Raw genomic sequence first — 89,133 nt, forward strand, 5'->3', positions numbered from 1 at the left:
TACCGACAAGGTGTTTACCGACGTCGAACGACTCTGCAATGTCCACATCCCGCACTGGCTCTCGACCGAAGGCATGGATCGCGCCAAGATCGAGACCTTCTACGACGACCCCGTCAAGATGGAGTGTGATGCATGGTCGGCGACGAAAGCCTGGCATCTTCGTTCGCTATCCATCGACAATGGCCCGACCTGGCGCGCACGCCGATGGGCGCGCTTCATTGGGCGTCTGGCTCTGGGCCTGACCAGACCGATGAACAGATCCAACATGCGGCCATCCTCATCACCGCCGCGCCCGGAATCGCATGAAGGGGGATTGGCGTAGGGGCCTTAGACCGGGCTATAGCGTTTTCGAGCGAACTGGAAACCGGTTCGCGTGAAGAAGACGCCCCAAATCAAAAGATAGAGTGCTTCATCGTTTCCATGAAGCGGTGACAGACTCTGGTCATCTGCTTGAGAGCGGGACTTCGAAATTTCAGCGAATGAACTTGACGCCTAGCGTCCCCTGGCGTCGCCACACCACCGTGCACGAGTGCCCTTCTCTCGCGTCGCGGGAGAAAGCCAACCGGAAAACGCTTGGTACAGCGCCAGCGTCATCGACAGTAATCTTGGCGCCCGCAGCCGAGAGGTCGAGCACGATGCATGGCCTTGCGGCAAAACCGCCGTCCAGAGTGATCCAGGCCGATTGCCGGACCGACTTGCGGGCTACCCGTTTTCTTGCGGCGATCATCATCCTGCACTCCAGCGCACCATCTGCGCGCAGTATATCATTTCGCCTCGGCGGAGAGATAAATGCCTCGCGGAAAGACCGATTAGCTAAACTTGAAATTAATTTTTCCTCACGCTGACCGCATAAACTGTTTCCATTTCGGAAAAGCAGTGAGGTTGCGCGAAGGATTGCCTGATGCGGCACAACGAAAAAAGGCCGGCTTGCGCCGGCCCTTTTCATCTGAGATCAGCCGATGCCTACTCTGCCGGCGGTAGAGCCAGCGGTTCGGCCTCCGGCGCGGACGGCACGATCGTCGCCTGTTTTTCGCGCTCGTCGAGAATCAGCTTGTCGCGCTTGACCGCAACTTCGCGGATCTTGGCCATCGACGCGCCGGTACCTGCCGGAATGAGTCGACCCACGATGACGTTTTCCTTCAGGCCCTCGAGCGGGTCCACCTTGCCGTTGACGGCAGCCTCGGTGAGCACGCGCGTGGTTTCCTGGAATGACGCCGCCGAGAAGAACGAGCGGGTTTGCAGGCTGGCCTTGGTGATGCCGAGCAGAACCGGCGTTCCCGTGGCGATCTTCTTACCCTCTTCCTTGGCCTTGAGGTTGAGCCGGTCGAACTCGATCTTGTCGATTTGCTCGCCCGAGATCATGTCGGTCTCGCCCTGATCGGTAATCTCGACCTTTTGAAGCATCTGACGAACAATCACCTCGATGTGCTTGTCGTTGATGAGCACGCCTTGCAAGCGGTAAACTTCCTGGATTTCGTTGACCAGATAGGCAGCGAGTTCCTCGATGCCCTTGATCGCCAGGATGTCGTGCGGCGCGGGATTGCCATCGACGATAAAATCGCCCTTCTCGACGATGTCACCATCCTGCAGATGGATGTGCTTGCCTTTCGGAATAAGATACTCGCGGGTCTCCTCGTCCTTGTCGACCGGCTCTATCGAGATGCGGCGCTTGTTCTTGTAATCGCGGCCGAACCGGATGGTGCCGGCGATTTCCGCGATGATTGCCGCATCCTTCGGCCTGCGAGCCTCGAACAGTTCGGCCACTCGCGGCAGACCGCCGGTGATGTCGCGGGTCTTGGCGCTCTCGGTCGAGATACGCGCCAGGATGTCGCCGGGTTTCACCTTGGCGCCAACGTCGACCGACAGAATGGCGTCGACCGACAGCATGTAGCGGGCGTCGCCGCCACGGGGCAGCTTCAGCACCTTGCCGTCCTTGCCCTTGATCACGATGGCTGGACGCAAGTCGGCTCCCCCGCGCGTCGAGCGCCAGTCGATAACGATGCGCTTGGCAATACCAGTGGATTCGTCGAGCGTTTCGGAGATCGACTGACCTTCGACCAAATCCTCGAATCCGATAGTACCCTCAAGCTCTGTCAAAATCGGCCGGGTGTAGGGATCCCACTCGGCGATACGCTGGCCGCGCTTGACCATGTCACCTTCGTCAACGTGCATGCGCGCGCCGTATTGAATGCGGTGAGTTGCGCGTTCAGTGCCGTCCGCATCGACAACGGCGACAACCATGTTACGCACCATCGCAACCAGATTACCTTCGCCGTTTCTTGCGATCGCCCTGTTCCTGAACGTGATCTTGCCGTCGAAGTTCGACTCGATCACCGACTGCTCGTTGATCTGCGCAGCGCCACCGATATGGAACGTGCGCATCGTGAGCTGCGTGCCAGGCTCGCCAATCGACTGCGCCGCGATGACGCCGACAGCCTCGCCGTGATTGACGGGCGTGCCGCGAGCCAGATCACGGCCGTAGCACTTGCCGCAGATGCCGTTGACCAGTTCGCAAGTCAGGGCCGAGCGGATCTTGACTTCCTGTATACCGGCCCGGGAGATCTGATCGACATGGCTTTCTTCCATCAAGGTGTTACGCTTGACCACCACTTTGTTATTCGCGGCATCACGAATGTCATCGCAGGCCGTGCGGCCCAGGATGCGCGATCCGAGTGACGCCACCACCGTGCCGGCATCGACGATAGCGCGCATCTTGATGCCGAGCTTGGTGCCGCAGTCGTCCTGGGTGATGATGCAGTCCTGCGCAACGTCGACCAGACGTCGGGTCAAATAGCCGGAATTTGCGGTCTTCAACGCGGTGTCTGCGAGACCCTTGCGGGCGCCATGGGTCGAGTTGAAGTATTCGAGAACCGACAACCCCTCCTTAAAGTTGGAGATGATCGGCGTCTCGATGATCTCGCCCGACGGCTTCGCCATCAGGCCGCGCATGCCGGCGAGCTGACGCATCTGGGCGGGCGAACCGCGCGCGCCGGAATGCGCCATCATGTAGATCGAGTTGATCTGGGCCTCGACGCCCTTGGCGTCCTTCTTGGTCGAAGAAATTTCCTTCATCATCTCCTTGGCGATTTCCTCCGTCGCCTTGGACCATGCGTCAACGACCTTGTTGTACTTCTCGCCATGCGTGATCAGACCATCGTTGTACTGCTGCTCGAAATCCTTCGCCAGCGTACGCGTGGTGTCGACGATCTTCCACTTTCCATGCGGGACCACCATGTCGTCCTTACCGAAGGAGATTCCGGCCTTGAACGCATTGTAGAAGCCGAGCGCCATGATCCGGTCGCAGAAGATCACCGTCTCCTTCTGACCACAGTGGCGATAGACTTGATCGATCACGCCGGAGATTTCGCGCTTGGTCATCAGCTTGTTGATGACGTCGAACGAGATCTTCGGCGACTTCGGCAGCACCTGGCCAAGCATGACGCGGCCGGCAGTGGTTTCGATCAGACGCTTTACGGACTCGCCATCCTCGCCGATCACATCCCAGCGATACTTGATCTTGGTATGAAGATGGATGACGCGGGAATGGAGCGCATGCTCCAGCTCGGCCATATCGCCGAACACCTTGCCTTCACCGGGCAAGCCCTCACGCATGATCGAAAGATAGTAAAGACCGAGCACGATGTCCTGGCTGGGAACGATGATCGGCTGACCGTTCGCCGGGTGCAGGATGTTGTTGGTCGACATCATCAGCACGCGCGCCTCTAACTGCGCCTCGAGCGAAAGCGGAACGTGGACGGCCATCTGGTCGCCATCGAAGTCGGCGTTGAAGGCGGCGCAGACCAGCGGATGAAGCTGGATCGCCTTACCCTCGATCAGAACCGGCTCGAACGCTTGAATACCGAGCCGGTGAAGCGTCGGCGCGCGATTCAGGAGCACCGGGTGCTCACGAATGACCTCATCGAGAATATCCCAGACCTCGGGACGTTCCTTTTCAACGAGCTTCTTTGCCTGCTTCACGGTCGTAGACAGACCCTTGGCATCGAGCCGCGAATAGATGAACGGCTTGAACAGTTCCAGCGCCATCTTCTTCGGCAAGCCGCACTGGTGCAGCTTCAGTTCGGGACCGACGACAATGACGGAGCGGCCGGAATAATCGACACGCTTGCCGAGCAAGTTCTGCCGGAAGCGCCCCTGCTTGCCTTTCAGCATGTCGGCGAGCGACTTCAGCGGCCGCTTGTTTGCGCCGGTGATGACGCGGCCGCGACGGCCGTTGTCGAATAGCGCATCAACCGCTTCCTGAAGCATTCGCTTCTCGTTACGGATGATGATGTCAGGCGCACGCAGCTCCATCAGCCGCTTCAGACGGTTGTTGCGGTTGATGACGCGGCGATACAGATCGTTGAGGTCGGACGTGGCGAAGCGGCCGCCGTCGAGCGGCACCAGTGGACGCAAGTCCGGCGGAATCACCGGCACCACGGTGAGGATCATCCACTCCGGCTTGTTGCCGGAAAAGCGGAAGGCCTCGACAATCTTCAACCGCTTGGCGAGCTTTTTGTGCTTGATATCGGACTCAGTCGCCTGCATCTCCGCGCGCAGTTCCGCCTCAAGCCTCTCGAGTTCAAGGCCCTTCAGCAATTCCCGGATCGCTTCGGCGCCAATCATGGCGGTGAAGCTGTCCTGGCCGTATTCGTCCTGCGCGCGAAGGTATTCCTCTTCCGACAGCAACTGACGGTCCTTGAGCGCAGTAAGACCAGGCTCCAGAACGACGTAGTATTCGAAGTAGAGAATGCGCTCGAGATCCTTCAGCGTCATGTCGAGCAAGAGGCCGATGCGGGAGGGCAGCGACTTCAGAAACCATATGTGGGCAACGGGTGCAGCCAGCTCGATATGACCCATGCGCTCGCGGCGCACGCGCGATAGCGTCACTTCGACCGAGCACTTCTCGCAGATGATGCCCTTGTATTTCATCCGCTTGTACTTGCCGCACAGGCACTCGTAGTCCTTGATCGGACCGAAGATGCGCGCGCAGAACAGGCCGTCACGCTCCGGCTTGAACGTGCGGTAGTTGATCGTCTCCGGCTTTTTGATCTCGCCGTAGGACCACGACAAAATTTTCTCCGGCGACGCGATCGAAATCCGGATCTGGTCGAAGACCTGGGCCGGAGTCGTCGGATTGAATAAATTCATTATTTCTTGGTTCATGGTCTTCTCCTCGACGGCCGCGTTCCGGATGCTGCGCGAGCCGAGATCCGGTGCGCTGCCGATCCGGAACCTTAACGGTCCGCGGAATTCGTTGCGGTCCCGGTTTTGCGACGCCTCGCTGTGCGATGCGCCGCGCCGGGAATAGGCGTTCTCAAACTGCTACTCGGCCGCTTCGGACATGCCGCCGACTTTGGAGTTGTGCAGATCGACATTCAGGCCCAGTGAGCGCATTTCCTTGACCAGCACGTTGAACGATTCCGGAATGCCTGCCTCGAAAGTATCGTCGCCTCGCACAATGGCCTCATAGACCTTGGTACGGCCCGCGACGTCGTCCGACTTCACCGTCAGCATTTCCTGGAGCGTGTACGCCGCGCCGTAAGCCTCGAGGGCCCACACCTCCATTTCGCCGAAACGCTGGCCACCGAACTGCGCCTTGCCGCCCAGCGGCTGCTGGGTGACGAGCGAGTAAGGTCCGATCGAGCGCGCGTGGATCTTGTCATCAACAAGGTGGTGCAGCTTGAGCATGTAGATGTAGCCCACCGTAACCTTGCGATCGAACGAGTCACCGGTCCGCCCGTCATAGACGGTCGACTGGCCTGACCTGTCCATGCCAGCGAGCTCGAGCATCTGCTCGATATCGGCTTCCTTGGCGCCGTCGAACACCGGCGTTGCGATCGGAACGCCGCGGCTCAGATTGCGGCCGAGCTCGACGAGTTCATGATCGTTGAGCGATTTGATGGTCTCGTTGTCGCCATAGACTTTCTTGAGCGTCTCCTTCAGCGGCTTGGTTTCCTGCTTCGCGCTCGCGAGATAGGCATCGACGGCCTGTCCGATCCGCCTGCCAAGGCCGGCGCATGCCCAGCCGAGGTGGGTTTCGAGAATCTGACCGACGTTCATGCGCGAGGGCACGCCGAGCGGGTTAAGCACGATATCGGCGTGGGTGCCGTCCTCGAGGAACGGCATGTCCTCGATCGGAACGATCTTCGAGACCACACCCTTGTTGCCATGACGACCAGCCATCTTGTCGCCAGGCTGAATCTTGCGCTTCACGGCGACGAAGACCTTGACCATCTTCATCACGCCGGGCGGCAACTCGTCACCACGCTGCAGCTTTTCGACCTTGTCGAGGAACCGCTGCTCGAGGCCCTTTTTCGACTCGTCGTACTGCTTCCGCATGGCCTCGATCTCGGCCATTAGCTTGTCGTTTGGCGATGCGAACAGCCACCACTGCGACTTCGGATATTCCTCGAGCACCGACTTTGTGATCTTGGTATCCTTCTTGAAGCCCTTCGGGCCGGCAATGCCCTGACGGTTTTCGAGCAGATCAGCGAGGCGGCCGTAGACGTTGCGGTCGAGAATCGCCTGCTCGTCGTCGCGGTCCTTGGCAAGACGCTCGATTTCTTCCCGCTCAATTGCCAGCGCACGTTCATCCTTGTCGACACCGTGGCGGTTAAAGACGCGGACCTCGACAATCGTGCCCTGCACACCCGGAGGCACGCGCAAGCTGGTGTCGCGAACGTCGGAAGCCTTCTCGCCGAAGATCGCGCGCAACAGCTTTTCTTCCGGGGTCATCGGGCTTTCGCCCTTCGGCGTGATCTTGCCGACCAGAATGTCGCCCGCGCGGACCTCGGCGCCGATGTAGACAATGCCGGCTTCATCAAGGTTCTTCAGCGCTTCTTCCGAAACATTCGGAATGTCGCGTGTGATTTCCTCGGGACCCAGCTTGGTGTCGCGGGCCATCACTTCGAATTCCTCGATATGGATCGAGGTGAAGACGTCTTCCTTGACGATCCGCTCCGAGAGCAGGATCGAGTCTTCGAAGTTGTAGCCATTCCACGGCATGAACGCGACCAGCACGTTGCGGCCGAGCGCGAGTTCGCCGAGATCGGTGGACGGGCCGTCCGCGATGATGTCGCCCTTTTTGACGATATCGCCGACCTTCACCAATGGACGCTGATTGATGCAGGTCGATTGGTTCGAGCGCTGGTACTTCATAAGACGATAGATATCGACACCCGACTTGGTCGGATCGAGATCTTCCGTTGCGCGGATAACAACGCGGGTGGCGTCGATCTGATCGATCACGCCCGAGCGGCGCGCGGCGATCGCTGCGCCCGAGTCGCGGGCGACCACGCCTTCCATGCCGGTGCCGACGAACGGCGCCTCGGCGCGCACCAGCGGCACCGCCTGACGCTGCATGTTCGAGCCCATCAGCGCGCGGTTGGCGTCGTCGTTCTCGAGGAACGGAATGAGCGCCGCGGCGACCGAGACGAGCTGCTTCGGCGACACGTCCATGAAGTCGACCTTGTCCGGCGTCACCGGCAGCACCTCGCCGGCATGACGGCAGACCACGAGGTCTTCAGTGAAACGGCCGCGGTTGTCGAGCGGCAGGTTGGCCTGCGCGACGTGATAGCGGCCCTCTTCCATCGCCGAGAGATAGACCACCTCGTCGGTGACGCGGCCGTCCTTCACCTTGCGATACGGTGTCTCGACGAAGCCGTATTTGTTGACGCGCGCGAACGTCGCGAGCGAGTTAATAAGGCCGATGTTCGGACCTTCCGGCGTCTCGATCGGGCAGATACGGCCGTAGTGCGTCGGATGCACGTCGCGCACCTCGAAGCCTGCGCGTTCGCGTGTCAGACCACCCGGCCCGAGCGCCGACAGGCGGCGCTTGTGGGTGATCTCCGAGAGCGGGTTGGTCTGATCCATGAACTGCGAGAGTTGCGACGATCCGAAGAACTCGCGCACCGCAGCAGCCGCGGGTTTCGCGTTGATCAGATCCTGTGGCATCACGGTGTCGATGTCGACGGAGGACATCCGCTCCTTGATGGCTCGCTCCATGCGCAACAGGCCGACGCGATACTGGTTTTCCATCAGTTCACCGACCGAGCGCACGCGACGGTTGCCAAGGTGGTCGATATCGTCGATCTCACCCCTGCCGTCGCGCAGGTCGACTAGCGTCTTGATGACCGCAAGGATGTCTTCCTTGCGCAGCGTGCGATACGTGTCCGGCGCATCAAGATCGAGGCGCATGTTCATCTTGACGCGGCCCACGGCGGACAGATCGTAGCGCTCGGCGTCGAAGAACAGCGATTGGAACATGTTCTGCGCCGACTCCAGCGTCGGCGGCTCACCCGGACGCATCACCCGGTAGATGTCGAACAGCGCGTCCTCCCGCGTCATGTTCTTGTCAGCGCTGAGCGTGTTGCGGATGTAAGGACCAACGTTGACATGGTCGATGTCGAGCAGCGGCAATTCCTTATAGCCGTGCTCGTTCAGCCCCTTCAGCGACTTCTCGGTGATTTCCTCGCCGGCTTCGGCGTAGATCTCACCGGTTTTGGGATTGACGAGATCCTCGGCGAGATACATGCCGACCAAATCGTCGTCGCTCATGCGCAGTGCCTTCAGCCCCTTCTCCTGGAGCTGGCGCGCGGCGCGAACCGTAAATTTCTTACCGGCCTCGAGCACGACCTTGCCGGTATCAGCGTCGATCAGGTCGTTCAGTGTCGAATAACCGCGAAAGCGAACCGGATCATAGGGCACGCGCCAGCCGTCTGAATTGCCGCCGGATTTCGCGCGCTTGTAAATGATCTTTTTGTAGAACGTGCTGAGGATTTCCTCGCCGTCGAGGCCGAGGGCGAACATCAGCGACGTCACCGGAATTTTGCGGCGACGGTCGATGCGCGCGAACACGATGTCCTTGGCATCGAACTCGATGTCGAGCCACGAGCCGCGATAGGGAATGACGCGCGCGGCGAACAGCAACTTGCCTGACGAATGGGTCTTGCCCTTGTCGTGATCGAAGAACACGCCGGGCGACCGATGCATCTGCGAGACGATGACGCGCTCGGTGCCGTTGACGACGAAGGTGCCGTTCATTGTCATGAGCGGAATGTCGCCCATGTAGACGTCCTGCTCCTTGATGTCCTTCACGGACTTCGCGGCGGTTTCCTCGTCGATATCGAATACGATGAGGCGGAGCGTCACCTTCAGCGGCGCGGCATAGGTCATGCCGCGCTGGCGGCATTCGTCGACGTCATACTTCGGCGCCTCGAATTCGTAGCGCACGAATTCGAGCTGCGAGGTGCCCGAAAAGTCGTTAATCGGAAACACTGATTTGAAAACCGCCTGCAAGCCCTCGTCGAGCCGGCCACCCTCCGGTTCGGCGACCATCAGGAACTGGTCGTAGGACGCCTTCTGAACCTCGATCAGGTTTGGCATCTCGGCGACTTCCCGGATATGCCCGAAGAACTTGCGAACCCGCTTGCGACCGGTGAACGTCTGCTGCACCATCGTGGCCTCTCATGTCGTCGCCCGTGAGGGGCGAACCTTCCGAAGCGCGATTGACATCGCCTCCAGGGTGAATCTCGGAACGCTCTCAAGAGCGGCACGCATATGTCAGGACTTAAATCCTGAACTGGAACGCCAGGCTCGCAGAACGCAAAACGACGCGCGGGGTGCAGGGATGCACCCGCCCGTCAAAATCATATCCAAACGGACCGAAAAAGCCCGAAATCGCTGCTCTCCCAACAGCTTATGAGAGAACGCCGCCGTTCCCACCATATGCTGCGCTTTCGTGCTGCCGTCCCGATATGGGATGGCAATCGTGGAGATTCGAGGGACGCTCCCCTGAATCTCCACACTTTTCTGTGTACAACCGGCCAGAGCAGAGCTTGGCAGTTGCGCCCGGATGAAACGCGATTCCGATCGCGCCCATCCGGGAAATCTCGTTACAACTTACCGCCTCCGTTGTGGCGAGGCCGTCCCGGCCATCCACGCCTTTAGCGAAGCGATCCCCGGATCTCGTTGACGCTCGCCAAACTGACGAAGAAAACCGGATCTCGCTCAAAGAACTGCGGTTACTTAAGCTCAACCTTGGCGCCGGCCTTCTCAAGCTGCGCCTTGATTTTCTCGGCTTCGTCCTTGGCAACGCCGTCCTTGACGGGTTTCGGTGCACCTTCGACGAGGTCCTTGGCTTCCTTGAGGCCAAGGCCCGTGATGGCGCGAACTTCCTTGATGACCTCGATCTTCTTGTCACCGGCGGACGCGAGCACGACCGAGAACTCGGTCTTCTCTTCAACCGCAGCGGCACCGCCGCCAGCGCCCGGCGCCGCCGCAACCGCAACCGCGGCAGCCGCCGACACGCCCCATTTTTCTTCAAGCAGCTTCGCCAGTTCGGCAGCCTCGAGCACGGTCAGCGCCGAGAGGTCATCAACAATCTTCTGCAGATCAGCCATCGATGTGTTCCTTTAACGTATTCGGTTCGAACCAGATTCAACTTGCGAAGGGCCTCACGCCGCTTCGCCCTTTGAGGCATAGGCCTGAACGACGCGCGCGAGCTTGGCCGCGGGCGCAGTCGAGAGCTGAGCGATCTTGGTCGCCGGCGCCATCAGGAGGCCGACCAGCTTGCCGCGCAGTTCATCGAGGGACGGCAGCGAGGCCAAGGCCTTGACGCTGTCGACGTTCAGAACGGTTTTACCCATCGAACCGCCGAGAATGACGAAGTTTTCATTCGTCTTGGCGAATTCGACGGCAACCTTCGGCGCCGCCACCGGATCGTTGGAAGTCGCGATCACGGTCGGCCCCTTCAGCAGGGAGCCGATGGCAACGACGTCTGTGCCTTCAAGAGCAATTTTGGCGAGACGGTTCTTCGAGACCTTAACCGACGCACCCGCCTGCTTCATCTGCATACGCAGCTTCTGCATCTGGGCCACGGTGAGGCCGGAATAATGAGCGACGACCGCAACGCCCGTGGTCTTGAAGACCTCGTTCAGCGCCTCGACCGCCTCTTTTTTTGCCGCTCGTTCCACAGCAAGCTCTTTCCGTTTGGCGACCTTTGTCTCAAGGCTGAGGCCGCCGGGTTATACCCATCGTCCCGCCCAAAACCTGATCCCAAAGCACTTGTCCCACAAGACACCTGCCTCAAGACACACGCCGGGCGCGACGACAATTCAGTAGCCTGCCCTCCCGAGCTGACGGCCTGGCGGCCGGATGGCACGGGGTGTCGAGGTTCGAACCCAATTCGCAGCCACCGCTTGTCGCGATGAAAAGCGAAACCCGGTCTTCACCCGTCTATGCAGGCTATGCAATTAAGCCATTGGACAAACTTGCGTTCGGCCGTCGGCGCCCGCAGTCTCGGACAGGACGGAATCAACAGCACCGTCCCTGACGGGACGATCGAAGACCCCTGTTCGCACCCGCGCCCCAGCCAAATTGGCATCCTGTCCTCCCCGAACCATCCGAATGGACATGCGGAAAGGAAAGATCTCCAATCTCATTGGGTTTTTGGAAGCGAACACCGCCGCGCCAGCGAGAGCCAGCACGTCCGGAGCGTGGTGTTTAACGAATCTTTGCCACGCTGCCAAGTTCTAAATCATGCAATTTTCCGGCCAGCTTCAGAAAAGCTCGCACTGCACTCGACGACGTCAACGGGACCGCCTGCCGCGCGGTCAAGAAAAATCAAGGCAGGCCCGGAAAACTCCGATCCCGCCTTGCTTGTTGCAGATTCTCGGCCTCAGCCGAGCACGGTTCCCGGCTCGACCTTGACGCCCGGTCCCATGGTCGAAGACACCGCAATGCGCTGGATGTAGGTGCCCTTGGCGCCAGCCGGCTTGGCCTTCGCTACCGCATCCGCCAACGCCTTGATGTTCTCGACGAGCTTCTCTTCCGAAAACGAAGCCTTGCCGACACCGGCCTGCACGATACCGGCCTTCTCGACGCGGAATTCCACCGAACCGCCCTTGGCACCCTTCACGGCGCCGACGACATCCATGGTCACCGTGCCGATCTTCGGGTTCGGCATCATGCCCCGCGGACCGAGCACCTTGCCGAGACGGCCGACCAGCGGCATCATGTCCGGCGTGGCGATGCAGCGATCGAATGCGATCGTACCGCCCTGCACGGTCTCAACCAGATCTTCCGCACCAACGACGTCCGCGCCTGCTGCCTTGGCTTCCTCGGCCTTGGCACCGCGCGCAAACACGCCCACGCGCAGCGTGCGGCCGGTGCCGTTCGGCAGACTGACGACGCCGCGCACCATCTGGTCGGCGTGACGTGGATCGACGCCGAGATTCATGGCGATCTCGATCGTCTCGTCGAATTTTGACTTGGCGCGTTCCTTGATCAGCTTGATCGCCTCGGCGATCGGGTAAAGTTTTTCCCGATCAATGCCTTCGCGAGCCTTCTTCAAACGTTTTCCGGTTGCCATGGTTCGTTACTCCGCCACCTGAAGGCCCATCGAGCGGGCAGAGCCCTCGACCATGCTCATGGCCGATTCGACAGTGTCGCAATTGAGGTCCTTCATCTTCTTCTCGGCGATCTCGCGCACCTGCGCCTTGGTCACCTTGCCGGCGGAATCGCGGCCCGGCGCCTTTGAACCGGACTGGATTTTCGCCGCCTGCTTGAGGAAGTAGGACATCGGCGGGGTCTTCATCTCAAAGGTGAAGGAACGATCGGCATAGATCGTGATCACCACCGGAATCGGCGTATTCTTTTCTTCCTTCTGCGTCTGGGCGTTGAACGCCTTGCAGAATTCCATGATGTTGAGACCGCGCTGACCAAGCGCGGGACCGATCGGTGGCGACGGATTCGCCGCACCGGCCGGTACCTGCAATTTCAGGTATCCGGTCACTTTCTTTGCCATGCGTTACTCCTGTTGGTGGTTACGGCTTGAGACGGCTGGCGACCGCCCTCACCTCCCACGGCTTCCGCGGAAATTCCCTTCCGCACGTCATGGCCGGGCTTGTCCCGACCATCCACGTCTTCACAACCGTTCCACGACGAAAGACGTGGACGCCCGGCGGAACGCCGGGCAGACGGCTAAACCTTCTCGACCTGACCGAACTCCAGTTCGACCGGCGTTGCGCGGCCGAAGATCGACACCGCGACCTTCACGCGCGAGCGCGCCTCGTCGATTTCCTCAACCACGCCGGAGAACGACGCAAACGGCCCGTCGGCCACGCGAACATTCTCGCCAATCTCGAACGACACCGACGCCTTGGGCCGCTCCACACCTTCCTGCACCTGATGCATGATGCGCATGGCCTCGGCTTCCGAAATCGGCATCGGCTTGTTTTCCGCGCCGAGAAAGCCCGTGACCTTCGGAGTGTTCTTGATGAGATGGAACGCTTCGTCCGTGAGGTTCATCTTCACCAGCACGTAACCCGGAAAGAACTTGCGCTCGGTATCGACCTTGCGGCCGCGCCGGACCTCCGTGACCTTCTCGGTCGGCACCAGCACCTGCTCGAAGAGATCCTCAAGCCCCCGCTGCTTGGCCTGCTCCCGAATCGACTCCGAGACCTTTTTTTCGAAATTCGAATAGGCGTGGACGATATACCAGCGCATGCTCATGGTTCAGTTCCGTTGCGCGAGTCGCTCGTGTCTTCAATGAAGACTCAGGACGAACGTAATGAAAAAACGGATTAACTGATCCGTGAAGAAGAAGAAAATCGACGCCAGTGCCACCATCAGGAACACCATGATCGTCGTGACCGTGGTCTCGCGACGGGACGGCCAGGTGACCTTCGCAGTCTCGGTGCGCACTTCCTGCAGGAATTTGAACGGGCTGAAAGCCATCGTTGATGATCCGCGTTCGTTGCCGATCTGATTTCGGATGTCTGGACAGACTGTCTCGCGCGCCCACCCCTCCTTTGAGGGTAGTCGCCCAGCGGGCTCGACTGTCCGGGAAATTCAAGGCCGCGTCGGATATCCGTAAAATCGGGCCGACAGCAGGTGCCGCTATCTACTGCTGGCGGCTGGAAAGGTCAAGGGATGGTCAGCAGTCCTGCTAGGCAACAATGCTTGGGGACGATTGGAGATGCACGATTGACTGGCAGGAGTGGCAGGGCTCGAACCTGCGACCCCCGGTTTTGGAGTTCGCTCGATAACGTCCGTTCCTGTCCTGTTCTATCTCGCCAAATACTGAAAACGGCTGGGGAAAATGAGAGCTCGCAAGTAGATGTCACTCTCCTTCCCGGCCGTTCGTCAGAGGTTCGGTAGCAAAAGCGGTAGCAGTCTGTTCGCAGACTGTTCTCGCTCATCACTAGGGCACTAGCCGATTTTCGAACTCGGGGGCCTGGATTGGTTTTCAATTTTAAGCAAATTTTCCAAACCGGATATGATGGTTTCTAGATACCCGATCTGTTCCGCGGTCCGATCAGTCAAACGACCCTGACTATCGACTTCCCCAGTCGTGCAGCCGGAGCGGTACATTTCTATAATTCGACGATAGCGTTCTATGTCGTCTTTAATTTCTTGCCTTAACTCAATGTCGGTCATGCGGATCCTTCAAAATCAGCTTAGCGCTTTATTCAGTTTAGGTCTCCAAAGCAAATGGCCCGGAGCATTGCTGCGGGCCATTTACATAGCGAGCGAGCGTACGTCCGGCTCAGCTCACTAACCGATCCGCAGGTTTCCCGCGCTTTCCTTGCCGCGGTCCGAAACGATCTCATAAGAGATCTTGGCGCCCTCAGCGAGGCCGTTGAACCCGGCCCTCTCGACGGCCGAGATATGGACAAACACGTCCTTGCCGCCATCGTCGGGCTGAATAAAGCCATAGCCCTTCTGATCGTTGAACCACTTCACAGTACCTGTAGCCACTTTGATCTATCCCAAAACATTGAAAGGTCGATACAACCCTAAGCAGTAGCAGGATGCAAGGCACAATCCCGCCGGCGGATGTGCGACGCTCAGCCGTGAAAGACGAAACCGTTTTAGCCGTGCCCTGAAATTGAATTGAAACGAATCCCGACTATCTCGCTTTCCCTAAGAACAAAAAAACAAGGGAAAGCGTCATGTTGGAAGCCTTAATCGCGGCGCTGGCGTTGTTCAGCGCAGCCGTATTCGTTGCTCACGCATACGACGCCTTCCAGGCACACTGAGCGCGCCTGAAGCATCGAAAACCGCCGGTCTGACGATGGCGGGAGCGTTCTCGTGCGACTACGGCTCAGCTTGCCCTGGGGCGGCAATCCTTTAGCACGATCTTGATGATCCACTTCTTTGGCTCGCTCAGCGCATCTTCCCGAACGGAGTGGACAAGGCCAGTCACGGACACCCCCGACAGGCTCATCCGCGTTGGTATTCCCCTGAACTGGGCAGCCCGACAACGTCTTGCTTCAGTAGGTTGAGTCGTTTCGAACGTCTGCATATCCGGCTCCCTTCGCGCGCATTGTCCGATCGGAATCGAAAAGGCCGGCGGGCGTGACGCCGCCGACCTTTCGATGCGACTGCCGGCTCAAGCATCCGGTGCCGTCGCGGCCTGCGATAATCGTGGCCGGGTATGCTTAATAAAGGATTATCACCGGCGCCGGCGTGAGCGTGATTGCGCCAGGCCGGTCATATCCGCACCTCGCCCCAAGTGAGGCGGGGTGCCAGAGCTTCGCGCTGCGGATCCGACAGATTGATGAGCCGACGGCTGCTCCGGCTGAAGCCGCGTTCCGTGTCCACGTGCCAGCCGTCGCAATTGCGGCCGTACCGGTCGAACGGCTTGTATCGTTGCCGTGCGGCGGGGGTCATGTGACTGCCGTCGGCCTCGCGGTCATTATCGCTGCCCCAGGCGCCGTTTCCCTCGGATGCAGCGCAGGTCCAACCCAACGAAGGTTCGCCCTCTGCATCTGGCTCGGCCCCGTCGTGCTCGGCGCCTTCATCTTCACAAACGTCCTCACGGTCATCGGCGCAGCCGTCGCCCTCGCGATCGTCACGGTTGCCTGACGTCCATAGTGTTTGATCGGTGGCAACCACCGAGGCCAAGATCGGTTCGTCATCGCCGGTTTCTTCGAGGTCGGAATCGCTGGCCTCGGCATCAAAAGACTCGATCAGCAACTCGACGAGCGCTTCTTTGTCCTCCCGGGACCAGGACTGAAAAAATTGCTCCGGCGTGACGTCGACTTTGACGACGGTAGCGTCATTTGACCTGGGCGACTCGCTCGCTGGCGTTCCGTTCTTCCGCTGTTTGACGGCGGGTTTTGCTTTGGACGCATCACGCGCCCGCTGTGGGGATTTTGTCATAAGTTGCTCTTCGGTTCGGCCTGTCACAGCCATTGCCCGTGTCGGACGGATGCAGCCGGGGGGTGACAGCCTGCCGAAGAGACAGGTGCATCGCTTTTAAGCCCCGAAGAGCTCTGGACAGAACGGTGCGCCCCGGCCATAAAGGTCCGGTCGGTACCGCGCCGCCAAGCGCGTCCGTTGAAACTTCGCAAATTGCGAAGTTTCGTTCAGCCGCTGCCCTCTCCGGCCAAGGAGATGGCAAATTCCGGCCAAGGAATTTTGAGCGGCGATATCTTCGGTCCGGGCTGTCACACCCAACGACCACCATACCCTGATTTGCTAACGAAATCACCCCTCCCTGAGGGAGACTTTCGCGCGTCTCAAACGATTTCCATCGCCTCATTCAGCTCGGACGCTTTTCGAAGGAGGCGATCGCGCTCCTTGGATAAAGTCACTTCCTCGAGGGTCAGACAGATTGCGAGATTTGCGGCCGTAGCCTCGAAGAAGCCATTCACATCGGTGATAAATTTCGACCCGATTGTTTGCAGGAAATCTGCACGACTAACTCCTTGGGGCGTGGATTGACGCCTCGTGAGCTCCAGCGATTTCTCTTTGATTCTATCAAGGCGATGGCGAAGGTTTTTCCGCTGCACCCTAAGGCTTTCGGCAAGACGCAGTCGCCCATAAAAACGCTGCCACTCCACGTCGCCCAAAGCGTCGATCATTCCTCGAACATTGACTAGCTCGCTTGCGACAGCTTCCACCAGCGTCCGGTCGGGCTTGTCTGAAAAATCCACCCTCGCGGTCACTTTCTTTAACCCGTCTCTGATTTTCCAAACGCGGTCCAGAAAGGCCTTATCCCGATCAACTTCAGCCAAATCGGATTCCAAGATGGGGTAGAGCTGAAGGGCCGCTTGGGCGCCCATGATGTTAACTTGGCGCCACACCGGGGCTACGGCAATTTTGCCTACCAAGATGGCGCCGGCGAAACCCGTAATCGCTCCAGCAAAGCCAAGCCAGTCCGAAATCTGTACCGGCTTTGGCGCCAGAATGATGGGTATCCCAACTGAAAGAAGCACAGCGAGGACCGCCGCGAGGACCAGCAGAGAAATGGCTGCTGTACCCTGATCAATTTTGCGCATGACTCAAAGATGCCCGTTGCAATTCGCGCCCGCACGCATGCGCCTGATCTCTGGCGCCCTGACTTTCTCGCCGAGGCGCAACTTTCGTTCGATGGCTTCACGAATGGCTGGCGAGGTCGACGGCGCCGAGAGCTCGTATAGCGTGACACGCGAGAGGCCTTTCACCAGCCAGAGGCGATCCCCATAGTGCCGGGCTACATTCATCACCTTTGCGCAATTGGTGGGATTAAGCCCGAACTTCTCGAAGGCGAGCTTGGTTATGCGGGACGTTTTGTGCTCCCCTTTGTGCTGGAGAAGGAACAGGCCTTCCTCGATCACCCGCTCGGCTTTGGACTTTGGTTCAATCCGCGGCCTCTCAATGGGCTCAGGCTCGAATTGCCTCCTCAGCTTGTTTTCCAGAACCATGCCAAGATATTTGCCGAGCGCGGCTTCGTGGAAAAGGTCGAGCTCGCGCATGACCTCGAGAATGGTCATCAGCGGAGGCAGATGGTCGAAGGCTTCTAACCATTCTGATCCTTTTCCCGTCCAGTCAGGACGGCGCCTCATGACGGAGTGCACAGCCTCGATCACCGATTCGACAAGCGCAGTCTCGTTGTCCGCCGACTCGATGATCGTCACGATCAGGAGATTGACGTGGCCTTCGTCATAGTACCGCAGGATGCGCTCTAGCTTGGCTCGCGCCGTCGCTTCGATATTCGGCCGATCATGCGAGCTTAGGATACGTTGGATTGCTTCTGCGCAGATCTCTGGCGGGGTCGTTTTAAACGCGGGAGCCCATTGCTTTATCTCGGACAACGGACCTGTGCTCACCACGCTGCAAGCCTTTCGTCATTGCGCTGCAATCAGGTGTAGGAGCGCGATCGGTAAATTGCAATGCAAAGCAGCCGGAGTCATCAAGGTGGCTATCGACGCGCCCTTGCCACCGCGCTAAGCTTAATCTACGGCAACGAGAACTTGCCACGGCACGCGGTCGCGTAGCGCAAGCGAAGAAGCGAGGACCGCAAAGTTCACCGCTGCAGATTGTAGAGTTGCATATCGCGGGATGATGTCATGGTTCAGCAATCGCCGAAGATCGATGCACGTCCAAAAGTCTTCACCCAGTTCAAGGGTATAGTTTATGCCTTCTAAAGTTGTCGGTAGTCCCATTTCCTCTAAGTTGTCTGGGACAAAGAAATTTATGTTCGTGTGATCAAGGGTTATCAACGAGGTGTCGACTGACTCGTCAAGCCTCGATAGTGCGCACATGGAAAGAATCACCGTCGCTAAATCGGCGGGACTGCTGTAAATATTTGCGTCCGGTGACTCCAGACGCTGATAGCGGAAACGCAGCAACTGTATCTGCTCGGTCGGCTCGAGACCGTTACGACCTATCTTTCCATAATCAAGTTGAAAGTCACAATACAGTCTGCCGGCAACCTCCTCCTTCACTTCAATCATGTTCAGCCAGTCGCAGGCAGCGAAAAAAAGCAAATATCCCACTGCTTGATCATCTGAAAGTGCCAGAACGGAATTTCCGTATTGCCGAAGGACCCCGTGAGAGACACTCTCAATCAAAGCTCGATCTTCCGGCGCTAGCGCTGGCTGAGCCAGTGCAAATAGCGCAAGATGTCCGAAGACATCCGACAATCGAATGGGAAGCGTGTAGAGGTCGGCCAGCCCCGTCTGTACTAAGGAATTTACGCCGGCATCCAAATCTTTGGCCAGAAGATGAAGCGCTCTCCGAGTGCTCTCCAAAAACCAAGGCATCATGGTTGCTATGACATTTTCCCGTTCCTCGCCGCTGCAAAGCCCCGCCGCCAAGCCCATCACAATGGAGTTTACCCGCCCGGCCAAAAAAACGTCGTCAGCCGCAGCCAGCTCCGATTTCAACCCTTCCATCACGCCGGAGATTAGGCGTGCTCGATGATCCGGTGAAACTGCTTTCAAAGCGCGATAAGTCGTTTCGGCAAATTTGAAAGGCTCAAAATGCGAACTAGAGGTGACGGTAGCCAGAGCCGACTTAAGGTCGGCGATGTCCCTACGACTGAAAGAAGGCTCCCTATGCAGCTCGTGCATAAGCCGATCTGTTGCTGAGGAGGGTCCTGAGAAATGAGGATTTGCCGCAAAAAGATTCGGACCCTGCAGATTGAGCGACCATGATGCGATGGTTTGATTGGGTATTGCCATTTCGGTTTGGAGATGTTGCGCGATCTCTGCGAGGTTTAGAAATGGCCGTTCTTTCTGTACCAACGCACTCCCATCAATAATCGACCGAAATGCGCGAGTGAAGTGGCCGGCGCCGTCAGATTCTCCCGCGTATTCGTCAGCCGCAGCCGCCGTTATGAACGACATCCCCAGCGTGTCCGAATCCCCGAGAATGGCCTGTTTGAGTACTGCTGAAAGGTCGTAGGCCATTCCGCCGGTCTGGCAGGCGTCCAAGATGAAGTTTGTCTGCCGGGGACGAGCTCCAATAATGGATTTCAAAAATTCCGGAAAACCAATCGACGAGATAGGGATTCTGTCACTGTGCGTGTCTCGCAGGCCCAAATACAACGACTCGGCATACAGCTTCGCGTGGCCCGCGAAGTAGAACGTGAACACAGAAGCCGGATCTGGCAAGTTATACAAGCACTCACCAATCAAGTTTCGTAGCTGCTCGCAGGTAAGTGACAGTCCCAGCTTTGACTTAATCGGATCATACTGATGTTCCCGGGAGCCCACGAGAGCATTGAAAATATTTCGCGCATCATTCTCCGCGCCGGACAATGGCTTTAGATGGCTATATTGATCGCAACCGATCGCTAATAGAATTCTCATGCCTCGGGCCAGCGATATCTCGAGAGGCGCTGAGCTTCGCGCGCCACGGCAGACTTCTCCTTCTCAGCCATCACTTCGTTCACTTGCTCCTGATACGCCTGCGGTTGAGCAAGAAGATATGTCATATTCTTTTTCGCAACGCTCGGGTGCATGTGAATTTCCGGTTTGCTCGCTCGCCCGAAACGGTCAACGCCAAACTCAATCTTTCTCAGAACTTGCAAAAATGCAGCGGCAAAATCGCCGCCGTGATCTTTACCGTCTACCGAATTGCCAACCTCTTCGGCAGCTTGGCCCAGGGTGGAATAGAATTGTTGCATGAACTGCGAGAACATGACCTCCACAATCGTTGAAATCTGATCGTCGATCATGCTTGTTTTATGCTCAATTATATCAGAAACCTGCACGCTCATCTTAGCGCTGATAGCCATCATTTTGCTGTTGGACTTATCAGATGAGCCGACGTTCCATTTGCGGCCGTGCTGATAACGCTTAATATTTCGCGCGCTGAGGATTGTTGCCTGTCGTGCCTCCAACCGCTCAGCGATCAGCTTTTGAATGCCGTTTTCCGAGGCCCCGGATTGCGAGTAATTGAAAAAGGTGATTCTCTTGGCCTTTTCCACTGCTGGCTTTCCTCATTGCGGTCTTCGGAAAGCTCGACTCGATACACCACATAGGGCTGCACGTCGATCCGCTTGCGAAGTGTGACTCCCGCGAGGGTTTCGCCGCGCGCGTCTAGCCGGAACGGCTAGCACCGAAGGCCGCTGGCCATTTCTGTTTTGAACCTTCTCGTGTGAGAGAGTTCAACCAGCCCCGCGCGCGCCGCTAGGTCCGCGCGAGGCTGGGATGTCGAGCCGAGCACACGACCGATGGTCAATCATGCACTTCGTCCAGGCTCGACGTCGGTGCGGCCGCCCTGCCGGGAAGGAGCTTCCACAAACGGCCACACCGAATTAATTCATACCGTGCCGACGGCGCATGTCGGCGGCGAGATCAAAACGTCGGCCGATCAGCTCGGCTCGGCACTCAGCGCCGGTCACACCGCGATTGATGAAGTCACGAGCCTTCTCGGGCTTGCCTGCAAGAGCGCAGGTTTCGTGGATCTCTTGCTCGTATGCGCGTCGCTTATTCTCGATGTCTGCGAAGGCTGACATTCCGTGGTTTCCTTTCGTTAAAAGCTGTCTTCAGGCGCCGGCAGGTCACTCGACACGCCAAGCACGCTGCGAGGGTCCGCATCTATGCGTCGAGAAATGTTCATGCCGCTGCGGATTAGATCCTGGAGCCAGTATTCTTCCTCGCGCTCGGTCGAGAGCTTGTCCGCCATCAAGGTGGTGAGCTTCTTCGCGCGATCCTCTGCGCTCAAAGCCGCGTCGTCGTCCGAGCATTCGTCGATCTCGCGGTGCAACGCCGCCACCAAAACATCCGGCTGCAGCCAAGCCGCAAAAGCGGCCTCCGGTGGCACATTTCGATTAGAGATCGGGCCGGCGACCGTATGCACCAACTCCTGTGCTGGCCATTCGATGCGCCTGACGCCGCCCTCGATGAGCAAGCTCAAATTCGGCGCGCCGGCGGCTCGCAACTGTTCAACATAGGCCGAAGCAAAAACTTTCGCGTCGTTGCTATGGATCGGTGCCGAGTGGACTTGGTGAATATCCGCCTTCAGTTCTCGGATGCGACGCTGACACCTTTCGACAGCCTCAACGCCGTTCTCACCGCGCCGCAACTTCGGTTCGGCGCCTTGGTGGTCAGCAACCCGCAAACCGGAGCACCGGCTCATCCATTTTTCGATATTTGAGATGAGAAGCCTCGCTTCTTTCGCGGCTTCTCTGGCTTCAGTGCTCCGCGTCTCAGCGCGGTCGAGCCTGCCCCGTAACTCGGAGACATTCGCCTCTAAAACGGCGAGGTGCTCGGGCGTCACGCCCATTATCGTTCCGACCAAGCGCGGGTTTGTAACCTTCTGAAGATCAGCCTTCGCGTGCTCTAATGCGGAACGGGCGGCGTGCATGTCCTCTCCGCGGCCGCTGGAGATGTAGTGCAATTCCGCCGCTCGGTCTCGGAGCATTGCGAGCTTAGCGGCCGCTCCTGGGGGCAACACGACAGTCTTATCGCCCATTCTCGGGTCGGCTGGATCGAGCTTCGATTGCTTCGCGAACCGCATCGGGGTCTCCGTTTGTGTCTCGCTCCACGATTCGCTGATTTGTCTGGCCATCACCACCAGGGGGTCGTGGCCAAAGCTCGTCGAATTGTGCGTGCTGATGGGACGGTGTCGTGAGTGCGCAGTAGGCTCCAGACGTCGGCCTCGATCTTGCCGGCATGTCTTGCCGGGCTTTGCTCTAGGACGCGTTCGCGGCGCCAGGCCGTCGCAGCGTACCGGCCGATTGCAGCCGCCAGCGCGTCCGCTTGAGCCGCCTGCGCTCTGTCACCGAAATACCGCGCGGCCATCGCACGCAACATTTCGTCTCGCCGTTGAAGCAGCCAGGCTGTCCGCCACGGCCGACCACCGACGCGATGCAGGCCGATTGCGTCCTCAAGACCGTCCGGTCCCTCGCCCGCGAGCCAGGCCCGCAGATCTCTACCTACCTCCGCCACAGCCGCATCCGACTGCCCGGCCAGAAGGTCGGCAGCACGGACCAAGGCATGGGCGGACGTGGCGGGCATGGGCTATGCGCGAACAACCGGTGCCGACAACAGCTCCAGCTCGGCAGCGATCGCCTTGGACATCGCTGCGTCGAGCGCTCGGGCATCGCAGCCAAGCTCTGCTGCCATTGCTGCAGCGTGGCGGCTCGGCATCCGCTGGATAGCCTGCCGCAGCCCTATGAACGCCTTCTGGACGTGCGACTTCACGGCCGCGAGGGGGACCAGCTCCTTGCGGCGCTCGGCGATCCGAAGTGCTCGCTCTTTCCCCTTCAAGATCTCGCCGACCATCCGAGTTAGGCCGAGGTCCACTCCTTTTCCTTCAGGCGGAGCGACGCCTTCTTCGGCGAGAACTTGACGGATAAAGCTCATCGCCTCCCGGGCATCGTCCACCGACCGAACCATCTCCTCAGGCGGGACGGCCTTCCGGAGAGCGGGATCGAGGTTCGCTGTCCGATCGGCTTTGACCTCGGAGATGAAAACCTTGCCACCATGAGATCGCACCGAGCCGTCTTTGACTTGGCGGGCCAGGGTCGTTTTGTTGACGCCAACAACCTTGGCGGCCTTGGAAATCGAAACGAGCTGTTCCTTAGCGGGCATTATCGGGTGTCCTTTCGCGATTGGCGGGCCCTAAGGCGCAGGCCGTTGCATAGATTTTTCGATTCAGAACTAGCGGTATCCCAGGCCGTTTCCCGCCCGCAGAGGGCCGACCACCTCGGAGAGGACCCGCGATGCATGTCATGCGGCGTCCCTCTTCGATCGGAACAAGTTCGAACGCGTCGGCTCCACGAGTCCCTCGCCGCATAGGCGCGCAGCGATAGCCAGGCCGATCATATTCAGACTGGTTTTCGAATGACGCCGAGCGCGAGGGCCGAGGGCTGCTTTGGCGATGTCGACGGCACTGATGGGAGACGGTGAACGTCGGATCAGTTGGAGGACGCGAAGGTCGTCTTCTGCATTCCTCATGCTATGTCCCTACCCGAGATATAGATAGTACGGCGGGAATCCCGCCCTGGGGTACTACGGCGGCAATCCCGCCCCGGCACATCACCCTCATCGGGGCGGCAATCCCGCCCCGAAACCTGCGGCAATCCCGCCCCGGCTTTCTGTTTTTTCGCAGATTGCTTGGAGCGCTCGACCGCCGTTGGGCTCTTCGCCCGTCGCGCAGCACGCGCGAGATCGTGAGCCTCATCCTTCGTCTTTATTGATCGCCATTCATTGGTGGCGTCACCGGAGTCGGTTTCCCGGTAGGTCAAGCGATAGGTCGTTGGCAAACGAAACTCGGCATTGCCGCCGCGGCCTTGGCGTGTGATCTCGACGAACCCAAGCGCTACAGCTTCCCTGATCGATGGGGCCACAGATTCGCGCTCGACGCCGTATCGGACAAAGTCGGCATACGTGACGATCAGCCCGCCGTTCGATGTCCCACCGTGATGACACATCTCAATCTCCAATCGGCTGAGGACGCGCTGCCCGTCACGGCTAAGCGCTCTATAGGGTTCGGACTCCAGCATTTCGACGAGACGCCAAGAGAACTGGCCGCCGATCCTTGTTTTTCGGCGCCTCCGGGTCATGCTTCCCCCGGCCTGTCGAACATAAGGCGCCATATGGCGGTCCTGATGGCTACTTCCATGCTGGCGATTTCACGGGCGATGATGGCATCGGCTACCCCGCGGCGGCGCAGCAGGTCCGACTGTGTTTGAAGCTGGCGCTGGATGTGTTGCTCTGCCTTCTCAGGCTTAAGGCACAAGGCATAGTCGGCTTGCCGCTGGATCATGGCGGTGCGACGTGCCAGGGGGAAAGGAAGGACTAATGCACTCATGCTGCGCCCCCTGTCTGGTCTGTTTTCCAATTGGAAAGAACGGTCTGCAGCGACTCCAACTCAGCCGCGTTGACCATCTCGCAGCGGGCCCAAGCAGTTGGCTCGATCAGTGCTTTAATTGCTTCTTCAACGCACAATCGAAGGAGACCTGGGTCCATGGCGTCGATTTCCCAGCATTGCGTGCCGTGGCGTTCGACGAACCAGCCGTACCGCGGGTCTCTCCGCTTATCGGTGGCAGGGAATGAGGGAAGTCCGGTTGTTTGTTCCGGCGTTAACGCAATGCGGATGAGCTCGACGTGTTCTCCGCCGTACCTTGCGAGCCGGTTAGGCAAATCCGATTGCGACATGAACATGCCGCTAGGGTCGAAGTCGCCGACGTACAGAACGATTAAGGGGCGGCCGTCTTTGCTCTCGGCAACATCATAGACCGATGTGGCGCCGGCGAACCCGTGCATGACGCGGAAGCCGACCGCGTATTGATCCAGAACTGGCTTGAGCACCCCGCGAATTGTGCCCTTTTCGGACCAGACTTCGACGCGGACAGGTTGCTGATCCCAAAAGTCGCGGCGGTAGGATCTCGCGACGGCCTGCGCGTATTCTGCGGTATCGCTCCACGTGGAGACACGCTCGAGGTCGCGTGTCTCATCCACGATCCACCCCCAGGGAATGAGGCCTTGCTCACGCGCAATCCGAAGGAGCCGGTACACCTTCTGCATATCCTTGACGGACATCGATGGCGTGAGCTTCTGAGTGAATAGCTTGTAGCCGACGCCTCGCCCGGTAATCGGTTGCGCTGGCTCTGCCAAAGCCCTCATTGCGGCAATCATGTCGAGCGAGGCTTTTGACATCCCCCGGCCGAGCTTTTTTGATCCTGTTCGAAAATGCTCGCTCATGGTCGGATCGTCATCCGAGTCCATTTTCACGCGGTGACTCGATGCCAAGCATTTTTCGCAGTGGCGCCGTAGGCACGACAACCCGCCCGCCAATCTTAATGCTTGGGATTTGCCCTGTTTTGCAGGCCTCATAAGCGGGGTTTTTGCTTAGGCCCAGTGCCTTGCCGGCGATCTCAACCGAGACGGCCAGTTTCTCAATCAATGCCTTTCGTACTAAGTCTTCCATGTCGAACTCCCGATGTGTATGACTATCAATACAAATCGCGGTTCGCCCCGTATTGTCAACATCCTTCTGTAGTGATAACAATACACCGGTTGTGACACGGAAGGATAACCGGTGATCAAAAAGCAGACTGCACGAAAAAAAATTTCGACCAGTAAGGTCGGTCAACGCCCGGTCTTACAATTTAGGGTTCATGCCGACGTCTACGCTGCACTCGGCAAAGCCGCGGTCGCGGCTAAACGAACGCTCTCGGAAGAGACTGCCAAGCGCGTTGAATTCTCGCTGGAGATGGATGCTGGTCTAAATGGGGATAGCCGCCACGCCGATGCCAGGCGTGAACTGGAGGCGCTGGCTGCATCGAGCGGGAAGTCTTTATTGGAAGTGGCCCTAAAGCGAATTTGGCTCTCTTTTAATTTTGAAAATCAGTTGGGAAACCTAGCGGACGGTATCGCTCGCAGGGGTCAGCTCCTTGACAAAGCTAAGGATCGAATTCGCGATTTGGAACGTAAAATCGCGCAGCTGGAAGCTGACCAACAGTCGGGCATCTCGCCAGGCATTTCCCGGGCCATTGAGGAAGCGGTCGCCCGCGGCATCAGCCGGGGGCAGCCATGAAGGGCCATCTACGCGAACGCTCGCCGGGGCACTGGGCAATCATCCTCGACAGCATCGATCCCGTTACTGGCAAGCGGCGCCGGCGTTGGCATTCGTTCAAGGGTACTAAGCGCAGCGCGCAAATTGAGTGTGCCAGACTGATAAGCGAGAAGGTCAATGGCACGCTCATGGAGCCGAATAAGACCACCGTCACTCAGTTCTTTGACAAGTGGCTCGACCACATCAAATCTCAGGTAAGCCCGCGCTCGCATGAGCGATACGCAGAGATCGCGAAAAAAAACCTTGCACCTTTAATCGGCGGTGCGGTTCTCACCAAACTGTCGCCTATCATGATCAGCGGCGCTTATTCGACCGCGCTCACATCCGGGCGGCGGGACGGCAAGGGCGGACTATCCCCCCGGACGGTCCACCACATGCACAGGGTTCTCAAGCAAGCGCTTGGACAGGCGGTAAGCTGGCAGATGCTCAACCGCAATCCCGCCGACGCCGTCGACCCGCCGAAGGTCGAACGAACCGCCATGCAGACCTATACGGTCGAACAGACGGCCGCCCTGATCGATTCTATGCGAGGGAGCCGATTATTCCTCCCGACCCTGCTGGCCGTGCTCTGTGGCCTTCGTAGAGCTGAAATTTCAGCGCTTCGGTGGAAATCAGTAGATCTCGACGCCGCCCAGCTGGCCGTGGTGGAGAGTGCCGAGCAGATGAACGGGAAAGTCAGGCTGAAGGAACCGAAGTCGGGCCGGGCTCGAACGGTGGCGATCCCGGCAATGGTGGTTACCGAGTTGCGGACGCACAGAGCTCGACAGGCTGAGGAAATGCTCCGAATTGGCCTCCCGCCAACAGCCGATACCTTCGTGGCTTGCCATGGGGACGGCGCCATGTTCACTCCGACCTATCTGACCCACCAGTGGGTAAAAGTGATCCGGGCTAGCGGCCTGCCGATCCGCCGTTTTCACGACCTACGGCACAGTCATGCGACCCATATGTTGACGAACGGCGTGCACCCAAAGGTGGCCAGTGAACGCCTGGGGCACTCCAAGGTGGGCATCACACTCGATCTTTATTCGCACGTGATGCCAGGAATGCAGGAAGACGCGGCGAGTCGGATTGACGCCGCGATGCAGACGGCTCTCAAGAAACGATCGTGAAATGGTAGCAATCCGGTAGCAGGACGCTACAGGCACAGTCGGAGATTTTAGCTAACTACTTGAAATCACTGGCAGGAGTGGCAGGGCTCGAACCTGCGACCCCCGGTTTTGGAGACCGGTGCTCTACCAATTGAGCTACACTCCTGTGAGGGCTGCGTCGCCGCAGACCCTAGCCGTTTCAAGCATGACGGGCGCCCTGATTGCAAGTGGCAAGCAATCCCCGGATCGCGAGTTCCTGCGAGGCTGCCCCTTCTGGCCGACGCTGACGGCGCTCCGCGTCCCTACTCGATGATGCTGGCGACGACGCCTGCTCCGGCCACAAGTGCGGTCTACCGCACTTGTGCAAGGTTGAACTCGGTTGGTACTGATGGTTTGTTGCGGTGATCATTCAATGATCGACGCCACGACGCCTGCTCCGACGGTACGTCCGCCCTCGCGGATGGCGAAGCGCAGCTTCTCCTCCATCGCGATCGGCACGATCAGGTGCACTTCCATCGCGATGTTGTCGCCCGGCATCACCATCTCGGTGCCGGCCGGAAGATGCACAACACCCGTCACGTCGGTGGTGCGGAAATAAAACTGCGGACGGTAGTTGGTGAAGAACGGCGTGTGGCGACCGCCCTCCTCCTTGGTCAGGATATAGGCTTCGGCCTTGAACTTGGTGTGCGGCTTCACCGAACCCGGCTTGCACAGAACCTGGCCGCGCTCCACGTCCTCGCGCTTGGTGCCGCGCAACAACGCCCCGATGTTGTCGCCCGCCTGCCCCTGGTCCAGAAGCTTGCGGAACATCTCCACACCCGTCACCGTCGTCTTCTGCGTCTCGCGGATGCCGACAATCTCGATTTCCTCGCCGACCTTGACAACCCCGCGCTCCACCCGGCCCGTCACAACCGTGCCGCGTCCCGAAATCGAGAACACGTCCTCAACCGGCATCAGGAACGGCTGATCAATCGGTCGCTCCGGCTGCGGAATGTAGGCGTCGACATTCTTCATCAGTTCCAGAATCGCGTCATGACCAAGCTTCTGGTCCGAGTTCTCAAGCGCCGCCAGCGCCGAGCCCTTCACGATCGGAATGTCGTCGCCCGGAAATTCGTACTTCGACAAAAGCTCCCGCACTTCCATCTCAACCAGCTCGAGCAGCTCCGGATCGTCAACCATGTCGCACTTGTTCAAAAACACAACCAGCGCCGGAACGCCGACCTGGCGCGCCAGAAGAATGTGCTCGCGGGTCTGCGGCATCGGGCCGTCCGCCGCCGAAACAACCAGGATCGCGCCGTCCATCTGCGCCGCACCCGTGATCATGTTCTTCACGTAGTCCGCATGGCCAGGACAGTCGACATGCGCATAGTGACGGTTCGCCGTCTCGTACTCCACATGCGCCGTCGAAATCGTGATGCCGCGCGCCTTCTCTTCCGGAGCCTTGTCAATCTGGTCGTACGCCGTGAACGTCGCCCCGCCCGTCTCCGCCAGAACCTTCGTAATCGCAGCCGTCAATGACGTCTTGCCATGATCAACATGACCAATCGTCCCAATGTTGCAATGCGGCTTGTTACGTTCAAATTTCGCTTTGGCCATTCCTCACCCCTTACGATCCGGCACACGGGCGGCATCGAACCGCGGGTGGGTTACTGCGGATAATGCCCCCATTCAAGCCAAATTCCGCACCGACTTCCTGACCTAACCTCGGCCAAGAGGAGCTGATCCCGCTTCGAATGCGGGACTGATTTAGATGCGATCTAAAGTTATGAGCTTGCGCTGCACCTTATTTGTCTCTGTATATGCCTGCATACTCAGACAGGAATCGTAGCGTGGCGCCGGCCGGCATTCTTGACAGCGACAACCTTCTGGATCGCGCCATCGAAGCGCACTACGCCGACATCAAAACGGCGGTGCTTCGCCGCGGCTGCGCACGCGGGTTCGTCTCGGATGTAGTCCACGATCTCTATATCAAACTTGCCGAACAGCCCGACGTTCTGAAGGGCAAGCGTTCATTATGCGCTTTCCTGTGCCGCTCGGCGATTAACCTCGGCATCGATCGCATGCGCCGGGCGCGGCTCGAGCAGCACCTTTTTTCAGGAACAGCGGTCGAGGCGCTTGCGGTTCCTGCCGAAACGGCCGCGCCTGATTATGGCCTCGAGGTCGAGGCTCGCCTCGCGGTGTTGCGCGAGGCCATTGCGGAGCTTCCGGCGCGACGGCGCGCCGTTTTCGTCCTGCACCGTCTCCACCGCCTCGAGCCCGACCAGATCGCGCGAAAGCTCAATATCTCGCGAAATATGGTCGACCGGCACCTTCGGCGGGCACTCGCGCATTGCCTCGATCGCCTGCTCGGTATCGAGTAAGAGTCCTTCTCAACAGGACTCGCCCGTCTCCATGATGGGTGAGAAGCGATCAGGAGTCGCGATGACAACCGACCAATCAGCGCAGGCAAGCCGCAAACGACATGAAGAAGCCGCTGCCTGGGTGCTGAAGAATCGTGACATGAATCAAAGCGCACACGAAAGTCGCGCATTTGAGGAGTGGCTCGACCGGGGCCAGGAGAACAGAACGGCGTACGAGGCGGCCGAGCGGCTGATGGGCGAAGCGCGCACGGTCATTTTGAACGATCCGGCCCTGCGGAATTTCAAAGTCAAGCCGCGCCCGCGTGTCGCCAAGACGCTTGCGGTTGCGATTCTCGGCGCGGCGCTCGCCGGCGGCGCCTTCGTCTATTCCGACGGCCCGATGCGGCTTCTGGCCAATGCAAGGTCGGGCACGGGAGAAATGCCGACCATCGAACTGGCGGATGGCACCACCATTCAGCTCAACGCCTTTTCCGCCATCTCCTACCGATTTACAGCAGAAACTCGCACGGTAACATTGCTGCGCGGTCAGGCATTCTTCCAGGTTGCGAAGGATACAAATCGTCCGTTTGTTGTCGAGGCGAATGGCGGGCTGACGACCGCGCTCGGGACGGCCTTCGATGTCCGGCTGGATCCGAGTTCAACAGAAGTGACGGTGACCGAACATGCTGTATCGGTCACTCCTCATACGCACGCCGACCCTGCGGTCCGGGTGAACGAGGGCCAGCAGGCCGTATATGACCGTGACGGCAGGGTGAAGGATGTTCGGCAGGCCGACACTCATACCGCGCTGGCGTGGCGCCGGGGCCAACTCGTGGTTGACAATGCGCTGTTGGCCGACGTTGTGACAGAGATAGGTCGCCATTTTGCGGGGCGTATCATCATATCGAATTCGGACCTCGCCGGACGCCGCGTCAGCGGTACATTTACCGTCACCGATACCGATGCGGCGCTCGCGCTCTTGCGCGAGTCTCTGGGACTTAGTGTGATCCGGATGGGTCCGCTGATCGTGCTGCGGGGATAATCCATCCTTTCTTTGTCTCCGTCATGGCCGGGTTTATCCCGGCCATCCACGTCTTGCTTGTTGCGATGCGGTGAAGACGTGGATGCCCGGCACACGGCCGGGCATGACGGGAGAGAAATTTCCTCCTCGTCCAGAGTCCCAAAGCGTTCCCTTCGTTCGTCACTCCATTGAAAGGCTGACTGTCCGCCATCCCGGCGGAGCGGCATGATTTTGGGGACGAGTTCGATGGCGGGGGAAACAACGGGGCAGCGGCGACAATCACAGATTTTGAGGCGGGCTCGATCACTCCTGTTGGGGACGACGCTGCTTGCAACCGGTTTCGTCGTGCCGGCAGTTGCTCAGAATGCGCCTGCGTCCGTGGCGCGGACCATGTCCATTCCTGCTGGCCCGCTGACGACGGCCTTGAATCGGCTGGCCGCCCAAACCGGAATGCAGGTGTTGTTCGATGCGTCGATCGCGCGGGGCAAAACGACGGGCGGCGCCCACGGTGAGCTGACTGCTAATCAGGCGTTGTCGGCGATCCTGAGCGGAACCGGCCTCGTCGCGCGGGCAACCGGTCCAAACGCGATCACGATCGTTTCGCCGTCAGCGGCCGGCGGCGCGGCGCCGGCCGGAGCGATTTCGCTCGATACCATCGACGTACAGGGCGAGACCGCGCGGGGGCCGGTGCAGGGCTACGTTGCAAACCGCAGCGCAACAGCCACGAAAACCGATACGCCGTTGATCGAGGTGCCGCAGTCGATTTCAGTCATTGGGGCCGAGCAAATCCGCGATCAGAAAATCGTTTCGAAGTTCGATGATACCCTGCGCTATACGCCGGGAGTCGTGGCTGCCCAGTATGGGCAGGATCATGGCGATGACTGGTTTGTTATCCGCGGATTTTTTGCGCAGAACGACTCGCTTTTTCTCGATAACCTGCAGCTCTACAGTTCCACTTTTACCGGCTGGAAACTGCAGCCGTTCAATCTTGAGCGCGTCGAAGTGCTGCGCGGCCCGTCAGCAATTTTGTACGGCGGATCGGCGCCGGGCGGATTGGTCAACGCCGTAAGCAAGGCGCCTCCCGCCGAGCGCCTTGGCTTTATCGAGGCCGGCGTCAACAATTTCGGCAACGCTTACACGCAGTTTGACTTCGGCGGTCCTGTCACGACGACCGAGCCGGGATCCGGCAAAATTCTCTACAGGATCGTCGGCCAGGTCAATCGCGGCGGCACGCAGACAAACTTCGTCAACGACGACAACTATTTCATCGCGCCGTCCGTGACCTTTCTACCCGATGTGGACACGCGGCTTACGGTGCTCGCCATGGCATCCCAGAACAGGACGAGGGTGCAAGGTTTTCTGCCTTATATCGGAACCGTGACCGACGCTCCGTTCGGCCGAATACCGACGAACCTGTTTATCGGCGACCCCTCTGTCGGCGACTACAGCAGGCAGCAAAAAATGGTCAGCTATCAATTCGAGAAGCATCTCTCGGACAACGCGACGTTCCGCCAGAACGGGCGCGTTGCGAATGTCGCTGCTGACTATAACGGCATAATCGGGTTTGGCTACGCGACCACTCCGGCCGCAGCCGACATCGCGCGCGGCACCTTCATCGCCCGCAATAATGCCACTCAACTCAGTCAGGACAATCAGTTTGAGTATCGCTTTGCGACGGGTCCGTTCCGGCATACCGCGGTGATGGGTCTTGACTTAAAACATTATGCGCTCGACGACAAACAGGGTATGGGGCCCGCTACCGATCTGAACGTCCTCAATCCGGTGTATGGCGTTAACCCGCCCTTCGACGGCCCGCTTTATCGGGACGGCCGCGTGACACAAAAGCAGGCCGGCCTCTACCTGCAGGACCAGATCAAGTGGGATCGTTTGACGCTGGTCCTGTCGGGCCGCAACGACTGGGTAAAGCAAGTCTATACCGACCTATTTACTTTAACCCGACAGGACAGCAAGTTTTCCGGCCGCGCCGGCCTGATCTACAACTTTGACAATGGCGTTGCACCCTATGTTTCTTATGCAACGAGCTACAACCCGATCGTGATCATCAATGCCGCCGGTAATTTGCTCCTACCCGAAACCGGTGTGCAGACTGAAGTCGGCTTGAAGTACCAGCCCTCTGGTCTGAACGCACGGTTCGGCATCGCTTTGTTCGACCTCAAACGCCAGAATGCCCTGACTGTCGATCCGATCAATCCGACTTTCCAGAGACAGAATGGCGAGGTGACGTCGCGCGGCCTCGAGCTGGAAGCCGTGGCCAATATCACCCGCGATTTCAAAGTGGTTGCGAGTTATACCAACTACGACCTGTTCATCAGCAAGGATCTCGATCCGACCTTGATCGGTAAGGTTCCGACCACCGTCCCGCGGCAGATTGCTTCGTTATGGACGGACTACACGTTCAGGGAAGGCTCGCTGGACGGCTTTGGTCTCGGTGGCGGCGTGCGCTATGTCGGCTCATCTTTCGCCGACGTCGCCAATCTTCTTACCGTTCCGTCCGTGGTACTGGGTGATCTTGCCGTTCACTACGAATGGGCGAGTAACTGGCGCGCGGCAATCAACGTTATGAACATCGCCGACACCGCTTATGTCGCAGGCTGTGGCGGTTTTACTTCATGCTACTACGGCGACCGGCGCCGCATCACGGGAAGCCTCTCCTACAAGTGGTGATGGTTGCTTTAAGATGACGCGTGCCCGCGACTATGGATTACGCGCCGCGAAATAGGTCGACCGCATTTGATCCGCAATCGGACAGCAGATCGCATCATGCGCAACTAAAAAGGCCGGCGAAGCCGGCCTTTCTCGTTCAAGCCCGTATCGGGCGATCCGCAGGCGATCTCAGTAATGAGGGACCGCCGGTCCGCCCCATCCGAAGCGATAGTTCACGCCGGCCTTGACGGTATGCTCGTCGTTGCGGAAGCTCGCTCCGACAACATCAGCCGGCGAACCCGCACCGAATGTCGTCTTGCCGAAGTTGTAATACTGGTACTCTGCTTTAGCGGACCAGTTCGGCGCGAACATATATTCAAGACCTGCACCGACAGTGTAACCACTGTCCCGATTTCCATTGGTTGTGAAAGCCTGCGGCACCCCAGCCGCGTTGGAGACACCCAGCGTGCTGTCCCTGAACGCATAGCCGCCTTTGGTATACAGAAGAGCCGGCCCCCAGGCATAGCCGAGCCGACCGGTCACTGAGCCCAAGCCGGGGTTACCACCAGTCACAATACTGCCGCCAGGGAAGACCACATCTCCTCTGTAGTTGGCGAGCCAGCTATATTGGGCCTCGATGCCGAGCACCCATTGGTTCGCAAACTGGTAGTCGGCACCGCCCTGCACGCCTCCGAGGAAACGACCGTCGCTTCCCCCCAGTCCGCCGCCGAACGCCCCGCCGAGATGGCCGCCGACGTAGAAGCCAGTCCAGTTGTAGACAGCCTGCGGCGGTGTAGAAGGCAGTGGCGCCTTGGTATAGGGTCGCGGCTGAAGGTCAGCCGCAAATGCTGGTGCAGCGACGGCTGCAACGGCAGCGATCGTAAGCAAGAATTTTTTCATGATGGGTTTCCCCTCTCATTGGATTACCACCATCGTTCGTTCACCTTGGTCAAACAACGTGGCGCGAATTTGGTTGCCGGGCTGCATAACGGCGACGTCGGCGCACCACAACGCTGTTCCTATGTAGGAACTGTCGCCCGGAAAAACAGGGCCTCGTTTGCCGCAGTTCCACCACAGAATCTCTGCGGACCTAAGGGCTCCAGACTCGTCAAAATGCGATCAAATGATTTGAGACCCGAAGCCCAGCCCTACCGGTGGCTCAGCGCGTCAGCTTCTCGAGTTCCGGGAACGGCGCGTAGACCGCGCCCGCACAGATGTCATCGACCTTCTCAATCATGCGATCGAGCCGCGCATCGACATACACGACCGCACGCTGCACCACACCCCGATAACTGCCGTCGATTTCTCGGGCGTTATAGCGCAGGCAACTCACGTAACGCAGCCTGCCACCGACGGTGCGCTGAGCCGGTTCGGCCATCGCGGCGTCCCGAATGCCGGCGGGGTTATTGAGGTAGGTTCTGAGAAACGCCAGCAATTGAGCGCGATAATCGGCTGGAAATGGTTGATTGGCCACCCCGCGATCATCGGTATAGACGAGGCCGCCCTGACCACCGCCCTGCTCGCTGTCGGTCATGCAGGCCGCGAGCGATGCCGCCAGCATCACGATCGCCAGGAATTTTGCAGATGTCCCCAACGTCCGTCCGTCTTTCCGGTTTGTAATTCTCCCGAAAGCACTAAACCGTCCGCTGCCGAAAACAAATTCGTATTTCGCTTATCCGCGCAAAAGTTCGGGTTGCGACGAATCGAGGCTTGCGGCAGCCAAAAGCGATCGCCGCAAGCCCTGATCGCACCTCGTGACGGAATTAGCTCTGCTTGGGGGCGCTATGATGACGGTGATGAGATTTCGTCTTGGCCTTGGCCTTGGCGTTGGCGTTCAGCACTTTCGAGTTGACGGTCGCCGTCTTGGCCGCCGGGGCCTGGTCCGTGCGGGAGGTGCTAGCCATCGCGGGCGCAACAAACACGGAAGCCGCAAGCAGTGCGGCCGAAATCGTCTTGAACATCGATTGGTCTCCTTGGAGCGTGGATCGCCGAGGTCGCCGTCCGGATGGCCGGGCTCTTCGATAAGACCCCCATCATGAAAGCGCGTAGCTGAATGCACGCTGAAGCGCGATGGCGGCCTCTGTTCACCTTGATGAACAGTTGGTCATAAGCGCGATCGGCGGAGCCTTGTCCTTTCCCGCTAACCATGGACTGACCCGGGCCTCGACACGCGACCGCAAAGCGCGGTTAAGTGCCTCTTCGATAGCCGGCGTGACCGAAAACAACACGTCAACGGCAGTTGCGGAAGCCTGCGAACCATCATGCCCTCACCCCAGTCCTATAACCGGATCGCATTTGTCGCGGGCGCAAGTCCAGAAGCCCAGCAGGCGCTGACAGAGTTGGTGGAGACTTATGGCAATCGCGATCCCGCGGACGCCGATGTGCTGGTTGCGCTCGGCGGCGATGGGTTGATGCTGCAAACACTGCAGCGGAACATGCGGTCGGGAAAGCCGATCTACGGGATGCATCGCGGCACGGTTGGATTTCTGATGAACGAATACAGCCGGCATGATCTCCAGGCGCGCCTCGCTGCCGCGACCGACACCGTTATCCATCCGCTGTTGATGCGCGCGACCGATATTCATGGCGCGATTCATAATCATCACGCCATCAATGAAGTATCGGTATTTCGCCAGACCCACCAGGCAGCGCGGCTGCGCATCCTGATCGACGAGCGCGAACGCATGGCCGAACTTGTCGCCGACGGCGTATTGGTTGCCACGCCGGCCGGATCGACCGCCTATAACCTGTCGGCGCAGGGACCGATCCTGCCGATCAACGCGGCGCTGCTCGCTCTGACTCCGATCAGTCCCTTCCGTCCGCGGCGCTGGCGCGGCGCGCTGTTGCCAGATACGGCCGTGGTGACAATCGAGGTGCTTGAAGGCGAAAAGCGCCCGGTGGCCGCCGTCGCCGATCACGATGAAGCTCGCAACGTCCGCCGCGTCGAGGTCTCATCGGACAAAATGATCTCAATGCGAATGCTGTTCGACCCGGGCCACAGCCTCGAGGAACGAATCCTCAGAGAGCAGTTCGGGTACTGAGTTCCTTCCCTCTCCCTCCTTTTTAGAGTGGACGGTTTCGAGCGACGCGAGAAACCTGGTGAAGCGATCGATCTCTTGTCGCCCCTCGCCGGCTCGAACTTCGCTGCTTCGCTCGCCTCCCCGAGGGAGACAGAAGGAACGGCAACCATTCATTAACGGCGACGGCATATAGTTAACGGCAAGTATACCGGGCCCGCATCATGTACGGCATTGACTTCAACAAGCTGCGGTTTCTCGTCTGCGATGACAACGCACACATGCGCCGCATTCTGCGCACGTTGCTGCATTCGTTTGGCGCGCGCGAAGTCTACGAGGCCGAGGACGGAGCCACCGCCCTCGAAATGTTTACTCATTATGTTCCGGACATCGTCATCGTCGACTGGGCGATGCCGATCTTCGATGGTATCGAGCTTACGCAAATGATCCGCCAGCCGGACTCGAAGGGAAACCCGTTCGCCCCGATCATCATGCTGACCGGACACTCGGAGAAGCGGCGCGTCACAGTCGCGCGCGATGCTGGTGTCACCGAATTTCTGGCGAAACCGATTTCAGCCAAGGGGCTCTATCAACGAATCCTGAACGTCGTGGTCTCGCCCCGCCCTTTCATCAAGACCAAAAACTATTTCGGTCCGGACCGCCGGCGCAATACCAGCAACGGCTATATTGGCCCCGAGCGCCGCGGCACCAAGGAGCCCGACGTCATCCCGCAGCCATCGCTGCTGGATAAGGCGCGAGCCCCGGGCTAAAGGCACGGCGATGCAGAAGAAAGATCCCGCCGAACTGACGATCCAGGCATTCGCCGACCATCACGTCATCACCCCGCCCAATCGGCTGCGCAACGTCGTTCGGCTGATCGACGAGAAAAATTTAGACGACCCGATCGCGCTTGCCGAAAAGGCACTGGCGGGGCTTTCGGACGAATTCTCCAAGTGGATGGCGATCGAGTGTGACCGCCTTGTCGCCGCCCACGCGGCCATTCTCAAGAACGGATTCACGCCGGCCACCCGTGACGAACTGTTTCGCGCCGCGCACGACATCAAAGGCGACGCCGCAACCTTCGAGTATCCCGCCGCCGCCGCCGGTGCCGAAAGCCTCTGCCGCATCATCGAACATTCGCCGGCTCTCGACCGGGTACCTACGGAGCTGATCGCCTATCACATCAACGCGATCCAGGCGATCGTGCGCGAGCACGCCAGCCCCGGCACCGAGGCCATCGCAAAGGAGATCAACCGGAAACTGCGTCTTGTCGCCGATGAATATCTCGCAACGGTCAACCAGGACCGTCCCGAACATCTTGAAGCCATTCTCGCGCCGAGCATTGCGCCGACAGAATAGCGCTCGGCCGTTCCTGCAAGCGGCTGAGGATCTGTTCTCACGCGGCTTCTTTTATCACTAAGATTTCCGCTGGAAGATCAGCCCTATCGAGCGTTTTTTTTGAACGAAGTGGAATCCGCTTCGCGTAAAGAGAACGCGTCAAACCAAAAGAAATCCTTTGCCGTTTCCGTGAGCGATGAATTTTAAGTCTTCGCTCGAACGAACTACGCCGCCGCAAGTAGATCGCTGAGCAGCGGTTCGCGATATGCTCGCGGTGAATCTTTGGGCTCGCCAAAGCTCAGCTCACGGGACGCGGACTCGTATGACGCCGGCTCGTCAAACCTCGGTTCGAGGCGTTCCGGTTCATAAGACGCAACAGCGTAAGACCCAGCCTCGCAAAGTTCGGATTCGTAAGACTCAATTCCGTACGACTCAATTTCGTAAGGCTCCGCTTCATAAGGCTCCGCTTCATAAAGCAAAGCTTCGCAAGACCTCGCGTCGTCGGGCTCAACTTCATCAAACTCGCGTTCGTCGAACTGAGTTTTGAACGCCCAGCGGTCGAGGAATCGCGGCCTAAAATCCTTCACCGCTTCACGGAGACGTTGAAGGACTCTCGTATTTTGATTTGATGCGTTTTCTTCACGCGAACCGCTCAAAAACGCTATAGAGGGGGCAGGTTCGCGAAACTCCTCGCGAAACTCAGGTTCGTAAAACTCCGGCTCGCAAACCGGCATTTCATCAATTTCGTCGCGCGTCGGCTCGGCGGCTGCTTCGGTAACCAGTTCGTCACAGAACACACGCCCTTCCTCGCGCGCCGATTCCGTCGCGAACCGCCGCAGCAGGATCAGCAGAGGCTCCGAAACCTCAGCAGGCGCCGTTTCGCACATCGTCAGCACACGCTCGACCATGCGGCGGCGTAGCCGCGTCGTACCGCCGACCGTCCCGACAAAGCCAATCTCGTCGCGCGCTTCCAGCGCGGCGCGAAACGCAGGGAACGTGGATTCCGGCAACCCCGCCCGCGTCAGCAGCGCGGGAAGGCTCGCGCCGCCGCGATCATGAACCAGCGCGGTGACGCGACTTAAAGGCAGGCCAGACAATTCCACCAGCGCATGGTCGAACAGCTCCGTATTGCCCGACAGCAGCGCGCGCAAAATCAATCCGGGGGTGAGTTGCCCGGTGGCGCGCAGATGCGCGACCAGACTGCACATGTCGTCGTCTCGCGCATGTGCAGCGATGTCAACGATCGAGCGATCCCGCGCATCGCTAACCGCACGGCCGGCGCGATCGGCATTGAGCCAGCTCCGTGAGACAACGAACCGCGCCAGCGAGTTCGAAAGCTTTGTGGCCAGCGCGAGCCGTGTGACCACTGGCAGATCCTCGAGCGCCAGCATCGATTCCCGGATCGCCGCGAGATGACCATGCCGCTCGACGATGCGGTCCCATGACATCGGCGCGATATTCGCGCCCGGATTTTCGATCAGTTCAAGTGCCGCCGCCGCCGAGCCAACCTCGGCAAGGGCTGCGCAGACCGACACCGGCACGTGAACGCGGCGCGCGACGGCGCACTGCACTTCACAGCTACCGGTCGCGACGATGTCGACGAGGTCCGCATCGATCAAGAGTGGCGAATGTTCGAGAATCGGAATAGCGACCGACGGCTGATCGACCGACAGTGCCCGGACAATGGCCGGCGGCGCGCTCGCGCTACGCGCGAAAACGTCCGCCATCGCCCGGCGAACCAGCGGAGACGAGTCATCGAGCTGCAACAGCAGCCCGCCCTCGGCAGCGGCGCGGTCGTCATCGGACAGATCGGATATGAGCCACGCGCGGGCTAGCGCTCGCGTCGCTTCGGCCCGCTCGCCTGCGGGGGCGGTCCGTACCCAGCTTAGGAATTGCCGAACGATCATGGTGTTTCCGGCTTACGCACCGACACCGCGAAACGGTGTCGGTCATAGAAAATAAACCATGACGCTTAACAAAGGGTTCACCATAACCGTTTGCCTTCGTTGACGCTTCGTTAACGCGGCGAGTTCACGCGCACGATGAGACGATCGCGTTAGATCGTCATGCGAGGGGTTAGCAGTGCGCAGCGTCGTTCGGAAAACAACAAACGACTAAACTCGTCCAGGGTTCGTTGCGCCCCTACCCGCTGTAAGCACCGTTGCGATCGCTGAACAGATCGAACGGCGGACGCGGATCTGAAACCGATGGGTTCTGCGCCGTGGTGGACGGCGCACCCCACAATTCCTGAACGACCGGAGACACCGGCTGGGTACGCTCGCCGACCTGAAACAGCGAACGGAACGTCGGCTGGCTTGGCGCGGCCGAGGAGGAAGCCGCGATCGGCGCGACGCCGCGCACGTCGGGCAGGCGTGACAGATAGGCCGCCTGGTCGGATGGCGTCGAGGACTGCGTTTCAGACGTCATGGCCATACGGGTCGCGGGCGAATTGGCGGCGACAGCGTAGCGCCGGTCCAGATCGGCGTAGACTTCCGAGACGCTACGTGCGCGGCCGTCAGAATCATAGAAGATCGGACGATTGGCGGCGGCGGCATTCGGAAACAGCCGCGCACCGGACGCTTGTGGATTGTCCTCGGCATTCGCGATCAGTTTCGCGGCTCCACTGACGCCCATGAAGTGCGCCATGTAGAGTTCGCTGTCGGTCGGACGCCGGCCTATCAGGCCAGTCAGCTTGAAACTGTTGGATTGCGTCAGCACCCCCGCCATGGCTGACGCGATAGCCGGGTCATCACGCAGCTTGAGAATAGCGGCGCGGGTCGCCGGATCAGCGACGGAATAGCTGCCAGATGGCGATTTGGCGATAGCGTCGGCATAGCCGTTAAAGCCGAGCGCCGGTCCCGCCTCCTTTACCGTGCCGAGCCACGTCTGCTCGATGAACTGATAGAGGCCCTTGGCGGACGACGTGCCGGCAGCGGCATGAGGATTGAAATTGGATTCCATCTTGGCGGTCGCGAGCAGATATTCGAAGCTCGCTCCCGTGGCCTCGGCTGCCCGCTTGATGGCGGTAGTTATTCCGCCGAAAATTCCGCTCAGTCCCGAAGCGGCGTTGGCGGCATCGACGCTCATCTTGATCTCCGCTCCCGCGACCGCCCGCCTGCATAGCACCGGAAAATCCGTCGTCTATTCCGACGTTTCCAGACGGCTATTCGCTCGGATCGCAAGGTGGAAGATTATGGTTAACAGGGCCTTAACGGAGGCCTGCACAACCCAAAGCCGTCAGGCCTTCGCGCCGTAAACATCGGCCGGATCGAAGAGCCTGTCGGCATCCACAAACGAAAGGCCTATTTTGTCGCCATCACCTTTTGTCACCGCCCGGTAGAAACACGAACGCCGTCCGGTATGGCAGGCGGCGCCTTGCTGTTCGACCTTGATCCAGACCGCGTCCTGATCGCAGTCCGTTCGCATCTCGATCACTCGCTGGATCTGACCCGAACTCTCACCTTTCCGCCATAAGGCCTTGCGTGAGCGGCTGTAATACCAGGCATCACCGGTCTCAACGGTCCGCCGCAGCGCCTCTTCATTCATGTGTGCGACCATGAGAACGTCGCCAGTTTTGGCATCCGTGGCAACGCAGGTCACGAGTCCGGACGCGTCAAAGCGGGGCTGGAACACCAGCCCCTCCTCGACCTCGGATGAAGGTTTTGATCCAGACACAGGAAATCCCTTCGGAATATCGTGGAGGGATTTAACGCGGCTACCCTCGTACCATGGACAGGAAGCGCGCCTGCTCCGTGGGATTGTCGCGGAATACGCCCGTGTACCGGCTTGTGAACGTCATCGCGCCATGCTTGGCGACGCCGCGCACCGACATGCAGGTATGCTCCGCCTCGATCATCACGGCGACGCCCCGCGGTTTAAGCACCTCGTCCACGGCCGCGGCGATCTGCGCGGTCATGTGCTCCTGGGTCTGGAGCCGCCGGGCGAAGATGTCAGTCAAGCGCGCCAGCTTGGACAGCCCGACAACCCGCTCCACCGGCGTATAGGCGATATGTGCCTTGCCATAGAACGGCATCATGTGGTGCTCGCACTGCGAGGTGAACTGGATGTCACGCACCAGCACGAAATCATCATAGCCTGCCGTTTCACCAAAGGTCCGGTTCAACACCTCGGCCGGACACTGATGATAGCCCTGATAGATCTCGTCATACGACTCGATCACCCGGCGTGGAGTATCGAGGAGCCCCTCGCGGTCCGGATTTTCCCCGATATAGGATAACAACGTTCTGATAGCGCCTTCGGCTTCATGCCGCGACGGGCGCTGCCGGTTCGGCTGAACCGCCGCCAGAAACTCCGACGGGTCCAGCTGGGCGGGAGAGAACCCGGCAGGTTTGACGTTATTGGATTTGACGTCAGAAGGTTTGCTGCCGCGTAGCGGCTTGATCAAAGCGTCCATCTTCACTCCGTTCGACCGGCCTCGCGTGAGACCGGAGTGTCACCGGGCAGACGGGGCAGCATTGCACGCCACCGGACGCCTGAGTCCCTTGATATTCAACATTGCAACGTCCGAATCGAACTTCAATCCGGGTGCGACGGAAAATCGCCGGATTGCGTTTCCCGGCAATAGATACATATATAGGCTTCGAGGTTCCCGCCGCCAAGAGCGTCGCTCCGCCTCTTTCAGCGAATTCAATGTCGAAACCTATGCTGAACGACGTTTACAACACTCGCATTATCGAACTGGCCGGCAATATTCCGCGCCTGGGCCGTCTTGCGGCGCCAGACGCCAGCGCCACCGCTCATTCGAAGCTGTGCGGGTCCACCGTCAAGATCGATCTCAAGATGGATGGCTCTATTATCACGGACTTCGCGCACGACGTGAAGGCCTGCGCGCTCGGCCAGGCGTCCTCCTCGATCATGGCGCGCCATGTGGTCGGCTCGACCGCCAGCGAACTCCGCGAGTTGCGCGAGATCGTTCACAGGATGCTGAAGGAAAACGGCGCACCGCCCGAAGGAAAGTGGGCCGACATCGCGCTGCTCGAACCGGTGCGCGATTACAAGGCGCGCCACGCATCCACCATGCTGACGTTCGATGCGGTCGTCGATGCCATCGGTCAGATCGAGACAAAATCAGCCGCGCTGACCACCGCCCAAAGCTAAAGTTCCCCGGTTACCGTTCGCGGGAAGAAAGCCATCAGATCAAATCATAGAGCCACGCTTCTGATCCCGTCAGGAGCGGAAAGGCTCTCGTGTCGTTATTGAGGCCGGTCCGAAGCAGCGCTCGCCGCAGCGTGCCCGGCGGATTCCGCTTCAGCTGTCTTGGTCGGCTGGCCGGTCATCATCGCCGCCGCGGGTGCATTCGTTATACCGGGAAAGCGATCCTGCACCGGCTTTGTGACAAGATCGGCAACTGGCGCCTCGACGACCTCCCCACCCGGCAACACATCCGCAACACGGTCTGTCGTCATAAGATTGGCGGAACGCAATTCCGCTGGCGACAATTCGTGAAGGGCCTCCCAGGGAGGAATACTGAGCGCCAGGTGCAGCAGATCGCCGGACCCGCCCATCTCGAAGGTGTACTTGGCGAGCCGACCAATATCGCGCTCTACGATCATCAAATCCTCGGCAGTGTAGCTCGCAGCCCTGGCATCGTCCGCGCGATCACCCATCCAGATCTGATGTACGCGAACATGTGCACGCTCAGGCACATAGCGGGTTTTTCCCGACAGCAACACGAACACGCACATGGACTCGCAATAGGCTTCGGGCAACACAGCTGCGCGATCACCCGCCACCGTCTTGACGACGACGCTGGCCCCAACCGTGGTGCGCACGCCGAGTTCTCGCCAGCGCCGCCCGAGCGCAATGGCATCGTTGACCGAGCCGCCACCGGAATCGAGCACGACCGTCGCACCGGTAAGATCGCGCCCGGCGGCGAAGTCGTTGAAGGCTTTCGGAGTTTCGCTCGTTACGAGGCCAACGGCGCTGATCCAGCTCCCACAGTGCGGCTCACAAGCAATCCAGGAGAAACGCATCGGATGCTTGCGTGCCTCGAGGTTTTCTTTCGTCGAACCCTGCTCAAACGCAGATGCGAAACCTGAAAAGGCAAAACAAAAAGCTGCCGCGCACAGAAGCGTCCGTCCGTAGAAGCCGGATGATTTCGCGAACCTCAATTCGGTCCCTTCCCCACAGCCGATGTTGCCTGATCTAACGCAGCTCGATGTTCCAATCCGATGCAGTAACCCGAACGCATAACCCTACGTTCAACACGATGATCCTGTTAGCAGAAACTAGCCGTGAGACTTGTCAGCGTCCATAAACCTTTGCTGCGATTGTTCCTGGGAGTGTGCGATATTCTGCCACCTGTGGCGATATTGCAGCTTGATCTGGTTCTTCGGGGGAACCTGCGGCACACCTGAGAGAAAAGCTCCGCGTTCATGAAGCCCACGCCGCAAAGTTCCAGGTTCTGCCCGGCTTGCGCAAGTGCCGCTTTGCGGCTGCCCCGCAATGTCGGCCGAGCGTTGATCTGGATCTATCGCCATACCCTATCGCCGCTGGTGGGTTTCAACTGCCGGCACCTGCCGACATGCTCAGCCTACGGCGATGAAGCAATCGAGCGTTTCGGGCTTTGGGGTGGCGGCTGGATGACGTTGGCGCGGATCTTACGCTGCCATCCTTGGGGAACCTCCGGCATCGATAATGTTCCCGTAGCGAAACCATCCGGCGCTACCTGGTACCGGCCGTGGCGTTACGGCCGCTGGCGCGGCGTGAATGCCCCATGAGAGGATTTCCATAGCGTTTTCGAGCGAAGGGGGTATCGGTTCGCGTGAAGAAAACGTGGCAAATCAAAATCATAGAAGCGCCGCTTCTGATCCCATCAGAAGCGGAAAGGCTCGAATGAAGTATGTCGAGAACTGAGGTGTGGTTCGTTCAAAGAAAAGGGCGCTAAAACAAAAAGGTTTAACCCGATATTGATACATCGGATCCGGGAGCTTTAATGCGCGAGAACCTCGATTTCTCCGTCCACGCCGTTGAAGACCTCGAAGCCCCTCTCGAAGACCTTGCCTTCGTTCTTAGCGATGACGCGATACTCACCCTCGGCCAATATCACGCTGGGAAATGCTCCGATCGATTCCTTGATGACATCACCCCCAGGCGTCAGAACTGACCACGCAGTATTGGCCAGCGCTTCGCCGCCCTTGTCGCTGACGAGTTTCAGGGTGATGAGCGCGGCACGGTGAGAGATCGTTACGTCGGTCAACTTTCCTGCTTGCACACTGATGTCCGAGCGTACGACCGAGTTCGCGTCGCCATAGGTGGAGACGATGTAGTAAGTACCTTCCGGCAAGAGCATAACGTCGCCCCCAGCGACATTAGGCACCAGCGGCGCGCGCTCGGTACCCTCGAACTGACTACCCTTGTAGATGCTGAAGGAAATCTGGTTGGGCGGGATCATCGATGCGCCGACTCGACCCTCGATCTGCAGGCCGCCCGCCGGCAACACGAACGACTCGCGGTCGGTGTCAGGCTTGAGTGTCACAGGCCGCGCGGCGCTGACCAGCCCCAGCGAAACGTGCACGACATAGCCCCCCGGCGGGAGCACGAGGCTGGGAGTTGCATCATGGTTTTCGCGCACCAGCTTGAAGGCACCGGTCTCGTCGGGTCGTTCGGAATAAACTCGCCAGATCAGCCCGCTGTTGATAACCGGCAGATCCTTACCGTAGCGCGCGGTCAACGACAGAACCCCCTGCGCCGGAGCCGCGATGCTGGGCGGCGCCGTCAGCGGCACGGCGGCGGCCGGCACCTGAGTCAATGGCGCTGGTAGATTTGGCGTGGATGCCGGACCGGAGGACGGCGCAAGGCTGATCGCAGGTTCCGACGGAGCTTCCGGAATGGATGCTGGCGGGACCGGCGGCGGACGTTCGCCAAACAATTGTGCTGACGCGGCGTATGGAAAGGTCGCGAGAAGCGTGACGACCGAAACAAGGAACGGCCATGAGCGTCGGCTCGAATTACATCGATGATTTCCCCCGAAGATCATGGCGCCGGTTCTTCCCGGAAAACACGGCGAATTCAAGCCTGGGGACTTGCTCAGAATTGCATCCCGCTGTGGAAGACTTAAAAACCGGCCCATCGGGTTGAAACGCCGCTATCCGGTGATAATTTCTGGCAAGCAAGCAATAAGTCATCCTTTTGCTCACCGTGTCCGCCGGCAGCATGGTAACCGATGCCGGCAGTCGGAGAATCCTATCGTGCTGGAGGGTTTGAAAGGTCGCGACCAGAATGGGTCGAACGGCCAAAAAGTAGGATTGGGTAGCGTCAGGCGGCCAGTGATCGGGCTGGCCCTGGGTGGCGGGGCCGCGCGCGGTTTCGCTCATATCGGCATTCTCCGTTCCCTGATCGCGCACGGCATCGAGCCCGATGTCGTGGTGGGCACGTCGATTGGAGCGGTGGTTGGGGGCGCCTATGCCGCCGGTCGTCTTGATATTCTGGAGGAGTGGGCGCGCAGCCTGCAGCCTCGCAGTCTCTTCAGTTATCTGGATATCCGGTTGAACGGCTCCGGACTGATCGGCGGCGCCAAGCTCACCGCCCAACTCGAGGCGTCGCTCGGTCAAATCCAGATTGAAGAACTGCCACTCAAGTTCGCAAGCGTCGCAACGGAAGTCCGCACCGGCCACGAAATCTGGCTTACGCACGGGCGACTGGTCAATGCTATGCGTGCGTCCTATGCCCTTCCGGGTATCTTTGCGCCGATACTGGTTGGCGACCGCTGGCTGGTCGATGGCGCGCTTGTCAACCCGGTGCCTGTTTCCACCGCCCGCGCGCTGGGCGCCGAAGTTGTGATCGCGGCCAACCTGTCTAATGACGTGTTCGGCCGCAGCACCACGATATTCTCTCATGGTACGCAGAACGAGGTGCAGGAGGAGGTCGTCGTCGAGCCCCCGCCGCGCAGACTTGGCTTCGGCAAGTTCTTTTCGCTCGAGCGAACGGTTAAGCGCGAATTCTTCGCTGGCGGCAGTCGCCCGGGTGTTGTGTCGGTCATGACCGACGCGTTTAACATTATGCAGGATCGAATCACGCGCGCGCGGCTCGCTGGCGACCCGCCGGACCTTTTGATCTCGCCGCGGGTCGGCCAGATCGGCTGGTTCGACTTTCACCGCGCCGGCGATCTGATCGCGCACGGTGCACGTGCCGCAGATCGAGCGATCGACGCGATTGTAGAAGCGATCGAAGTTCTCGCGCCGGCGTCGGCGCCAGACGTCGCTGGCGTCGCGGATCCTGAAAGCGGGACCGATCCTTAATGCAGCACGTGCTCAGGCCGTGTTGATGTACTCGCGCAGCGCCTCCTGCTCGGCTTCATATTCCTGGACGCGCAGCTTGACGACATCCCCGATCGAGACCATGCCTACCAGCTTGCCCTCCTCCACCACCGGCAGATGCCTGAACTTTTCCGCGGTCATGACTTCCATGAGGTGAGCGACCGTATCCGACAGACGGCAACTGACGACCTTGCGGGTCATGGCGAGGCTGACGGGCTCATCGAGCGCAACTGCGCCGCGTTTATCCAGTGCATGGACGACGTCCCGTTCGGACAGAATGCCATCAATGCGCGTACCGCTCACGACGAGCACGGAACCGATCTGCTTTTCCGACAAAATCTTGAGCGCCGCCGAAAGCTTTACGTCGGGCGCAACGCTTACGACTTGAGAACCCTTGGCGCTGAGAATGGCACATACTGTCATTGTCGCTTCCCTTGGAGGGATCGCGCGGGATCACTTTGCGCGATCCTTGCCTTTAGCGTTCAGGCGACAACCAACATCCAGTTTTGTTCGCGAGTAGAACGCACCAACGGAGTCATCGTTTCCAGCACGCGAACGAATTTAAACTCGCCTGACCAGGGGATGATGAATGAAATCAGCCTGCATCGCAAGCAATCGTTAGACATGATCCGCGTCGGAAGACGCATTCTCGGCGTCGCGCGGAGAACGAGGCACCGGATCGAACAATGAAAACAATAGAAGGCCCGCCATAAAGCCGCCCATGTGAGCCTGCCACGCAACGCTGCCTGGCTCGGCGCCGATTGCAACTGATCCCATGCCGAAAATGATATTGATACCGAACCAGATTGCGAGAAACGCCAACACTCGGGGATTTTGCAGGGCGCGCGTCAACGACAGCGCGGGCACCTGCGCGGCAGCGTCGGCATCGCCGCGGCCCAAGGACAGAAAACTTCCCTGCGCGAAGGCGAAGCGGATCGCCGCAGCCATTGCGCCCGACACCGAGGCTGACGCGCCGATCATCGGCGCAATATTGTGCTCATGGGTCACTAGATGCGCGACCGCGCCGGCAACGGCAGTCACCGCCATGAAAAGAAAAAATCTGAAGGCGCCGAAACGGCGCGCCAGCGCGCTGCCGAAGGGCAGCAACCACAAGATATTGAAGCCGATGTGACTGAGGTTGGCGTGCAGCAGCGAATAAGTCACGAATGTCCAGACCTTAGCGCCGCTTCCTCCGGGAAACGCTGTCGCGAGAAGATTCGGATCGTAACGCTTCGGAATGAAGCCGAACGCCTCAATGATCCAGTATTCCAGATCTGGCGGCATCGCCGACCACACGACATGAATAATCGCGAGAAGGCCAATATAGGCGGTCAATGGCCCCGGCAGGGTCAGGATCGGTTCACGCCGAGGTTCTGACGAAGGGTCTGAGGGAAAGTCCAAGGGTGGCGACCTGGTGGCTCAAGCGGGCGAATCCGGCTCACGAAAACCGGGTATATGGCGGCGGTCCAGACGGCCCTTCCCTGGTCCGCATATCGCGGGGCATTCTCGACAACACGACGCTTTCAAACAAGCGTCAAAACAGTCGCGCAAGAAGCACATGACGTGGATACGTTACTCGCTCTGCCGCTTGCGGAACACCCACCATTTCAGTCCCTTATAGAAAAGCACCATTGCAGTCAGCGATGCCGCGCCCTTCAGAAACCAAGTAAGCATCTCCAGAGGACTTCGAGCGCCGTGCTCTCTTTCCCTTTCCGCTGGGACCTCTTCTTTTTCTGCTGGGAGCTCCTTTTCCGCTGAGACCTCTCCTTTTTCAGCTGAGACCTCGCTCACCTGAACAACGGATCCAGCGCGAGGATGATCAGCCACATCCTTGATAAGGTGAGCCGGTGGGAACTGGACTTCTGCAACGGGCGTTCGGCTACTCCCGAGTTCATCAGATTGGGCCGGAATACAGGCCGATTGAAGGCCGATCGTAAGACCCAGAATGGGCACCCAAAACCGCAAGACTCTCCCCGCCTGTCTCATTCAGCGTTTGCCTCTGCCATTATCGAGTACAGGATAGTCGGCGAACCGTGCTCTATCCGGTCTCATACCACCACCATTTTGGCCGGCCGTCCGGGCCGGATTATGCCGACTCATACTCAGTCCGGCTCTCGCTGTCGATGTTGGCGGCAGCAACTTACAAGATCGAAGGGGCGGATTTTTCGAAAGAATCTCTCGGGCCGCACGGAATGCGCCTCGACGCCAACCGTAAAAGTAAAGGGAGGGCCTGAGAAACCCTCCCTTGATCGTGTGGGGCCGGATGGATTTCGATGAAAAGAAATCCGCTTCCGATCTTCGTGACGGTTGCAACTGCTCGACACATCCGCGGAAACCTGAAGAGAACGCATGACGCGGCGGGATCATAGCCCGCTTTCCGGCGAACCTGGTCAGGTGGTTAACTTAACGTTAACGGCACAATTGCGTGGGGTCGCTGACGCAAAAGCCGCCTCCGGCATGGACGCTGCAACACCGCTCCTGCACAACAGCAAACGGCTGAGGTGCCTTGAAATAGGACAGATTTGTCCGGTTGGACCTCGGTCAGGACGGTTGCATCATGAAACACCCATCGAACCGCACATTCTTCGCCTACTGGGATGAGAAACGTGACGGCGAGCGTGCTCCGGACCGCCGCGTCATTGAACCGAGTGCAGTTCGCCAGCTGCTCGGGGACATCTTCGTGCTCTCCTACGAGCCGGAGCGCGGTTATCCGTTCCGCGTTGCCGGAACCCGGATCTGCGCCCTGCTCGACCGCGACCTTAAGGGGGAGAATTTTTCAACACTGTTCGCGGCCGCAAGCCGCGCCCAAATTACCGACATGCTCGGCATCGTGTCCGACGAACTATTGGTCGCGGTCGCTGGTTTGACTGCCACCGAGCGGAACGGATCGCTCGCACACTTCGAACTGCTGCTGCTCCCCTTCAACAATCGCACCCATACCCCAACCAGCCTGACCGGGTTGCTAGCGCCGATGCAGCCCAGCCGGCAGCCCGTGATGGACTTCACGCTCACTTCGTGGCGCTATCTGAATCATCCGCCGCAACGTTTCGTCCCACGCGCACTGAAAAAGCTCGAGATCGCGCGCGGCTTCATGGTCTACGAAGGATTGCGCTAGAGCCTTTCAGCCAGAATGAAGCAAGGGCACCACGTTCTTGGTATTACGAGTCTTTCTCCGAACGAAGCGTTTCGTCCGAGCAGCGCTGAAATCTGGCTGATTTCTTTGTGAGTATTAAACCGCATCATATTGAAAAATATGATATTATAGACGTTTTCCGGGTCATGCCCAATGGCTGGTCCAGGACTTCCCACGCATCGCTCTCCACACGGCACAAAGCCGTTGCACCCACGTGATGTTGCGAGCGTTGGGGATCGCCTTGTCTTAAGGTATGATTGTCCCGAGATGGACAAATCGACACAATCCGTAAAAACTCCGCGGTAACCGACCGTCCCTAATATTCTCGCGTGTCACACACTCCAACCATTCTTGTCCTCGATTCCGGCCTCGGCGGCCTCACCGTGCTGCGGGAGATCGTCGGCGTCCTCCCCGCTGCACGATATGTCTATGTCGCCGACGACGCCTTCTTCCCCTATGGCCGCCTCAGCGAAGACGAAATCATCGCCCGCGTGGTGCCGCTGGTCGGAGAGTTGATCGGCACCCACGCCCCAGACATCGTGGTGATCGCGTGCAACACGATGTCCGTCTCGGTTCTGGGGCCCTTGCGCGCCGCCTATTCGGTGCCGTTCGTGGGCACGGTTCCGGCAATCAAACCGGCTTGCGCCGCGTCGAAAACCAAGCGCGTCTCGGTGCTCGGCACCCGGGCGACCGTGCAGCGCGAATACACTCAGGCGCTGATCCGGAATCACGCGCAAGCCTGCACCGTAACGCTTGTTGGCGCGGCGCGCCTGGCTTCGTTGGCGGAGGACGCCTTGAGCGGCAACCCCGTCAGCGACGCCGACATCCTGAGCGAAATCACACCGTGTTTCGTTACGGCGAGCAATGGCGGAGACCTGCGCACCGATGTCGTCGTGCTCGCCTGCACGCACTACCCGCTGTTGCTCGATCGGCTGCTCAGGCTCGCACCATGGCCGGTGTCATGGATCGATCCGGCGCCCGCGATCGCCCGCCGCGTCGCCGACCTGCTGAAATCACTCGCGCCGAGCGCCACCGGCGGCCGCGAATTCCCGCCCGAAATGATCTTCACCTCGGGCCGCTCCAACGCGCTGACGGGCGCGCTCGCGCCGTTCTTCGGCGGCCGCGTCCCAGCCCGACCCGCATCTCATCAGCCGATGCCAGAACCGGCGACAAACCGTTGAAGATTCATGATTTTACACAGGATCAGGCCGCTAATCTTCGGCGCAAAGTGATATAGCGGCGATCAGCTCCCCGCAGCGTTCGCGTTTGGCGTTCTTCCGATCGAAAATGACTCCGCCATGGTTTGACAGGAAAGCGGTTTGTCCCTAGAAAACGCCTGCGCGCGGGCCTGTTTTGGCCCGCGTTGCGTTTCGCGACCCGTGGTCCTGCCCGTCAAGCTTATGGGCCGGACCTGTCGGCGGCGGATTTGTCATGATCCCGAAAAGCGGTCTTCCGGTTTTTCATCATGTCCAGATCATCCGCACAGGAGGGCGCGTTTCCTCGATCCACAGACTTTAATTTTGACAAGAGGACGCGATGACTAAGCGCAATGAGGCGAAGTACAAGATCGATCGCCGTATGGGGCAGAATATCTGGGGCCGCCCGAAGAGCCCCGTCAACAAACGCGAATACGGCCCCGGCCAGCACGGCCAGCGTCGCAAGGGCAAGCTCTCCGATTTCGGAACCCAGCTTCGCGCCAAGCAGAAGCTCAAGGGCTATTACGGCAACATTTCCGAACGTCAGTTCTACGCGATCTATGTCGAAGCGACCCGCATGAAAGGCGATTCGGGCGAGAACCTGATCGGCCTGCTCGAGCGCCGCCTCGACACCGTGGTCTATCGTGCGAAGTTCGTGCAGACCATGTTCGCCGCGCGCCAGTTCATCAACCACGGCCACGTCAAGGTGAACGGCCGCAGAGTCAATATTCCGAGCTACAAGCTGAAGGTCGGCGATACCATCGAGGTGAAGGACGCATCCAAACAGCTCGCGCTGGTGCTGGAAGCCAACCAGCTCGCCGAACGCGATGTGCCCGATTTCATCGACGCCGATCACAACAAGCAAAGCGCGAAATTCATCCGCATTCCGCAACTCGCGGACGTGCCTTTCGCGGTGCAGATGGAACCCCATCTGATCGTCGAGTTCTATTCGCGCTAACCCCACCGCCTCGATTTAAAAAAGCCCCGGATCGCTCCGGGGCTTTTTTTGTCCAAGGTCGAAGTGATTAGTTGTCGGGTTCGCTTTTGATGACCTCACCACTCTTGGGATCGACACTCAAATCATAACGCACGCCCTTGAGATCGGCTTCCAACTCCCAATGGCCATCATCGGCCTCAACCTTACTGAAATTTGTGTATCCCAGGGCGGTTAGCTTCTCGATGACCTGATCGGACTTCATCCAGTCTGCGCCCGGCTGGTCTGCATGGGCCGGGCTGGTAGCTGCCGCCAAAACAAGCATCATCGGCGCTAGGGCGATAAAACGCGTTCTCATTCTTGTCTCCGTGCAAGGTACATGGCTGAGCCAAGAACTGCCCTTGGTCGGGAAGGTTCCTCATAGAAGCTTTTCCGCGCCGTCCCACGCTAACGCCCCGCGGATGCAACCATTAGACTGGTCACGGCGACGTGGCTGGAAAGCGTGCCTTATCCGCACGGACTCTGAGGATTCCTGGCGCCTGCGTGCGCGGCAGTCGCGATGCCAACCGTTTGCGGTCACGCGACCCTACGAGTCGCGCCGTCAATACCGCCGCGACCGGAGATTCTTTGAGCTGCGTTGACGGATGCATCAACGCCCAGCGTGGTGATGTCCGCGACGATGAGATCCAGTCGTGCTGAACCGACGGCGCGTGAGGCCGCCGTCAGGCCGACGCCGGTGTGTTCAGCGTGATGCCTTTGTCGCCGAGCAGTTTCTGCAACTCGCCAGCTTGGAACATCTCACGGACAATATCGCAGCCGCCGACGAATTCGCCTTTGACGTACAGCTGCGGGATCGTCGGCCAGTTCGAGTACGTCTTGATGCCGTCGCGCAGTTCGGGATTTTCGAGCACGTTCAGGCCCTTATAGCCCACGCCAATGTGGTCGAGAATCTGAACCACCTGCCCCGAAAAACCACACTGGGGGAATTGCGGCGTGCCCTTCATGAACAGCACAACGTCGCTCGACTTCAGTTCGCTTTCAATAGTGTCCTTAATGCTCATCCATCACATCCTTTAGCCGCAAGTTACCGGCACCGCGAACAGCCCGTCGCAGCTCGCTGCTATATATAGTCCGAAACTGTTGTGTAACAAATAAATTGCCGGGAGCATCAACCTATCGCGCAGGGCGTTCTGGGTTGTGAATGATGCCCTGAAACAGACCGTCAAGACCGCGCTTTTAGGCCCGGTCGGAGCCTCGGATATCGTTCCCGGCAATACCCTCAATAAGACCTGCGAACGGATTGTTCCACGGAACCCAATGTCCGGAGCAACGTTCTTTCCCAAACCGGAGATTTCCGTGACGAACCCTGCGTCTGCCGCAGCCGCAATGGCCGCCCCGAACCCGTCGCTATTTTCCGGTTCACGGACATTGGCCGGCCGCCTGACGGATGCATTTCTCGCCGTCCGGAGCGAAACGGAGCGGCGTGCAGAACCGCTGACGCCGGAAGACCAGATGGTGCAATCAATGCCGGACGCCAGTCCGACGAAATGGCACCGTGCCCATACGACCTGGTTCTGGGAACAGTTCCTGCTCGGGGAGCACAGTCCCGGCTACATTCCATTTCATCCGGATTACGCCTTCCTATTCAATTCGTATTACGTCGGCGTGGGTCCGCGTCATGCCCGCGCCCAGCGCGGCCATCTGACGCGTCCCGGCGCGGAAGAAATCACCGCCTATCGCCGGCACGTCGACGCCGCGGTCGTCAAATTCTTTCACGATACCAGCGACAAAATGCTGGCCGGACTGATTCCGCTGATCGAAGCCGGCCTTAACCACGAACAGCAGCATCAGGAGCTGATGCTGACGGATATCCTGCACGCATTTGCCCAGAATCCGATGGCGCCGGCTTACGACACGTTATGGACATCCCCTGCTCCACACGCCGGCAGCGGATGGACAAGACTGATTGAGGGCATCCACACCATCGGACATCAGGGCGATAACTTTCATTTCGACAACGAGAAGCCCGCGCACCGCGTTTTGGTCGGCCCGGTAAAGCTCGCGCGCGGTCTCGTCACCAATGCCGATTGGCTCGCTTTCATGGACGACGGCGGCTATCGCACCGCCAGCTTGTGGTTGATGGACGGCTTCGCTGCGGCGACCGGCGAGGCTTGGGAAGCCCCGGGCTACTGGCGGAAGACGGCCGATGGTTGGCAGGTCATGACGCTTGGCGGCTTGCGGCCGATCGATGCCAATGCGCCGGTCTGCCACGTCAGTTATTACGAGGCCGATGCCTTCGCGCGCTGGAGCGGCAAGCATTTGCCAACCGAGATGGAATGGGAAGTCGCGGCCCGAGCTGAACAGCTCGACGATGCGTTCGGCATGGTCTGGCAATGGACGCGAAGCGCATACTCGCCCTATCCCGGATATCGCGCCAGCCAAGACGTGCTCGGAGAATACAACGGCAAGTTCATGGTCAACCAGCTCGTTCTCCGCGGCTCATCGCTGGCGACGCCGGAGCGGCACAGCCGCGTCAGCTACCGGAACTTCTTTTATCCGCACCATCGTTGGCAATTCACCGGTCTGCGCCTGGCGGACTACGGCGCTTGATCGCTGCCAACTCAAATGCGTTGCATTGCGCAGGGAGAATGCCATGAATCTGCATGCTGCCGCTTTGGCCGGGGCGCCTGGATCCAACGAAAGCACGCGGGAATTCGCGAGTGATGCGATCACAGGATTGTCGCACCATCCGAAACAACTCCCGCCAAAGTATTTTTACGATGCAGTAGGCTCCGAACTATTCGAACAGATCACGCGGCTTCCCGAATATTATCCTACACGCACAGAGCTCGGTATTCTGCGTGATCGGTCCGCCGAAATTGCTTCGATCATTCCCACACATGCGGCGCTGGTGGAGTTCGGGGCCGGCGCTCCCACCAAAGCGCGGCTGCTGCTGGCCGCGTGTGAATTTGCCGCCTATGTGCCGGTGGACATTTCGGGTGACTTTCTCAACGCACAGGCTCGCGGCTTGCGAAAAGACTTTCCACATCTGAAAATCTATCCGGTGACGGCCGATTTTACCGCGCCATTCATTCTACCCGATCAAGTCGCGGCCATGCCGAAAGTCGGATTCTTCCCCGGCTCGACCCTTGGCAACTTCGAGCCTCACGAAGCCTGCCGCTTCCTGCGGGGGGCTCGCAATATCCTGGGTGAGGGCGCGTACATGCTGATCGGCGTCGATCTCGAGAAGAACGAACGGACGCTGTACGATGCCTATAACGATGCCGCCGGCGTTACCGCGCGCTTCAACCTGAACATCCTGGCGCGCGTCAATCGCGAACTCGGCGGCAATTTCGACCTGTCCGCCTTCGCCCATCGCGCGATTTACAATCGGGATCGACACCGGATCGAGATGTATCTCGTGAGCAAAAAGCCGCAGACAGCCCGCTTGCATGGCCGCAGCTTCTTCTTTCGCACCGGCGAAAGTATCCACACCGAAAGCAGCTACAAGTATAGCACCGACCGTTTCAACGCCTTGGCGAAGGGCTCTGGTTGGACGCCGATAGCGGCGTGGACCGACCCGGAGCGAATGTTTTCGGTTCACGCGCTGATTAGCTGAGGCGGGACTACTCCGGCACGCCGGTCTGCAAAGCCAATGCGTGCAGCACGCCACCCATCTGGCCCTTTAGCGATTGATAGACGATCTGATGCTGCTGCACGCGAGACTTGCCGCGGAACGACTCCGATATCACGGTCGCCGAGTAATGGTTGCCGTCACCGGCAAGGTCCTGGATCGTCACCTGGGCGTCCGGAATCGCCTTTTTGATCATCGATTCGATTTCCCGCGCTTCCATCGGCATCAAAGTGCCTCCTAAATCCGGCTCGTGGGGTGGTTCAAACGTTCGCTTTATTTTCCTGAGGGTTCAGTCAAGCGAATTTCTGAACCAAAACACACTAGAATCATAGAGTTACTAGTGTCCCTTTGATTCCGAAATTCGCATCAAAGGTTGCCGCGGAGACATGCGAACTTCGGAATCGGGACACTAGCCCGGATCATGCACCGGAATCGCCGTGACGTCTGCTCAACTTAACGCGGTCGCCCGATCCCCGTCACAACGATCAGTCCTATATTTGCCAACCGCAAGAAAGTGGCCGGAAGATACCCGGCCCCGATCACCCGGTCATGATGACGCCGAACCCAGGCCGCATCGGGCCGTCCGCCAGCGATTGGATCAAGTCAAGAGCCGGAAGCGTGCGGCGTCGGAGGAGATGGAATAGCTCGTTCACGCAGATGGGAACCGCGAGGTTTGATGTAGGTCAAGGGCGCGAAGCTCTCGCGCGCGAGGCTTCGGAGAGAACCCGCGGTTCGGCGCGATGCGCAGGCGTCCGCGGCTTTCCTCTCTCGAAGAAGGAGTACGCAAATGTTGCGTCAATTTCTCATCGCTTCGGCAGCCGTAGCCATGCTGCTGGTTACGACCTTCCCCAATGACGCATTCGCCCGTCGTGGCGGCGGTATGCACGCCGGAGGTTTCCACGGCGGCGGCATGCACCGCGGCGGTGCCGTGCATCGCGGCGGCGCGGTTGCAGGTCGGGGATACCGGGGCGGCGCGGTTGCTGTGCGCGGCGGGCACTACGGCTATCGTGGATACGGCTATCGCGGCTACGGTGTCGGTGCCGCGGCAGTGGGCGCGGCGGCGGTCGGCGCAGCTGCGACGGGAGCCTACTACCGCAGCGGCTGCGGCTACAACGCCTACGGCAGCTGGGTTTGCCCGAATTATGGGTACTGAGCGGCGCGATGCCCCTGGCTTGAGATGTTCGACAACGATGGTGAAGTCATCGGGATGATGGCTCGTGCGCCAACCGGAAGCTATGGTTAGAGACCCACCATCGTTGCGATCGTACGCTGCATTGTGTCCTCAGCATAGAACTGCCGTACGCCCGCTTCAGCAGCCGTTGGCACATTCGCACTGAGTGCGTTGGCACATTCGCACTGAGTGGCGTCGGCACATTCGCACTGAGTTGGGTGACGAGGGCCGCGCTGCACTAAATTTCCGGCACAGGCGTGTCCTCTAGCCGAACGTCAGCTTTTCGTCGCCATGTAGTCCGGCAGCCAGCTTTCAAAGCCGTGCTGCAAGGACTTGATGTGGACGGCGCGCTCGCCGGCAATCGCGATCTCGTGACCGCCGGTCAGCCCGATCTGAATGCAAGGCACCTCCACCGCCTTGAGCTTGGTGAAAACGCTCAAGAGGTCCTGCTCGTGAACGGTCACGATATAGCGCGCCTGATCTTCGCCGAACCACCAGGCGTGCGGCACGATCGCGGCCGCCGCCGCGTCGAGTGCAGCGCCGATGCCACTCGCCATCGCCATTTCCGCCAGCGCGACGAGAAGTCCGCCATCGGAAACGTCATGAACGGCCGTTGCCGTTCCCGCGTGAATCATGCCGCGCACAACATCGCCATTGCGCTTTTCCGCGGCGAGGTCGACCGGCGGCGGCGCTCCCTCCTCGCGTCCACAGATATCGCGCAAGTAAACCGACTGACCGAGCCAGCCTTGTGTATCACCGATCAGCAGGATCGGATGTCCCTCCGCCTTGAAGGCAAGCGAGGCTGACTTCGTGAAGTCATCAAGCAAACCGACGCCGCCTATCGAGGGCGTCGGTAGAATGCCACGGCCGTTTGTCTCGTTGTAGAGCGAGACGTTGCCGGACACGACGGGAAAGTCGAGCATACGGCAGGCATCGGCGATGCCCTTCAGGCAGCCGACGAACTGGCCCATATTCTCAGGCCGTTCCGGATTGCCAAAGTTGAGGTTGTCGGTGATCGCCAGCGGCCGACCGCCGACCGCTGTGATGTTGCGCCAGGCTTCCGCGACCGCCTGCTTGCCGCCTTCGAATGGATCGGCCTCGCAATAGCGCGGGGTCACATCGACAGTAAGCGCAAGCCCCTTCGGTCCTTCCTCGACGCGCACCACCGCCGCATCGCCACCGGGCCGCTGCACGGTGTTACCACCGATGACATGATCGTACTGCTCCCACACCCAGCGCTTCGAACACAGCTCCGGCGAGGCAATCAGTTTTTCCAGCGCATCGACGACGGGCAAAGGCGGTGCAACGTCGCGCGCCTGAATGACGGGCAACTGCGGCGACGGCACATGCGGCCGGTTGTACAGCGGCGCTTCCGACTCAAGCTCCTTGATCGGCAGGTCGGCCATCACATCGCCGCCGTGCTTGACGACGAAGCGCTTGCTTGGCGTGGTGGAGCCGACGATAGCGAAGTCGAGTCCCCACTTTCTGAAGATTGCCTCCGCCTGCTTTTCCTTCTCGGGCTTCAGAACCATGAGCATGCGCTCTTGCGATTCCGAGAGCATCATCTCGTAGGCGCTCATGCCCTGCTCGCGCGTCGGCACGCTATCGAGATCGAGATCGACGCCGAGATCGCCCTTGGCTCCCATTTCCACGGCCGAACACGTCAGCCCCGCCGCTCCCATGTCCTGGATCGCGATGACGCACCCGGCATCCATGATTTCGAGACAGGCTTCCAGCAGCAGCTTTTCGGCGAAGGGATCGCCGACCTGAACGGTCGGACGCTTCTCCTCGCTGTCGTCGTCGAATTCGGCCGACGCCATGGTGGCGCCGTGGATGCCGTCGCGGCCGGTCTTGGAACCGAGATAAACAATCGGCATGTTCACGCCCGACGCCGCCGCATAGAAGATCTTGTCGGCATCGGCGAGCCCGACCGCCATGGCGTTGACGAGGATGTTGCCGTCATAGCGGGTGTGGAAGCGCACCTGTCCGCCGACCGTCGGTACCCCGAACGAGTTGCCATAGCCGCCAACACCGGCAACGACGCCCGATACCAGATGCCGCGTCTTGGGATGCGACGGATCGCCGAAGCTCAGCGCGTTGAGGCAGGCAATGGGTCGCGCGCCCATGGTGAAGACGTCGCGCAAGATACCGCCGACGCCGGTGGTCGCACCTTGATAAGGCTCGATGTAGCTCGGATGGTTGTGGCTCTCCATCTTGAACACCACCGCCTGCCCGTCGCCGATGTCGATGACGCCGGCGTTCTCGCCCGGCCCCTGGATCACCCACGGCGCTTTCGTCGGCAGTCCGCGCAGATGGATGCGCGAGGATTTGTACGAGCAGTGCTCGTTCCACATCGCCGAAAAGATGCCGAGCTCGGTGAAGGTCGGCGTTCGGCCGATCAGTTTCAAAATGCGCTCGTATTCATCCGGCTTGAGGCCGTGCGAAGCGACAAGCTCGGGAGTGATCTGGGGTTCGTTGTTGATCATGGGTCCTGACGCGATTTACCTCCTTAATAAGGAGATCGGGTGCGCGGGAAAAGGTCTTTTACCGGCCGATTCCACGCTTTCCATGGGTTGCGTGGAGCCGAGGCCGGAATGCCGTCTTGCTAACCTGCATTATTACGCTACGAGCCGTACCGGCAGTTGCGTCAGCCCCCGTATGCCGAGGCGCTTGTGCCACTCGATACTCCTCGCCTGCGCAGCCAGATGCATGTCTGGAAAGCGCGCGAGAATGCGTTCGAACGCGATGGCCGCCTCCGCCCGAGCAAGTTGGAAGCCAAGGCAAAAATGTACGCCCGTGCCGAATGAAAGGTGTGGGTTCGGGTGCCGCGTGATGTCGAAACGATGAGGGTGCTCGAATCTGGCAGGGTCGCAATTCGCGGCCGCGACGAATCCGGCAATCATGTCGCCGCGACGGAATTGCCGGCCCTGCCAAGCGAGTTCGCGAGTCACGAAGCGCGGTTTTGTCATCTGGACCGGCGATACGTAGCGCAGGCACTCTTCTACGCAAGTCGGCATCAGGCCCGCATCACGGCGGATCTGATTGAGTTGATCCTCGTGGGACAACAAGGCGAAGAGCCCGCCTGAAATCAAATGGGTCGTGGTTTCCTGTCCGGCGCCGAACAGCAGAAAAATCATTGATACCAGTTCGTCCTCGCTGAGGGTCTGGCCAGCGATTTCGGCATCGCGAAGCTCTGCGATCAGTCCGCCGGACAGCGCGCCACCTCCCGATCTCGAACTACGGCGCAGGTAGCGGACAACTCTGATCACGCCGGGAATGGCGCGGATGACCGCGCCAATACTGGCGGTGTTCTTTAACCCGCCCAGCCAGCTCTTGAATCGATCGTGATCTTGATCCGGAAGGCCGAGCATCGCGCAAATGACCGAGAGCGGCAGGTCCCGGCAAAACTCGGACATGAGGTCGACCTCTGTCCTCCCCTTCAATCTGTCGAGAATGCGATCAGCGATCTCGGAAATCATCGGCCTCATCGCCTCTATCGTGCGCCGCGCGAACGCTTGGTCGACGAGGCTGCGCAGGCGGCGGTGTTCAGGATCGTCCTGACCGAGCATGTTTTGTGCGAGAAGGCCGATCGTCTTTGGAAGGAACCTCAGTATTCGCAGTTGTGTTCTGCTCCCCGCATTGGCGGGATCGCGCGCGAAGTTCACATGATCCTTCAACAGCGCGGCGCAGGCATCGTGCGTGACGGCCAGATATGTGTAGCCGATGATCGGCAACCTAATACGAACAATCGGACCTTCGGCTCGCATTCGGTCAAGCGTCGGAAAAGGATTCGCGTGAAATTCAGGCGAAAGAACATCGAAATCACGCGCCTTGATCATGACTTCATCGTCCTCTCCAGAGCAGACGGACGTTGTTCGTCGGCAGAAGCCCCAGACACTCACATAGCCACCGGGAGAGCGGATCAGCGCTCAAGCCGATGTCTGTACGATCCATTCTGAATATGCCTAGCTGACGGCACCGCAATCATCAAACACATGGCTCTCTCAGGAGAGACACAAGGGGCGGCATGTCAGCGGACTGCATCCACGATGCTACGCCGCCCGCCCCAGATGCGCGACGAGTCCGGCGAACAGGCCGCGCCCGTCGGTGCAGCCCATAATGTCTTCGACGTGATTTTCCGGATGCGGCATCATGCCGAGAACGTTGCCGCGCTCGTTGATGATGCCGGCGATCGACTGCGCTGCGCCGTTGATATTATGCGTATCGCCGACCTCGCCTGACGGCGAGCAATAACGATAGAGAACGCGACCCTCACCCTCGAGGCGGCGAATGGTGTCCTCGTCGGCGGCGTAGTTGCCCTCGCCATGGGCGACGGGGACGCGGATCACCTGCCCCGCATTGTAGCCGCGCGTGAACGGCGTGTCCGAGCGTTCGACTCGAACATGCACGTCATGGCAGATGAACTTCAGCCGCGCGTTGCGCATCAGGATTCCCGGCAAAAGCTCGGACTCGCACAGAATCTGAAAACCGTTGCAAACCCCGAGCACAAGACCGCCATCTGACGCGAAGGCGCGCACTGCGTTCATGACCGGCGAGCGCGCAGCGATGGCGCCGCAGCGAAGATAGTCGCCGTAGGAAAAACCGCCCGGCGCCACGACGAGATCGGTGCCCTCGGGAAGAGAGGTTTCCGCGTGCCACACCATCGCGGGCTCGCGCCCGGATACGAGCCGCAACGCGCGCGCCATGTCGCGCTCGCGATTGATGCCGGGAAAGACGAGGACGGCGGATTTCATGTCGTGCGTCGCCTAGCCCAGAACCTCGACGCGATAGTTCTCGATGACGGTGTTCGCCAGCAGCTTGTCGGCGGCAGCCTTGAGCGCGGCTTCCGCCTTCGTCTTGTCGCCGGCGAGTTCGATGTCAAACACCTTGCCCTGACGCACGCTGGCGATCCCCTCGATGCCCAGCGATTTCAGCGCGCCCTCGATGGCCTTGCCCTGCGGATCGAGAACGCCGGTTTTCAACGTGACGGTGACGCGTGCCTTCATATCCAGCTTCTATCTTTGTCCGTCTTCAGGAGGCAGCGAAAACTATCCCTTCACCAGCACCGGACCGGCACCGACCGGCCGGTCGTTCTCCATCAGAATGCCGAGCCGTTTCGCAACTTCGGTGTAGGCCTCCAGGAGCCCGCCAAGGTCGCGACGGAAGCGGTCCTTGTCGAGCTTCTCGTTCGACTTGATGTCCCATAGCCGGCACGAGTCGGGGGATATTTCATCGGCGACGACGATTCGCATCATCTCATTTTCGAACAACCGGCCGCATTCCATCTTGAAATCGACCAGCCGGATGCCGATGCCGAGAAACAGCCCGGTGAGGAAATCGTTGACGCGGATCGCCAGCGCCATGATGTCGTCGATCTCCTGCGGCGTCGCCCAGCCGAACGCCGTGACGTGCTCCTCCGACACCATGGGGTCGTTGAGCTGGTCGTTCTTGTAATAGAACTCGATGATGGAGCGCGGCAGCTGGGTGCCTTCCTCGATGCCGAGCCGCTGCGACAGCGAACCCGCCGCAACGTTGCGGATCACGACTTCCAGCGGCACGATCTCGACCTCGCGGATCAATTGTTCGCGCATGTTGAGACGGCGGATGAAATGCGTCGGCACCCCGATGTCGTTGAGGTGCTGGAACAGGTACTCCGAAATCCGGTTGTTGAGGACGCCCTTGCCCTCGATCACCTGATGCTTCTTGGCATTGAACGCAGTCGCGTCGTCCTTGAAGTGTTGAATCAGGGTACCCGGCTCCGGTCCTTCGTAAAGCACCTTGGCCTTGCCTTCGTAAATGCGACGCCGACGGCTCATTGGGATGTACCGTGTGTTGTTGAAATCCATGAATCTGGTGTGCTCCGAGCGCTTGATGTGACCGTGGCGGAGCTGCCGCGAAAGCCAGGACTCCTGAACAAGAACAGGAAACAGAACAAGAACCCCAGCTTGTCCGCAACGTAGCCGATTGAGTCACCCCGCACAATCAATGCAGGCCGTCAGAGGCGAAGTTTTACCCGCTGCCTGCGACCTTGCGCCTGTTGTTCCCGGATAGGCCCTTTCCTATCTAGTATGTAACTTAGGAACTCCAACCGGTCGCGGCAACGCGGCCGGCCGGCAGTTTTGGCAACAACGGAAACCGGACCCAGGCCATGAACTCATTCGAAAAGCGTCAAGAGGGTTTTGAGAAGAAGTTCGCGCTCGACGAGGAACACAAATTCAAGGCCTTTGCCCGCCGAAACAAATTGTTGGGCCTGTGGGTCGCGGAGAAGCTCGGAATCACCGGCGACGCCGCCAGCGCGTATGCCAAGGAGGTCGTCACCGCCGACTTCGAACAGCCGGGTGACGACGACGTGCTTCAGAAAGTGATGCGCGACTTGACCGCCAAGGGCGTCGCACTCACAGAACAGCAGGTCCGCGCGCAAATGGATATGCTATTGGCGGACGCCGTAGCTCAGGTGAAGGCGGGGACGTAAACTTCTCCCGCCTCCCTCATTTTTGAGTCAACACAACTCGCCCGCGCCGGTTTTGCGCCGGGCGCGGATCACACAGGGGCGATTCCCGACGCGTCGCCCCTGCTTTTCTTCGTGATGACCACGCCGGTCGAGCGGAGCCGTTCTCTCACGCCTTCTCGAGCTGGTGCTCCACATTACCCCCGGTGGCATTCCCGGCAGGGGCGGCATACTTGAACGGCAGGAATTTGCCGCACATGCCGATCTTGACGCGATCGCCCTTCGGACTGGCAACGCGCGAGAGCTCCAGGTCGAAGTCGATCGCCGACATGATGCCGTCGCCAAACTGTTCCTCGATCAGCACTTTCAGCGCCGGACCGTTGATCATCACCAGTTCGTACAGACGGTAGATCAAGGGATCAGTCGGCGGCATCGTCACACCAGCGCCGCGCACAGGCACCTCGCCGAGCATCGCGATTTCCGCCTTGGAAAGGCCGAACAGCTTTCCGGCGATCGCCGCCTGCGGCTTGGACAGCCTCATGTGGCCGAGCAGCGAGCTGACGATCAAGATCTCGGAATAACCGCCGATCTCGCCTGCGATGTATGACCAGCTCCATTCCTTCTCGCGCTTGATATCGAGAATCTTTTCCGTGAGGTCGGATCGTTTCATCATCATCTCCCGTCTGACTGAAAGGGCCTGGGACAATCCATTGCAATGCCCGTGCCACGAACGAGTAGACGGGTCCGGACAGCGTTTAATGTGAGAAATCGGTGCGGACGGCGAGCGATTGATCGGAATTTGCGCAACGAATGCCGCTTATGCAGGCACCCGCGATGGAGCCGTAGTTCCACGCGGCGGAACGCTACCCCTCATCCTCTTGCTCGCGCGGCGATATAGGATTATATTCCGCGTCATGATCCTGCCCCGCACGCCGCCCGCCCTCACCCGCCTTCGCGTGAAGCCAGACGAACCGGCCGAGGGACCGCCCAATGGACCGAAGCCGATCCCGCGGAGTCACAGGCCACCCGGCGCGCGGCGGGCATGGGACGATTTGACAGTCAAGACGGTCCGTCACCTGTTCGAGCAGACGACTCTGAGCTACGCCGAAATCCGGGAGAGGACCGGCGTCTGTGAACCCACCATTTCGCATTGGAAGCGCAGCTATGGCTGGACGCGTCCGCCATTAGCGCCACGCTCGAGTTGCGATGTGCCGCTCTGGCGCGCCGGGCCGAGGCAGAAGCTGAGCACACTAACGGTGCGGCTGCTTGCGGTTGCCGAGCGCATGGTCCGCGAGCTTGAGGACAACCCGGACACCGATCTCGACACACTGATGCGAGCGTTCCAGGTCGTGAAGATGGAAAAGCTGGCGGCGCAGGGTAACAGGCGCCGCTGGGCTTTCCTTGGCCCGTCACGCACGGGACAGCAGACCCTCGAGCAGGATCAGGCGGTCCGCGCCGCGCTTAAGGAAATGCGCCGCGGCGGCGTCGACATCGACCGCGCCCCGCAGGAGGCATTGGATTTGGTGATCGATGCGAATTTGCCGATAGAGAAGGATCACCCGGCGTTGAGGCCGAGGGGCGCGAGAAGGAGGTAGGAACAACGCCGCTTTGCTCAAAGACTCTTCGAAGGCCAGGACACGAGGTCTCTGGTGAATCAAGAAGAGCGGCCGAACATTAAGTTCTAATCATGCGGGTTTTCATCCTGACGCTTCCACGCGGCCAAGAATTCACGAACCGCTGCCCCAGCTTCGTCTTGTGTATTCTTGCCAGCAGTTTCTTCAACGCGAGCTCGAAACGCTGCTTTGTCGAGTATTTTGTCGATCGAATCCACGCCCGCGCGGGTGTTGCGCTTGGCGACCCTGTCCCCGAGGCCCGCCATGCCGAGGCCTTGGCTCCATGAGTGCGATGTGAAGGCCTTAGCAAAAACCGCGATCATTGCGTCGCCTTTCATGCGAGAAGCGGTCCAAGCTCTCACTTCTGCTCCTTCATCATCAGCGAGATCACGCCACATAAATAACAGATACGCCAGACGTCTCGATCTGACGAGTTCGTCGGATTGGCTCGCGGCACGAAGACGTGAGAGTGCCGTTTGCCGAAGAGATTTGGCATCTGTTTCAGTCGTAAGGCACTTTTCTTCCGGCTCGGCGTTTTTCCCTTCCCGAGGGTGGTAGTCACCGTAAGCAGATTGGGAAAAATCTAAAAGCCAACTCAATGCGGCCTTCCGAGCGGCTTCGATAAAAATTTTGGAACGCGAGCCTAAATCGAAGCGATCAAGCGTCAACCGACGTAACAACCAATGGATGCGAAGCTGGTTATTGCCGATATCGAAGGCGCCCGCCTTGTCTGATTCGACATCGAGTTCATCACCAAGTTCAAAGACTGCCGACAGGAGGGGCTCGACATCCTTATCTAGTATCTTTTCCGCATGAAAGTTAAGCTCATCGAGAATGAGCATAGCCTTGGTTTTCCCATTTTTTCGGGTGATGGCGAGCGCTTCACGAAGTTTCTGCTTTACAAACTCCCCATCTGATGCGCGCGCGATCAGCGCTTCGATTTCTTCGCGTGGTAATACGTTGTCGCCAATTGAAAACCGAAAGTAGGATTCGAAATGCTCCTCGGAACAAACTAGACGTTCTCGCGTCCATTTACTGACTGAATCCTCTCCGTAGCTGAGGTTATTCCAGACAGATTCCAGACGCGGAAACAAACGCATCAACACCCGCCGCATCCGTTCATGTTCCTTGACATCAACCGAGCCAAGAAACAGCGCGTCCGTCTCTGCTTTGAGATCGCGACCAGATCGCCCATATTTGTCACCTGCGCCACAAAGACTTTCCTTGTTGTCGCGAACCGCCCGGTAAACTCCGGGTCGGAAAAGCCGAAGCGCTTCTACGGCGACAAAGTCGGCACGATCTACTTCGCCACCAACTCCGGGCCATGTGACAGAGAGAGCATTTGTAAGGCGTATTAAGTCGCGGGGCGTGCGAATTTCCGCAGCAATCACGTCATAAAAGACGTTCATAAACCGCACTAAGAAATCCTCGGCAGGCGAACCACAAATAGCATCGATATTGCGAAGCAATTCGTGGTTCAGATCGGTTTGATGCGGCTGCGGAACGTCGAATCCTGCCTGAATGATTTTTTCTAGATAATGCGGACCTTCGGACGGGTAGCGCTCGGATACAATCGCTTCGGCCAAATGGCGATCAAACACGAGCAAATAAATAACGTTGGGCAAACGACCAAATTGATTTCACAAGGCGAAAGATCAACAGCGCTTCATCCGGCGATAGCCTGTCAATATCATCAATCACGATGAGAAAGCGCTTTTTCTGCTCTTTGAGAACCTTGGTCAGATCCGCGTGAAGTTTCTCGACGGTATCTTCAGTATGAATCATATCTGCAAGCCACGACATGGTACCCGCGGCAACTGATCCAACGCCTCCGGCACCGGCTAGGTCGGCACCAGCACTGACTATAGAACCCGCACGTAAAAGCCGCGCGCCGATTTTTGGCAACACTTTCTTGAATTGGTCGCCAAGTGAGGGGCCTAGGCCGGCATAGAATTCCCGAAAAAATGCAAGTGCCAACGCCTCTTCACCGCGAAACCACCAACAAGCAAAATTGACGATGGCGATTTCGTCCCGCTCAAGAGCGTCCCTTAAGTGATACTGGATCAGATTGACTGCGCTGCTTTTTCCGGAGCCCCATGGCCCATTCAAAGCGACTACGGTCCCCTCGGGAGCGCTAATCTTACAAATACTAGCCGCGAGCGTTTTAGCGAAAGGATCGATCCCGAATCTGTCATCGGACGGTTGAGTGATGGGCTGATCGTTATGCGTCCATTCGGATTCTTCCATCGGTTCACCAATCTCCGGGCGCAGCCGCACTGCCGCAGCGATCAAAACGACTCGTGTTGACGATGCGAACCTTATAGTAACGGCAAAGAATGATTGCTGGTTTGCATTAATCGAACACCTCAAGCATCATCCGGACGTGCTACTACTATCACTCTCAATCGTTACCGACCTCGCGCCCTACGGCCCAGCCGCCATCTGCGACGCCAGTCCATCCAGCACGCCCGCGAGATCGATCTCCACCGACGCCGCCTCGATATCGACCACACGATAGCCGCGCTCGGCCAGCCACGCGCTCCGCGCCGCGCGGTCGCGCGCGATGGCGTCGCTCTCGTTGGCGTTCACCAATTCGATCGCGATGCGCTGCGCGAACGACACGAAATCAGGAATGTGCCGACCAACCGGGGTCTGGCGCTTGAACTGGCCGGCGAAGCGGCGGTCGCGCGTCAGCGCTTGCCACAGGATGCGTTCGGCATCGGTGGGATTTCGTCTGAGCAGCCGCGCCAGCCCGCGCACCGTGCTGCTGCTGTCCGCGGACGCCCCGCCCGGCCCCTGCTCGGCCAGCAGCGCGCGCAGCCGCGTCGCCTGCGCGCCGTCGAGCACGCCGCCCTTGGCCGGTCCCTTGCGCCCTTCCGCAATCGCCATCACCACGCCGTGCAGCGTGTGCATGTCCTGCTTGGTCGGCTCCATGCGGGTGAAGATATTGCGCAGGTTGACCAGCATGGTGTCGCGCTTCTCGGCCGGGCGCAGGAATTCCACCTTGTCGAGCTCGCTGACAAGATTGTCGAAGAACGCCTGCATCTGGTGCTGGGAGGCCCGCTCCGAGCGTTCCGGCATCGCGAACGGCAGCTCGCCTCGCGTCACCAGCTTGAACCATTCGTAACCCATCAGCAGCACGGCCTGCGCCAGGTTGAGCGAGGCGAAGCCCGGATTGACCGGATAGGTGATGATGCGATCGGCCATCGCCACCTCTTCGTTCAGGAGGCCGGCGCGCTCGCGGCCGAACAGAATGCCGACATGGCCACCAGCCGCGATCTGCGCGGTCGCCTCGACCGCCGCCGCTTCCGGCGCCACCACCGGCTTGGCCTGATCGTGAGCGCGCGCGGTGGTCGCGAACAGCAGCGTGCAGTCGGCGACCGCCTCGGCCACGGTGTCGAACAGTTCGACGCGCGTGAGGATGTGGTCGGCGCCCGCCGCCGCGCGCTGCGCCGCGACATTGGGCCAGCCGTCGCGCGGGTTGACGATGCGCAGCCGCGTCAGGGCGAAATTGCCCATGGCGCGCGCCGCCATGCCGATGTTCTCGCCGAGCTGCGGCTCGACCAGAATGACGGTGGGGCCGACGACGTCGATGCCGGTTTTCGTCCTGTCGGTGCCGGACATCTTGCCTCGTGTTTCAGTTCAAGCTGAGATTCTGGTTCAACGGCGCTGCGGCCCACGTCTTCGATTGCGCCTATACAACTTTTTCTCAAGTGAAATAATGAGTTTATGAAGCGTCTTGAATTTCCGGCGGAAGGTGAGAGCCGGCCGCCAAGTCCGGCTTCCGCCTGCGCTGCCGCGATGCTATAGCCCGAGCCGTCCAGGCTGTCCCTCCAAGCGCTTTATCCCGAAAAGGCCCGAGCCCCCATGGCAAAAATCAAGGTGACCAATCCCGTCGTCGATCTCGACGGCGACGAGATGACCCGGATCATCTGGCAATACATCAAGGACAAGCTGATCAATCCCTTCCTGGATATCGACCTGATGTATTTCGACCTCGGGATGGAGTCGCGCGACAAGACCGACGATCGGATCACGATCGAGGCAGCCGACGCCATCAAGAAAGTTGGCGTCGGGGTGAAGTGCGCCACCATTACCCCCGACGAAGCGAGGGTGAAGGAATTCGGCCTCAAGCACATGTGGAAGTCGCCGAACGGCACCATCCGCAACATCCTGGGCGGCGTGATCTTCCGCGAGCCGATCATCTGCAAGAACGTGCCCCGCCTCGTCCCGGGCTGGACCAAGCCGATCATCATCGGCCGCCATGCCTATGGCGACCAGTACCGCGCCACCGACATCAGGTTTCCGGGCAAGGGAACGCTGAGCATGAAGTTCGTCGGCGAGGACGGCACGGTGATCGAGCGCGAGGTGTTCAAAACGCCCGGCCCCGGAGTCGCGATGGAAATGTATAATCTCGACGATTCCATCATCGATTTCGCGCGCGCCTCGCTCAATTACGGCCTGCTGCGCGGCTACCCGGTCTACCTGTCGACCAAGAACACCATCCTCAAGGTCTATGACGGCCGCTTCAAGGACATCTTCCAGGATATCTACGACCGGGAGTTCAAGAAGGATTTCGAGGTCAAGGGGCTGACCTACGAGCATCGCCTGATCGATGATATGGTGGCCTCAGCACTGAAATGGTCCGGCGGCTATGTCTGGGCCTGCAAGAATTACGACGGCGACGTGCAGTCGGATACGGTAGCGCAGGGCTACGGCTCGCTCGGCCTGATGACCTCGGTGCTACTGACGCCGGACGGCCAAACGGTCGAAGCCGAAGCCGCCCACGGCACCGTGACGCGGCACTATCGCGAACATCAGAAAGGCAAGGAGACCTCCACGAATTCGATCGCTTCGATCTTCGCCTGGACCCGCGGCCTGTCGCATCGCGCCAAGCTCGACGACAACGAGGCGCTGGCGAATTTCGCAACCACGCTCGAAAAGGTTTGCGTCGACACCGTCGAGTCCGGCTTCATGACAAAAGACCTCGCGCTTCTGGTCGGCCCCGACCAGCGCTGGCTCTCCACCACCGGCTTCCTCGACAAGGTGGCTGACAACCTGACCAAAGCGACGGGACCGGAGTAACGCCCGGGCGCGCAGACCCCGGTTACGCGCCCATCGCCGCGGCGATGGCGTCGAGCGCTGCGCCCGCCTTTGCCCCATCGGGTCCGCCGGCCTGCGCCATGTCCGGCTTGCCGCCGCCGCCCTTGCCGCCGAGCACCTCGGACGCCTTGCGCACCAGATCGACCGCCGAGAAGCGGGTCACCAGATCGGGTGTCACACCGACGACGACGCTGGCCTTGCCGTCATCGCTGGTCGCGACCAGCGCGACGACACCTGAGCCGAGTTGCTTCTTGCCCTGATCCGCGAGGCTCTTGAGATCCTTGATCTCGATGCCTTCGACCGAACGCGCCATCAGCTTGATGCCGCCGACATCGCGCACGCCCGCCGCGCCCGACGTTGCATTTGCAGTCCCGCCGCCGCCCATGGCAAGCTTCTTGCGCGCCTCGGACAATTCACGCTCGAGCTTCTTGCGTTCCTCCACCAGCGCCGTGATCCGCGCCGGCATGTCCTCGAGCGTAGTACGCAACTCGCCGGCCGCAGTTTTCGCAAGCTGGATGGCGTCGTTGGCGTGACGACGCGCATGATGCCCGGTCAGCGCCTCGATCCGGCGCACGCCGGACGCCACCGCGCTTTCGCCGGTCACCGAGATCAGGCCGATATCGCCGGTGCGCTTCACATGGGTGCCGCCGCAGAGCTCCACCGACCAGCCCAGCGCATTGCTCGCCGCGCCCTGCCGTCCCGTGCCACCCATGGACACCACGCGCACCTCGTCGCCGTACTTTTCGCCGAATAGCGCCCGCGCGCCCGCCTCGCGCGCGTCATCCACCGCCATCAGCCGCGTGGTCACCTCGCCGTTCTCCAGCACGACATCGTTGGCGATGTCCTCGATCCGGCGCAGCTCGTCCGCGCTGATCGGCTTGTTGTGAACGAAGTCGAACCGCAGCCGATCGGGCGCGACCAGCGAGCCGCGCTGCGCGATGTGATCGCCAAGCACCTGCCGCAGCGCTTCGTGCAGCAAATGGGTTGCGGAATGGTTGGCGCGGATTGCGGACCGGCGGTCGCGATCGACCTCCAGCGCCAGCGCCATGCCGGGCGTGAGCGTACCCTGCTCAACGATGCCGAGATGCACGAACAGATCGCCCGCTTTCTTCTGCGTGTCGGTAATGCGGACGCGAACGCCGTCGCCGGTCAGAATACCGGTATCGCCGACCTGACCGCCGGACTCGCCGTAGAAAGGCGTCTGATTCAGAACGATGGCCCCGCTCTCGCCGGCCTTGAGAGTGCCGGCTTCCTTGCCGTCCTTCACAAGGGCAGCGACGACGCCTTCAGCGACCTCAGTCTCATAGCCGAGAAATTCGGTCGTGCCGAGTTTTTCGCGCAACGGAAACCAGATCGTCTCAGTGGCAGCTTCGCCTGAGCCCGACCATGACGCCCGCGCCTTGGCCTTCTGCTGTTCCATCGCGTCGGTGAACGACGCGATGTCCACGCCAATGCCGCGCGCGCGCAACGCGTCCTGCGTCAGGTCAAGCGGAAAGCCGTAGGTGTCGTACAGCGTGAACGCAGTCTCGCCGTCGAACATGTCGCCTTTCTTCAACGACACGCTCTTCTCGTCGAGAATAGAGAGTCCGCGCTCCAGCGTCTTGCGGAAGCGCGTCTCTTCAAGCCGAAGCGTTTCCTCGATCAGCGCCCGCGCGCGCTGCAACTCGGGATAGGCCTCGCCCATCTCGCGCACCAGCACACCCACCAGCCGCCACATCAGCGGCTCCCGCGCGCCAAGCAATTGGGCGTGGCGCATCGCGCGCCGCATGATCCGGCGCAGCACGTAGCCGCGGCCCTCGTTCGACGGCAGCACGCCGTCGGCGATCAGGAACGAGGACGCGCGCAAATGATCGGCGATCACGCGTAGCGACGCCTTCATCGGGCCTTGCGGGTCGGCGCCGGTCAGATCCGCCGCAGCGCGGATCAGCGCCACAAACAGGTCGATGTCGTAATTGTCGTGCTTGCCCTGAAGCACGGCGGCCACGCGCTCGAGCCCCGCGCCGGTATCGATCGAGGGCTTCGGCAAGTTCAGGCGGCTGCCATCCGGCAGCTTCTCGTATTGCATGAACACGAGATTCCAGATTTCGACGAAACGATCGCCATCTTCGTCCAGCGATCCCGGAGGTCCGCCGGGAATCTTGTCGCCATGATCGTAAAATATCTCCGAGCATGGACCGCACGGACCGGTGTCGCCCATCTGCCAGAAATTGTCCGCGCCACTGATGCGGATGATGCGCGATTCCGGCAGGCCCGCGATCTTCTTCCAGAGCTCGAACGCCTCGTCGTCGTCGATGTAGACGGTGGCGGTAAGCCTGTCCTTCGGAAAGCCGAACTCCTGGGTGACAAGTTTCCATGCGAGTTCGATAGCGTGGTCCTTGAAGTAGTCGCCAAATGAGAAGTTGCCGAGCATCTCGAAAAAGGTGTGATGCCGCGCGGTATAGCCGACATTGTCGAGATCGTTGTGCTTGCCGCCCGCGCGCACACATTTCTGCGAGGTGGTGGCGCGCTGATAGGGCCGCTTTTCGACGCCCGTGAAGACGTTCTTGAACTGCACCATGCCCGCGTTGGTGAACATCAGTGTCGGATCGTTGCGCGGAACCAGCGGGGACGAGGGCACGATGTGGTGGCCGTTAGCCGCGAAGTAATTCAGAAACGCCGACCTGATGTCGTTAACGCCGCTCATTGTGTTCCATTGCGTCAAAAAAGGCTCGCGACCCTGAGCATGTATTCCGCAAAATTGGATACCGATTTTGCGGTCAGAGTACGCGCAAGTTAGACTCGTATTGTGTCCAGCGACCGCTTTTAGACGTGGGTGGGCGGACTGTCCAGAAAGTGTGCAGGAGGATCAGAGGCTTGGCCGGGTCCCAAATAACATCCGTTGAAAGATGCTGCACTGCGTTGACAACCTTGTTCAAACCGTATTTTCCTCATATCTGCTTATAAGTCGCGCCGGGAGAGATCGGCCGCTTCGAAAATGGAAGCAGGCCGGCGCCGAAGGAGCAACCGCCCCGGAAACTCTCAGGCAAACGGACCGCGCGACTGGTTTACATCTGGAAAGAGACCCCCCGGGCCCTAGCCGGAGGGGTCCGCCGACGGGATAATACTCTCAGGCACAGCGACAGATGGGGTTTCTACAGGTTTTCAGGGAATTTTCCCTGTTAACCACGAGGACCCCTGATGGCGACGCATGTTTCCGAAGCGCCGACCCTGCAAAAAACGCCCCTGCACGCCCTCCACCGGGCACAGGGTGGCAAGATGGTTGCGTTTGCAGGCTATGACATGCCGGTGCAGTACGCCTCCGGCGTGCTGAAGGAACATCTCCATACCCGCGCCGGAGCTGGCCTCTTCGATGTCTCGCACATGGGCCAGATCGCGCTGCGGCCGAAATCCGGCAACGTCAGGGACGCCGCGCTGGCGTTAGAGCGGCTGGTGCCGCAGGATATCGTGGCGGTCGCATTGGGACGGCAGCGCTATGCCCAGTTCACCAATGCGGCCGGCGGCATACTCGACGACCTGATGGTGGTCAATCTCGGCGACCACCTGTTCCTGGTCGTTAACGGCGCCTGCAAAGCCGCCGACGAAGCGCATCTGCGCGAGCACCTTTCCGAAGTCTGCACCATCGAAGTTCTGGCGGATCGCGCGCTGGTCGCGCTGCAGGGTCCGAAGGCGGCGTCCGTACTGGCGAAGATATGTCCTGAAGCGCCGGCGATGCGCTTCATGGATGCCGGGGCGCAGAGGGTGCGAATCGCTGGCGATACCGTGGACTGCTTGGTCTCGCGTTCGGGCTACACCGGCGAGGACGGTTTCGAAATTTCGATTCCCGCAACTCAGGTCGAGGACGTGGTGTCGGCATTGCTTGACGATCCCGACGTGATGGCGGTCGGACTTGGCGCTCGCGACAGCCTGCGACTGGAGGCCGGCCTCTGCCTTTACGGTCACGACATCGACGCAACGACAACGCCGGTCGAGGCCGCGCTGGAATGGTCCGTGCAAAAAAGCCGGCGGAACGGTGGCGTGCGCGCGGGCGGTTTTCCCGGCGCAGATGTCATTCTGCCCCAATTCGAGCAAGGTGCGCCGCGCCGCCGCGTCGGGCTGAGGCCGGAAGGCCGCGCCCCCGTGCGCGAGGGCGCGCTGCTGTTCGCTGATGAAAGCTCCGTCGATCCGATTGGCGTGGTGACATCGGGCGGCTTCGGGCCGAGCCTGAACGCGCCGATTGCGATGGGCTATTTGCCGGTCTCACATGCCGCCACGGGCGGTCTCGTTTTTGCAAACGTGCGCGGACAACGGCTGCCGCTGCGGGTATGCGCGATGCCTTTCGTTCCACACAATTACAAGCGTTGAGGATTTGTCATGACCGTTTTGTATACCACCGATCACGAGTGGCTCCGCATTGAGGGAGATACTGCAACGATCGGCATTACAGGCTACGCGCAGTCACAGCTTGGAGACGTCGTCTTCGTCGAGCTTCCGAAAGTCGGACGCCAGCTTAAGAAGACCGAAGCCGCGGCGGTTGTCGAGTCGGTCAAGGCGGCTTCAGACGTCTATGCGCCGATTACGGGTGAAGTCCTGCAAGTCAATGACGCACTCGGCGCAGAACCTGGACTGGTCAATACCGACGCAGAAGGTAAGGCATGGATCTTCAAACTCAGGATCGCCGACAAGAGCGAACTCGAAGGTTTGATGGACGAGGCAGCCTACAAGGCGCACACGGCGTGAGCAATTTATCCTGCCTGGCACAAAGCCCGGCATGACGCATTCATAACTTTATTCAGGCATCTAAGGAGCCTTTCAAATGATCGCCCGTGAAGAGCCCGCTACGACCTTCGCGCGTCGCCATATCGGTCCATCGTCACGCGATATCGCTGCAATGCTGGAAACCGTGAGCGCGAAGAGCCTTGAGGCTCTGATGAACGAGGCGCTGCCCTCGTCGATACGGCAGAGTGCGCCGCTCGATCTCGGTCAGGGCTTCAGCGAAACCGAAGCGCTGGCGCATATGCAAAGCCTCGCCGCGCAGAACCAGCCGTTCACGTCGCTGATCGGGCAAGGCTATTCCGCCACGATCCTGCCAGCGGTGATCCAGCGCAACATCCTGGAAAATCCGGCGTGGTACACGGCCTATACACCCTATCAGGCTGAAATCAGCCAGGGCCGGCTGGAAGCGCTATTCAATTTCCAGACCATGATCTGCGACCTCACTGGCCTTGATGTCGCCAATGCATCGCTGTTGGACGAAGCAACGGCGGCGGCGGAGGCAATGGCGCTGGCGGAGCGCGCATCATCGGTGAAAACAAAAGCGTTTTTTGTCGATCATGAAGTGCATCCGCAGACCCTTGCCGTGCTGCGAACCCGCGCAGAACCGCTGGGCTGGACGCTCATCACCGGCGATCCGCTGCGCGATCTCGACAAAGCGGACGTGTTCGGCGCGGTGCTGCAATATCCCGGCACATCCGGCGTTGTACGCGACCTGCGCCCGGCCATCGCCGCGATCAAGGCTAAAGGCGGCCTTGCAGTGGTCGCAGCCGACCTGCTGGCGCTCACGCTGCTGACCTCGCCCGGCGAACTCGGCGCGGACATAGCCGTCGGCTCCGCGCAGCGCTTCGGCGTGCCGATGGGCTATGGCGGACCGCACGCCGCCTACATGGCGGTTAGTGACGCGCTGAAACGGCTGCTGCCCGGCCGCATCGTCGGTCTGTCGGTGGATTCACGCGGGGCGCCGGCCTATCGCCTTGCTTTGCAGACCCGCGAGCAGCACATTCGCCGCGAGAAAGCCACCTCCAACATCTGCACCGCGCAGGTGCTGCTGGCGGTGATCTCCTCGATGTATGCGGTCTATCATGGTCCGGAAGGACTGGCGCAGATCGCGCGCACCGTGAATCGACACACTGCGACGTTGGCGGCGGGATTGACGAGGCTCGGTTTCGCGCCCCTGAACAGTACAGCTTTCGATACGCTGACCGTGAACGCCGGCGAACGGCAAGGCGAGATCGCTTACCGCGCAAGCAGCCAGGGCATCAACTTCCGGATCAACACAGACGGCACTCTCGGCATCGCGCTCGACGAACTCACGATACCGGAGACTGTCGAAGCGGTGTGGCGCGCATTCGGCGCCACATTCTCTTATGCCGACGTCGAAGCGCACGCTTCCGATTTGCTGCCGGCCGATCTCGAGCGCAAGACACCCTATCTGACCCATCCGGTCTTTCACGAACACCGCTCCGAAACGGAGCTGCTGCGCTACATGCGGAAGCTCAGCGACCGCGATCTCGCCCTTGACCGCGCAATGATCCCCCTCGGCTCCTGCACGATGAAGCTCAACGCCACCACCGAAATGATTCCGCTGACGTGGGCAGCGTTTGCGGGCCTGCACCCGTTCGCGCCGCTGGAGCAGGCGGAAGGCTATCACATACTGTTCGAAAACTTCGAACAGTGGCTGCGCGACATCACCGGCTACGACGCGATCTCGCTGCAGCCGAACTCCGGCGCGCAGGGTGAATATGCCGGGCTTCTGGCGATCCGCAGTTATCACGCGGCACGCGGCGAAGGGCACCGCACGGTGTGCCTGATTCCCTCCTCCGCGCACGGCACCAATCCGGCCTCCGCCAACATGGCCGGCATGGATGTCGTAGTGGTGGCTTGTGATACGCGCGGGGACGTCGACGTCAACGATTTGAAGGCAAAGGCGGCGCAGCACGCCGATCGTCTCGCCGCCATTATGATCACCTATCCGTCGACACACGGCGTGTTCGAAGAGCACATCCGCGAAATCTGCGACATCGTGCATGGCCACGGCGGACAGGTCTATCTCGATGGCGCCAACATGAACGCGCAAGTCGGCCTGTCGCGGCCCGGCGACTACGGCGCCGACGTCAGCCATCTCAACCTGCACAAGACCTTCTGCATCCCCCACGGTGGCGGCGGACCGGGTATGGGCCCGATCGGCGTGAAGGCGCATCTCGCACCTTTCCTGCCCGGGCACCCAGAGACCGACGGTGCAACGCCGTCCGCGGTCGGACCGGTCTCGGCGGCGCCGTTCGGCTCGGCCTCGATCCTGACCATCTCCTACATTTACATGCTGATGATGGGCGGCGAAGGCCTGACGCGAGCGACCGAAGTCGCGATCCTCAACGCCAACTATATCGCACAGCGGCTCGACCCGCATTTCCCGGTGCTGTATCGCAACGTCAAGGGGCGGGTCGCGCATGAATGCATCATCGACCCCCGCGCACTGAAGGCCAAAACCGGCGTCACCGTGGACGACATCGCCAAACGGCTGATCGATTACGGCTTCCATGCCCCGACCATGAGTTTTCCGGTGCCCGGCACGCTGATGATTGAGCCGACCGAATCCGAATCGAAAGCGGAGCTGGACCGATTCTGCGACGCCATGATCGCGATCCGGCACGAGATTGCCGAGATCGAGACGGGACGCTGGAAAGTCGAGGCCTCGCCGCTGCGCCATGCACCACATACCGTGCATGACATCGCCGACGACGCCTGGTCACGACCATATAGCCGAGCCCAAGGCTGCTTCCCCTCCGGAACCTCGCGATCGGATAAATACTGGTCTCCGGTCGGACGGGTCGACAATGCCTACGGCGATCGCAATCTCGTCTGTTCCTGTCCACCCATCGAAGACTACGCGCAAGCCGCGGAGTAGAAGATCACAGGCTGTATTCCACTCAACGTTCTCATCCTTCTCCCTTTGGGAGAGGGATGAGAGATGAGGGATGAAGGATGGCAAGGCCGGACGCTGGGGATGTCGGCAACTCAACATCCACAGCGCCCGTCTTTTCCAAGAGGCGCGACATAAATTTCCACGAAAGATTCCCGTCTTCGCGGATCGCACCAACCCGACTCGCACGAGCCCGGGGTCTTGGAAACTCACCTCAGAGTCCTTCATCGTTTACGGAAACGGTGAAAGACTCCATCCATTGATTAGACGCGTTTTCTCACGCGAACCGCTATCCACTTCGCTCGAAAATGCTATAGCCGATCGACCTAAGCATTCTCGGCAGAAAAATGGTCTTCGGCTTGATTCCGGACACCTCCGTGTTCGGTGGAAAACGCGGCGATCAACATCATCAAGCGCACGCCTGTGCTTCCGTGGGAACGAAAGACTCAATCCTCCGCTTCCGTCTCGTCATCGTCGGTGTCGCGCTCAGGGCTACCGGCCAGAATCTGCTCGGCGATCAGTCCTGAATTCTGCCGGATAGCCGTCTCGACCTTGGCGGTGATGTCGGGATTGGCCCGCAAGAACGCTTTCGCGTTTTCGCGGCCCTGCCCCATGCGCTGACTGTCATAGGAGAACCAGGCGCCGGATTTTTCAACGATGCCGGCCTTGACGCCAAGATCGAGGATTTCTCCCATCTTGGAGATGCCCTCGCCGTACATGATGTCGAACTCGACCTGTTTGAAAGGCGGCGCCAGCTTGTTCTTCACGACCTTGACGCGGGTCTGATTGCCAACGACCTCGTCGCGTTCCTTGATCGCCCCGATGCGGCGGATGTCGAGGCGCACCGAGGCATAGAACTTCAGCGCGTTGCCGCCAGTTGTCGTCTCCGGCGAACCGTACATCACCCCGATCTTCATGCGGATCTGGTTGATGAAGATCACCATGGTGTTTGACTTGTTGATCGAGGCGGTAAGCTTGCGCAGCGCCTGGCTCATCAGCCGCGCTTGTAGCCCCGGCAGCGCGTCGCCCATCTCGCCCTCGAGTTCGGCGCGCGGCACGAGCGCCGCGACCGAGTCGATGATCAGCACATCCACAGCGCCCGAGCGCACCAGCGTATCGGCGATTTCCAGCGCCTGCTCGCCATGATCGGGCTGCGATATCAAAAGGTCGTCGACATTCACACCGAGCTTGCGAGCATAGACCGGATCAAGCGCGTGCTCGGCGTCGATGAAGGCGCAGATGCCACCCTTTTTTTGCGCCTCGGCGACCGCATGCAGCGCCAGCGTGGTCTTGCCGGAGGACTCCGGACCGTAGACCTCCACGATGCGTCCCTTGGGCAGACCGCCGACCCCGAGCGCGATGTCGAGGCCCAGCGAGCCCGAGGAGATAACCTCCACATCCATGGACTTGTCGTTCTTGCCCAGCTTCATCACCGAGCCCTTGCCGAACTGACGCTCAATCTGTGACAGCGCGGCGGACAGGGCCTTGGACTTATCCATGGAGGATCCTTCGACGATACGCAGGGCAGCTTGGGACATAGGCCGGGCTCCTTATGAACGGGATTCGCGGGCGGGACAACGAATGGCGCCGTGGTTGATCGGATGGAAAATATGTACCCCATTTGTTCTAAGTTCGCAATATGTTCTTTTCAGTGAATGGATACTGGCCCGTTCCGCGGCCTCAGTGGCCTGGTTCGAGTTTGAACCAAATGCAGACCTAGCCGTTTATCAGCCATCACCGCACGATCTGTGGCTCTTATCGGTGACTGAGAGTGCTTCACGCTCCCGCCTTACAACCAGCGGGATGGCCAATGTGCGAGAAGTGTGAACTCATCGACAGGAAGATTGCCCAGCTTCGCTCGTTTACTGGTCCTGACTTGGACTCTCTCAGCCGAGCCACCATGCGCGCTGCCATCGAAGCCATGCAGGCGGAGAAAGCAGCCCTTAAGTGCGGCATCAAGAATTAAGGCCATCTCAGTGGGCGGCATCTTTCAGTTCTGGTTTCGCGTTATTCGCCCCCTATCCGATCGCGAAATCCTCTCCTAATTCGATCTTAAGAGTCTGGTGCCAGCCTACCGTGATGAAAAAGATCCTGGTGCTGGCGATCGTGCTGGTCGCAATCAATCAATGGGATACGAATTACAATCACGGGACCCTGACCCGGGCCGGCTTTTCCTTGGCAAGAGCTCTTGGCCAAGCATTCGGCATTTAGAAACGTCGCCGGCGAAAACATCCGCGCTGGATCAATGCACGCGAGATCGACGACGTCACGGCCGTTGTCCTCGCAGGTTGCAAGGGTGTGCTGCTTTCCGATTCGGACCCTCGACCGGCCTGACGATGCCGATCGAATCCAACCCGTCATTGTCTAGATCTGGCGATCGACAAGCCTAAACCGCATCGATGCGCGCCTCGACGCCGACGGTTACCCGGCATTCGGATACAGACAAGGTCAGCAGTGTTGCCGGAAATCATCAGCACGACGTGGAGTCGGCAACGCCGCCAAAATCCTTTTGACTGTGCAACGCGATTTGCATTTGCTGGCGATCGCTGGGTAGCAGGATTAAGTACGATGCTGGAAGCAATTACTGCCGTCTTTGGAATTATGAGCGCCGGCATTTTCCTGGCTCATGCGATTGACGGCTACTGGTCGCGGCCTTAACCGGACCACGACGCGGGCGCGCCTGATAGGCCACTCTGCTCTGTTCGGCCGTTACATCTCCGCCAGATCGAAGTCCTGACGTAACCGCGCAGCCATGTCCCGGACACGCGTGCGCCACAGGCCCGGATCGGCGATCGGTCCGGCTTCCGGTTTGATCGTCAGCATCGCATTCCATGGGTTTCCGCCGTAAACGGTCACCACGAATCCACGAGCCGGCGCGCCGTCAAGCGTTTGCAGCGCCTTCAGAATGATGCCCGCCAATTCGTCGGCGGTTTTGCGGCGGTCGTAACTCTCCGGCTGGTCCGTTGCGGCGGTTTCTTCAACCGGACCCTCTGCCTCCGGCTGTGGCGCGGTTTCAGCGCCAAGCGATTCCGATAAAGCGCGCGGGTTGTCTTCGGGCAGTTCGGCCTCAGGCAGGGGCGCGCTATGGCGCGTCCCCAAAACGTTCTGGATCAGGGCCATCAATCCCTTGTCCAACCCGCTACTGTTACCCACGTCGGTTGCTCCAGTCGATTGAGCTATGGCACCCGGACAAATCTGCTGCCCTTTGGCCGACCGTGGATATCTTGCAGGTGTCTCAGCTCAGCGCTACCCCAATCAGCACCGCGACAAGCACGCCGAAGCCGCCTAGCGCAATATTGAGAAAATTCCGGGCCAAACCAGGTTCGGTGGTCAGCATGGTGTTTCTCCCGTACGCAAAACAGATTTGCGTAGAATGAGCGCCGAATCTTAATCAAAACTTTCCAATTGATGGTCCGCTCGCCGAATCAGCAGCCGCACCTGGCCGCAAGCTCGCATGAGCAGCGCGAAGAGAACCGACATGATCGGCAATGATCGGGGAGCGCCTGAATCTGCGGCGAAGTCCACCTCGTCAGGCGGACATCGGCTTAAGAAAGTCCGTTTTCTCGACGGCCTTGGGTGAGCCTCGATAAAACTACAGGTCGGAAAATCTCCTATATCTGGACCGCAACACAGAAGCTTTCATCCAGCTAAGTTGGAAAATGTAGCATTTTTCATCTGCCTTCCGCGGAGACGCAGTTTTTGAACCTTTGCCGCGGTGCAGAGACAGAGAAAGGGCTGGGGGATTGCACTGCCCAGTCTAGACGCAACGTCACCGGGCGATCATATTCCGCTCAGGTGACGTTGTTGTCATGGCACCAGTCGCCGAACGGCGCGGATGGGGAACCGAGGGGCGTATTGCGAGGCGTCTTAGTTGTCCACCATTCAAAGATGAAAGCCGCCGGGGCAAGCTAGTTTGCCGTTCCGCCTGCGGCCCCTATCTTGGACTTTGCTTTGTTTTTGGCGATGGCCTTGGGCTGGCCCTCGTTTCGCACGCCTCCCCAGGGATCGTTGACTCCCGCAGCATCGGGAATCTTGCGCAGCGTGTCCTTGTAAGCTTTTTCGATGGCCTTCTGTTTTTCGATCTGCTCCGGCGTCTTTCCAGGCCCGTCAGCCATCATATTGAAATGCGGCGCCTGGGCGAAAGCCGGCCCCGACACCAGAACCGCCATAAGCATGGATGCGCGTAGAATCTTCATCATAACTCCTCCCCACAGCGGATAGCATAAACGTCAGATCCTTTCGGTTTCAAGCGGCTCACCGCTCGAAAGCGCCGTGAGTCTTGAGACACGAGTGATGCGCCCGACAACGACTCGTGTCGTTCGTTGGGAGGGAACCTTGAAGTGCGACTGGCCGGCACCGATCCCGACCGGTACTTGCCGAATGCGTGCTTAAAATCGGCCCGTTGGACTGCCCATGCTTCCACCCCGGCCAAAACCGCCGTACCCGCCCGGGCCGCGTCCGAACCCTCCTCCGCCAAAACCACCGATGATGCCGATTGAGGGCACCGGCACCGGTACGTAGCTGCGCGGAGGTGGCACGTCGTCGACATAAACATCGTCCGCTTCGCGATGACGCTGGCGTGGAGGCGCCTCCCCACGCCGGGACGGCTGGGCTTGTTTTTTCTTTGGCGGCGCTTCGGCTTTCTTCTTCGGCTCCCGCGACGGCGCGCTGCAAGGACAGGTCGGGCCGGCCGTAACAGCGGCCACCGCCACAGCCGGATTGTCGGGCCGGTTGCGCAGACGCTCCTCCAGCTTGCGTGCCGTCGGCGTCAGATCGCTATCGGGATAGTCGGCGAGGAAGGCGCGATATCCGCCCGCCGTATTGGCGAGAACCGCCCTGCTCCAGGCCGCCATACGCCGGTGACGATCAAGCCACTGCCGCGCCTCCCGATCGAGCGGCGAGGCAGCATAGAGGCCAAGGAACGCCTCATAGGCTTGGTCGCTGCCGTCGCCGACAATCAGTTCGTGCGCTTGCTCAGCGGTCTTGCCTTTCAGCTCACTGCGCCATTCCGCGACCGTCCGCTTGCTCTTGGAAACGGCAGGAGACGCGGCTTCGGATGCTCCGGGAAAAAACTGGAAACCGTCCGTCAACGAGGAACTGTCCCAGGGAGTCTGGCGGCCATTCGTCATCTTGTTGACTTCCAGGCGGACACGCTTGAAGGCCTCCTCGATCGAAAGCCCCGGCTGCCGGCTGACGGACAATAGCGCGGTCGTGTAGGGGCTGTCGGCGCCCGTGCCGTCTTCCGCCTCGGCACCCGGCGAAGTTGAGAACGACAGGAATGTGCCGGGCGCGGCCACCTTGGCATCGACGATGGCGAGACCGTGTCCCACCGTCTTGTTGATCGCGGGGAACGGGTTATTGCGGCACGCGTCGAGAAGAACGATCCTCATGCGACTCGGAACCGACGTCAGCGTGTTTATGATGTCGTTCAGGCGAACCGCCTGCAGCGGGATATCGGCTTCGCGCTTTGGATCGAGATCGACCGGAACCAGGAAATTCTCGCCATCGACCTGCAAGCCATGACCGGCGTAGAAAATCAGCGCGATGGTGTCAGGGCCCTTCTCTGCGATCTTTGCCGCGAATTCCCCGGCCTTCTCGCGCATTTCGGTCTGCGACAGGTCGGAGGCCGTCAGCACTTCGAAACCGGCGTCGCCAAGCATCTGGGTCATAGCCCTGGCGTCGTTGGCGGGATTTGGCAGCGGCGTCACTGCGCGATAGGCCGACTGACCGATCACCAGCGCGAGTCGGTTTTCCGCAGCAGCCGGATGCGCGGTCAGCACCATCGCAGCGATCGCCCCGAAAACGATCGAGCGGATCATTGAAAATGTCATGGAACAGCTCCGCGCAAATCTCTTCCAACCGTTGTCGGTTCACCGGCCGCGTTAGTTCATCACGCGCGCATGTGTCGCATGTCAATTCGACCTTCGCCGGTCGGTCGAACCACGTCCTCTCTACCGCTTCGGCAGGTTTAGGGCCTGTTCGCATTTTGCCTGTGGTGCAGACCACAGGATGGCCGATAGCCGCGTAGAAACGATTGCAAGGCAGGCGCTTTCGATCAGCGGCCACGATCTGCTGCCCCTGCGGGTTTGGCGGCACACCGTCAAGAACGCCGGGAAGAAACGGCGATCAACTGAACGTCCGTCTCGGGCAAGGTGAATGCACGGTTAATTCTTAGGTCAAAAACAAGTGTAGCGGCCAACGCATTCTTTCGAATGTTGCAAATAACCTCCACCCCCATGAACACCGAGGCGCCGCTACGCGCCTGTCACCTCATGGCCACCGCGAACGGGGATTGCGTACATGGTCGATATTGTTAACTGGGCTCCGGCTCGTGGTTCATCGAGACGCGGGTTCACGGCACGCCCGTCTGCAAGCGCAACACGCCGCGGGGCCGCGGCCCTTGCAACGCTCGATCCCAGCCGTTGGCGATCACTTGCCGACCGTGCTGTCGAACCCAACGGCTACTATCTCGCGGATTGGGAGCTGGCGCTCGACGCCTCGGCGCGCGACCGGACTAACGCGTCGGCGCTGACGGCGCGTTCGGACCTTTTATCTGACAAATCGGGCTCGGAGACTCTCATCGGCCTGATCCCTGTTATCTCCGCCTGGCGAGCCTACCGGATTCCACTCCCCCTTCTGGTCAGCGCCGATCCTTACGGAACGCTTTGCACGCCGCTGCTCGACCACGGCCTCGCGAATCAAGCCGCAGCAGCGCTGCTGCGCGAGGCGCGTACCCTCGGCCAACGCGCGCTGATTCTGCGCAACATCGCGCTCGACGGCGCCGCCATGAAAGCCATCACGACAGCCCTCGAACACGACGGCCTCAAGCCGCATAGGCTGCATGGCCATGTGCGCGCCTGCCTCGACGCCACCCGCGAGGCGGAAGAACTGCTGCGCGAGGCGTTGGGCGTCAAGAAGCTCAAGGAGCTGCGGCGCCAGCGCAATCGTCTTGCGGAGCATGGCGAGGTGTCATTTCAGGTCGCGCGCTCTACCGCCGACGTCGCGCGAGCGCTTGAAACCTTCCTCGCGCTGGAGGCCAGCGGCTGGAAGGCGCAGCGGGGGACCGCATTGATCCAGCATAGCGGCGATGCAGCCTTCATCCGCCGCGCCGCGCCGGCACTCGCCAAGCGAGGCCAGTGTGAAATCGTAACCCTGCACGCCGGTCCGACGCCTGTGGCAGCGGCAGTCGTGCTGCGCCACCAGGACCGCGCATTTTATTTCAAGCTCGGCGTTGACGAACGTTTCGCGAAGTTTTCACCCGGCGTGCAGTTGACGCTCGATCTCACGCGCCATCTCTGCGCCGACCCCGCGATCACCCTGGCGGATTCCACCGCAAATCCGGGTCATCCGATGATCGACCCAATCTGGCGCGGGCGGCTTGCGATCGGCGACGTGCTGATCCCGCTTCGCCGCAACGATCCCGCCGTTCCGCTCGCAAAAGCGGCGATTTCGCTGCGCCGGCTACTACGCGAGCCCGCTCGCCGCGTCGTCAACATCGTCCGCGAACGTCAAGAGAAAAACGCATGAATGATTCCGCACATGTGCCGGTCATCGCCGCGGCCAACGAAGCGCTTCGACGCGACTTCCCACTCAAGCCCTTCGCGATCCGGCACAGGCTTGCGGGACATCCGCTGTTGACGCTGCCGCGCATCGCGCAACTGGCTGCCGAGCTGCCGCGTGACCTGATCGAATACAATTCCGGCAAGGTCGCAATCAGCCAGGATCCCGATGCGATCCCGACGGTGGACCTCGATCCGGTCGAAGTGGTGAAGCGGATCGAAACCGCTGGTGCCTGGATGGTACTAAAACGCGTGGAAAACGCGCCGGAGTATCGCCGCCTGATCGAGGACGCACTGCTATCGGTCGCGCGCGCGCGCGGCTTCGACAGCTTGAGCGACGCCGGATTTGAACAGATCGAGGGCTTTCTGTTCGTCTCATCACCGAATTCGACGACGCCGTTTCATCTCGACAGCGAGGACAACTTCTTCGTCCAAATCCACGGCGAAAAATTCTTCACGATTTACGACAACACGGACCGCCGCCTCGTATCGGATGACGAGATCGAGCGTTCAATGACGAAACACCGCAATCTGAGATATGATGAGAGTTTCGCGCCGCGTGGTGTCGAATTCCACATGTTCGGCGGTGACGGCTGTTTCGTGCCTTATCAATGGCCACATTGGGTACGCACCGCGGGATCGCACTCGATTTCGATGGCCATTACCTGGAAGACGCGCGAGGTCCGCCGCGCCAACGACCTGCACTTCCTCAATTCGATGCTGCGCGGTCTCGGCTGGCCACAGAAACCGCCAGGCGTTCAGCCTGCATTCGATGGCGTGAAGCTGGCGTTCTATCGAGCGGGGACGACGGCGGTCCGCCCGTTGCGAACCTCGATGACGATGCGGCGAATCCTGCGTCGCATCGCGCTCGGCAAGCAAGCGAATTACTATCTGAAAGACGCTTAGGTGTTGTGGTTAAAGGTTGCTTCATTGCCCGGCAAAGCCGCCAAGCGAGCGCCTGAACCAGTCACTCTGTCACAGACATGTCCCGTTTGGTCGGAGAGATACACCCCTCCATGCCCCTGACCTCTCTGTCATAGCCCTGGCGACCTATGATAGGGTTGGTTCCAGTCGCACCCGAACGAGGTCGTCGATTGTCGGGCATTTCACTCTACACGCTGTCGGTCTGGGTGCTGCCGCTGGTTATCGCCATCACCTTTCACGAGGCGGCTCACGGATTCGTCGCGTACCGGCTCGGCGATAACACCGCCTCGAAGCTCGGCCGCGTCAGCTTTAACCCGCTCAGGCATATTGATCCCTTCGGTACCGTGATATTGCCGGGCATTCTGTTGCTGTCGCACGCGCCTTTCCTCTTCGGCTACGCAAAACCGGTTCCGGTAAATTTCCGAAACTTGAACCACCCCCGCATGGACATGGTCTGGGTGGCGCTTGCCGGACCCGCCACCAACATCCTGCTGGCTCTCGTCGCGGCATCGGCATTTCACGGGCTCGGCCTGGTTCCCGGCAACAGCACACAATGGGTGGCTGACAATCTGAAGAATGCGTTGATCATCAACGTCATTCTCGCGGTCTTCAACATGCTGCCGATCCCACCACTCGACGGCGGACGGGTCGCGGTCGGCCTGCTGCCGAACGTTCTGGCTGCTCCGCTCTCCCGCCTGGAACCCTACGGGATGCTGATACTGATTGGGACCCTCCTGCTGCTTCCGGTGCTCGGCAACCAGCTCGGTCTCAATCTTGACCTGATCTCCACCATCGTGAGAACAGTCACCGGTTATGTGATACAGCTTCTTTTGCTGGTCACCGGGAATATATAATAAAAGAGCGTTGCAAGGGGCGTAGTCAATTGATCAAAGCACAGGACAAAATGATTGCAAGACGTGCCGACACCAAGGCACGCGCCGACTTCGCAACCTGGAAAATGATGGTGAAGCTGAATGGCTCTTCGTCACTTCCGGCCGAAGCCCTGACATTCCTTTCGAGCTACAAGGGTTTGGTCGAAACGATGCCGGAGGCAGAGGCGAGCGAGGCAACCATCGACTTGATTTACAAGGCTTATTACGTGGACATGGGCGGCACCGGAACGGCGCCCGACATCAAGTCGATGCCAAAAGACCCGATCATCGATACCAGCAATGTCATGGCCTTCAAACGGCCCGCTCCGCAACCACTGCCGGCTGCAAATTCCGCGGCGAACACACGGCCGCGCGTGCCGGTTGCGCTGATTTTCATCTGTCTTGCGCTGATTTACGTCGGCATCCGGTATTTTCTTCTGCAATGATAGCGACTGTGCATCGCGATCCGGCTAGCTGTGACGCAGACGCCAGCGATCGCCGCCTTATCCTTTGCCTTTGACGCGGAAGACGACGGGCAGGGTGAAGCTCAATCCCTCGTCCGCTATCAGCGGCGGCGGCGGCGGCACCGGATCGGACCGGTGCATCATGGCGAGTGCGGCGTTGTCGAAGACCGGATCCCCCGATCCCTTCACGATGGTGGCCGACACGACATGGCCGAGGCGATCGAGCACGAAGTTGACGAGGATCTCGACGTTTTTCTGGATGTGTTCAGGCGGATAGCGCTTGTGCTTGTCGAGATGAGCGACCAATTCCTTCTGCCAGGTGGCCAGGATTCGGCGCGCGCTTGCGCCGGTGCCTTGCTGCGGCGCGACCGAACGCTCCGATTCCTGGGCATTCTCAACGCTCGGCATCGCGGTCGCTTCAGAGGCCGCCGATTCCTGCGAGGCCGTCGTCGGCTTCGCCGCCTTTTCGGGGTCGTCATCGACCGGCTTTTTTGAGTCGGCCTCGGTGACGATCCGATCCGGCTCGGTGGTCTCCGTCGGCGTGTCCTTGGGCAGATCGGTTTCCTTCTCGACCGCCTTCTGCTCGGCAAGCGCGGGCGAGGCGACGGATGCGTCGGTGTCCGGCCCGGGCGGAAGGTCGGTCGCCTCGCGATGCGGCGAGGACAGATCGAGTCCGATCTCGATCGCCGGCGCGCCGAGATCATCGGCCGACTCATCGGTTTGCATGTGAGCCACCGCCAGCGCCACACACCCGAGATGGATCGCGAGCGCGGCGGCCGCTGACAAAGCCCAAAGACGGCGGGACGGCGGTGGCTCTGCGATGATCTCAGACATGGTCAGGGCTTTGCTGCGTTAGCCGCGGCCGGAACGGACTGGGCGTCCGGAACACCCTCGAGCGCAACCAGCTTGATTTTCGTGAAGCCGCCCGCGCGCAGGATCTCCAGCACGTCCATCAGGTCGCCGTAAGGCACCGCGCGGTCCGCCCGCAGAAAGATGAAACTGTCCTTGGTTATGTTCGGCGTGTTGTCCAGCGTCCGCACCAGATCGACGCGCTTGACCATGGTCTCGCCGATAGCGACGGCAAGATCGGCCTTGATGCTGACATAGGTCGGCTTGTCAGGCTTCTTCTGCGGTGTCGCGCTCGACGTCGGCAGGTTGACCGGAAGATCGACGGTCGACAGCGGCGCCGCCACCATGAAGATGATCAGAAGAACCAGGATGACGTCGATGAACGGCGTGACGTTGATCTCGTGCGCTTCAGCGTAATCCTCGTCGTCGTCGAGACCGCCTTCTGCAATCGATGCGCCCATCGCCTACTCCGCCGCGCGCGACCGCGCCCCGCCGATCGAACCGACATGCGT

The 89,133-nt window shown here is 59.9% G+C and carries 85 protein-coding genes, 1 tRNA gene and 1 riboswitch (1 of these 87 running past the window's edge); of the genes, 30 read left to right on the forward strand and 56 right to left on the reverse strand.

Annotated elements, in window-relative coordinates; all coding sequences use genetic code 11:
* A protein-coding gene (locus AC1RT6_RS05250; RefSeq protein WP_079446318.1) for an FAD-dependent oxidoreductase crosses the window boundary here: on the forward strand, positions 1-322 show its 3' end. It extends 875 nt beyond the left edge of the window; 322 of the gene's 1,197 nt are visible here — the last part of the coding sequence; its start codon lies off the left edge, out of view; its stop codon occupies positions 320-322.
* 150 nt (positions 323-472) lie between these two features.
* Here AC1RT6_RS05250 and AC1RT6_RS05255 read toward each other — a convergent pair whose 3' ends face one another.
* The 16 genes from AC1RT6_RS05255 to AC1RT6_RS05330 form a co-directional block, all read right to left on the reverse strand.
* Complete coding sequence (locus AC1RT6_RS05255; protein WP_420799272.1) at positions 473-730, reverse strand: PilZ domain-containing protein; 258 nt, start codon at positions 728-730, stop codon at positions 473-475.
* 233 nt (positions 731-963) lie between these two features.
* Positions 964-5,163 carry a DNA-directed RNA polymerase subunit beta' gene (gene rpoC / locus AC1RT6_RS05260; RefSeq protein WP_079446317.1) on the reverse strand — a complete coding sequence of 1,400 codons (4,200 nt, stop codon included), beginning with the start codon at positions 5,161-5,163 and terminating at the stop codon, positions 964-966.
* A gap of 159 nt (positions 5,164-5,322) precedes the next feature.
* Positions 5,323-9,456 carry a DNA-directed RNA polymerase subunit beta gene (rpoB, locus tag AC1RT6_RS05265; protein WP_079446316.1) on the reverse strand — a complete coding sequence of 1,378 codons (4,134 nt, stop codon included), beginning with the start codon at positions 9,454-9,456 and terminating at the stop codon, positions 5,323-5,325.
* A gap of 566 nt (positions 9,457-10,022) precedes the next feature.
* Positions 10,023-10,400, reverse strand: coding sequence for a 50S ribosomal protein L7/L12 (gene rplL, locus AC1RT6_RS05270; protein WP_079446315.1), 378 nt, complete (start codon positions 10,398-10,400; stop codon positions 10,023-10,025).
* A gap of 54 nt (positions 10,401-10,454) precedes the next feature.
* Complete coding sequence (rplJ, locus tag AC1RT6_RS05275; protein ID WP_079446314.1) at positions 10,455-10,973, reverse strand: 50S ribosomal protein L10; 519 nt, start codon at positions 10,971-10,973, stop codon at positions 10,455-10,457.
* A 704-nt stretch (positions 10,974-11,677) separates the two neighbouring features.
* A complete protein-coding gene (gene rplA, locus AC1RT6_RS05280; RefSeq protein WP_079446312.1) occupies positions 11,678-12,370 on the reverse strand; it encodes a 50S ribosomal protein L1 in 693 nt (230 codons plus the stop codon).
* 6 nt (positions 12,371-12,376) lie between these two features.
* Entirely contained in the window at positions 12,377-12,805 is a 429-nt protein-coding gene (gene rplK / locus AC1RT6_RS05285) for a 50S ribosomal protein L11 (protein ID WP_079446311.1), read from the reverse strand.
* 176 nt (positions 12,806-12,981) lie between these two features.
* A complete protein-coding gene (gene nusG / locus AC1RT6_RS05290; RefSeq protein WP_009797155.1) occupies positions 12,982-13,512 on the reverse strand; it encodes a transcription termination/antitermination protein NusG in 531 nt (176 codons plus the stop codon).
* A 33-nt stretch (positions 13,513-13,545) separates the two neighbouring features.
* Positions 13,546-13,737 (reverse strand): preprotein translocase subunit SecE, encoded by a 192-nt coding sequence (secE, locus tag AC1RT6_RS05295; protein WP_079446310.1) that lies wholly within the window; start codon positions 13,735-13,737, stop codon positions 13,546-13,548.
* Between the two features lie 474 nt (positions 13,738-14,211).
* Positions 14,212-14,439, reverse strand: a complete 228-nt coding sequence (locus AC1RT6_RS05300; protein WP_472789500.1) for a hypothetical protein — start codon at positions 14,437-14,439, stop codon at positions 14,212-14,214.
* A gap of 117 nt (positions 14,440-14,556) precedes the next feature.
* Positions 14,557-14,760, reverse strand: coding sequence for a cold-shock protein (locus AC1RT6_RS05305; protein WP_472789498.1), 204 nt, complete (start codon positions 14,758-14,760; stop codon positions 14,557-14,559).
* Positions 14,761-15,495: 735 nt separating this feature from the next.
* Positions 15,496-16,167 (reverse strand): hypothetical protein, encoded by a 672-nt coding sequence (locus tag AC1RT6_RS05310; protein WP_493029213.1) that lies wholly within the window; start codon positions 16,165-16,167, stop codon positions 15,496-15,498.
* 359 nt (positions 16,168-16,526) lie between these two features.
* Positions 16,527-17,288, reverse strand: a complete 762-nt coding sequence (locus tag AC1RT6_RS05315; RefSeq protein WP_472789492.1) for a hypothetical protein — start codon at positions 17,286-17,288, stop codon at positions 16,527-16,529.
* A 3-nt stretch (positions 17,289-17,291) separates the two neighbouring features.
* Positions 17,292-18,101 carry a hypothetical protein gene (locus AC1RT6_RS05320; RefSeq protein ID WP_493029215.1) on the reverse strand — a complete coding sequence of 270 codons (810 nt, stop codon included), beginning with the start codon at positions 18,099-18,101 and terminating at the stop codon, positions 17,292-17,294.
* A 120-nt stretch (positions 18,102-18,221) separates the two neighbouring features.
* Positions 18,222-20,084 (reverse strand): caspase family protein, encoded by a 1,863-nt coding sequence (locus AC1RT6_RS05325; protein ID WP_493029217.1) that lies wholly within the window; start codon positions 20,082-20,084, stop codon positions 18,222-18,224.
* Positions 20,081-20,704 carry a hypothetical protein gene (locus AC1RT6_RS05330; RefSeq protein ID WP_472789486.1) on the reverse strand — a complete coding sequence of 208 codons (624 nt, stop codon included), beginning with the start codon at positions 20,702-20,704 and terminating at the stop codon, positions 20,081-20,083. Before AC1RT6_RS05330 ends, AC1RT6_RS05325 begins: the two co-directional genes overlap by 4 nt.
* Positions 20,705-20,950: 246 nt before the next feature.
* Between AC1RT6_RS05330 and AC1RT6_RS05335 the strand changes: the two genes are divergently transcribed.
* Positions 20,951-21,232: a hypothetical protein gene (locus AC1RT6_RS05335; protein WP_472789485.1), complete on the forward strand. Its 282-nt coding sequence runs from the start codon at positions 20,951-20,953 to the stop codon at positions 21,230-21,232.
* A gap of 20 nt (positions 21,233-21,252) precedes the next feature.
* On the opposite strand, the gene AC1RT6_RS05340 is transcribed toward AC1RT6_RS05335, so the two are convergent.
* The 7 genes from AC1RT6_RS05340 to AC1RT6_RS05370 all read right to left on the reverse strand — a co-directional run bounded on the left by AC1RT6_RS05340 (position 21,253) and on the right by AC1RT6_RS05370 (position 25,656).
* A complete protein-coding gene (locus AC1RT6_RS05340; RefSeq protein ID WP_472789484.1) occupies positions 21,253-22,239 on the reverse strand; it encodes a hypothetical protein in 987 nt (328 codons plus the stop codon).
* A 50-nt stretch (positions 22,240-22,289) separates the two neighbouring features.
* Entirely contained in the window at positions 22,290-22,739 is a 450-nt protein-coding gene (locus AC1RT6_RS05345; RefSeq protein WP_472789482.1) for a hypothetical protein, read from the reverse strand.
* A 3-nt stretch (positions 22,740-22,742) separates the two neighbouring features.
* Positions 22,743-23,315 (reverse strand): hypothetical protein, encoded by a 573-nt coding sequence (locus AC1RT6_RS05350; RefSeq protein ID WP_472789480.1) that lies wholly within the window; start codon positions 23,313-23,315, stop codon positions 22,743-22,745.
* Positions 23,316-23,677: 362 nt separating this feature from the next.
* Positions 23,678-24,289, reverse strand: coding sequence for a hypothetical protein (locus AC1RT6_RS05355; protein ID WP_472789478.1), 612 nt, complete (start codon positions 24,287-24,289; stop codon positions 23,678-23,680).
* Complete coding sequence (locus tag AC1RT6_RS05360; RefSeq protein WP_472789476.1) at positions 24,286-24,537, reverse strand: DUF6074 family protein; 252 nt, start codon at positions 24,535-24,537, stop codon at positions 24,286-24,288. Before AC1RT6_RS05360 ends, AC1RT6_RS05355 begins: the two co-directional genes overlap by 4 nt.
* A complete protein-coding gene (locus AC1RT6_RS05365) occupies positions 24,534-25,385 on the reverse strand; it encodes a hypothetical protein (protein ID WP_493029220.1) in 852 nt (283 codons plus the stop codon). Before AC1RT6_RS05365 ends, AC1RT6_RS05360 begins: the two co-directional genes overlap by 4 nt.
* A gap of 55 nt (positions 25,386-25,440) precedes the next feature.
* Positions 25,441-25,656 carry a DNA-binding protein gene (locus AC1RT6_RS05370; protein WP_472789474.1) on the reverse strand — a complete coding sequence of 72 codons (216 nt, stop codon included), beginning with the start codon at positions 25,654-25,656 and terminating at the stop codon, positions 25,441-25,443.
* Positions 25,657-25,767: 111 nt separating this feature from the next.
* Between AC1RT6_RS05370 and AC1RT6_RS05375 the strand changes: the two genes are divergently transcribed.
* Together AC1RT6_RS05375 and AC1RT6_RS05380 are read left to right on the forward strand one after the other, a co-directional pair.
* Positions 25,768-26,265 (forward strand): hypothetical protein, encoded by a 498-nt coding sequence (locus AC1RT6_RS05375; protein WP_472789472.1) that lies wholly within the window; start codon positions 25,768-25,770, stop codon positions 26,263-26,265.
* The gene (locus AC1RT6_RS05380) at positions 26,262-27,413 is read left to right on the forward strand and encodes a site-specific integrase (protein ID WP_493029222.1); all 1,152 of its coding nucleotides are present in this window, start codon (positions 26,262-26,264) and stop codon (positions 27,411-27,413) included. The genes AC1RT6_RS05375 and AC1RT6_RS05380 overlap by 4 nt, the downstream gene beginning before the upstream one ends.
* Positions 27,414-27,482: 69 nt before the next feature.
* Here the strand turns inward: AC1RT6_RS05380 and AC1RT6_RS05385 are convergent.
* A tRNA-Trp gene (locus AC1RT6_RS05385) sits at positions 27,483-27,558 on the reverse strand.
* 239 nt (positions 27,559-27,797) lie between these two features.
* Positions 27,798-28,988, reverse strand: a complete 1,191-nt coding sequence (tuf, locus tag AC1RT6_RS05390) for an elongation factor Tu (protein ID WP_425909092.1) — start codon at positions 28,986-28,988, stop codon at positions 27,798-27,800.
* 203 nt (positions 28,989-29,191) lie between these two features.
* Between tuf and AC1RT6_RS05395 the strand changes: the two genes are divergently transcribed.
* The 3 genes from AC1RT6_RS05395 (at position 29,192) to AC1RT6_RS05405 (ending at position 33,437) form a co-directional block, all read left to right on the forward strand.
* The gene (locus tag AC1RT6_RS05395; protein WP_079446473.1) at positions 29,192-29,752 is read left to right on the forward strand and encodes an RNA polymerase sigma factor; all 561 of its coding nucleotides are present in this window, start codon (positions 29,192-29,194) and stop codon (positions 29,750-29,752) included.
* Positions 29,753-29,813: 61 nt separating this feature from the next.
* Entirely contained in the window at positions 29,814-30,773 is a 960-nt protein-coding gene (locus AC1RT6_RS05400; RefSeq protein WP_079446478.1) for a FecR family protein, read from the forward strand.
* A 369-nt stretch (positions 30,774-31,142) separates the two neighbouring features.
* Positions 31,143-33,437 (forward strand): TonB-dependent siderophore receptor, encoded by a 2,295-nt coding sequence (locus AC1RT6_RS05405; protein ID WP_244553451.1) that lies wholly within the window; start codon positions 31,143-31,145, stop codon positions 33,435-33,437.
* 168 nt (positions 33,438-33,605) lie between these two features.
* Here the strand turns inward: AC1RT6_RS05405 and AC1RT6_RS05410 are convergent, their stop codons facing one another.
* The 3 genes from AC1RT6_RS05410 to AC1RT6_RS05420 all read right to left on the reverse strand — a co-directional run bounded on the left by AC1RT6_RS05410 (position 33,606) and on the right by AC1RT6_RS05420 (position 35,377).
* Positions 33,606-34,316: an outer membrane protein gene (locus AC1RT6_RS05410; RefSeq protein ID WP_079446471.1), complete on the reverse strand. Its 711-nt coding sequence runs from the start codon at positions 34,314-34,316 to the stop codon at positions 33,606-33,608.
* A gap of 259 nt (positions 34,317-34,575) precedes the next feature.
* The gene (locus tag AC1RT6_RS05415; protein WP_244553453.1) at positions 34,576-34,950 is read right to left on the reverse strand and encodes a hypothetical protein; all 375 of its coding nucleotides are present in this window, start codon (positions 34,948-34,950) and stop codon (positions 34,576-34,578) included.
* A gap of 229 nt (positions 34,951-35,179) precedes the next feature.
* On the reverse strand, positions 35,180-35,377 hold the full coding sequence (locus AC1RT6_RS05420) for a His-rich protein BRANT (protein WP_079446468.1): 198 nt from the start codon (positions 35,375-35,377) through the stop codon (positions 35,180-35,182).
* Between the two features lie 300 nt (positions 35,378-35,677).
* Here AC1RT6_RS05420 and AC1RT6_RS05425 point away from each other — a divergent pair, with 300 nt between their 5' ends.
* The 3 genes from AC1RT6_RS05425 to AC1RT6_RS05435 all read left to right on the forward strand — a co-directional run bounded on the left by AC1RT6_RS05425 (position 35,678) and on the right by AC1RT6_RS05435 (position 37,792).
* Positions 35,678-36,457 (forward strand): NAD kinase, encoded by a 780-nt coding sequence (locus AC1RT6_RS05425; RefSeq protein WP_079446467.1) that lies wholly within the window; start codon positions 35,678-35,680, stop codon positions 36,455-36,457.
* Positions 36,458-36,657: 200 nt separating this feature from the next.
* The gene (locus tag AC1RT6_RS05430) at positions 36,658-37,203 is read left to right on the forward strand and encodes a response regulator (RefSeq protein ID WP_079446466.1); all 546 of its coding nucleotides are present in this window, start codon (positions 36,658-36,660) and stop codon (positions 37,201-37,203) included.
* A 10-nt stretch (positions 37,204-37,213) separates the two neighbouring features.
* Entirely contained in the window at positions 37,214-37,792 is a 579-nt protein-coding gene (locus tag AC1RT6_RS05435; protein ID WP_079446465.1) for an Hpt domain-containing protein, read from the forward strand.
* 203 nt (positions 37,793-37,995) lie between these two features.
* On the opposite strand, the gene AC1RT6_RS05440 is transcribed toward AC1RT6_RS05435, so the two are convergent.
* From AC1RT6_RS05440 to folE, 4 genes are all read right to left on the reverse strand, one after another.
* On the reverse strand, positions 37,996-39,678 hold the full coding sequence (locus tag AC1RT6_RS05440) for a DUF2336 domain-containing protein (protein WP_472789462.1): 1,683 nt from the start codon (positions 39,676-39,678) through the stop codon (positions 37,996-37,998).
* Positions 39,679-39,913: 235 nt separating this feature from the next.
* The gene (locus AC1RT6_RS05445) at positions 39,914-40,858 is read right to left on the reverse strand and encodes a transglycosylase SLT domain-containing protein (protein ID WP_079446477.1); all 945 of its coding nucleotides are present in this window, start codon (positions 40,856-40,858) and stop codon (positions 39,914-39,916) included.
* A 150-nt stretch (positions 40,859-41,008) separates the two neighbouring features.
* Positions 41,009-41,446, reverse strand: a complete 438-nt coding sequence (gene hisI / locus AC1RT6_RS05450; RefSeq protein WP_079446463.1) for a phosphoribosyl-AMP cyclohydrolase — start codon at positions 41,444-41,446, stop codon at positions 41,009-41,011.
* Positions 41,447-41,486: 40 nt separating this feature from the next.
* Positions 41,487-42,185: a GTP cyclohydrolase I FolE gene (folE, locus tag AC1RT6_RS05455; protein WP_079446462.1), complete on the reverse strand. Its 699-nt coding sequence runs from the start codon at positions 42,183-42,185 to the stop codon at positions 41,487-41,489.
* Between the two features lie 248 nt (positions 42,186-42,433).
* Here folE and AC1RT6_RS05460 point away from each other — a divergent pair, with 248 nt between their 5' ends.
* The gene (locus AC1RT6_RS05460; protein WP_079446461.1) at positions 42,434-42,889 is read left to right on the forward strand and encodes an iron-sulfur cluster assembly scaffold protein; all 456 of its coding nucleotides are present in this window, start codon (positions 42,434-42,436) and stop codon (positions 42,887-42,889) included.
* Positions 42,890-42,984: 95 nt separating this feature from the next.
* Here AC1RT6_RS05460 and AC1RT6_RS05465 read toward each other — a convergent pair whose 3' ends face one another.
* Complete coding sequence (locus tag AC1RT6_RS05465) at positions 42,985-43,902, reverse strand: COG3904 family protein (RefSeq protein WP_079446460.1); 918 nt, start codon at positions 43,900-43,902, stop codon at positions 42,985-42,987.
* A 264-nt stretch (positions 43,903-44,166) separates the two neighbouring features.
* Here AC1RT6_RS05465 and yidD point away from each other — a divergent pair, with 264 nt between their 5' ends.
* Complete coding sequence (yidD, locus tag AC1RT6_RS05470; RefSeq protein WP_079446459.1) at positions 44,167-44,511, forward strand: membrane protein insertion efficiency factor YidD; 345 nt, start codon at positions 44,167-44,169, stop codon at positions 44,509-44,511.
* Positions 44,512-44,723: 212 nt separating this feature from the next.
* Here the strand turns inward: yidD and AC1RT6_RS05475 are convergent, their stop codons facing one another.
* Positions 44,724-45,770: an RgsD C-terminal domain-containing protein gene (locus tag AC1RT6_RS05475; RefSeq protein ID WP_079446458.1), complete on the reverse strand. Its 1,047-nt coding sequence runs from the start codon at positions 45,768-45,770 to the stop codon at positions 44,724-44,726.
* Between the two features lie 211 nt (positions 45,771-45,981).
* Here AC1RT6_RS05475 and AC1RT6_RS05480 point away from each other — a divergent pair, with 211 nt between their 5' ends.
* Complete coding sequence (locus tag AC1RT6_RS05480; protein WP_079446476.1) at positions 45,982-47,031, forward strand: patatin-like phospholipase family protein; 1,050 nt, start codon at positions 45,982-45,984, stop codon at positions 47,029-47,031.
* Between the two features lie 12 nt (positions 47,032-47,043).
* On the opposite strand, the gene AC1RT6_RS05485 is transcribed toward AC1RT6_RS05480, so the two are convergent.
* The 3 genes from AC1RT6_RS05485 to AC1RT6_RS05495 all read right to left on the reverse strand — a co-directional run bounded on the left by AC1RT6_RS05485 (position 47,044) and on the right by AC1RT6_RS05495 (position 49,014).
* The gene (locus tag AC1RT6_RS05485) at positions 47,044-47,472 is read right to left on the reverse strand and encodes a CBS domain-containing protein (RefSeq protein ID WP_079446457.1); all 429 of its coding nucleotides are present in this window, start codon (positions 47,470-47,472) and stop codon (positions 47,044-47,046) included.
* Between the two features lie 195 nt (positions 47,473-47,667).
* Positions 47,668-48,450, reverse strand: a complete 783-nt coding sequence (locus tag AC1RT6_RS05490; protein WP_472789455.1) for a rhomboid family intramembrane serine protease — start codon at positions 48,448-48,450, stop codon at positions 47,668-47,670.
* 171 nt (positions 48,451-48,621) lie between these two features.
* Complete coding sequence (locus AC1RT6_RS05495) at positions 48,622-49,014, reverse strand: hypothetical protein (RefSeq protein WP_244553450.1); 393 nt, start codon at positions 49,012-49,014, stop codon at positions 48,622-48,624.
* 592 nt (positions 49,015-49,606) lie between these two features.
* On the opposite strand from AC1RT6_RS05495, the gene AC1RT6_RS05500 reads away from it, so the two are divergent.
* The 3 genes from AC1RT6_RS05500 to rpsD all read left to right on the forward strand — a co-directional run bounded on the left by AC1RT6_RS05500 (position 49,607) and on the right by rpsD (position 52,336).
* Entirely contained in the window at positions 49,607-50,164 is a 558-nt protein-coding gene (locus AC1RT6_RS05500) for a PAS domain-containing protein (protein ID WP_079446454.1), read from the forward strand.
* Positions 50,165-50,511: 347 nt separating this feature from the next.
* Positions 50,512-51,363, forward strand: a complete 852-nt coding sequence (gene murI, locus AC1RT6_RS05505) for a glutamate racemase (protein ID WP_079446453.1) — start codon at positions 50,512-50,514, stop codon at positions 51,361-51,363.
* 355 nt (positions 51,364-51,718) lie between these two features.
* Positions 51,719-52,336, forward strand: a complete 618-nt coding sequence (rpsD, locus tag AC1RT6_RS05510; protein ID WP_079446452.1) for a 30S ribosomal protein S4 — start codon at positions 51,719-51,721, stop codon at positions 52,334-52,336.
* A 67-nt stretch (positions 52,337-52,403) separates the two neighbouring features.
* Here rpsD and AC1RT6_RS05515 read toward each other — a convergent pair whose 3' ends face one another.
* Both AC1RT6_RS05515 and grxD read right to left on the reverse strand, forming a co-directional pair.
* On the reverse strand, positions 52,404-52,670 hold the full coding sequence (locus tag AC1RT6_RS05515; protein WP_079446451.1) for a PepSY domain-containing protein: 267 nt from the start codon (positions 52,668-52,670) through the stop codon (positions 52,404-52,406).
* A gap of 364 nt (positions 52,671-53,034) precedes the next feature.
* Entirely contained in the window at positions 53,035-53,373 is a 339-nt protein-coding gene (grxD, locus tag AC1RT6_RS05520; RefSeq protein WP_079446450.1) for a Grx4 family monothiol glutaredoxin, read from the reverse strand.
* Between the two features lie 295 nt (positions 53,374-53,668).
* On the opposite strand from grxD, the gene egtB reads away from it, so the two are divergent.
* Both egtB and egtD read left to right on the forward strand, forming a co-directional pair.
* On the forward strand, positions 53,669-54,922 hold the full coding sequence (egtB, locus tag AC1RT6_RS05525) for an ergothioneine biosynthesis protein EgtB (protein ID WP_420799274.1): 1,254 nt from the start codon (positions 53,669-53,671) through the stop codon (positions 54,920-54,922).
* Between the two features lie 43 nt (positions 54,923-54,965).
* Positions 54,966-55,931 carry an L-histidine N(alpha)-methyltransferase gene (gene egtD, locus AC1RT6_RS05530; RefSeq protein ID WP_079446449.1) on the forward strand — a complete coding sequence of 322 codons (966 nt, stop codon included), beginning with the start codon at positions 54,966-54,968 and terminating at the stop codon, positions 55,929-55,931.
* 7 nt (positions 55,932-55,938) lie between these two features.
* Here the strand turns inward: egtD and AC1RT6_RS05535 are convergent, their stop codons facing one another.
* The gene (locus AC1RT6_RS05535) at positions 55,939-56,172 is read right to left on the reverse strand and encodes a BolA family protein (protein WP_079446448.1); all 234 of its coding nucleotides are present in this window, start codon (positions 56,170-56,172) and stop codon (positions 55,939-55,941) included.
* A gap of 561 nt (positions 56,173-56,733) precedes the next feature.
* Here AC1RT6_RS05535 and AC1RT6_RS05540 point away from each other — a divergent pair.
* Positions 56,734-57,099, forward strand: coding sequence for a hypothetical protein (locus AC1RT6_RS05540; RefSeq protein WP_079446447.1), 366 nt, complete (start codon positions 56,734-56,736; stop codon positions 57,097-57,099).
* A 293-nt stretch (positions 57,100-57,392) separates the two neighbouring features.
* Here AC1RT6_RS05540 and purL read toward each other — a convergent pair whose 3' ends face one another.
* The 5 genes from purL to purC all read right to left on the reverse strand — a co-directional run bounded on the left by purL (position 57,393) and on the right by purC (position 62,933).
* Positions 57,393-59,603: a phosphoribosylformylglycinamidine synthase subunit PurL gene (gene purL / locus AC1RT6_RS05545; protein WP_472789451.1), complete on the reverse strand. Its 2,211-nt coding sequence runs from the start codon at positions 59,601-59,603 to the stop codon at positions 57,393-57,395.
* Positions 59,604-59,735: 132 nt separating this feature from the next.
* Entirely contained in the window at positions 59,736-60,956 is a 1,221-nt protein-coding gene (locus AC1RT6_RS05550) for a cytochrome P450 family protein (RefSeq protein WP_079446445.1), read from the reverse strand.
* Between the two features lie 213 nt (positions 60,957-61,169).
* On the reverse strand, positions 61,170-61,871 hold the full coding sequence (purQ, locus tag AC1RT6_RS05555) for a phosphoribosylformylglycinamidine synthase subunit PurQ (protein WP_079446444.1): 702 nt from the start codon (positions 61,869-61,871) through the stop codon (positions 61,170-61,172).
* Between the two features lie 12 nt (positions 61,872-61,883).
* Positions 61,884-62,123: a phosphoribosylformylglycinamidine synthase subunit PurS gene (gene purS / locus AC1RT6_RS05560; RefSeq protein ID WP_079446443.1), complete on the reverse strand. Its 240-nt coding sequence runs from the start codon at positions 62,121-62,123 to the stop codon at positions 61,884-61,886.
* A gap of 42 nt (positions 62,124-62,165) precedes the next feature.
* Positions 62,166-62,933, reverse strand: coding sequence for a phosphoribosylaminoimidazolesuccinocarboxamide synthase (gene purC, locus AC1RT6_RS05565; protein ID WP_173815946.1), 768 nt, complete (start codon positions 62,931-62,933; stop codon positions 62,166-62,168).
* A gap of 332 nt (positions 62,934-63,265) precedes the next feature.
* On the opposite strand from purC, the gene AC1RT6_RS05570 reads away from it, so the two are divergent.
* Positions 63,266-63,589 (forward strand): DUF1476 domain-containing protein, encoded by a 324-nt coding sequence (locus AC1RT6_RS05570; protein ID WP_079446441.1) that lies wholly within the window; start codon positions 63,266-63,268, stop codon positions 63,587-63,589.
* Between the two features lie 145 nt (positions 63,590-63,734).
* On the opposite strand, the gene cynS is transcribed toward AC1RT6_RS05570, so the two are convergent.
* The gene (gene cynS / locus AC1RT6_RS05575) at positions 63,735-64,235 is read right to left on the reverse strand and encodes a cyanase (protein WP_079446474.1); all 501 of its coding nucleotides are present in this window, start codon (positions 64,233-64,235) and stop codon (positions 63,735-63,737) included.
* Positions 64,236-64,479: 244 nt separating this feature from the next.
* Between cynS and AC1RT6_RS05580 the strand changes: the two genes are divergently transcribed.
* The gene (locus AC1RT6_RS05580) at positions 64,480-65,160 is read left to right on the forward strand and encodes a hypothetical protein (RefSeq protein ID WP_472789445.1); all 681 of its coding nucleotides are present in this window, start codon (positions 64,480-64,482) and stop codon (positions 65,158-65,160) included.
* An 86-nt stretch (positions 65,161-65,246) separates the two neighbouring features.
* Here AC1RT6_RS05580 and AC1RT6_RS05585 read toward each other — a convergent pair whose 3' ends face one another.
* From AC1RT6_RS05585 to AC1RT6_RS05595, 3 genes are all read right to left on the reverse strand, one after another.
* Positions 65,247-66,803 carry a P-loop NTPase fold protein gene (locus tag AC1RT6_RS05585; RefSeq protein WP_472789443.1) on the reverse strand — a complete coding sequence of 519 codons (1,557 nt, stop codon included), beginning with the start codon at positions 66,801-66,803 and terminating at the stop codon, positions 65,247-65,249.
* A complete protein-coding gene (locus AC1RT6_RS05590; protein WP_493029237.1) occupies positions 66,772-67,425 on the reverse strand; it encodes a KAP family P-loop NTPase fold protein in 654 nt (217 codons plus the stop codon). The genes AC1RT6_RS05585 and AC1RT6_RS05590 overlap by 32 nt, the downstream gene beginning before the upstream one ends.
* Positions 67,426-67,602: 177 nt before the next feature.
* Positions 67,603-68,802 (reverse strand): TrmJ/YjtD family RNA methyltransferase, encoded by a 1,200-nt coding sequence (locus AC1RT6_RS05595; RefSeq protein ID WP_079446436.1) that lies wholly within the window; start codon positions 68,800-68,802, stop codon positions 67,603-67,605.
* 243 nt (positions 68,803-69,045) lie between these two features.
* Between AC1RT6_RS05595 and AC1RT6_RS05600 the strand changes: the two genes are divergently transcribed.
* On the forward strand, positions 69,046-70,263 hold the full coding sequence (locus tag AC1RT6_RS05600) for an NADP-dependent isocitrate dehydrogenase (protein ID WP_079446435.1): 1,218 nt from the start codon (positions 69,046-69,048) through the stop codon (positions 70,261-70,263).
* Positions 70,264-70,285: 22 nt separating this feature from the next.
* Here the strand turns inward: AC1RT6_RS05600 and alaS are convergent, their stop codons facing one another.
* Positions 70,286-72,964 carry an alanine--tRNA ligase gene (alaS, locus tag AC1RT6_RS05605; protein ID WP_079446434.1) on the reverse strand — a complete coding sequence of 893 codons (2,679 nt, stop codon included), beginning with the start codon at positions 72,962-72,964 and terminating at the stop codon, positions 70,286-70,288.
* A 256-nt stretch (positions 72,965-73,220) separates the two neighbouring features.
* A riboswitch (glycine riboswitch) is annotated at positions 73,221-73,325 on the forward strand.
* A gap of 133 nt (positions 73,326-73,458) precedes the next feature.
* Between alaS and gcvT the strand changes: the two genes are divergently transcribed.
* The 3 genes from gcvT to gcvP all read left to right on the forward strand — a co-directional run bounded on the left by gcvT (position 73,459) and on the right by gcvP (position 77,938).
* On the forward strand, positions 73,459-74,622 hold the full coding sequence (gcvT, locus tag AC1RT6_RS05610; protein ID WP_087881134.1) for a glycine cleavage system aminomethyltransferase GcvT: 1,164 nt from the start codon (positions 73,459-73,461) through the stop codon (positions 74,620-74,622).
* Positions 74,623-74,631: 9 nt separating this feature from the next.
* Entirely contained in the window at positions 74,632-74,997 is a 366-nt protein-coding gene (gene gcvH, locus AC1RT6_RS05615; RefSeq protein WP_079446432.1) for a glycine cleavage system protein GcvH, read from the forward strand.
* A 76-nt stretch (positions 74,998-75,073) separates the two neighbouring features.
* Entirely contained in the window at positions 75,074-77,938 is a 2,865-nt protein-coding gene (gcvP, locus tag AC1RT6_RS05620; RefSeq protein WP_079446431.1) for an aminomethyl-transferring glycine dehydrogenase, read from the forward strand.
* Positions 77,939-78,399: 461 nt separating this feature from the next.
* On the opposite strand, the gene recA is transcribed toward gcvP, so the two are convergent.
* Entirely contained in the window at positions 78,400-79,491 is a 1,092-nt protein-coding gene (recA, locus tag AC1RT6_RS05625) for a recombinase RecA (protein ID WP_079446430.1), read from the reverse strand.
* 541 nt (positions 79,492-80,032) lie between these two features.
* Here recA and AC1RT6_RS05630 point away from each other — a divergent pair.
* Positions 80,033-80,164 (forward strand): hypothetical protein, encoded by a 132-nt coding sequence (locus AC1RT6_RS05630; RefSeq protein WP_274533951.1) that lies wholly within the window; start codon positions 80,033-80,035, stop codon positions 80,162-80,164.
* A 498-nt stretch (positions 80,165-80,662) separates the two neighbouring features.
* Here AC1RT6_RS05630 and AC1RT6_RS05635 read toward each other — a convergent pair whose 3' ends face one another.
* The 3 genes from AC1RT6_RS05635 to AC1RT6_RS05645 all read right to left on the reverse strand — a co-directional run bounded on the left by AC1RT6_RS05635 (position 80,663) and on the right by AC1RT6_RS05645 (position 83,784).
* Positions 80,663-81,106, reverse strand: coding sequence for a hypothetical protein (locus AC1RT6_RS05635; protein WP_244553449.1), 444 nt, complete (start codon positions 81,104-81,106; stop codon positions 80,663-80,665).
* 755 nt (positions 81,107-81,861) lie between these two features.
* Positions 81,862-82,149, reverse strand: a complete 288-nt coding sequence (locus AC1RT6_RS05640; protein ID WP_079446439.1) for a hypothetical protein — start codon at positions 82,147-82,149, stop codon at positions 81,862-81,864.
* Positions 82,150-82,341: 192 nt separating this feature from the next.
* Positions 82,342-83,784, reverse strand: a complete 1,443-nt coding sequence (locus AC1RT6_RS05645) for a caspase family protein (RefSeq protein WP_244553448.1) — start codon at positions 83,782-83,784, stop codon at positions 82,342-82,344.
* Between the two features lie 469 nt (positions 83,785-84,253).
* On the opposite strand from AC1RT6_RS05645, the gene AC1RT6_RS05650 reads away from it, so the two are divergent.
* The 4 genes from AC1RT6_RS05650 (at position 84,254) to AC1RT6_RS05665 (ending at position 87,754) form a co-directional block, all read left to right on the forward strand.
* The gene (locus AC1RT6_RS05650) at positions 84,254-85,480 is read left to right on the forward strand and encodes a GNAT family N-acetyltransferase (RefSeq protein WP_079446428.1); all 1,227 of its coding nucleotides are present in this window, start codon (positions 84,254-84,256) and stop codon (positions 85,478-85,480) included.
* Entirely contained in the window at positions 85,477-86,418 is a 942-nt protein-coding gene (locus tag AC1RT6_RS05655) for a JmjC domain-containing protein (protein WP_079446427.1), read from the forward strand. Before AC1RT6_RS05650 ends, AC1RT6_RS05655 begins: the two co-directional genes overlap by 4 nt.
* A 146-nt stretch (positions 86,419-86,564) precedes the next feature.
* Positions 86,565-87,290 (forward strand): site-2 protease family protein, encoded by a 726-nt coding sequence (locus AC1RT6_RS05660; RefSeq protein ID WP_079446426.1) that lies wholly within the window; start codon positions 86,565-86,567, stop codon positions 87,288-87,290.
* Positions 87,291-87,340: 50 nt separating this feature from the next.
* The gene (locus tag AC1RT6_RS05665) at positions 87,341-87,754 is read left to right on the forward strand and encodes a hypothetical protein (RefSeq protein WP_087881133.1); all 414 of its coding nucleotides are present in this window, start codon (positions 87,341-87,343) and stop codon (positions 87,752-87,754) included.
* Between the two features lie 57 nt (positions 87,755-87,811).
* Here the strand turns inward: AC1RT6_RS05665 and AC1RT6_RS05670 are convergent, their stop codons facing one another.
* Together AC1RT6_RS05670 and exbD are read right to left on the reverse strand one after the other, a co-directional pair.
* Positions 87,812-88,606: a TonB family protein gene (locus AC1RT6_RS05670; protein ID WP_079446309.1), complete on the reverse strand. Its 795-nt coding sequence runs from the start codon at positions 88,604-88,606 to the stop codon at positions 87,812-87,814.
* A 2-nt stretch (positions 88,607-88,608) separates the two neighbouring features.
* The gene (exbD, locus tag AC1RT6_RS05675) at positions 88,609-89,082 is read right to left on the reverse strand and encodes a TonB system transport protein ExbD (RefSeq protein WP_472789428.1); all 474 of its coding nucleotides are present in this window, start codon (positions 89,080-89,082) and stop codon (positions 88,609-88,611) included.
* Positions 89,083-89,133 lie beyond the last annotated feature (51 nt).

This window comes from Nitrobacter sp. MLSD-S21 (genome assembly GCF_058809865.1).

Coding starts and splice junctions, on each gene's coding strand:
- AC1RT6_RS05255 (WP_420799272.1), bottom strand. CDS start 730: ATGATGATCGCCGCAAGAAAACGGGTAGCCCGCAAGTCGGTCCGGCAA.
- rpoC (WP_079446317.1), bottom strand. CDS start 5,163: ATGAACCAAGAAATAATGAATTTATTCAATCCGACGACTCCGGCCCAG.
- rpoB (WP_079446316.1), bottom strand. CDS start 9,456: ATGGTGCAGCAGACGTTCACCGGTCGCAAGCGGGTTCGCAAGTTCTTC.
- rplL (WP_079446315.1), bottom strand. CDS start 10,400: ATGGCTGATCTGCAGAAGATTGTTGATGACCTCTCGGCGCTGACCGTG.
- rplA (WP_079446312.1), bottom strand. CDS start 12,370: ATGGCAACCGGAAAACGTTTGAAGAAGGCTCGCGAAGGCATTGATCGG.
- rplK (WP_079446311.1), bottom strand. CDS start 12,805: ATGGCAAAGAAAGTGACCGGATACCTGAAATTGCAGGTACCGGCCGGT.
- nusG (WP_009797155.1), bottom strand. CDS start 13,512: ATGAGCATGCGCTGGTATATCGTCCACGCCTATTCGAATTTCGAAAAA.
- secE (WP_079446310.1), bottom strand. CDS start 13,737: ATGGCTTTCAGCCCGTTCAAATTCCTGCAGGAAGTGCGCACCGAGACT.
- AC1RT6_RS05300 (WP_472789500.1), bottom strand. CDS start 14,439: ATGACCGACATTGAGTTAAGGCAAGAAATTAAAGACGACATAGAACGC.
- AC1RT6_RS05310 (WP_493029213.1), bottom strand. CDS start 16,167: ATGACAAAATCCCCACAGCGGGCGCGTGATGCGTCCAAAGCAAAACCC.
- AC1RT6_RS05315 (WP_472789492.1), bottom strand. CDS start 17,288: ATGCGCAAAATTGATCAGGGTACAGCAGCCATTTCTCTGCTGGTCCTC.
- AC1RT6_RS05325 (WP_493029217.1), bottom strand. CDS start 20,084: ATGAGAATTCTATTAGCGATCGGTTGCGATCAATATAGCCATCTAAAG.
- AC1RT6_RS05335 (WP_472789485.1), top strand. CDS start 20,951: ATGGTCAATCATGCACTTCGTCCAGGCTCGACGTCGGTGCGGCCGCCC.
- AC1RT6_RS05340 (WP_472789484.1), bottom strand. CDS start 22,239: ATGCGGTTCGCGAAGCAATCGAAGCTCGATCCAGCCGACCCGAGAATG.
- AC1RT6_RS05345 (WP_472789482.1), bottom strand. CDS start 22,739: ATGCCCGCCACGTCCGCCCATGCCTTGGTCCGTGCTGCCGACCTTCTG.
- AC1RT6_RS05350 (WP_472789480.1), bottom strand. CDS start 23,315: ATGCCCGCTAAGGAACAGCTCGTTTCGATTTCCAAGGCCGCCAAGGTT.
- AC1RT6_RS05355 (WP_472789478.1), bottom strand. CDS start 24,289: ATGACCCGGAGGCGCCGAAAAACAAGGATCGGCGGCCAGTTCTCTTGG.
- AC1RT6_RS05360 (WP_472789476.1), bottom strand. CDS start 24,537: ATGAGTGCATTAGTCCTTCCTTTCCCCCTGGCACGTCGCACCGCCATG.
- AC1RT6_RS05365 (WP_493029220.1), bottom strand. CDS start 25,385: ATGTCAAAAGCCTCGCTCGACATGATTGCCGCAATGAGGGCTTTGGCA.
- AC1RT6_RS05370 (WP_472789474.1), bottom strand. CDS start 25,656: ATGGAAGACTTAGTACGAAAGGCATTGATTGAGAAACTGGCCGTCTCG.
- AC1RT6_RS05380 (WP_493029222.1), top strand. CDS start 26,262: ATGAAGGGCCATCTACGCGAACGCTCGCCGGGGCACTGGGCAATCATC.
- tuf (WP_425909092.1), bottom strand. CDS start 28,988: ATGGCCAAAGCGAAATTTGAACGTAACAAGCCGCATTGCAACATTGGG.
- AC1RT6_RS05395 (WP_079446473.1), top strand. CDS start 29,192: ATGCCTGCATACTCAGACAGGAATCGTAGCGTGGCGCCGGCCGGCATT.
- AC1RT6_RS05400 (WP_079446478.1), top strand. CDS start 29,814: ATGACAACCGACCAATCAGCGCAGGCAAGCCGCAAACGACATGAAGAA.
- AC1RT6_RS05405 (WP_244553451.1), top strand. CDS start 31,143: ATGTCCATTCCTGCTGGCCCGCTGACGACGGCCTTGAATCGGCTGGCC.
- AC1RT6_RS05410 (WP_079446471.1), bottom strand. CDS start 34,316: ATGAAAAAATTCTTGCTTACGATCGCTGCCGTTGCAGCCGTCGCTGCA.
- AC1RT6_RS05415 (WP_244553453.1), bottom strand. CDS start 34,950: ATGACCGACAGCGAGCAGGGCGGTGGTCAGGGCGGCCTCGTCTATACC.
- AC1RT6_RS05420 (WP_079446468.1), bottom strand. CDS start 35,377: ATGTTCAAGACGATTTCGGCCGCACTGCTTGCGGCTTCCGTGTTTGTT.
- AC1RT6_RS05425 (WP_079446467.1), top strand. CDS start 35,678: ATGCCCTCACCCCAGTCCTATAACCGGATCGCATTTGTCGCGGGCGCA.
- AC1RT6_RS05430 (WP_079446466.1), top strand. CDS start 36,658: ATGTACGGCATTGACTTCAACAAGCTGCGGTTTCTCGTCTGCGATGAC.
- AC1RT6_RS05435 (WP_079446465.1), top strand. CDS start 37,214: ATGCAGAAGAAAGATCCCGCCGAACTGACGATCCAGGCATTCGCCGAC.
- AC1RT6_RS05440 (WP_472789462.1), bottom strand. CDS start 39,678: ATGATCGTTCGGCAATTCCTAAGCTGGGTACGGACCGCCCCCGCAGGC.
- AC1RT6_RS05445 (WP_079446477.1), bottom strand. CDS start 40,858: ATGAGCGTCGATGCCGCCAACGCCGCTTCGGGACTGAGCGGAATTTTC.
- folE (WP_079446462.1), bottom strand. CDS start 42,185: ATGGACGCTTTGATCAAGCCGCTACGCGGCAGCAAACCTTCTGACGTC.
- AC1RT6_RS05460 (WP_079446461.1), top strand. CDS start 42,434: ATGCTGAACGACGTTTACAACACTCGCATTATCGAACTGGCCGGCAAT.
- yidD (WP_079446459.1), top strand. CDS start 44,167: ATGAAGCCCACGCCGCAAAGTTCCAGGTTCTGCCCGGCTTGCGCAAGT.
- AC1RT6_RS05475 (WP_079446458.1), bottom strand. CDS start 45,770: ATGATCTTCGGGGGAAATCATCGATGTAATTCGAGCCGACGCTCATGG.
- AC1RT6_RS05485 (WP_079446457.1), bottom strand. CDS start 47,472: ATGACAGTATGTGCCATTCTCAGCGCCAAGGGTTCTCAAGTCGTAAGC.
- AC1RT6_RS05500 (WP_079446454.1), top strand. CDS start 49,607: ATGAAACACCCATCGAACCGCACATTCTTCGCCTACTGGGATGAGAAA.
- rpsD (WP_079446452.1), top strand. CDS start 51,719: ATGACTAAGCGCAATGAGGCGAAGTACAAGATCGATCGCCGTATGGGG.
- AC1RT6_RS05515 (WP_079446451.1), bottom strand. CDS start 52,670: ATGAGAACGCGTTTTATCGCCCTAGCGCCGATGATGCTTGTTTTGGCG.
- grxD (WP_079446450.1), bottom strand. CDS start 53,373: ATGAGCATTAAGGACACTATTGAAAGCGAACTGAAGTCGAGCGACGTT.
- egtD (WP_079446449.1), top strand. CDS start 54,966: ATGAATCTGCATGCTGCCGCTTTGGCCGGGGCGCCTGGATCCAACGAA.
- AC1RT6_RS05535 (WP_079446448.1), bottom strand. CDS start 56,172: ATGCCGATGGAAGCGCGGGAAATCGAATCGATGATCAAAAAGGCGATT.
- AC1RT6_RS05540 (WP_079446447.1), top strand. CDS start 56,734: ATGTTGCGTCAATTTCTCATCGCTTCGGCAGCCGTAGCCATGCTGCTG.
- purL (WP_472789451.1), bottom strand. CDS start 59,603: ATGATCAACAACGAACCCCAGATCACTCCCGAGCTTGTCGCTTCGCAC.
- AC1RT6_RS05550 (WP_079446445.1), bottom strand. CDS start 60,956: ATGATCAAGGCGCGTGATTTCGATGTTCTTTCGCCTGAATTTCACGCG.
- purQ (WP_079446444.1), bottom strand. CDS start 61,871: ATGAAATCCGCCGTCCTCGTCTTTCCCGGCATCAATCGCGAGCGCGAC.
- purS (WP_079446443.1), bottom strand. CDS start 62,123: ATGAAGGCACGCGTCACCGTCACGTTGAAAACCGGCGTTCTCGATCCG.
- purC (WP_173815946.1), bottom strand. CDS start 62,933: ATGAGCCGTCGGCGTCGCATTTACGAAGGCAAGGCCAAGGTGCTTTAC.
- AC1RT6_RS05570 (WP_079446441.1), top strand. CDS start 63,266: ATGAACTCATTCGAAAAGCGTCAAGAGGGTTTTGAGAAGAAGTTCGCG.
- cynS (WP_079446474.1), bottom strand. CDS start 64,235: ATGAAACGATCCGACCTCACGGAAAAGATTCTCGATATCAAGCGCGAG.
- AC1RT6_RS05580 (WP_472789445.1), top strand. CDS start 64,480: ATGATCCTGCCCCGCACGCCGCCCGCCCTCACCCGCCTTCGCGTGAAG.
- AC1RT6_RS05590 (WP_493029237.1), bottom strand. CDS start 67,425: ATGGAAGAATCCGAATGGACGCATAACGATCAGCCCATCACTCAACCG.
- AC1RT6_RS05595 (WP_079446436.1), bottom strand. CDS start 68,802: ATGTCCGGCACCGACAGGACGAAAACCGGCATCGACGTCGTCGGCCCC.
- AC1RT6_RS05600 (WP_079446435.1), top strand. CDS start 69,046: ATGGCAAAAATCAAGGTGACCAATCCCGTCGTCGATCTCGACGGCGAC.
- alaS (WP_079446434.1), bottom strand. CDS start 72,964: ATGAGCGGCGTTAACGACATCAGGTCGGCGTTTCTGAATTACTTCGCG.
- gcvT (WP_087881134.1), top strand. CDS start 73,459: ATGGCGACGCATGTTTCCGAAGCGCCGACCCTGCAAAAAACGCCCCTG.
- gcvH (WP_079446432.1), top strand. CDS start 74,632: ATGACCGTTTTGTATACCACCGATCACGAGTGGCTCCGCATTGAGGGA.
- gcvP (WP_079446431.1), top strand. CDS start 75,074: ATGATCGCCCGTGAAGAGCCCGCTACGACCTTCGCGCGTCGCCATATC.
- recA (WP_079446430.1), bottom strand. CDS start 79,491: ATGTCCCAAGCTGCCCTGCGTATCGTCGAAGGATCCTCCATGGATAAG.
- AC1RT6_RS05630 (WP_274533951.1), top strand. CDS start 80,033: ATGAAAAAGATCCTGGTGCTGGCGATCGTGCTGGTCGCAATCAATCAA.
- AC1RT6_RS05640 (WP_079446439.1), bottom strand. CDS start 82,149: ATGAAGATTCTACGCGCATCCATGCTTATGGCGGTTCTGGTGTCGGGG.
- AC1RT6_RS05645 (WP_244553448.1), bottom strand. CDS start 83,784: ATGACATTTTCAATGATCCGCTCGATCGTTTTCGGGGCGATCGCTGCG.
- AC1RT6_RS05650 (WP_079446428.1), top strand. CDS start 84,254: ATGGTCGATATTGTTAACTGGGCTCCGGCTCGTGGTTCATCGAGACGC.
- AC1RT6_RS05655 (WP_079446427.1), top strand. CDS start 85,477: ATGAATGATTCCGCACATGTGCCGGTCATCGCCGCGGCCAACGAAGCG.
- AC1RT6_RS05660 (WP_079446426.1), top strand. CDS start 86,565: ATGATAGGGTTGGTTCCAGTCGCACCCGAACGAGGTCGTCGATTGTCG.
- AC1RT6_RS05665 (WP_087881133.1), top strand. CDS start 87,341: ATGATTGCAAGACGTGCCGACACCAAGGCACGCGCCGACTTCGCAACC.
- AC1RT6_RS05670 (WP_079446309.1), bottom strand. CDS start 88,606: ATGTCTGAGATCATCGCAGAGCCACCGCCGTCCCGCCGTCTTTGGGCT.
- exbD (WP_472789428.1), bottom strand. CDS start 89,082: ATGGGCGCATCGATTGCAGAAGGCGGTCTCGACGACGACGAGGATTAC.